The sequence below is a fragment of the Pseudoduganella sp. RAF19 genome (assembly GCF_052114165.1).
GTDB lineage: Bacteria > Pseudomonadota > Gammaproteobacteria > Burkholderiales > Burkholderiaceae_D > Rugamonas.
This window is the reverse complement of the sequence record NZ_JBFREF010000005.1, coordinates 55573-167525: the sequence shown is the minus strand read 5'-3', so window position 1 is coordinate 167525 and position 111953 is coordinate 55573. Positions and strand designations below refer to the sequence as shown.

At 62.1% G+C, this 111953-nt stretch carries 112 protein-coding genes and 1 other RNA gene (2 of these 113 only partly in view); 50 read left to right on the top strand and 63 right to left on the bottom strand.

What is annotated here, in order from left to right:
- The 18 genes from ftsZ to rnpB all read right to left on the bottom strand — a co-directional run.
- Window positions 1–331: the beginning of a cell division protein FtsZ gene (gene ftsZ, locus AB4Z19_RS14045; protein ID WP_442035461.1), read on the bottom strand. Its footprint begins 887 nt before the window's first position; 331 of the gene's 1218 nt are visible here — the first part of the coding sequence; its start codon is at window positions 329–331; its stop codon lies off the left edge, out of view.
- Between the two features lie 98 nt (window positions 332–429).
- Window positions 430–1662: a cell division protein FtsA gene (gene ftsA, locus AB4Z19_RS14040; RefSeq protein ID WP_154375265.1), complete on the bottom strand. Its 1233-nt coding sequence runs from the start codon at window positions 1660–1662 to the stop codon at window positions 430–432.
- 15 nt (window positions 1663–1677) lie between these two features.
- Entirely contained in the window at window positions 1678–2442 is a 765-nt protein-coding gene (locus AB4Z19_RS14035; protein WP_442028260.1) for a cell division protein FtsQ/DivIB, read from the bottom strand.
- 10 nt (window positions 2443–2452) lie between these two features.
- The gene (locus AB4Z19_RS14030) at window positions 2453–3406 is read right to left on the bottom strand and encodes a D-alanine--D-alanine ligase (protein WP_442028259.1); all 954 of its coding nucleotides are present in this window, start codon (window positions 3404–3406) and stop codon (window positions 2453–2455) included.
- 10 nt (window positions 3407–3416) lie between these two features.
- The gene (gene murC / locus AB4Z19_RS14025; RefSeq protein WP_442035460.1) at window positions 3417–4808 is read right to left on the bottom strand and encodes a UDP-N-acetylmuramate--L-alanine ligase; all 1392 of its coding nucleotides are present in this window, start codon (window positions 4806–4808) and stop codon (window positions 3417–3419) included.
- Window positions 4805–5872: an undecaprenyldiphospho-muramoylpentapeptide beta-N-acetylglucosaminyltransferase gene (murG, locus tag AB4Z19_RS14020; protein WP_442030174.1), complete on the bottom strand. Its 1068-nt coding sequence runs from the start codon at window positions 5870–5872 to the stop codon at window positions 4805–4807. The genes murC and murG overlap by 4 nt, the downstream gene beginning before the upstream one ends.
- Window positions 5869–7080 (bottom strand): putative lipid II flippase FtsW, encoded by a 1212-nt coding sequence (gene ftsW, locus AB4Z19_RS14015; protein WP_442035459.1) that lies wholly within the window; start codon window positions 7078–7080, stop codon window positions 5869–5871. Before ftsW ends, murG begins: the two co-directional genes overlap by 4 nt.
- Window positions 7080–8582: a UDP-N-acetylmuramoyl-L-alanine--D-glutamate ligase gene (gene murD, locus AB4Z19_RS14010; protein WP_442022732.1), complete on the bottom strand. Its 1503-nt coding sequence runs from the start codon at window positions 8580–8582 to the stop codon at window positions 7080–7082. The genes ftsW and murD overlap by 1 nt, the downstream gene beginning before the upstream one ends.
- Window positions 8582–9751 carry a phospho-N-acetylmuramoyl-pentapeptide-transferase gene (gene mraY / locus AB4Z19_RS14005; RefSeq protein WP_442022731.1) on the bottom strand — a complete coding sequence of 390 codons (1170 nt, stop codon included), beginning with the start codon at window positions 9749–9751 and terminating at the stop codon, window positions 8582–8584. Before mraY ends, murD begins: the two co-directional genes overlap by 1 nt.
- 2 nt (window positions 9752–9753) lie before the next feature.
- Window positions 9754–11169: a UDP-N-acetylmuramoyl-tripeptide--D-alanyl-D-alanine ligase gene (locus AB4Z19_RS14000; protein ID WP_442022730.1), complete on the bottom strand. Its 1416-nt coding sequence runs from the start codon at window positions 11167–11169 to the stop codon at window positions 9754–9756.
- Complete coding sequence (locus tag AB4Z19_RS13995) at window positions 11169–12701, bottom strand: UDP-N-acetylmuramoyl-L-alanyl-D-glutamate--2,6-diaminopimelate ligase (RefSeq protein ID WP_442022734.1); 1533 nt, start codon at window positions 12699–12701, stop codon at window positions 11169–11171. The genes AB4Z19_RS14000 and AB4Z19_RS13995 overlap by 1 nt, the downstream gene beginning before the upstream one ends.
- A gap of 8 nt (window positions 12702–12709) precedes the next feature.
- Complete coding sequence (locus AB4Z19_RS13990) at window positions 12710–14494, bottom strand: peptidoglycan D,D-transpeptidase FtsI family protein (RefSeq protein ID WP_442022729.1); 1785 nt, start codon at window positions 14492–14494, stop codon at window positions 12710–12712.
- Window positions 14491–14763 carry a cell division protein FtsL gene (gene ftsL / locus AB4Z19_RS13985; RefSeq protein WP_442022728.1) on the bottom strand — a complete coding sequence of 91 codons (273 nt, stop codon included), beginning with the start codon at window positions 14761–14763 and terminating at the stop codon, window positions 14491–14493. The genes AB4Z19_RS13990 and ftsL overlap by 4 nt, the downstream gene beginning before the upstream one ends.
- Window positions 14760–15725, bottom strand: coding sequence for a 16S rRNA (cytosine(1402)-N(4))-methyltransferase RsmH (gene rsmH, locus AB4Z19_RS13980; protein WP_442022727.1), 966 nt, complete (start codon window positions 15723–15725; stop codon window positions 14760–14762). The genes ftsL and rsmH overlap by 4 nt, the downstream gene beginning before the upstream one ends.
- A gap of 12 nt (window positions 15726–15737) precedes the next feature.
- Window positions 15738–16166: a division/cell wall cluster transcriptional repressor MraZ gene (mraZ, locus tag AB4Z19_RS13975; protein WP_442022726.1), complete on the bottom strand. Its 429-nt coding sequence runs from the start codon at window positions 16164–16166 to the stop codon at window positions 15738–15740.
- 672 nt (window positions 16167–16838) lie between these two features.
- Window positions 16839–16991 (bottom strand): hypothetical protein, encoded by a 153-nt coding sequence (locus AB4Z19_RS13970; protein WP_442022725.1) that lies wholly within the window; start codon window positions 16989–16991, stop codon window positions 16839–16841.
- 10 nt (window positions 16992–17001) lie between these two features.
- Window positions 17002–18492: a glycerol kinase GlpK gene (glpK, locus tag AB4Z19_RS13965; protein WP_442022724.1), complete on the bottom strand. Its 1491-nt coding sequence runs from the start codon at window positions 18490–18492 to the stop codon at window positions 17002–17004.
- Window positions 18493–18502: 10 nt separating this feature from the next.
- Window positions 18503–18816: RNase P RNA component class A (gene rnpB, locus AB4Z19_RS13960), an RNA gene on the bottom strand.
- 95 nt (window positions 18817–18911) lie between these two features.
- On the opposite strand from rnpB, the gene AB4Z19_RS13955 reads away from it, so the two are divergent.
- Entirely contained in the window at window positions 18912–20609 is a 1698-nt protein-coding gene (locus AB4Z19_RS13955; protein WP_442022723.1) for a thiamine pyrophosphate-binding protein, read from the top strand.
- Window positions 20610–20715: 106 nt separating this feature from the next.
- Here AB4Z19_RS13955 and AB4Z19_RS13950 read toward each other — a convergent pair whose 3' ends face one another.
- Both AB4Z19_RS13950 and AB4Z19_RS13945 read right to left on the bottom strand, forming a co-directional pair.
- Window positions 20716–21243, bottom strand: a complete 528-nt coding sequence (locus AB4Z19_RS13950; protein ID WP_442022722.1) for a hypothetical protein — start codon at window positions 21241–21243, stop codon at window positions 20716–20718.
- Window positions 21244–21315: 72 nt separating this feature from the next.
- Window positions 21316–22395, bottom strand: a complete 1080-nt coding sequence (locus AB4Z19_RS13945; protein WP_442022721.1) for a porin — start codon at window positions 22393–22395, stop codon at window positions 21316–21318.
- Between the two features lie 422 nt (window positions 22396–22817).
- Between AB4Z19_RS13945 and AB4Z19_RS13940 the strand changes: the two genes are divergently transcribed.
- The 9 genes from AB4Z19_RS13940 (at window position 22818) to AB4Z19_RS13900 (ending at window position 32988) form a co-directional block, all read left to right on the top strand.
- Window positions 22818–23795, top strand: coding sequence for a MerR family transcriptional regulator (locus AB4Z19_RS13940; protein WP_442022720.1), 978 nt, complete (start codon window positions 22818–22820; stop codon window positions 23793–23795).
- A gap of 59 nt (window positions 23796–23854) precedes the next feature.
- Window positions 23855–24910 carry a signal recognition particle-docking protein FtsY gene (gene ftsY, locus AB4Z19_RS13935; RefSeq protein WP_442035458.1) on the top strand — a complete coding sequence of 352 codons (1056 nt, stop codon included), beginning with the start codon at window positions 23855–23857 and terminating at the stop codon, window positions 24908–24910.
- Between the two features lie 7 nt (window positions 24911–24917).
- On the top strand, window positions 24918–25577 hold the full coding sequence (locus tag AB4Z19_RS13930; protein WP_442035457.1) for a cell division ATP-binding protein FtsE: 660 nt from the start codon (window positions 24918–24920) through the stop codon (window positions 25575–25577).
- Window positions 25574–26488 carry a permease-like cell division protein FtsX gene (gene ftsX / locus AB4Z19_RS13925; RefSeq protein ID WP_442026203.1) on the top strand — a complete coding sequence of 305 codons (915 nt, stop codon included), beginning with the start codon at window positions 25574–25576 and terminating at the stop codon, window positions 26486–26488. Before AB4Z19_RS13930 ends, ftsX begins: the two co-directional genes overlap by 4 nt.
- 216 nt (window positions 26489–26704) lie before the next feature.
- Complete coding sequence (rpoH, locus tag AB4Z19_RS13920; protein WP_442035456.1) at window positions 26705–27616, top strand: RNA polymerase sigma factor RpoH; 912 nt, start codon at window positions 26705–26707, stop codon at window positions 27614–27616.
- Between the two features lie 220 nt (window positions 27617–27836).
- Complete coding sequence (locus AB4Z19_RS13915) at window positions 27837–28388, top strand: PEP-CTERM sorting domain-containing protein (protein ID WP_442026205.1); 552 nt, start codon at window positions 27837–27839, stop codon at window positions 28386–28388.
- A gap of 181 nt (window positions 28389–28569) precedes the next feature.
- The gene (locus AB4Z19_RS13910; protein ID WP_442026206.1) at window positions 28570–29007 is read left to right on the top strand and encodes a hypothetical protein; all 438 of its coding nucleotides are present in this window, start codon (window positions 28570–28572) and stop codon (window positions 29005–29007) included.
- 6 nt (window positions 29008–29013) lie between these two features.
- Complete coding sequence (gene ggt / locus AB4Z19_RS13905) at window positions 29014–30777, top strand: gamma-glutamyltransferase (RefSeq protein ID WP_442035455.1); 1764 nt, start codon at window positions 29014–29016, stop codon at window positions 30775–30777.
- Window positions 30778–30867: 90 nt separating this feature from the next.
- On the top strand, window positions 30868–32988 hold the full coding sequence (locus tag AB4Z19_RS13900; RefSeq protein WP_442035454.1) for a TonB-dependent siderophore receptor: 2121 nt from the start codon (window positions 30868–30870) through the stop codon (window positions 32986–32988).
- Here AB4Z19_RS13900 and AB4Z19_RS13895 read toward each other — a convergent pair.
- Both AB4Z19_RS13895 and AB4Z19_RS13890 read right to left on the bottom strand, forming a co-directional pair.
- A complete protein-coding gene (locus AB4Z19_RS13895; protein WP_442035453.1) occupies window positions 32985–33329 on the bottom strand; it encodes an antibiotic biosynthesis monooxygenase family protein in 345 nt (114 codons plus the stop codon). The two genes, AB4Z19_RS13900 and AB4Z19_RS13895, sit on opposite strands and share 4 nt — an antisense overlap.
- The gene (locus AB4Z19_RS13890) at window positions 33326–34411 is read right to left on the bottom strand and encodes a cytochrome P450 (protein WP_442025835.1); all 1086 of its coding nucleotides are present in this window, start codon (window positions 34409–34411) and stop codon (window positions 33326–33328) included. The genes AB4Z19_RS13895 and AB4Z19_RS13890 overlap by 4 nt, the downstream gene beginning before the upstream one ends.
- A gap of 76 nt (window positions 34412–34487) precedes the next feature.
- Here AB4Z19_RS13890 and AB4Z19_RS13885 point away from each other — a divergent pair, with 76 nt between their 5' ends.
- Genes AB4Z19_RS13885 through AB4Z19_RS13870 form a run of 4 tightly spaced genes read left to right on the top strand, consistent with a single transcriptional unit; the run spans window position 34488 to window position 38967 of the window.
- Window positions 34488–35180 (top strand): ArsR/SmtB family transcription factor, encoded by a 693-nt coding sequence (locus AB4Z19_RS13885; RefSeq protein ID WP_442025836.1) that lies wholly within the window; start codon window positions 34488–34490, stop codon window positions 35178–35180.
- 60 nt (window positions 35181–35240) lie between these two features.
- Window positions 35241–35915, top strand: a complete 675-nt coding sequence (gene lepB, locus AB4Z19_RS13880) for a signal peptidase I (protein WP_442035452.1) — start codon at window positions 35241–35243, stop codon at window positions 35913–35915.
- On the top strand, window positions 35912–36640 hold the full coding sequence (locus AB4Z19_RS13875) for an ABC transporter ATP-binding protein (protein WP_442035451.1): 729 nt from the start codon (window positions 35912–35914) through the stop codon (window positions 36638–36640). Before lepB ends, AB4Z19_RS13875 begins: the two co-directional genes overlap by 4 nt.
- The gene (locus AB4Z19_RS13870; RefSeq protein ID WP_442025839.1) at window positions 36637–38967 is read left to right on the top strand and encodes a CPBP family intramembrane glutamic endopeptidase; all 2331 of its coding nucleotides are present in this window, start codon (window positions 36637–36639) and stop codon (window positions 38965–38967) included. The genes AB4Z19_RS13875 and AB4Z19_RS13870 overlap by 4 nt, the downstream gene beginning before the upstream one ends.
- 72 nt (window positions 38968–39039) lie before the next feature.
- Here AB4Z19_RS13870 and AB4Z19_RS13865 read toward each other — a convergent pair whose 3' ends face one another.
- The 4 genes from AB4Z19_RS13865 to AB4Z19_RS13850 all read right to left on the bottom strand — a co-directional run bounded on the left by AB4Z19_RS13865 (window position 39040) and on the right by AB4Z19_RS13850 (window position 42037).
- On the bottom strand, window positions 39040–39627 hold the full coding sequence (locus AB4Z19_RS13865; protein WP_442025840.1) for a TerD family protein: 588 nt from the start codon (window positions 39625–39627) through the stop codon (window positions 39040–39042).
- Window positions 39628–39629: 2 nt separating this feature from the next.
- Window positions 39630–40331, bottom strand: a complete 702-nt coding sequence (locus tag AB4Z19_RS13860) for a TIGR00266 family protein (protein ID WP_442025841.1) — start codon at window positions 40329–40331, stop codon at window positions 39630–39632.
- Window positions 40328–40903, bottom strand: coding sequence for a TerD family protein (locus AB4Z19_RS13855; protein WP_442025842.1), 576 nt, complete (start codon window positions 40901–40903; stop codon window positions 40328–40330). Before AB4Z19_RS13855 ends, AB4Z19_RS13860 begins: the two co-directional genes overlap by 4 nt.
- A gap of 84 nt (window positions 40904–40987) precedes the next feature.
- Window positions 40988–42037 carry a DUF475 domain-containing protein gene (locus AB4Z19_RS13850; protein ID WP_442035450.1) on the bottom strand — a complete coding sequence of 350 codons (1050 nt, stop codon included), beginning with the start codon at window positions 42035–42037 and terminating at the stop codon, window positions 40988–40990.
- Between the two features lie 102 nt (window positions 42038–42139).
- Between AB4Z19_RS13850 and nhaR the strand changes: the two genes are divergently transcribed.
- Entirely contained in the window at window positions 42140–43039 is a 900-nt protein-coding gene (gene nhaR / locus AB4Z19_RS13845; protein WP_442027321.1) for a transcriptional activator NhaR, read from the top strand.
- Here nhaR and AB4Z19_RS13840 read toward each other — a convergent pair.
- A complete protein-coding gene (locus AB4Z19_RS13840; protein WP_442027319.1) occupies window positions 43036–43713 on the bottom strand; it encodes a TetR/AcrR family transcriptional regulator in 678 nt (225 codons plus the stop codon). The genes nhaR and AB4Z19_RS13840 overlap by 4 nt on opposite strands.
- 111 nt (window positions 43714–43824) lie before the next feature.
- On the opposite strand from AB4Z19_RS13840, the gene AB4Z19_RS13835 reads away from it, so the two are divergent.
- The 7 genes from AB4Z19_RS13835 (at window position 43825) to AB4Z19_RS13805 (ending at window position 52739) form a co-directional block, all read left to right on the top strand.
- Complete coding sequence (locus AB4Z19_RS13835) at window positions 43825–44820, top strand: HlyD family efflux transporter periplasmic adaptor subunit (RefSeq protein WP_442027317.1); 996 nt, start codon at window positions 43825–43827, stop codon at window positions 44818–44820.
- Between the two features lie 4 nt (window positions 44821–44824).
- A complete protein-coding gene (locus AB4Z19_RS13830) occupies window positions 44825–46579 on the top strand; it encodes an ATP-binding cassette domain-containing protein (RefSeq protein WP_442027316.1) in 1755 nt (584 codons plus the stop codon).
- Window positions 46576–47721 carry an ABC transporter permease gene (locus AB4Z19_RS13825; protein ID WP_442027315.1) on the top strand — a complete coding sequence of 382 codons (1146 nt, stop codon included), beginning with the start codon at window positions 46576–46578 and terminating at the stop codon, window positions 47719–47721. The genes AB4Z19_RS13830 and AB4Z19_RS13825 overlap by 4 nt, the downstream gene beginning before the upstream one ends.
- Before the next feature lie 8 nt (window positions 47722–47729).
- Window positions 47730–48848 (top strand): ABC transporter permease, encoded by a 1119-nt coding sequence (locus AB4Z19_RS13820; RefSeq protein WP_442035449.1) that lies wholly within the window; start codon window positions 47730–47732, stop codon window positions 48846–48848.
- Window positions 48849–48861: 13 nt separating this feature from the next.
- Entirely contained in the window at window positions 48862–50475 is a 1614-nt protein-coding gene (locus tag AB4Z19_RS13815) for a TolC family protein (protein WP_442035448.1), read from the top strand.
- An 87-nt stretch (window positions 50476–50562) separates the two neighbouring features.
- Entirely contained in the window at window positions 50563–51900 is a 1338-nt protein-coding gene (locus AB4Z19_RS13810) for a hemolysin family protein (protein ID WP_442035447.1), read from the top strand.
- A gap of 41 nt (window positions 51901–51941) precedes the next feature.
- Entirely contained in the window at window positions 51942–52739 is a 798-nt protein-coding gene (locus AB4Z19_RS13805; protein WP_442035446.1) for a substrate-binding periplasmic protein, read from the top strand.
- Window positions 52740–52847: 108 nt separating this feature from the next.
- On the opposite strand, the gene AB4Z19_RS13800 is transcribed toward AB4Z19_RS13805, so the two are convergent.
- Genes AB4Z19_RS13800 through AB4Z19_RS13790 form a run of 3 tightly spaced genes read right to left on the bottom strand, consistent with a single transcriptional unit; the run spans window position 52848 to window position 55119 of the window.
- Window positions 52848–53900 carry an AI-2E family transporter gene (locus AB4Z19_RS13800; RefSeq protein WP_442029435.1) on the bottom strand — a complete coding sequence of 351 codons (1053 nt, stop codon included), beginning with the start codon at window positions 53898–53900 and terminating at the stop codon, window positions 52848–52850.
- A 43-nt stretch (window positions 53901–53943) separates the two neighbouring features.
- Window positions 53944–54501: a DUF308 domain-containing protein gene (locus tag AB4Z19_RS13795; RefSeq protein ID WP_442029437.1), complete on the bottom strand. Its 558-nt coding sequence runs from the start codon at window positions 54499–54501 to the stop codon at window positions 53944–53946.
- Window positions 54502–54543: 42 nt separating this feature from the next.
- Window positions 54544–55119, bottom strand: coding sequence for a TetR/AcrR family transcriptional regulator (locus AB4Z19_RS13790; protein ID WP_442035445.1), 576 nt, complete (start codon window positions 55117–55119; stop codon window positions 54544–54546).
- Between the two features lie 198 nt (window positions 55120–55317).
- Between AB4Z19_RS13790 and AB4Z19_RS13785 the strand changes: the two genes are divergently transcribed.
- From AB4Z19_RS13785 to AB4Z19_RS13770, 4 genes are read left to right on the top strand one after another with little or no spacing between them, the layout of a single operon-like run.
- Window positions 55318–55632, top strand: coding sequence for a hypothetical protein (locus AB4Z19_RS13785; RefSeq protein ID WP_442035444.1), 315 nt, complete (start codon window positions 55318–55320; stop codon window positions 55630–55632).
- On the top strand, window positions 55629–55997 hold the full coding sequence (locus AB4Z19_RS13780) for a DUF5329 family protein (RefSeq protein ID WP_442023396.1): 369 nt from the start codon (window positions 55629–55631) through the stop codon (window positions 55995–55997). Before AB4Z19_RS13785 ends, AB4Z19_RS13780 begins: the two co-directional genes overlap by 4 nt.
- A complete protein-coding gene (locus tag AB4Z19_RS13775; RefSeq protein WP_442023398.1) occupies window positions 55994–56407 on the top strand; it encodes a hypothetical protein in 414 nt (137 codons plus the stop codon). The genes AB4Z19_RS13780 and AB4Z19_RS13775 overlap by 4 nt, the downstream gene beginning before the upstream one ends.
- Before the next feature lie 4 nt (window positions 56408–56411).
- Window positions 56412–56870: a hypothetical protein gene (locus AB4Z19_RS13770; RefSeq protein ID WP_442023400.1), complete on the top strand. Its 459-nt coding sequence runs from the start codon at window positions 56412–56414 to the stop codon at window positions 56868–56870.
- On the opposite strand, the gene AB4Z19_RS13765 is transcribed toward AB4Z19_RS13770, so the two are convergent.
- The 5 genes from AB4Z19_RS13765 to AB4Z19_RS13745 are packed head-to-tail and all read right to left on the bottom strand — an operon-like array spanning window position 56871 to window position 60791.
- Complete coding sequence (locus AB4Z19_RS13765; protein ID WP_442023402.1) at window positions 56871–57446, bottom strand: SCO family protein; 576 nt, start codon at window positions 57444–57446, stop codon at window positions 56871–56873.
- Window positions 57447–57451: 5 nt separating this feature from the next.
- Window positions 57452–58345 carry a heme o synthase gene (gene cyoE / locus AB4Z19_RS13760; RefSeq protein WP_442023404.1) on the bottom strand — a complete coding sequence of 298 codons (894 nt, stop codon included), beginning with the start codon at window positions 58343–58345 and terminating at the stop codon, window positions 57452–57454.
- The gene (locus AB4Z19_RS13755; RefSeq protein WP_442035443.1) at window positions 58346–59467 is read right to left on the bottom strand and encodes a COX15/CtaA family protein; all 1122 of its coding nucleotides are present in this window, start codon (window positions 59465–59467) and stop codon (window positions 58346–58348) included.
- A gap of 3 nt (window positions 59468–59470) precedes the next feature.
- The gene (locus AB4Z19_RS13750) at window positions 59471–60025 is read right to left on the bottom strand and encodes an SCO family protein (RefSeq protein ID WP_442023431.1); all 555 of its coding nucleotides are present in this window, start codon (window positions 60023–60025) and stop codon (window positions 59471–59473) included.
- Window positions 60026–60059: 34 nt separating this feature from the next.
- On the bottom strand, window positions 60060–60791 hold the full coding sequence (locus AB4Z19_RS13745) for an SURF1 family protein (protein WP_442023408.1): 732 nt from the start codon (window positions 60789–60791) through the stop codon (window positions 60060–60062).
- A 36-nt stretch (window positions 60792–60827) separates the two neighbouring features.
- On the opposite strand from AB4Z19_RS13745, the gene AB4Z19_RS13740 reads away from it, so the two are divergent.
- Window positions 60828–61040, top strand: a complete 213-nt coding sequence (locus tag AB4Z19_RS13740; protein ID WP_442023409.1) for a twin transmembrane helix small protein — start codon at window positions 60828–60830, stop codon at window positions 61038–61040.
- An 81-nt stretch (window positions 61041–61121) separates the two neighbouring features.
- Here the strand turns inward: AB4Z19_RS13740 and AB4Z19_RS13735 are convergent, their stop codons facing one another.
- Genes AB4Z19_RS13735 through coxB form a run of 6 tightly spaced genes read right to left on the bottom strand, consistent with a single transcriptional unit; the run spans window position 61122 to window position 65771 of the window.
- Window positions 61122–61982: a cytochrome c oxidase subunit 3 gene (locus AB4Z19_RS13735; protein WP_442023411.1), complete on the bottom strand. Its 861-nt coding sequence runs from the start codon at window positions 61980–61982 to the stop codon at window positions 61122–61124.
- A 38-nt stretch (window positions 61983–62020) separates the two neighbouring features.
- Entirely contained in the window at window positions 62021–62206 is a 186-nt protein-coding gene (locus tag AB4Z19_RS13730; protein ID WP_442023413.1) for a DUF2970 domain-containing protein, read from the bottom strand.
- A 9-nt stretch (window positions 62207–62215) separates the two neighbouring features.
- Entirely contained in the window at window positions 62216–62767 is a 552-nt protein-coding gene (locus AB4Z19_RS13725; protein ID WP_442023415.1) for a cytochrome c oxidase assembly protein, read from the bottom strand.
- A gap of 1 nt (window position 62768) precedes the next feature.
- Window positions 62769–62882 carry a cytochrome oxidase small assembly protein gene (locus AB4Z19_RS13720; RefSeq protein WP_442023417.1) on the bottom strand — a complete coding sequence of 38 codons (114 nt, stop codon included), beginning with the start codon at window positions 62880–62882 and terminating at the stop codon, window positions 62769–62771.
- Between the two features lie 47 nt (window positions 62883–62929).
- Complete coding sequence (gene ctaD, locus AB4Z19_RS13715) at window positions 62930–64534, bottom strand: cytochrome c oxidase subunit I (protein ID WP_442035442.1); 1605 nt, start codon at window positions 64532–64534, stop codon at window positions 62930–62932.
- Window positions 64535–64547: 13 nt separating this feature from the next.
- Entirely contained in the window at window positions 64548–65771 is a 1224-nt protein-coding gene (gene coxB, locus AB4Z19_RS13710; RefSeq protein ID WP_442023420.1) for a cytochrome c oxidase subunit II, read from the bottom strand.
- Window positions 65772–65920: 149 nt separating this feature from the next.
- Here coxB and AB4Z19_RS13705 point away from each other — a divergent pair, with 149 nt between their 5' ends.
- Window positions 65921–66094, top strand: coding sequence for a hypothetical protein (locus AB4Z19_RS13705; RefSeq protein WP_442035441.1), 174 nt, complete (start codon window positions 65921–65923; stop codon window positions 66092–66094).
- A gap of 4 nt (window positions 66095–66098) precedes the next feature.
- On the opposite strand, the gene AB4Z19_RS13700 is transcribed toward AB4Z19_RS13705, so the two are convergent.
- On the bottom strand, window positions 66099–67022 hold the full coding sequence (locus AB4Z19_RS13700) for a methyltransferase domain-containing protein (RefSeq protein WP_442023422.1): 924 nt from the start codon (window positions 67020–67022) through the stop codon (window positions 66099–66101).
- Between the two features lie 59 nt (window positions 67023–67081).
- On the opposite strand from AB4Z19_RS13700, the gene AB4Z19_RS13695 reads away from it, so the two are divergent.
- From AB4Z19_RS13695 to AB4Z19_RS13685, 3 genes are all read left to right on the top strand, one after another.
- A complete protein-coding gene (locus tag AB4Z19_RS13695) occupies window positions 67082–67789 on the top strand; it encodes a ComF family protein (RefSeq protein WP_442023424.1) in 708 nt (235 codons plus the stop codon).
- A gap of 15 nt (window positions 67790–67804) precedes the next feature.
- Window positions 67805–68275 (top strand): tRNA (uridine(34)/cytosine(34)/5-carboxymethylaminomethyluridine(34)-2'-O)-methyltransferase TrmL, encoded by a 471-nt coding sequence (gene trmL, locus AB4Z19_RS13690; RefSeq protein ID WP_442023426.1) that lies wholly within the window; start codon window positions 67805–67807, stop codon window positions 68273–68275.
- Between the two features lie 92 nt (window positions 68276–68367).
- On the top strand, window positions 68368–69243 hold the full coding sequence (locus tag AB4Z19_RS13685; RefSeq protein ID WP_442023428.1) for a transposase: 876 nt from the start codon (window positions 68368–68370) through the stop codon (window positions 69241–69243).
- Window positions 69244–69293: 50 nt separating this feature from the next.
- Here the strand turns inward: AB4Z19_RS13685 and AB4Z19_RS13680 are convergent, their stop codons facing one another.
- Genes AB4Z19_RS13680 through AB4Z19_RS13670 form a run of 3 tightly spaced genes read right to left on the bottom strand, consistent with a single transcriptional unit; the run spans window position 69294 to window position 71243 of the window.
- Window positions 69294–69575, bottom strand: a complete 282-nt coding sequence (locus AB4Z19_RS13680; protein ID WP_442023430.1) for a hypothetical protein — start codon at window positions 69573–69575, stop codon at window positions 69294–69296.
- A 12-nt stretch (window positions 69576–69587) separates the two neighbouring features.
- The gene (locus AB4Z19_RS13675; RefSeq protein ID WP_442035440.1) at window positions 69588–70067 is read right to left on the bottom strand and encodes an adenylyltransferase/cytidyltransferase family protein; all 480 of its coding nucleotides are present in this window, start codon (window positions 70065–70067) and stop codon (window positions 69588–69590) included.
- A gap of 3 nt (window positions 70068–70070) precedes the next feature.
- Window positions 70071–71243: a PilT/PilU family type 4a pilus ATPase gene (locus AB4Z19_RS13670; RefSeq protein ID WP_442026788.1), complete on the bottom strand. Its 1173-nt coding sequence runs from the start codon at window positions 71241–71243 to the stop codon at window positions 70071–70073.
- Window positions 71244–71341: 98 nt separating this feature from the next.
- Between AB4Z19_RS13670 and AB4Z19_RS13665 the strand changes: the two genes are divergently transcribed.
- From AB4Z19_RS13665 to AB4Z19_RS13655, 3 genes are read left to right on the top strand one after another with little or no spacing between them, the layout of a single operon-like run.
- On the top strand, window positions 71342–72280 hold the full coding sequence (locus AB4Z19_RS13665; protein ID WP_442026790.1) for a hydrogen peroxide-inducible genes activator: 939 nt from the start codon (window positions 71342–71344) through the stop codon (window positions 72278–72280).
- A 36-nt stretch (window positions 72281–72316) separates the two neighbouring features.
- Window positions 72317–73192: a 4-hydroxybenzoate octaprenyltransferase gene (gene ubiA, locus AB4Z19_RS13660; RefSeq protein WP_442026792.1), complete on the top strand. Its 876-nt coding sequence runs from the start codon at window positions 72317–72319 to the stop codon at window positions 73190–73192.
- A gap of 40 nt (window positions 73193–73232) precedes the next feature.
- Window positions 73233–73613, top strand: coding sequence for a DUF883 family protein (locus AB4Z19_RS13655; RefSeq protein ID WP_442026794.1), 381 nt, complete (start codon window positions 73233–73235; stop codon window positions 73611–73613).
- A 46-nt stretch (window positions 73614–73659) separates the two neighbouring features.
- On the opposite strand, the gene proC is transcribed toward AB4Z19_RS13655, so the two are convergent.
- Entirely contained in the window at window positions 73660–74496 is an 837-nt protein-coding gene (gene proC / locus AB4Z19_RS13650; protein WP_442026795.1) for a pyrroline-5-carboxylate reductase, read from the bottom strand.
- Between the two features lie 3 nt (window positions 74497–74499).
- On the bottom strand, window positions 74500–75207 hold the full coding sequence (locus AB4Z19_RS13645) for a YggS family pyridoxal phosphate-dependent enzyme (protein ID WP_442026797.1): 708 nt from the start codon (window positions 75205–75207) through the stop codon (window positions 74500–74502).
- A 37-nt stretch (window positions 75208–75244) separates the two neighbouring features.
- Here AB4Z19_RS13645 and AB4Z19_RS13640 point away from each other — a divergent pair, with 37 nt between their 5' ends.
- The 6 genes from AB4Z19_RS13640 (at window position 75245) to AB4Z19_RS13615 (ending at window position 84807) form a co-directional block, all read left to right on the top strand.
- Window positions 75245–76288 carry a type IV pilus twitching motility protein PilT gene (locus AB4Z19_RS13640; protein WP_442035439.1) on the top strand — a complete coding sequence of 348 codons (1044 nt, stop codon included), beginning with the start codon at window positions 75245–75247 and terminating at the stop codon, window positions 76286–76288.
- Between the two features lie 5 nt (window positions 76289–76293).
- Window positions 76294–77430, top strand: coding sequence for a PilT/PilU family type 4a pilus ATPase (locus tag AB4Z19_RS13635; protein ID WP_442035438.1), 1137 nt, complete (start codon window positions 76294–76296; stop codon window positions 77428–77430).
- Window positions 77430–77915, top strand: a complete 486-nt coding sequence (locus AB4Z19_RS13630; RefSeq protein WP_442035437.1) for a glutathione peroxidase — start codon at window positions 77430–77432, stop codon at window positions 77913–77915. The genes AB4Z19_RS13635 and AB4Z19_RS13630 overlap by 1 nt, the downstream gene beginning before the upstream one ends.
- Window positions 77916–77975: 60 nt before the next feature.
- Window positions 77976–81308: an MHYT domain-containing protein gene (locus AB4Z19_RS13625; protein WP_442035436.1), complete on the top strand. Its 3333-nt coding sequence runs from the start codon at window positions 77976–77978 to the stop codon at window positions 81306–81308.
- Complete coding sequence (locus tag AB4Z19_RS13620) at window positions 81305–82300, top strand: HD domain-containing phosphohydrolase (RefSeq protein WP_442027059.1); 996 nt, start codon at window positions 81305–81307, stop codon at window positions 82298–82300. Before AB4Z19_RS13625 ends, AB4Z19_RS13620 begins: the two co-directional genes overlap by 4 nt.
- Before the next feature lie 122 nt (window positions 82301–82422).
- Window positions 82423–84807, top strand: a complete 2385-nt coding sequence (locus tag AB4Z19_RS13615) for a putative bifunctional diguanylate cyclase/phosphodiesterase (RefSeq protein ID WP_442027058.1) — start codon at window positions 82423–82425, stop codon at window positions 84805–84807.
- Here AB4Z19_RS13615 and glcF read toward each other — a convergent pair.
- From glcF to AB4Z19_RS13600, 3 genes are read right to left on the bottom strand one after another with little or no spacing between them, the layout of a single operon-like run.
- A complete protein-coding gene (glcF, locus tag AB4Z19_RS13610; RefSeq protein WP_442035435.1) occupies window positions 84797–86038 on the bottom strand; it encodes a glycolate oxidase subunit GlcF in 1242 nt (413 codons plus the stop codon). The genes AB4Z19_RS13615 and glcF overlap by 11 nt on opposite strands.
- A gap of 3 nt (window positions 86039–86041) precedes the next feature.
- A complete protein-coding gene (gene glcE / locus AB4Z19_RS13605; protein WP_442026333.1) occupies window positions 86042–87253 on the bottom strand; it encodes a glycolate oxidase subunit GlcE in 1212 nt (403 codons plus the stop codon).
- Window positions 87254–87262: 9 nt separating this feature from the next.
- On the bottom strand, window positions 87263–88753 hold the full coding sequence (locus AB4Z19_RS13600; protein WP_442035434.1) for an FAD-linked oxidase C-terminal domain-containing protein: 1491 nt from the start codon (window positions 88751–88753) through the stop codon (window positions 87263–87265).
- Window positions 88754–88881: 128 nt separating this feature from the next.
- Here AB4Z19_RS13600 and AB4Z19_RS13595 point away from each other — a divergent pair, with 128 nt between their 5' ends.
- Window positions 88882–89436: a cob(I)yrinic acid a,c-diamide adenosyltransferase gene (locus AB4Z19_RS13595; RefSeq protein WP_442026330.1), complete on the top strand. Its 555-nt coding sequence runs from the start codon at window positions 88882–88884 to the stop codon at window positions 89434–89436.
- On the opposite strand, the gene AB4Z19_RS13590 is transcribed toward AB4Z19_RS13595, so the two are convergent.
- Window positions 89433–90335 carry a LysR substrate-binding domain-containing protein gene (locus AB4Z19_RS13590; protein WP_442026329.1) on the bottom strand — a complete coding sequence of 301 codons (903 nt, stop codon included), beginning with the start codon at window positions 90333–90335 and terminating at the stop codon, window positions 89433–89435. The genes AB4Z19_RS13595 and AB4Z19_RS13590 overlap by 4 nt on opposite strands.
- Before the next feature lie 103 nt (window positions 90336–90438).
- Between AB4Z19_RS13590 and AB4Z19_RS13585 the strand changes: the two genes are divergently transcribed.
- On the top strand, window positions 90439–91779 hold the full coding sequence (locus tag AB4Z19_RS13585) for an SGNH/GDSL hydrolase family protein (protein ID WP_442035433.1): 1341 nt from the start codon (window positions 90439–90441) through the stop codon (window positions 91777–91779).
- Here AB4Z19_RS13585 and AB4Z19_RS13580 read toward each other — a convergent pair whose 3' ends face one another.
- Entirely contained in the window at window positions 91780–92520 is a 741-nt protein-coding gene (locus tag AB4Z19_RS13580) for a M48 family metalloprotease (RefSeq protein WP_442026327.1), read from the bottom strand.
- Between the two features lie 88 nt (window positions 92521–92608).
- On the opposite strand from AB4Z19_RS13580, the gene AB4Z19_RS13575 reads away from it, so the two are divergent.
- The gene (locus tag AB4Z19_RS13575; protein WP_442035432.1) at window positions 92609–93370 is read left to right on the top strand and encodes a hypothetical protein; all 762 of its coding nucleotides are present in this window, start codon (window positions 92609–92611) and stop codon (window positions 93368–93370) included.
- Window positions 93367–94437: a hypothetical protein gene (locus AB4Z19_RS13570; protein ID WP_442035431.1), complete on the top strand. Its 1071-nt coding sequence runs from the start codon at window positions 93367–93369 to the stop codon at window positions 94435–94437. The genes AB4Z19_RS13575 and AB4Z19_RS13570 overlap by 4 nt, the downstream gene beginning before the upstream one ends.
- Before the next feature lie 27 nt (window positions 94438–94464).
- Here the strand turns inward: AB4Z19_RS13570 and dxs are convergent, their stop codons facing one another.
- The 3 genes from dxs to AB4Z19_RS13555 are packed head-to-tail and all read right to left on the bottom strand — an operon-like array spanning window position 94465 to window position 97460.
- Window positions 94465–96333, bottom strand: a complete 1869-nt coding sequence (gene dxs / locus AB4Z19_RS13565) for a 1-deoxy-D-xylulose-5-phosphate synthase (protein ID WP_442023036.1) — start codon at window positions 96331–96333, stop codon at window positions 94465–94467.
- Window positions 96334–97224, bottom strand: a complete 891-nt coding sequence (locus AB4Z19_RS13560) for a polyprenyl synthetase family protein (protein ID WP_442023037.1) — start codon at window positions 97222–97224, stop codon at window positions 96334–96336. It abuts the gene before it with no gap.
- Window positions 97221–97460: an exodeoxyribonuclease VII small subunit gene (locus AB4Z19_RS13555; protein WP_442023038.1), complete on the bottom strand. Its 240-nt coding sequence runs from the start codon at window positions 97458–97460 to the stop codon at window positions 97221–97223. Before AB4Z19_RS13555 ends, AB4Z19_RS13560 begins: the two co-directional genes overlap by 4 nt.
- Window positions 97461–97720: 260 nt before the next feature.
- Between AB4Z19_RS13555 and AB4Z19_RS13550 the strand changes: the two genes are divergently transcribed.
- The 3 genes from AB4Z19_RS13550 to AB4Z19_RS13540 are packed head-to-tail and all read left to right on the top strand — an operon-like array spanning window position 97721 to window position 100598.
- Window positions 97721–98821, top strand: coding sequence for an aromatic ring-hydroxylating oxygenase subunit alpha (locus AB4Z19_RS13550; RefSeq protein WP_442023039.1), 1101 nt, complete (start codon window positions 97721–97723; stop codon window positions 98819–98821).
- On the top strand, window positions 98821–99732 hold the full coding sequence (locus tag AB4Z19_RS13545) for a DMT family transporter (RefSeq protein ID WP_442035430.1): 912 nt from the start codon (window positions 98821–98823) through the stop codon (window positions 99730–99732). The genes AB4Z19_RS13550 and AB4Z19_RS13545 overlap by 1 nt, the downstream gene beginning before the upstream one ends.
- Before the next feature lie 8 nt (window positions 99733–99740).
- Window positions 99741–100598 carry a sulfurtransferase gene (locus AB4Z19_RS13540; protein WP_442023041.1) on the top strand — a complete coding sequence of 286 codons (858 nt, stop codon included), beginning with the start codon at window positions 99741–99743 and terminating at the stop codon, window positions 100596–100598.
- 189 nt (window positions 100599–100787) lie between these two features.
- Here the strand turns inward: AB4Z19_RS13540 and AB4Z19_RS13535 are convergent, their stop codons facing one another.
- The 8 genes from AB4Z19_RS13535 to polA form a co-directional block, all read right to left on the bottom strand.
- The gene (locus AB4Z19_RS13535; protein WP_442035429.1) at window positions 100788–101543 is read right to left on the bottom strand and encodes a hypothetical protein; all 756 of its coding nucleotides are present in this window, start codon (window positions 101541–101543) and stop codon (window positions 100788–100790) included.
- 111 nt (window positions 101544–101654) lie between these two features.
- Window positions 101655–102128, bottom strand: coding sequence for a TssQ family T6SS-associated lipoprotein (locus tag AB4Z19_RS13530; protein ID WP_442035428.1), 474 nt, complete (start codon window positions 102126–102128; stop codon window positions 101655–101657).
- 2 nt (window positions 102129–102130) lie between these two features.
- Complete coding sequence (locus AB4Z19_RS13525) at window positions 102131–104233, bottom strand: protein kinase domain-containing protein (RefSeq protein WP_442023044.1); 2103 nt, start codon at window positions 104231–104233, stop codon at window positions 102131–102133.
- The gene (locus AB4Z19_RS13520) at window positions 104230–105006 is read right to left on the bottom strand and encodes a PP2C family protein-serine/threonine phosphatase (protein ID WP_442035427.1); all 777 of its coding nucleotides are present in this window, start codon (window positions 105004–105006) and stop codon (window positions 104230–104232) included. The genes AB4Z19_RS13525 and AB4Z19_RS13520 overlap by 4 nt, the downstream gene beginning before the upstream one ends.
- Window positions 104999–105610, bottom strand: coding sequence for a type VI secretion system-associated FHA domain protein TagH (gene tagH / locus AB4Z19_RS13515; protein WP_442035426.1), 612 nt, complete (start codon window positions 105608–105610; stop codon window positions 104999–105001). Before tagH ends, AB4Z19_RS13520 begins: the two co-directional genes overlap by 8 nt.
- A gap of 85 nt (window positions 105611–105695) precedes the next feature.
- Window positions 105696–106445 (bottom strand): ZIP family metal transporter, encoded by a 750-nt coding sequence (locus AB4Z19_RS13510; RefSeq protein WP_442023049.1) that lies wholly within the window; start codon window positions 106443–106445, stop codon window positions 105696–105698.
- A 105-nt stretch (window positions 106446–106550) separates the two neighbouring features.
- A complete protein-coding gene (locus AB4Z19_RS13505) occupies window positions 106551–107432 on the bottom strand; it encodes a dienelactone hydrolase family protein (RefSeq protein WP_442023047.1) in 882 nt (293 codons plus the stop codon).
- Between the two features lie 142 nt (window positions 107433–107574).
- A complete protein-coding gene (polA, locus tag AB4Z19_RS13500; protein ID WP_442035425.1) occupies window positions 107575–110331 on the bottom strand; it encodes a DNA polymerase I in 2757 nt (918 codons plus the stop codon).
- Between the two features lie 122 nt (window positions 110332–110453).
- Between polA and AB4Z19_RS13495 the strand changes: the two genes are divergently transcribed.
- The 3 genes in view from AB4Z19_RS13495 to AB4Z19_RS13485 are tightly spaced (at most 30 nt apart) and all read left to right on the top strand, a layout consistent with a single transcriptional unit that may run on beyond the window.
- Window positions 110454–110867 (top strand): hypothetical protein, encoded by a 414-nt coding sequence (locus AB4Z19_RS13495; RefSeq protein ID WP_442035424.1) that lies wholly within the window; start codon window positions 110454–110456, stop codon window positions 110865–110867.
- Between the two features lie 30 nt (window positions 110868–110897).
- Window positions 110898–111857: a homoserine kinase gene (locus AB4Z19_RS13490; protein ID WP_442035423.1), complete on the top strand. Its 960-nt coding sequence runs from the start codon at window positions 110898–110900 to the stop codon at window positions 111855–111857.
- A protein-coding gene (locus tag AB4Z19_RS13485; RefSeq protein ID WP_442027517.1) for a BPSS1780 family membrane protein crosses the window boundary here: on the top strand, window positions 111854–111953 show its start. 662 nt of this gene lie beyond the right edge of the window; the window shows 100 of its 762 coding nt (coding positions 1–100); the start codon lies at window positions 111854–111856; its stop codon lies beyond the right edge, outside the window. Before AB4Z19_RS13490 ends, AB4Z19_RS13485 begins: the two co-directional genes overlap by 4 nt.

Sequence of the window (111953 nt, the reverse complement as noted above, 5' to 3'; positions counted from 1 at the left end):
CGCCGGTGCCGGTGCCGCCGCCCATGCCGGCCGCGATGAAGACCATGTGCGCGCCGCGCAGTGCGTCTTCGATGCGTGCACGGGATTCTTCGGCCAGCTGGCGGCCCACGTCCGGCTTCATGCCAGCACCCAGGCCGGTCTCGCCGATCTGGATGATGTTGTTGGCCTTGGACGTCGCCAGCGCTTGTGCGTCGGTGTTGGCGGCAATGAACTCAACGCCGTTCATGCCCTTATTGATCATGTGCTGCACGGCGTTACCACCGGCGCCACCGACGCCGACGACCTTGATGACCGTACCCAGCGTTGCGTTATCGACCATATCAAACTCCATGATGTACTCCTGTCTAGAATGCGGTTTTCAAGCGCCAGTGCTCATATTTGTAGGAGAACTGGGGATTGAAAACTGCGGTTGATTTCAAAAAATTCCGATTAAAAATTACCCAAGAACCATTCTTTCATGCGCTGCCAGACTGCCTTCACCGACCCATCCTGGCGGGTCACGATGTGCCCGCGCAGATACTGCTTCTTCGCTTCCAACAACAGACCCAGAACCGTTGCGTAGCGCGGGCTGCGGACCACGTCCGCCAGCTGGCCGCGATAGTCCGGCGTGCCAAGGCGCGCCGGCTTCAGGAAAATGTCTTCCGCCATTTCGACCATGCCCGGCATGATCGACGTACCGCCCGTCAGCACGATGCCCGAGGACAGCACGCCTTCGTAGCCCGATTCGCGCACCACCTGGTGCACCATCGCGAACAGTTCTTCCACGCGCGGCTCGATCACGGCAGCCAGCGCCTGGCGCGACAGATTGCGCGGACCGCGGTCGCCCAGGCCCGGCACTTCCAGGTGCTCACCCGGATCGGCCAGTACCTGCTTGGCCACGCCGTAGCGGATCTTGATTTCTTCCGCTTCCGAGGTCGGCGTGCGCAGCGCCATCGCGATGTCGTTGGTGATCTGGTCGCCCGCGATCGGGATCACGGCCGTGTGGCGGATCGCACCGTCCGAGAACACCGCCACGTCGGTGGTACCGCCGCCGATATCGATCAGCACCACGCCCAGTTCTTTTTCGTCCGGCGTCAGCACCGCATCGGCCGAGGCCATCGGCTGCAGGATCAGGTCCGACACTTCCAGGCCGCAGCGGCGCACGCACTTGACGATGTTCTGCACCGCGCTCACGGCGCCGGTCACGATGTGCACCTTCACTTCCAGGCGGATGCCGCTCATGCCGATCGGCTCGCGCACATCTTCCTGCGAGTCGACGATGAATTCCTGCGGCACCGTATGCAGCAGCTGCTGGTCGGTCGGGATGTTCACCGCCTTCGCCGTTTCGATGACGCGCGCCACATCGGTCGCCGTCACTTCCTTGTCCTTGATGGCCACCATGCCGCTGGAATTGAAGGAGCGGATATGGCTGCCCGCAATGCCCGCATACACATTGCGGATCTTGCAGTCGGCCATCAGCTCCGCCTCTTCCAGCGCGCGCTGGATCGATTCGACGGTCGCTTCGATGTTGACGACCACGCCTTTCTTCAGGCCTTTGGACTCATGCTGGCCCAGGCCTATTACTTCGTGGCGTCCATCGCCCATCACCTCGGCCACCACGGCAACCACCTTGGAGGTGCCGATGTCGAGGCCGACGATCAGGTTTTTAGCGTCTTTTGTCATCTCTCTGCCTGCTTATCAACGTTTCTTTGTTTCTGCCGGAATCTTCAGTCCCGCCGCGCTCAATGCCAGTCCGTTCTGGTAGCGCATATCTACTGTTTCAATGTTCGGTACGCGGGCCGTCAACTGCGGCCAGATGCCTACCAAACGGTCTACCCGTTCCTTCAGCGTGGTGGGCGTCTGCTCCCGGCCCAGCGCCACGCTCATGCCGTTGTCCAGCTTCACCGTCCACGCATAGCGCGTCGACAGCGACAAGCCTTCCGGCGCCAGCTTGATCGGGGCGAACCAGTTGCGCAGCTCACCGAAACGCGCCAGCACTTCCTTCTCGCTGCCATCCGGTCCATCGAACTCCGGCAGCTCATGGTCCTCTTCCGCTTCGGCCAGATTGGCGGTGAACACATCGCCCTTGGTCGAGAGCAGGCGTCCATCTTCGCCCCAGGTGCCGAGGGCTTCATGCTCTTCCAGCGCCACGATCAGCTGGTCCGGCCATTCGCGGCGCACGCTCGCGCGGCGCACCCAGGGCACGGCTTCGAACACCTGGCGCACGTTATCCAGGTTGGTCGTGAAGAAGTTGCCCTTGATGCGGCCCAACATACCGTTACGCAGCGTCAGCTCATTCACATGCTTCAGCTCCGAGTTGTCCATGGTCTCAACGCGGATGGAACGCAAATCGAATACAGGACGCTGCGCCAGCCACCATACGCCGCCCGCCGCGCAAGCCAGCAACGACAGCGCAGTCAGTGCGCCGGCGGTTGCATTCAAGGCTTTTGCGTCATGCCACATTGATGTCCTCTTACTTCTTCGCCAGTTTCAGGCGTGCCGTGCGCAGGATTTCCACGCACAGCTCTTCATAGCTCACGCCCGTCGCGCGCGCCGCCATCGGCACCAGCGAATGGCTGGTCATGCCTGGCGAGGTATTCACCTCAAGCAGGAAGAGCTTGTTGTCGCGGGCGCGCATCAGCACGTCCACGCGGCCCCAGCCCTCGCAACCCACGGCGCGGTAAGCCTCCACGGCGATACGCTGCATTTCATCCTGAATCGCCTGATCCAGCTGCGGTGGGCAGAAATACTGTGTATCGTCGGTGAAGTATTTGTTCTGATAGTCGTAGTTACCCTGCGGAGCAACGATCTCCACGATCGGCAGCGCACGCGCGTCCTTGCCGGTGCCCAGTACGGCGACGGTGAACTCGCGGCCTTCCACGAATTCTTCGGCCAGCACGGAGTCGTCCAGCGCCGCTGCCGCGTCATAGGCGGTCTTCAACTGCGCCTTATCGGTCACCTTGGTGATGCCGATAGTCGAACCTTCATGCGGTGGTTTCATGATCAGCGGCAGGCCAAGGCGCGCAGCTTCCGCATCCAGGTCGCTGTCGGCGCCCAGCACGGCGTATTCCGGCGTCGGCAGGTTTTCGCGCAGCCACAGAATCTTGGTGGTGATCTTGTCCATGCCCACCGAGCTGGCCATCACGCCGCTGCCGGTGTAAGGAATGCCAAGCAGTTCCAGCGCGCCCTGGATGCTGCCGTCTTCGCCGTAGCGGCCGTGCAGTGCGATGAACACGCGGTCGAATTTTTCGGCAGCCAGTTCAGCGAGCGAACGCTGGCCCGGATCGAAGGCATGGGCGTCGATGCCCTGGCTTTGCAGCGCGGCCAGCACGCCGCTGCCGGACATGATGGACACGTCGCGCTCGGCGGAACGTCCGCCGAACAGCACGCCCACCTTGCCGAATGCCTGCGCTTCTTGTTGAGTCAATTTCTTCACATCAGACCTTTTGGTACGTAGTCAGTTTTGCCGGGACGCCGCTGATCGAGCCTGCGCCCATCGTGAGCACGACGTCGCCGTCGCGCACCACATTCATGATCGTTTCCGGCATATCGGCGATGTTTTCGACGAATACCGGTTCAGTCCTGCCGCGCGCGCGGATTGCGTGCGCCAGAGAGCGGCCGTCGGCAGCCACGATAGGCGCCTCCCCCGCTGCGTACACATCGGACAGCACCAGCACATCCACGGTGCTCAATACTTTTGCAAAGTCTTCGAACAGGTCGCGCGTGCGGCTGTAGCGGTGCGGCTGGAAGGCCAGCAGCACGCGGCGGCCAGGATAGGCGGCGCGCGCGGCGGCAATCGTCACTTCCATTTCAATCGGGTGATGGCCGAAGTCGTCCACCAGCGTGAAGGCGCCCCCGGCCGGTGCGGCGATGTCGCCATACTTGGTGAAGCGGCGGCCAACGCCGGCAAAGCCTGCCAGGCCGGCCTGGGTGGCGCTATCGGGTACGCCAATCTCGCGCGCAATCGCGACGGCGGAGCAGGCGTTCTGCACATTGTGCATGCCTGGCTGGTTCAGCACGATGTCCAGATCCGGATAGCCTTCCTGCAGCACGGTGAAATGCATCTGGGTGCCGACGGCGCGGGCATTCACGGCGCGCACTTCGGCGTCTTCCGCAAAGCCGTAAGTCGTCACCGGCTTGGTCACCTGCGGGATGATGGCGCGCACATGCGGATCGTCGATGCACAGCATGGCGCGGCCATAGAACGGCAAGCGGTGCGTGAAGTGGACGAAGGCCTGCTTCAGCTTTTCGAAATCGTGCTCGTAGGTTTCCATGTGGTCGGCGTCGATATTCGTGATCACTTCGATCATCGGCGCCAGGTTCAGGAACGATGCATCGGATTCATCCGCTTCAGCGACCAGGTACTCGCCCGAGCCAAGCTTGGCGTTGGCGCCGGCGGCGGTAAGGCGGCCGCCGATCACGAAGGTCGGGTCCAGGCCCCCTTGTGCCAGCACGGATGCCACCAGGCTGGTGGTCGTGGTCTTGCCGTGGGTGCCGGCGATAGCGATACCGCGCTTCAGGCGCATCAGCTCACCGAGCATCACGGCGCGCGGCACGATAGGGATCTTGCGGGCGCGCGCTGCGACCACTTCCGGATTGTCTTCCTTCACCGCGGTGGAGGTCACGACGGCATCGGCGGTACCGATGTTTTCTGCGGCGTGGCCCTGATAAACCTTGGCGCCCATGTCGATCAGGCGCTGGGTCACGGCGTTCGCGCCCAGGTCGGAACCCGAGACGTTATAGCCGAGCGTGACCAGCACCTCGGCGATGCCGCTCATGCCGCTGCCGCCAATGCCGACGAAGTGAATGTTCTTGACCTTGTGTTTCATGCTAGTGCTTCCAATACTTGTGCGATGGCGTCGTTCGCGTCGCGTTTGCCTGCCGCATGCGCTGCCACAGCCATCTTCTGGCAAGTGCCGCGTGACAGCGTCTGCAACAGCGCTGCCAGGCTTTGCGGGTTCAATTCCGACTGCGGCATATGAATGGCGGCGCCCTGCTTCGCCATCCACTGCGCGTTGTCGCGCTGGTGGCTGGTGGTCGATGCCACCAGCGGAACCAGCACACTCGCCACGCCGGCCGCCGTCAGCTCGGACACGGTAATGGCGCCCGCGCGGCAGATCACAATGTCCGCCTGCGCATAAGCGCTTGCCATGTCGTCGATGAAGTCGACCACGTTTGCTTCCACGTCCGCGTGCGCGTAAGCCTCACGCAGGGCGTTGATATTCTTCTTGCCCGACTGGTGGGTCACCAGCGGACGCTGTTCCGGCACCAGCATCGCCAGCGCGGCCGGCAGCGCATCGTTCAGCGCTTTCGCACCGAGACTGCCGCCCACCACCAGGATGCGCAACTGGCCTTCGCGGTTTGCAAAGCGCTGCTCAGGCGAAGGCACGGCCAGAATCTCCTTGCGCACCGGATTGCCGGTGACGATCGCCTTGCCGGCAGCGGCGCCGAAATCGGCCGGGAAACCGAAGCAGACCTTGTCCGCCATCGGCGCCAGCGTTTTGTTCGACAGCAGCAAGGCTGCGTCGGCATTGACCAGCACCAGCGGCTTGCGGCGCAGACGCGCCATCACGCCGCCCGGCACGCAGACGTAGCCGCCCATGCCCAGCACCACGTCCGGCTTGCGCTTGCCGATGAAGCCAAAGCTGCTCATGAAAGCGCCAACCATCTTGAAGGCGCCGCCAATGGTGTGCGCCAGGCCTTTGCCGCGCATGCCGCTGAAGTTGATGGTGTCCATTTCGACGCCATTCTTCGGCACCAGTTCCGTTTCCATGCCATGCGAGGTACCCAGCCAGCTGACTTCCCAGCCACGAGCGCGCATGGTCTGGGCAATCGCCAGACCAGGGAAAATGTGGCCGCCGGTGCCGGCTGCCATGATCATCAGGCGTTTCATATCCGGCCACCTCGCATCAGTACACGGTTCTCATAGTCGATGCGCAGCAATATGGCGAGTCCGACACAGTTAATCATTACCCCGGTGCCGCCGTATGACATCAGCGGCAGCGTCAACCCCTTGGTCGGCAGCAGGCCCAGGTTCACGCCCATATTGATGAAGGTCTGCACGCCGATCCAGATACCGATGCCCTTCGCCGCCAGTCCCGCAAAGGTCTGGTCGATGGCGATGGCCTGGCGGCCGATCTCGAAAGCGCGTTTGACGATCCAGTAGAACATGGCGATGGTGACCACGACACCAACCAGGCCCAGTTCCTCGCCGATCACCGCCAGCAGGAAGTCGGTGTGCGCTTCGGGCAGGTAGTGCAGCTTTTCCAGGCTGCCGCCCAGGCCCACACCGGTGATCTCGCCGCGCCCGAAAGCGATCAGGGAGTGCGTCAGCTGGTATGCCTTGTTCAGCGCATTCTCTTCTTCCCAAGGATTCAGGTAAGCGAAGAAACGGTCGCGGCGGAATTTGGACAGTGCGATGATGGCCACGAAAATTGTCACCAGCATGCCGGCGATGCCGCCAAACCAGACCGCGTTCACGCCGCCCAGGAACAGGATGCCCATGGCGATGCAGACGATGACGCCGAATGCGCCCAGGTCCGGCTCCAGCAGCAGCAGCAGGCCAACGAAGGCCACCGCGATCGCCATTGGCGCGAAGCCCTTGGACAGGCGGTGCATGTATTCCTGCTTGCGCACCGTGTAGTCGGCCGCGTACAGCACGATAAACAGTTTCATCAGCTCGGATGGCTGGAAATTGAATACCTTCAGCGACAGCCAGCGGCGGCCGCCGTTGACGACCACGCCGAGGTGCGGGATCAGCACCAGCGTCAACAGCACCAGCGTGCCAATGAACAGATACGGCGCGGCTTTCTGCCAGTCTTGGACACGTACGCGGAAAGTCACCGCCGCCGCCACCATCGACACGGCAATGAAGATCGCCTGGCGCTGCAGGAAGTAGTAGTTCTTGTAGGCGGCGAACTTGGGCGAATCCGGCAGCGAGATCGAAGCCGAGTACACCATCACCATGCCGAACAGCATCAGCAGCGCCACGCACCAGATCAGCGGCAGGTCGTACTCCATCATCTTCGAATGGCGCGCGCGGCTATCCAGCGGAGCCGGAGCCTCTGAGCCACCAAAGCGGAATGGAAGCTGGAATGCCATCAGATCTCCTGTCCGGCATCCAGCGCGATGTCACGCACGGTGTCGATGAACACCTGGGCGCGATGCGCGTAATTTTTGAACATATCCAGGCTGGCGCAGGCCGGCGACAGCAGCACGGCATCGCCTGCATGAGCGAGCGAGGACGCACGCCTGGTTGCTTCCTCCAGCGTGGCAAGGTCTTCCAGCTTCACGCCGGTATCGGCCAGCGCAGCACGAATGGCCGGCGCATCGCGGCCAATCAGCATCACGGCGCGCACATAGCGCGACACAGGTTGCGCCAGCGGATCGAACTCCTGGCCCTTGCCATCGCCACCGGCGATCAGCACCAGCTTCTGTTCGCTGCCGGCGAAGGCAGTACCCAGGCCATTCAGCGCGGCGACAGTTGCGCCGACATTGGTGCCCTTGCTGTCGTCGTAGAAGTCGACGCCATTGATATTGGCGACCAGTTCCACGCGATGCGGCTGGCCCTTGTATTCACGCAGGCCATGCAGCAGCGGCGCGAACGGCAGGCCGATGGCGCGGCACAGGGCCAGCGCAGCCAGCGCGTTGGAGGCGTTGTGCGTGCCGCGAATCTGGAGCGCGTCGGCCGGCATCAGTTTCTTGGTGTAGCACTCGACCGGCGGTGGAGGCGGATCGTTTTTCTTGCGCTTCTTCTGCTCGACTTCTTCCGTCGGCTCGGCGGTGGCCAGCCAGTACACGCCACGCTCGTTCACCAGGCCGAAGCTGTGCGGCGTGGTTGGTTCGTCGGTGCCGAAGGTGACGTTTTCCCCGGTTGGATTGGCCATGGCCATGGTCCAGCCGTCGTCGCGATTCAGTACGCGCACCGTGTCTTCGCCAAAGATGCGCTTCTTGTCGTCGGCATAGGCCTGCATACTGCCGTGCCAGTCCAGGTGGTCCTGGGTCACGTTCAGCACCGTGGCGGCATTGGCCTGCAGACTGTATGTCGTGTGCAGCTGGAAGCTGGAGAGTTCGAGCACCCAGGCTTGCGGCAGGGTTTCGTTGTCCATCACCTCGCGCAGCACATCCAGCGCGGCGGGGCTGATATTGCCGGCCACCTTGACGGACAGGCCGGCGCGCTCGCACAGCTGGCCAGTCAGGCTGGTGACAGTGGTCTTGCCATTGGTACCGGTGATGGCGATGACTTTCGGCTCGTAGGCGCGGTCGTCCTTCAGCCATTTCAGCGCCTGGGCGAAGATTTCAATCTCGCCCCAGACAGGAATATTCTTTTCGGCGGCAGCCGGAATGATCTCGGCCAGCTCGCGGTTCGGCGCCAGACCAGGGCTGGCGCAAACGAAGTCCACGCCATCCAGCAGGCCCGCATTGAACGGACCGGAGATGAACTGCGTGCCCGGCAGCTGTTCGCGCAGCGCTGGCAGACGGTCCGGCACGGGACGCGTGTCGGCAACGCGCAACAGCGCGCCACAGCGGGCCAGCCACTGTGCCATCGCCAGGCCCGATTCTCCGAGCCCGAGTACCAGAGCGATTTTGCCGTTGTAGATCATTAGCGCAGCTTCAGGGTTGAGAGTCCGACCAGTACCAGCATCATCGTGATGATCCAGAAGCGCACGACGACCTGAGTTTCTTTCCAGCCTTTCTGTTCAAAGTGGTGGTGCAGCGGCGCCATCAGGAAGACGCGGCGGCCAACGCCATAGCGCTTCTTGGTGTACTTGAACCAGCCCACTTGAATAATCACGGACAGCGTTTCAGCAACGAAGATGCCACCCATGATGAACAGTACGATCTCCTGGCGCACGATCACGGCGATCGTGCCCAGCGCGCCGCCCAGCGCCAGTGCGCCGACGTCGCCCATGAAGACTTGTGCGGGGTGCGTGTTATACCAGAGGAAGGCCAGGCCAGCGCCTGCCATCGCTCCGCAGAAAATAATCAGCTCGCCCGCGCCCGGAATGTGCGGGATGAACAGGTATTTCGAATAGGTGGCGGAACCGGTCAGGTAAGCGAACAGGCCAAGCGCGGAACCCACCATCACGGTCGGCATGATGGCCAGGCCATCCAGACCATCGGTGAAGTTCACGGCATTCGAAGTGCCCACGATCACGCAATAAGTCAGCGCAATGAAGCCCCATACGCCCAGCGGATAGCTGATGGTCTTGAAGAACGGGACGATCAGGTCGGCCTTTGGCGGCAGGTCCATCGAGAAGCCGGACTGCACCCACTGGAAGAACAATTCAAACACCTTCACCGGCGTCGGTGCGGACACGGAGAACGCCAGGTACAGCGCGGCGGCGATGCCGACCAGCGACTGCCAGAAGTATTTTTCGGCCGAGCGCATGCCTTCAGGGTCCTGGCGAACAACCTTGCGGTAGTCATCTACCCAGCCCACGGCGCCAAAGCCCATGGTCACGACCATCACTGGCCAGATCAGGCGGTTGGACCAGTCGACCCACAGCACGGTGGACACGGCAACGGCAATCAGCAGCAGCACACCGCCCATGGTCGGGGTGCCATGTTTTTTCAGATGAGTTTGCGGACCGTCGGTACGCACGGCCTGGCCGTATTTCATCACGGTCAGTTTACGAATAACAGCGGGACCCGCGACGAGGCCGATCACCAGCGCGGTAATCGTCGACATCACCGCGCGGAAGGTGATGTAGTTAAAGAGGCGGAAAGCCCCAATGTCGTCCTGCAGGAGTTGTGCAAGCCAAAGCAGCATGATTAGTGTGTTTCCTTTGTTACGTGTTGCGATCCAATCAAATGCTGCACGACCCGTTCCATTTTCATGAAGCGGGAGCCCTTGATCAATACGGTTGCATCCGGAGTTGCCACGGCCTCGACGGCCTTCAGCAACTCTTCGAATTCTTTAAAGTGGCGCGCGTGAGGCGCCATATGCGCGGCCAGCGCGCCGGTTGCCAGTACGTGGTCGATGCCCTTGCTTGCGGCGTAGGCGGCGACCTCCTCGTGGAACTCCTTTCCTTGCGTGCCCACTTCGCCCATGTCGCCCAGTACCAGTACGCGTGGCGCAGGCGCGGCGGCGAGCACATTGATGGCGGCGCGTACGGAGTCCGGGTTGGCGTTGTAGGTGTCGTCGATGAGCGTGGCGCCATTGGCGGCCTGCTTTTTCTGCAGGCGGCCAGTCACCGGAGCGAAGGCCTCCAGGCCGGACTTGATCTGGTCGGGCGTAACACCCGCCGCGTGTGCGCATGCGATCGCGGCCAGCGCATTCAGGACATTGTGGTCGCCAAAGGCTTGCAGGCGCACCGCGAACGTCGCGGCCGAGCTACGCTCCACAATGGTCACGGACAGATCGCTGCCATACGCCGCCGGCGTCGCGGTGGCGGACACCGAAGCCTCCGGCGACAGGCCGAAGGTCAGCACACGCACACCGGCAGCGAGGTCGCGCCAGATCGGCGTGTATTCGTCGCTGTGCGGGAACACGGCCACGCCACCGGCGGGCAGCGAAGACAGCACGCTGCCATTCTCGCGCGCCACCGCTTCCACGGTGTGCATGAATTCCTGGTGCTCGCGCTGGGCGTTGTTCACCATGCCGATGGTTGGCGCAGCGATAGCGCTCAGGCGTGCAATCTCGCCCGGATGATTCATGCCCAGCTCCACCACGCCGGAATGATGCTGGCCATCGAGACGGAACAGCGTCAACGGCACGCCAATCTCATTATTCAGGTTGCCGCGCGTGGCCAGCCTGCCCTCTTCGCCATGTGCCGCAGCGAGAATCGAGGAAATCATTTCTTTCACAGTCGTCTTGCCATTGCTGCCGGTGACAGCAATCAGCGGCAGCTTGAAGCGCTCGCGCCAGGCATTGGCGATGCGACCCAGGGCCGTCAGCGTATTCGGCACCACGATAGCCGGCAGCGGGAAGCCTGCGGGCAAGGTGTCCACCACCACGGCGGATGCGCCACGCTCGGCGACCTGCTGCAGGAAGTGATGCGCATCATGGACCTCGCCGCGCAACGCCACGAAGATTTCGCCGGGACCGACAGCGCGGCTATCGGTGGAGATGTTCGTGATAACGAGCGCGCGAGCCGCGGCGTCGGCCTCGGCGGAAGGCGCGGCGGCACTCGGCACGAAATGCGCACCGGGCAGGGACGAGAGGATCTGATCGAGCGTCCAGCGCATCAGTTCTGCCTCATCATGGTTAGCCGCGCCGACAGCGCCAGTTGCGCGTGCTCGGCATCCGAGAACGGCATCTTGCGTCCCTTGATTTCCTGGTAAGGTTCATGGCCCTTCCCTGCCAGCAGAATCACATCCGACTTGCCAGCGTGACGCACAGCCGACAGGATGGCCGCAGCGCGGTCTTCCACCGTCAGGAATTCCGAATTCGGATTCTCCGGGTCCATGCCCGCCACGATCTGGCGAATGATCTCCGCCGGCTCCTCGCTGCGCGGATTGTCGCTGGTCACCAGCACGTGCTCGGCCATCTGCGAAATCCTGCCCATTTGCGGACGCTTGCCGGGATCGCGGTCGCCGCCGCAGCCGAACACGCACCACAGGTGGCCGTTGCGGTCATTGGCGACGGAACGCAGCGCTTCCAGGGTTTTCTCCAACGCGTCCGGCGTGTGGGCGTAATCGATCACGATCAGCGGCGCATCCTGGCCGCCCAGCTGCTGCATGCGGCCCGGCGCCGGCGTCAGCGATTCGATGGCGTCGACAGCAGCGCGGAAAGCAGCGCCTTTGCTGAGCAAGGCAGCCATCACAGCCAGCGCGTTCGATACATTGAACGGCCCCACCAGCTGGGTGCGCACATGGGCATGGCCAAAGGACGAATCCAGATTGAATTCGGTGCCCTGGCCACGGCTGCGCAGCGCGCTGGCCCGCATCATCTGGATGCCCGGGATGTTCGGCTGCGAGGCCACATCGCGCAGGGTGTAAGCGATGACGTGAGGCTTCGGTCCTTTGCGGCCCTGGATATGCTTGATGATGCGCGGACCGGCAGGATCGTCCAGATTGATCACGGCGGTTTTCAGGCCCGGCCACTCGAACAGCTTGATCTTGGCTGCCTCATAGGCTTCCATGTTGCCGTGGTAATCGAGGTGGTCGCGCGTAAGATTGGTGAAGATCGCCACGTCGAAGTGCATGCCGTCGGTACGGCCCTGATCGAGGCCGATCGACGAGGCCTCAATCGCCAGCACAGCGGCGCCATCGCGGCGCATCTCATCCAGCTTGCGGGCCAGCAGCACTGCATCCGGCGTGGTGTAGCCGGTTTCATCGAATTCCGCCTCGACGCGCGCGCGGAACATGCCAACGCCCAGCGTGCCGACAACGGCAGCCGTTTCGCCCAGCTTGGCCAGCGCCTGTGCAGTCCATACGGCGCAGGAAGTCTTGCCATTGGTACCCGTCACGCCGACGGTAAACATGCCGCTGTCCGGCATGCCGTAGTGGGCGTGCGCAATCGGACCGGCCAGACGCTTCAGACCATCCACCGCCAGCTGCGGCACGTCATGCGCGGCATCCCATTCATAGCCTGCACCGTCGTACACCACGGCAGCGGCGCCCGCTTCGATAGCGGCGCCGATGTATTTGCGGCCGTCGTTGGCATCGCCGGGATAGGCGAAGAACACATCGCCGGCCTTGATGCGGCGCGAGTCGGACGCCAGCTGCGCATCCGGGGCGGCCGCCTTGATCCAGTCGTTAATTTCTTTGATGGTCATCGTAGTCATTACATGGCCTCCGGTCCGGTGTCCGTCGGGATCACGATTTCGGTGACGGAGGAATCAGGAGGCACGTTCATGGCGCGCAGGGCGTTGACCGCCACCGCGGAGAAAGTCGGCGCGGCAACCTGGCCGCCAAAGTGGCCGCCCTGGGTTGGTTCGTCGATCATGACTGCGATAATGAAGCGCGGCGCGGACATCGGCACGATGCCGACGAAGGAGCCGATATATTTGCGCGGCATGGCGTAGTGGCCGTTTTCGACCTTGTACGCGGTGCCGGTCTTGCCGCCTGCGCGGTAGCCCGGAATCTGGGCCTGCTTGGCGGTGCCGTCCTTGCCGGAAACCACAGTCTCCAGCATTGCGCGCATCTCGCGCGCCGTTTCCGGCTTGATGATTTGCTGCCCGCGCGGAGCCTCGTTCACGCGCTCGAAGGACAGCGGAATCGTATCGCCATCGCGCGCGAACATCATGTAGGAACGCGCCAGCTGGATCAGCGACACGGAGATACCGTTACCGTAGCTCATGGTGGCCTGCTCGACAGGACGCCAGGATTTATAAGGACGAACGCGGCCAGCGACCGCGCCTGGGAAGCCCCATTTCGGCTGCTGGCCGAAGCCGACCTTGGTGAACATCTCCCACATCTCTTGCGAAGGCATGCTCAGTGCGATCTTGGAGGTGCCGATATTGGACGACATCTCAATAATCTGCTGCACATTGATCACGCCGTGCGCCTTGGTATCGCTGATCGTGCGGTCCAGGATGGTGAACTTGCCGGGACCGGTGTCGATATAGGTGCTCGGCTTGACGCGGCCCGTGTCCAGCGCCAGCGAAACGGTGATCGGCTTCAGCGTCGAGCCAGGCTCGAAGGAGTCGGTCATCACACGGTTGCGCAGCTGGGCGCCGGTCAGAGCGCGGCGATCGTTCGGATCGTAGCTCGGATAGTTGGCCAGCGCCAGCACCTCACCCGTGTGCACGTCCAGCACCACGGCGCCACCGGCCTTGGCGTGGAACTTCTCCACCGCGCCCTTCAGCTGGGTGTAGGCGATGTACTGGATCTTGCTGTCGATGGACAAAGTCAGGTCCTTGCCGTCGTGCGGTTCGTGCTTGGCGCCGATGTCTTCAACAATGTGGCCCAGCCGGTCCTTGATCACGCGGCGCGTGCCGGGAATACCGACCAGGTTCTTTTGCTGCGCCAGTTCCATCGATTCCTGGCCCACGTCTTCCACGTTGGTAAAGCCGACCACGTGGGTCGTCACTTCACCCTGCGGGTAGAAGCGCTTGTATTCCTTGCGGGTGTCGATGCCTTCGATATCCAGCTTGGCGATCTTGTCGGCCACGTCCTGCTCCACCTGGCGTTTCAGGTAGACGAAGTTGCGGTCCGAGTCCAGCTTCTTGCGCAGTTCCGATTCCGGCATTTCCAGCAGGCCGGCCAGGGCGCGCAGCTTTTCCGGCGGCGCCTGCAGCACATCGTCCGGGATCGCCCAGATGGCTTTCACTGGAATGGACGACGCCAGCACCTGGCCGTTGCGGTCCAGGATCTTGCCCCGCGTCGCTGGCAACTCCAGCGTACGCGCGTAGCGGATCTCGCCCTGCTTCTGCAGGAACTGGGTCGATACACCCTGCAGCCACACGGCGCGTACGGCCAGTGCCGCGAAAGCGATGAACAGCACGATCATTACCAGGCGCGAACGCCACATCGGCAGGCGCACGGCCAGTACAGGGCTGCTGTTGAAGGAGACGCCTTTCGAGCGCGCCACGCGCGCGCCGCCCGCTCCGCCGGATGAGCGCATCATTGTCCGCCCTCCGTCAGATATTGAGTACGGTTCGGCGTCAGCGGCGTCATGTTCAGGTCACGGCGCGCAATCTCTTCGATGCGGGCGTGCTTGCCCAGTTTGGACTGGTCGAGCTGCAGCTGGGACCATTCGATATCCAGCTGCCTCGCCTGCGTTTGCGCGCGTTCCAGGTCGATGAACAGATGGCGCGCCTGGAACTGGGCGTTAACCAGCGACAGGGCGCAGCCCAGCAGCAGCGCCGTCAGCACGATGTTGATCTTATTACTCATTGCGCGCCTCCCGTGGCAGGAAGGCGCATGGCCACACGCATCACGGCGGAGCGGGCGCGCGGGTTCTCGTCCACTTCACGGTCGGATGGCTTGATGCGGGCCAGCAGTTTCAATTCAGGCTGCGGCAGGTCGACGGCCTTGATCGGCAGGCGCCGGTCCGGCTGCTCCACCTTGGCTTTGGACGCGAAGAACTGCTTCACCATGCGGTCTTCCAGCGAGTGGAAGCTGATGATGGCCAGAATGCCGCCAGGCTTGAGGGCGTTGAAGGCCTGGTTCAGGACCGATTCGAGGTCCTCAAGCTCTTTATTGATGTAAATCCGGATAGCCTGAAAAGTGCGGGTGGCCGGGTCCTTGCCCTTTTCGCGAGTCTTGACCGCGCCTGCCACGATACCGGCAAGCTGCCGTGTGCTTGAAATTGGTTCGACTGCCCGGCGAGCAACAATCGCCTTTGCAATCTGAAAAGCAAACCGTTCTTCCCCATATTCTTTTATCACCTTTTCCAGTGTCTGTTCGGATTCTGTGGCGAGCCACTCGGCCGCCGACACACCACGCGTGGTATCCATGCGCATGTCGAGGGGGCCGTCGTTACGGAAGCTGAAGCCGCGTTCCGGATCGTCCACCTGCGGCGAAGAGATGCCGAGGTCGAGCAGAATGCCGTCCACGGCGTCGACGCCGCGTTCGGCCAGCGCTTGCGCCATGGTGGCGAAGCTGTCGTGCACGATGGTGAAGCGGGAATCGCCGAGTTGCTCGGCGGTGGCAATGGCTTGCGGATCTTTGTCGAATGCGATCAGGCGGCCGCCCTGCCCCAGACGGGACAGGATCAGGCGCGAATGGCCGCCGCGGCCGAAAGTGCCGTCTATATAGATGCCGTCGGCGCGTGCGCCGGCCAGGTCGAGCGCATCAACCGCTTCATCTAACAGCACCGTACGATGCTGGAATTCTGGCACCGCTGTTGTGGTCATTGCGCGCGGGCCTCAGAAGGAGAAATCGGAAAGGGAATCAGGCATGCCCACCTCGATGGTGGCAGCCTCGTTCTCGGCGCGCTTCACAGGGTCCCAGATCTCGAAGTGGGTCAGCATGCCGGACAGGACGACGTCGCGGCCAAGGCCAACGGCGTCGCGTAATTCAGGGGCAACCAGGATACGGCCGGCCGAGTCCATCTCGACGTCGACCGCGTTGCCCAGCAGGATACGTTGCCAGCCGCGGGCCGACATCGGCCACTGCGCGATCTGGTCGCGTTTCGCTTCCCACAAATGGCGTGGGTACATCAGAAGGCAGCCGTCCGGGTGTTTGGTAAGCGTGAGGCGTCCTTCGCACTGAATTAACAGTGCGTCACGATGCTTGGCCGGAATAGACATCCGGCCTTTCGCATCGAGAGTGATTGCGGAAGCGCCCTGGAACACGATTTACCTTCTCTGGCCTCTGATTTCGTTCAACTATTGCGGCTCAAGTTCCGCCAAAAAATCCCACAAAACTACACTTTTTCACACTGTCGCCCACTTTAGAGTAAGGAAACAAGCCGGTCAAGCGATTTCCGGCTGCGCGAACACGGAATTTATCAATGAAATTAAGGACTTAGCGCCGATCCTTGAAGAATGCATTAAGCAAAATTTATAGAGAAATTAAATACTTAGGCAAGATAGTGAAAGTGCTACCTCATCTCTCTTGAGTTCGCCGGCGGGAGAAAGTGACCAAAAAATAAATTGAAACAAAACCATTCAGTTGCCGTCCGACAACGATCCCGTCGCGCGGCGACAACGCCGGAGCGCCGCCGGATCAGTTCGGGGAAAACGGTGGAGTTTCTCGGGAATCGACGGCCTGGTGCGCCTTGCGCGCGATGAAGGGAAGTACGAAAAATCTCTGGGCAGGCGATTCCAATACAGCTAACGAGGGTCAATCTTAGCCGCACGGACGTGATTTGTATAGACAACTTACGCAACATCGGGCGCGGCGGCGGCTCCTATTATAAGGTGCCGCTTCACCGCCCCTGCGTCACGCACGGCGGATCAATGATCCGCCCCTACGCTTATTCGTAGGTGACGCCTACGCTCAGGACAATGTAGGGCCGTTTCGCTTCATTGCGCAGCGGCGTCTTGTGGGTCAGGCACCAGCCGCGGCGCCAGCGTGTGGTTGACGGCCACGTAGCGGCCATCGCAATCCTTGATGAAGAAAGCGACCTCGGTCAGCGCATCGAACACCGCCTCGATGGCGTCCAGTTCCACTCCCAAGGCCGCGCCATCATAGCGGCGCTTCCCAGGACTTGGCGCGCTCGGTGGCGCGCGCCCAACGCCCCAGCAATGCCTCGCGCTGGTCCGCGCTCATGGTTGGCGTGAAGCGCCGTTCGCAACGCCACTGCGCGGCGATTTCTTCCTGCGATTCCCAGAAGCCCACCGCCAGCCCAGCCAGATAGGCCGCGCCAAGCGCCGTCGTCTCCGTCACTTGCGGTCGCACGACCGGCACGCCCAGCAGATCGGACTGGAACTGCATCAACATATCGTTGCGCGCTGCGCCGCCATCTGCACGCACTTCAGCCACCGGAATGGCCGCGTCCTTCTGCATGGCCGCCAGCAGCTCAGCCGATTGATACGCAATCGCTTCCACCGCAGCGCGTGCGATGTGCGCCTTGGTGCTGCCGCGTGTCAGGCCGACGATGGTGCCGCGGGCATACGGGTCCCAGTGCGGCGCACCGAGGCCGACGAAAGCCGGCACGAGGAACACGCCGCCGCTATCCGGCACGCTTCCCGCCAGCGCTTCCACGTCGCCCGATTGCTGAATGATGCCCAGGCCATCGCGCAGCCACTGCACGGTGGCGCCGCCCATGAAGACCGAGCCCTCCAGCATATAATCGGTTTCGCCGTCCACGCGCCAGCCAACCGTGGACAGCAAGCGATTGTGCGATACGCGCGGATGGCGGCCGGAGTGCATCAGCATGAAGCATCCGGTGCCATAGGTATTCTTGACCATGCCCGGCTGATGGCAAGCCTGACCGAAGGTCGCGGCCTGCTGATCGCCAGCGATACCAGCCACTGGAATCTCGCCGCCGAACAAGGCCGCGTGCGTGTCGCCGACTTCCTCGCTGGACGACACCACCTGCGGCAGAATTTCTTCAGGAATGTCGAACAGCGCCAGCAGGTCTGAATCCCAGCGCATGAGGTGAATGTTGAACAGCATGGTGCGCGAGGCATTGCTCACGTCCGTAATATGCACGCCGCATAATTTCCACGCCAGCCATGAATCGACGGTGCCGAAACACAGCGCGCCTTTGCGCGCGCGCTCGCGGGCGCCCGGCACGTGATCGAGAATCCATTTCAGTTTGGTGGCGGAGAAGTAAGCGTCCAGCTCCAGGCCAGTCGCTTCGCAGATCTGCTTCGCTTTGCCGTCCGCGCGCAGCTGCTCGCAGTAGTCGGCGGTGCGGCGATCCTGCCACACGATGGCGTTGGCGATTGGCTCGCCGGTCTTGCGGTCCCACACCAGCGTGGTTTCGCGCTGATTGGCGATGCCGATGGCGCGCACGTCTTTCGCTTCGACGTGGTTGTCGGCGAGGACCTTGCGCGCCACGGTGAGCTGGCTATTCCAGATATCGTTGGGATCGTGCTCGACCCAGCCGGGCTGGGGGAAGTGCTGGGGATATTCCTGGGCCGCGCATCCAGCGATGTGGCCCTGGTGATCAAACAAAATGGCGCGGGAACTGGTCGTGCCCTGATCCAGGGCCAGTATGTATTTTGTCATCGGTAGTATTCAGTGAAGCAAGCCGATAGGCCGGATTTTGTTACGGCGCTTTCGCGCTATGACAGCCATTCCTCTAGGCGACGGATTGCTCCGCCGCTCAAGCTTTCTACCCGCACGCTCCGCGAGCAGCATCATCGCGTGCCTATTTGAAATTGCACCAGGTGGAGGTTACCGCGTTTCACCGTAACTTAATACGCTCGTCTCTGTGGCCCTATTCCTCGCCTCACGGCGGACGGCCGTTAACCGTCACCCTGCTCTATGGAGTCCGGACCTTCCTCCCGCTGACGTATTGCTACGCCAGCCAGCGGCTGTCTGGCTTGCTTCGGGCGGTATTTTACCAAAATTGGTGTCGCAGATAGGAAAGCCGCTTATGCGCCGCGGGAATAGAATGCACCATCACCTATAAAAGAGGCAAGAACATGACGCAATCTTCTCGTTCCGGCGGCCAGCTTCTGGTCGATGCGCTGAAAGTCCACGGCGTGGACACCGCCTTCGGCGTCCCCGGCGAAAGCTACCTGGACGTGCTGGACGCCCTGCACGATTCCGGCATCCGCTTCATCATCAACCGCCAGGAAGGCGGCGCAGCCTTCATGGCCGACGCTTACGGCAAGATGACGGGCAAGCCGGGCATCTGCTTCGTGACCCGCGGCCCGGGCGCCACCAACGCGTCGATTGGCGTGCACACTGCCTTCCAGGATTCGACCCCGATGATCCTCTTCATCGGCCAGGTCGGCAGCGATTTCATGGACCGCGAAGCCTTCCAGGAAGTGGATTACCGCCGCATGTTCGGCCAGATGGCGAAATGGGTGACTCAGATCGACCGCGCCGACCGTATGCCTGAATACATCGCCCGCGCTTTCCAGGTCGCGACCAGCGGCCGTCCGGGTCCGGTCGTGCTGGCACTGCCGGAAGATATGCTGACCTCCAAGGCCACCGTGGCCGACACGCGCCGCTATGTGCCGACGCAAGCATCGCCCTCGGCCGCGCAGATCGCGCAGCTGCGCAGCATGCTGTCCGAAGCCAAGCGCCCCTTGCTGCTGCTGGGCGGCGGCGGCTGGAACGACCAGGCCTGCGCCGACATCAAGCGCTTCGCCGAAGCAAATTCGCTGCCGACCGCTTGCGCCTTCCGCTTCCAGGACCTGCTGGACAACACGCATCCGAACTATGTGGGCGACGTCGGCATCGGCATCAATCCGAAGCTGGCCGCACGTGTGAAAGAAGCGGATGTGCTGATCGCCATCGGCCCGCGTCTCGGCGAAATGACCACCAGCGGCTATTCGATCATTGCCTCGCCAGTACCGTCGCAGCGCCTGGTCCACATCCACGCCGATCCGGAGGAACTGGGCAGCGTGTATCAGGGTGAACTGATGATCGCCTCCGGCATGCCGCAAGCCGCAGCGATGCTGGCGGCCATGGAACCCGTCGATGCCGGCGCCTGGCGCAACAGCGTGGCGCAGGCGCGCGAAGAATACGCGGCATGGCAGGTGCAGCCGTCCATCTTCAAGGACAACAGCGCGCCGCTGAACCTGTGGCAGGTGGTGCAGGACATGCGCACTCACGCGCCAGCCGACACCATCATCACCAACGGCGCAGGCAACTACGCGACCTGGGCGCACCGCTACTGGCCATACGGCGCAATGCGCACCCAGCTGGCGCCAACCAGCGGCGCCATGGGCTATAGCGTGCCGTCCGGAGTGGCCGCCAAGATCATCGATCCTTCGCGCACGGTGATTACCTTCGCAGGCGACGGCGAATTCCTGATGAATGGCCAGGAGCTGGCGACTGCAGTGCAATACAAGGCTGGTGTGGTGATCGTGGTGTTCAATAACCAGATGTTCGGCACCATCCGCATGCACCAGGAACGCGAGTATCCGGGCCGCGTGTCCGGCACCACGCTGCACAATCCGGACTTTGCTGCACTGGCCCGCGCTTACGGCGGCCATGGTGAAATCGTGGAGAAAACCGAGGACTTCGCCCCTGCCCTGCAGCGCGCGCTGGCCTTCTCGCGCGAACAGAGCCTGCCGGCGCTGATCGAACTGCGCTACGACGGTAACCTGATTACGCCGGGCGCGACACTGGAAACTCTTCGCAAGAACGCTATCGCAGCGGGCAAGTAAACCCAAGCGACACCTGGTGGCAGCCACTGCGTGGCAGCCACCGATGACGAGCCGCGTGCCAAGGTGGCCGCCACGCAGTGGCTGCCACCAGAATCTGGTTCGGGTTTTAGCCCTGCGACGGCGGTGCCGGCTCGTGCTTGTATTCGGGATGCGGCGATTCCGCCTTCGACGCCGGGCAGGCTTTGCAAGCCTTCATCTTGGCGCCGAAATCCTTCACCCTGGCCAGCACCATGGGCATGGACTGGTCATCGCAATAGCCGCCATCCAGCGTCAGCTTCTCGCCATCCGGCGAGAACTTGCCGCTGATGGTGCGCACATCCTCATCTTCCAGCTGCACCGTGAAATACATCATCTTGCCGCGCGGGTCGACGTTCACATCGCTCGCGACCACCGGCCAGCTCAGCGCGCCGGCCGTGTACTCATAAATCACCGTATCCACTTCCGCAAAGCGCTGCAGCGTGATGCGCTGGCCGCCATACTCCCCGCTTTCCGGATGCACGCACAGGTCCGAGTACACGGCCATGCCGTAGCGCGGGAAGCCCTCCGTCGGCTTACCCTTTGGCGCAGCAATGGCCGCCGTCAGCGCGGCGGAGGCTAGCAGGACGAAGCCTGCGGTCAGATAGGCTGTTTTCATGTCCGGAATTGTACCCCGGATAAAAAAACGGCCGCCCGAAGGCGGCCGCTTTGGCATCAGATGAAAATCCGATTAGAAGGAGTGCTTCATGCCGATGTTGAAGGCTTTGTCGCCAGAACCAGCTTCGGTGTTGTTGCCAACGGTGTAGGAAGCGCCGTTCTTGTTCTTGATCTTAGCGAAAGCCAGGTAGGTGCTGGTGCGCTTCGACAGAGCGTGGGTGTAGCCGATTGCCCACTGGTCAGCGTCGTGGCTGAAGCTGCCGCGATCGTCAACTTTGGAGTAGGAAGCCAGCACGGTGCCAGCGGTGCCGACTGGTACCGATGCGCCAACCAGGTAGTTGCGGTTGTCGGTCGAAGGATCGACAGCAGCGGTGGTGTAGGCGGTAGCGTTAGGCAGCGGGGTGCTGTTCAGGCCCTTGTTCTGACCGAACATGAAGTAAGCCTTGGCAATCTGGAAGTCATAGTTCACAGCCAGCAGGGTGTTGTGGCCGATGTCGCGATCGGTCACGGTTGCGCCAACAGCGGTGTCGTTGTTGTGGTTCATGTACGCCAGACGGGCATTCAGAGGACCGTTGGAGTAGTTGATGGATGCGCTGATCTGACGGCCAGCGGATGCCTTGTTCTGCTCGCCGAAGCCGTAAGCCACGTCGCCGCTCAGGCCCATGAACTCAGGGGTGTGGTACAGCACGGAGTTGCTGAAGCGCTGGTTGTTGCCCGAGGCTGGGAACAGGTTCTTGGCGGAACCAGCCAGGCCTGCCTGGAATGGGTCACCAACTTGTGCCAGGGCGTTGTACCATGGGGTGTATTGACGGCCCAGGGTGATGGTGCCGGCGTCCTTGGAGGACAGGCCTACGAAAGCCTGGCGCTGGAAGATCGAACCAGCAACGTCTTGTTCGCCGGTATCGGTGCGGAAACCGCCTTCCAGAACGAAGATGGCGTTCAGGCCACCGCCCAGGTCTTCAGTGCCCTTGAAACCGATACGGGAAGCGCTTGCTGCACCGCTGGTCACCTTGGTCACGTTACCGTTTTTGCCGCCTTGCTCATAAACAACACCGGCATCGACGATACCGTAGATTTGTACTGCGGACTGTGCGTGGGCTACGCCAGTGGTGGCTGCTGCCAGAACTGCGAGGGAGATCAGAGTCTTTTTCATTGCTATCCTTCTATTGCTATTCAGGGATTATTCACTACCTGCTCGTATCCACAGCTCATGGCTGTGGGGAGGCGGCACTATACTGAGGGATTGGTTTTCCAGCAAGTGTCAGGGCGAAAAGGATGTCAAGCCTTTGCGCAGGCGGAAATTTTAGCTGATCAGCAAATTTTCTGCAGAACACTACGGGATGTCCACAATTCTATTCATACAGAAAAGCAACGAATTGTCACTTTTTTGTCCACGACAAAGCTCGTGACAAAAAACGAAACTGTTCAAATCTTTCAAATGTGAAGCCGGTGTCGTGGACAAGGGCGTATTGTGGGTCTTCATAGGGAAAACCCGTGAAAATTTGATGCAACTTCCCGCTAAAAAACGCGGTTAGAATGCTCAACGCCAAACCACCTGAGAGCGCTTTTCGCCGAATGAATACAAGTGCCACATCTTTAACAATCACTTCGACTATCAGTGATGTCGAACGTGACACCGGCGTGGCCAAGGAAACCTTGCGCGTGTGGGAGCGGCGTTACGACTTCCCCCAGCCGCAGCGCGATACATTCGGCGAGCGCGTCTACACACCCGAGCAAGTCAGCAAGCTGCGCCTGATCAAACGGCTGATTGACCTGGGCTACCGTCCGGGCAAGGTAATCCAGTTCAGTACGGCGGAACTGCAGGCGCTGGCCCTGAAGGCTTCGCGCGCCAGCAAGGCGCCGGCCGTTGTCAGCCATCCTGATCTGCAAGGCTATGTGGATCTGTGCAAGAGCCACCAGATGGAAGCCTTCCGCCGCCGTCTGGCACAAGCCATGCTCGTGATGGGCCTGAAGAGCTTTGTCATCGATCTGGTGGCGCCTCTGATTACCTATATCGGCGAAGCCTGGGCCAGCGGCCAGTTCGCCGTGTTTGAAGAACATCTGTTCAGCGAGTCGGTCCAGATCGTGCTGCGCGGCGCCGTGGCGTCCGTTCCGCAAGTCAATCATGGCGCCGGCGCGCCCCGTCCACGCATTCTGCTGGCCACCCTGCCGCAGGAGCGCCACGGTCTGGGGCTACTGATGGCCGAAGCCCTGGCGGCGGCCGAAGGCGCGCACTGCACGTCGCTGGGTGTGCAAACGCCGCTGCCGGACATCGTTGAAGCAGCCCGTTCCATGCAAGCCGATATCGTCGCCTTGTCCTTCTCTGCCACCGTCAATCCGCGCCACGTGCTCGACAGCCTGCGCGAGCTGCACGCCCGTCTGCCGGAAGGCGTAGACATCTGGGCTGGCGGCGCCAACACCGCCCTGCGCCGCCGCGCGCCGGACTTCGTGCGCGTGCGCGAGCTGAATGAAATCAGCAATGCCATCGCCGACTGGCGCCAGCGCCAGCGCGCCCCGGTCCAAGCCGCCGCGGATGGCGCGGCCGCAGACTGATTCCCACAGGGCCACTCTGGTAGAATACGCGGCTCGAAGGGCCCTCTACCGCACAATCCATGTTCAGTTTTTTCAAGAAAAAACCAGTCGTTCCTGAAACGCCTGCGCCCGCCGTTGCGCCCAGTGCGCCTGAGCCGGTGCCACAGGCGACCGCCGAAGTGGCCAGCGACGCCGTCGGTCCTCTTGCTTTTGAGGTAGAGACCGCCGCACGCCCGGAAAAGCAATCCTGGATGAACCGCCTGAAGGCCGGCCTGTCGAAGACTTCGGCCAATCTGTCCGTGCTGTTCATCGGCGCCAAGATTGACGACGAGCTGTACGACGAGCTGGAAGCGGCCCTGCTGATGTCCGACGCCGGCATCGAAGCCACCCAATACCTGCTCGACGCCCTAAAGCGCAAGGTCAAGGAAGACAAGCTGCTAGACGCCGCCGCCGTGAAGCTGGCGCTGAAGCAGCTGCTGATCGAGTTGCTGGAACCGCTGGAAAAGCCGTTCGAACTGGGCCGCCACCAGCCGCTGGTGATGATGATTTCCGGCGTCAACGGCGCAGGCAAGACCACCACCATCGGCAAACTGGCCAAGCATATGCAGGCACACGGCCAATCGGTGCTGCTGGCGGCCGGCGACACCTTCCGCGCCGCCGCCCGCGAGCAGCTGATGGTCTGGGGCCAGCGCAATAACGTCACCGTGATTTCGCAAGAGTCGGGCGACCCCGCTGCCGTGTCCTTCGACGCGGTGCAGTCCGGCAAGGCGCGCGGCACCAATGTGGTCATGATCGACACCGCCGGCCGCCTGCCGACCCAGCTGCACCTGATGGAAGAGCTGAAGAAGATCAAGCGTGTGATCGGCAAGGGCCTGGAAGGCGCGCCGCACGAAACCTTGCTGGTCATCGACGGCAACACCGGCCAGAACGCCCTGGCCCAGGTGAAGGCGTTCGACGATGCCCTGCAACTGTCCGGCATCATCATCACCAAGCTGGACGGTACTGCCAAGGGCGGCATCATTGCCGCCATCGCCCGTGTGCGCCCGGTGCCGGTGTACTTCATCGGCATCGGCGAAAAGATTGAAGACCTGCAGCCCTTCAATGCGGCTGAGTTTGTTGAAGCACTGCTCGCGTAAGGCCTCCATGATCGAATTCCAGCACGTCTCCAAGCAATACACTTCCGATGCTGTCGCCCTGCGCGACATCACCCTCACCATTGCCAAAGGCGAGCTGGTCTATCTGGCCGGCCCTTCCGGCGCCGGCAAGTCCACCCTGCTGAAAATGATCGCCGCCATGGAGCGCCCGACGTCGGGCCAGGTGATCGTCAACGGCCAGGACATCGGCAAGCTCAAGGCCGCCGGTGTGCCCTTCCTGCGCCGCAACCTCGGCCTCATCTTTCAGGAACAGCGCCTGCTGAACGACCGCTCCGTGCTGGCCAATGTGATGATGCCCCTGCTGGTGACGGGCTCGCCGAAAGCCGCCGCCGAGCAGCGTGCCCGCGCCGCCCTCGATAAAGTGGGACTGGGCGAGCGCGCCGATGCCGATCCGCTGGCCTTGTCCGGCGGCGAACAGCAGCGCGTCTCGATCGCGCGCGCCATCGTGAACCGTCCGCAAATCATCCTGGCCGACGAGCCCACCGCCAATCTCGACCGCGCCAGCGCCAACAAGGTGCTGGACGCTCTGCGCGCCTTCCACTCGGTCGGCGTGACTTGCCTGATTTCCACCCACGACGAGCAGGTGCTGGACAGCGCCGCGCGTGTGATTCATCTGGAACGCGGCGAACTGATGAAGGAGGCCGCATGAGCGCCTTCTTCCGCCAGCACGCCTTCGCGCTCGGCGGCGCCCTAGTGCACCTGCGCCGCGCGCCGGGCTCTTTCCTGTTCAATATCCTGGTGGTGGCAATCGCCCTGGCTCTGCCCTTCATGGGCGTGACCCTGCTGGAAAACGTGCGCCCCATGTCCGAGCAAATGGCGGTCGAGCCCGAGCTCAGCGTGTTCATGAAGCAGGACACGCCGCGCGAGCAGTCAGCCGGCATTGCGGGCAATCTGCGTGCGATCAGCAAGGACGCCAGGATCGTCTTCGTGCCGCGTGAAAAAGCGCTGGAACAGCTGCATGCGAAGAGCGGGCTGTCCGACGTGCTCAACACACTGGGTGAAAACCCGCTGCCGGACAGCTACATCGTCAAGCTCAACGCCTACAAGAGCGCGGCCGAAAGCGCCCAGATCGATGCCATCGCCGACCAGATGCGCGCTCTGCCGGGTGTGGAATCGGTGCAGGTCGACTCCGCCTGGGTCAAGCGTCTGGCCGCCCTGCTGGGCATCCTGCGTCTGGCCCTGCTGCTGCTGGCTGCAACCCTGGGCACGGTGGTGATTGCGGTGGTATTCAACACGATTCGCCTGCAAGTGCTGACCCAGCGTGAAGAGATTCTGGTGTCCAAACTGATCGGCGCGACCGACAGCTTCATCCACCGCCCCTTCTATTACACGGGTGCTCTGCTCGGCCTGTGCGCGGGCGGGGTGGCGCTGGGGGCAGTGGCGCTGGCCCTGCGCCCGCTGAATACGGCAATTGCTGAATTTGCAAGGTTGTATGCCAGCGAATTCCAGCTGGTCCCGCTCGATCCCGTGTCCATGACCGCCCTGCTGGCCCTGTCAGCGATGCTGGGCCTGGTTGGCGCCTCGCTGTCCGTGCAGCGCCATTTGTCCCGCCTGAATTAAGTCCCTGCCGGGAGCGCGCGCCGCTCCCGGTGTCACAAGTGCGTTCTCGCACAGAGCCCATCCCCTTCCAGGTCTATCCTGCCTTTTATGGAGGAGCCTTTCCTCATAGCAGTATTGCTATCGCAATCATAGATTTTCCATGATTGGCACTCATCGAAGGAGAGTGCTAATATATGTTCAACCAGCAAGGCTTCAATTAAGTAAGAGTTAAGTTCCATGAGGCATGCTGTGACTATGAAAGATTCCCTTCGAAGCGAGGATAGAACTATGACCACGATGTCCGTACAAAACGCGTTGGTTCCACTTGGCAACATTGACGCCTATATTTCGGCAGTCAATCGCCTGCCTATGCTCTCGCACGAGGAAGAAGTACAACTGGGCCGTGACCTGAAGAACAAGAATGATCTGAAGGCTGCGGAGAAGCTCGTTATGTCTCACCTGCGACTGGTGGTGTCGATCGCGCGCGGTTACCTGGGCTATGGCCTGCCGCACGCCGACCTCATCCAGGAAGGCAATATCGGGCTGATGAAAGCCGTCAAACGCTTCGATCCGGACCAGGGTGTGCGCCTCGTGTCCTACGCCATGCACTGGATCAAGGCGGAGATGCATGAATACATTCTGAAGAACTGGCGCCTGGTGAAAGTGGCTACCACCAAAGCCCAGCGCAAGCTGTTCTTCAACCTGCGCAGCCACAAGCAAGGCCTGGACGCCATGTCGCCCGACCAGATCGACCAGCTGGCGAAAGCCCTGGACGTGAAGCGCGAAGACGTGATTGAAATGGAAACCCGCCTGAGCGGCCGCGATATTGCCCTGGAATCGCCAAGCGACGAGGAAGACGACAAGTTCTCCCCGATCGCCTACCTGTCTTCCGACAATACCGAGCCAACCAAGGTGCTGGAAGCCGAACAGGTGACCCGTCTGCAATCCGAGGGTCTGGAAACTGCCCTGTCCAAGCTGGACGCCCGCTCTCGCCGTATCGTGGAAGCGCGCTGGCTGGCCAACGACGACGGTTCGGGCGCCACCCTGCATACGCTGGCGGAAGAGTTCGGCGTGTCGGCCGAGCGTATCCGCCAGATCGAAGCGGCCGCGCTGAAGAAGATGAAGACTGCCCTGGCGGCCTACATCTAAGTTTTCGCTGATTTCCGGAAGGCGCCGTGCCGTAAGGCCCGGCGCTTTTTTTATTTTCTAAACAATATTGAACGCGGGTTACTATTTCGACTTACTAACTGTCGATATTTTTTACACCATGGTTTTCCAGAAATTTATAAGTCCTTGATGCAACACGCATTTCTCCGATGGCATGGCACTTGCTTGATGTAAAGCGAAGTCAATCACCCGGAGAAATACCATGATCAAACAAACCGCTCTCGCACTGGTCTGCGCCGCAGCCACCGGACTTGCGTCCGCAGCCCCACTTCTGCTGACCGATAATCTGTCAATTGCTGCTCACTGGAATAACGACAACGCGAACCCAGCCATGCGCGCCGCTGACCTGAACGGTTTGTCCACCCTCCAGGTCGACGCCGGCATCAATGGCGGCACGTTCGACTTCCTGTTCCCCCAGCCGGGCGGCAACCAGGATGGCACCCTGTACTATTTCTACCTGGACGGCACCCTGCTGACCCAGTCCAACGCTGCGGCGCCTGCTGGCTACACCAATTGGTACGACGACGTGGTGTTTACCGGCGGCGTGCACACCCTGGCGCTGAAAGTGACCACCCCAAACAAAAACGGCGGCAATTTCTCCATCCTGACCGACCTGCAAACCCCGGCTGCACCGCAAGGTCCGGGCGCAGGCGGTGGTGGCGCACCATCCCAGGAAGTGCCAGAGCCAGCTTCCCTGGCCCTGCTGGGCGCCGGCCTGCTTGGCCTGAGCGGTCTGCGCCGCCGCAAAGCATAACCACAACAAAAACAACAAAAACTGGCGCCCCTCCGTGGGCGCTTTTTTTTACCCCTACTTTAAGTTCCCTTATGCAATATCGAGTAACTGTCGGAAATCTTTACACCCGGGTCTGACTCATCAGTGCGCCGGCCTGGGTGGCACTTTGCTAAGATGAAAGCATGCCTTCAGGGAGGACATCATGAAACTGAGAGTCATTGGCACCTGCTTTGCGGGTTTATCCCTGGTCATTGCCGCCGCCTGCAGCGCGCCACCGGCCGGCACCGCGTCCCATCCCGCCCCCCGCACCAGCGAGAGTTATGTGCTGACGCAGGGCGAAACCGTCACACTGGCGCCATCCACCACACTCAAGCTCGAACGCATCAACGACAGCCGCTGCAAGACTGGCGCCGTGTGCGTGTGGGCCGGCTACATCAGCTACAGCTTCGTGCTGAACGATAAAAAAGGCAGCAGCAACTTCGTGCTGGCCGACGACATGCCGGGCGCCGCCAAAACCCTCACGCGCAACGGCCTGACCTTTACGCTGCAAGGGCTGGAACCGGCCGAACCGCCGGCTTTGAAAGCTCCGCCGCCAAATTATCGGGTAAGCTTGCGTGTAAATATTGCACAACCGATATAGTTGCCCATGAGCCCACAACGACGCGCCAGCACCCTCGTCTTCTCCATCATCCTTTCGCTGGCGCTCGTTGAGCCCGCCTCTGCCAAAAGCCCTATGGCGACCGGCACCGGCGGCGCCGTCGCGACAATCAGCGAGCAGGCATCGCAGTCCGCGCTGGCCATTCTGAACAAGGGCGGCAATGCGGTGGACGCCGCAGTCGCGGCGGCAGCTACGCTGGGCGTGACCGATCCCTTCAGCTGCGGCGTTGGCGGCGGTGGCTTCATGGTCATCTACCTGGCCAAAGAAAAACGCGTGATTACCATTGACCACCGCGAAGTGGCCCCCGCCTCGTTTGAGCCGACCGCGTTCGTGGACGCCAACGGCAAGCCCATCGATTTCGAAACAGCGGTGGCCAGCGGCATGGCGGTCGGCGTACCGGGCACCGTGCGCGGCTGGCATGAAGCACTGGACCGCTACGGCAGCATGTCCTTCAAGCAGGTGTTGGCGCCGGCAATCAAGGTCGCTTCGGATGGCTTCCGCGTGAATGCCAACTTCAGCCATCTGGTGCAGGGCAACGAGCAGAAATTCAGCTTATACCCTGCCACGGCCGCGCTCTATCTGCGCAACGGCAAGGCTATCCCAGCCGGCACCCTGCTACGCAATCCGGATCTGGCGAAGACTTACCAGCTGCTGTCCACTGGCGGCGTGAAAGCCTTCTATCACGGCAAGCTGGCGCAGGCGATTGTCGACGCGGTGAACGCGCCGCCGGTGGCTGCCGGCGTTTCCGTCCGCTCCGGCAAGATGACGCTGGCCGACCTGTCCAACTACGAAGCCCGGCTGCGCCAGCCTGTGCGCAGCACTTATCGCGGCTACGAACTGTACGGCATGCCCCTGCCCAGCAGCGGCGGCGTGACCATCGCCGAGGCGCTGAACATCCTTGAAGGCTATGAATTCAAGGGCATGCCGCGCGATCAGGCCGAGCACATCTACATGGAAGCGTCGCGCCTCGCCTTCGCCGACCGCAATGCTTATCTGGCCGATCCCGAGTACGTGGAAGCGCCTGTGGCGGGCCTGCTGAACAAGGACTATGCCGCCAGGCGCCGCGGGCTGATCAATCTGCAGCACGCCATGCCGCATGCTGAGGCGGGCGATCCCTATGTCTTCCAGCACGACCCCAGCGTGCCACTGCGCCCAGCCGCCGCGGCGCGCATGCTGCCGGAGAGCGCCCACACCACGCATCTGACCGTATCGGACAAGGACGGCAATATCGTCGCCTACACCTTCACCATCGAATCGTGGGGCGGCAGCGGCATCACCGTGCCGGGCTACGGCTTCCTGCTCAACAACGAAATGACCGACTTCGACTTCACGGGGCCGGCGCCGAACGTACCGGAAGCGGGCAAACGTCCACGCTCCAGCATGGCGCCGACAATCGTCTTCCGCAATGGCAAGCCGGCGTTCACGGTTGGCAGTCCGGGCGGCTCGACCATCATCACCACCGTGCTGCAAACCATCTTCAACTACCTCGACCTCGGCATGCGCATGGACGAGGCGCTCAACGCGCCGCGCATTTCCGAGCGCAACGGCGACAGCACCGACATCGAACCTGGCTTCACCGGCACCGCCCAGGCCCGCGCGCTGGAACGCTTCGGCCAGCGCTGGTCGGCGACACCGGAAGAAATCGGCGCAGCCAACGCCATCGTCTTCAACCAGGATGGCACAGTCACCGCCGTCAGCGAAGCCCACCGTCACGGCGCCGGCGCCGCGCTCGTCCAACACCCCGCCCACTAAAACCTGGGGTCTGACCCCAAGGTGGACATTTTTTGCGTCGCGCTATAGAATGCGAATCATTCTCATTTGCATTCTATAAAAAGGAAGAAAATGCTGCTGCCTGTTCCCGCCTCCCGACTTCGTCCATTTGCTCTTGCCGCCGCGCTGGTTTGCGGAGGCGCTGCCTGGGCTGATGCGCCTGCTGATGAAGCCGCGCCTGAGCCTGTCATGCAAACCGTCGTGGTCAAGGGTGAGGCGGAATCGCCGGACAGCTATACCACCCGCCGCAGCGCCTCTTCCGCCCACCTCGACCTGAGCCTGCGCGAAACGCCGCAATCCGTGTCCGTCGTGACTGCCGCCCGCATCGAAGACTTCCGCCTCGACGCCGTCAACGATGTCCTCGCCAGCACCACCGGCGTCACCGTCGAGCGCGTGGAAACCGACCGCACCTACTACACCGCGCGCGGCTTCGACATCGTCAATTTCCAGTATGACGGCGTCGGCATTCCCTTTGTCTTCGGTAACGTGACCGGCGATCTGGATACCGCCCTCTATGACCGCATCGACATCGTCCGCGGCGCCAATGGCCTGATGTCCGCCACCGGCAATCCCTCCGCCACGGTGAACTTCATCCGTAAGCGCCCGACCGCCGCTTTTCAGGCTTCTGCGAGCGCTACCTTGGGCAGCTGGGGCCAGCATCGCGTGCAAGGCGACATTTCCGGCGCGCTGAATGAAGCCGGCACATTGAACGGACGCGTGGTCGCCTCCTACCAGGAAGGCGACTCTTACCTGGACCGCTTCTCCAACGACCGCAAAGTCTTCTACGGCGTGCTGGAAGCGAAGCTGTCGCGCGACACCACGCTGACCGGCGGCTTCACCAGCCAGGACGCGAAAACGCGCGGCGGCCTGTGGGGCGCGCTGCCGCTCTACTACACCGACGGCTCGCCCACCAATTACGACGTCGGCACCAGCACCGCCACCGACTGGGCACGCAACCGCACGCGGAACAAGCGCAGCTTCCTTGAATTCGAGCATCACTTCGAGAACGGCTGGCGTGCACAGGCCACGCTGTCGCGCGCGACCACCAACACCAACTCCAAACTGTTCTACGTCTATGGCCAGCCCGACCGCGCGACGGAACTGGGCCTGTTCTCCTACCCTTCGCTGTATGACGCATCCAACAAGCAAACGCTGTTCGACGTGTCAGCCACGGGCCAGTTCCAGCTGTTTGGCCGCACGCATGATCTGAGCTTCGGCGGTTCCTGGTCCAAGTCTACGCTGGACGATATCTCGCACTACGGCCAGGGCATCGGCGCGGCGCTGCCGCCGCTGACCACCTGGCAAGGCATCTATCCCGAGCCTACCTTCGACGCCGCCATCGACGGCAGCTCGTATGAAGACAAACGCAAAACCGCTTTCGCCGCCGCACGCTGGGATCTGGCCGATAATCTGAAGCTGCTTACCGGCGTTTCCTTCGCCACCGTGGACAGCTCCGGCCTGTCGTATGGCGTCAGCAAATACCGCTCGGCCACCAAGACCACGCCTTACGTGGGTCTGGTCTACGACATCAACCAGGCCTTGTCGGCCTATGCCAGCTACACCGGCATCTTCAACCCACAAAGCGAAACCGACGCAGCCGGCCAGCCTCTGGCGCCAGTTGAAGGCCGCACCGTGGAAGTGGGCCTGAAAGGCGAATGGTTCGACCGCAAGCTGAACGCTTCCGGTGCACTGTTCAAAACGAAGCAGGACAACACCGCTGAACAGGCAGGCTATGTCGGCCCGAAAGCCTTCTACCGCGGCGTCAACGCGGAATCGAAAGGCGTGGAGTTTGATCTGTCCGGCGAACTGGCGCGCGGCTTGCAGGCTACCGCTGGCTTCACCGTGCTGACGGTGGAAGGCGATGACGGCAAGGCCGTACGCACCTTTATTCCGCGCCGCCTGCTGCGTACTTCGCTGACCTACCAGCTGCCTGCCGTGCCGCAGTTGAAGCTGGGCGCAACCGCGAACTGGCAGGACAAGACCTGGCGCGATGAGGCGGACGGCGTCACCATCCGTCAAAGCAGCTATGCAACGGTGGGCCTGATGGCGCGCTACGACATCGATAAACACTTCAGCGTGTCGGCCAACGTGAACAACCTCACGGACCGCAAATACCTGACTTCCCTGTACTGGAGCCAGGCTTACTACGCAGCGCCGCGCAATGCATCCGTGACGCTGAGCTGGAAGTATTAACCGTTCCGCGCGCGGCTATCGGCAGGAGCCTGCTCACGCTCGTTCATGCCATAGTCGCGCACCACGCTCGCAATGCGCAGGCGATAATTCTGGAACAGCGCATGGCGTCCGGCCGATTGCGCGGAGCGATGCGCTTCCAGCTGGCGCCATTGCGCGACCGCCGCTTCATCGCGGAAGAAGGACAGCGACAGCAGCTTGTCCGGGTTGTTCAGGCTCTGGAAGCGCTCTATCGAAATAAAGCCATCCACCTGATCCAGCAGTGGCCGCAGCGAGGCTGCGATATCCAGGTACTTCTGCTTGCCCTCAGCATGCGGCAGCACTTCAAAAATCACGGCAATCATTCCACCTCCTCAAAGAATTCAGGAATACGCGCATTCACCGATGCGCGATAACGCCACTGCATGCGCGGCAAGCCGTCCTGCAGTGCCTCAATCGCTGCCGACGCTATCGCTTCCGCCATCGCCTGGCCCGGACAAGCATGCGGGCCATGGCCGAATCCGAACACGCGCCCCTCAGCGCGCGGATCGCGGCTTGCCGCAGCCAGCACCAGCAGGATCACCTGCCCTTTTTGCACGCGCACACCACCGATGCCGGCATCTTCGGCCACAAAGCGGCGCGTGTTCTGCACCGGCGGGGCCATGCGTGCGACGTCACGCACCAGCGAGGCTGCATTTACAGGCCACGAGGCGCCGCGCTGCAGCGCGACGACCGTATTGCCTATCAGGCCCGCCGTTGCTTCGTAAGTCTGCGACAGCAAACCAACAAGATTCGCGAGTATCGCATGATCGTTGTCCCAGCCGGCTTCCTCGGCCTCATGCACCACAGCCTCCAGCAGCGATCCGGCACGGGGCGATTGTAATAGCGCGCGGAAGGCATCCAGCAACTCCAGGCTCGCGCCGTGCGCCGCCGCAATCTGCGCGGCGCTGCTCAAGGGAGACAGGCATGCCACGAAACGTCCCAGCCACCACGCCAGCGCCGGCAGTTGCGCATCGTCGAAACCCAGCAGGCTGGCGACCGTACGCACCGGCACTTCCATCATCCACTGCGACACACGCGGGGCCGTCATGGGCGTAGCGCCGGCCAGCTCACGCGCGATGCGCGATGCCACTGCGCGGACCTGTTCGAGCGGCACGCTGCCGAGCGCGCGCTGCAAGGCCATTTTGGGTGAGGCATGGCGTTCGCCCTCATTCATGCGCACCAGCGCAGCAAACACTTCGCCCGCGCTGCCGCCGGTAATCGCCGCTGGCACTGGCTCAGCGGGCGGGCGCACGCGGCAAGCGGCATGCGTCATCACTTCCATGACCAGCGCCGGACTGGCCGCAATCCACATCCCTTCGCGCCACACCAGCCGGGGTTCGCGCGCCAGCGCTGCATAGAATTCGTAGGGATCGGCACTGGTTACCGCCGCAACAGGATTCTGCATTTCGATACTCCAGCAAAGTGAAAGAAATTGCAGTATGCTGAAAAACCACCATCAACATTTCGTCCGACACCGAACTATGGATGCACACGCCGATTACCACCTCGCCCGCGTTGCCGGCGCCATCGCCGAGCCGGCACGTGCCCGCATGCTGTGCTGCCTGCTCGACGGCCATGCGCGCACGGCCACCGAGCTCTCGGCCGTTGCTGAGGTCAGCGCCTCTACTGCCAGTGCCCATCTGGCGCGGCTGAAGGACGACCGCCTTCTGGTGCAGGTCGCACAGGGCAAACACCGCTACTACCAGATTGCCGATGCCGACGTGGGTGCGGCGCTGGAAGCCCTGCTGGTGGTGGCGGGCCTGCCGCGTCCACAGTTCAAACCCAATACGCCGGACCGCCTGCGCAACGCGCGCACCTGCTACGACCACATGGCCGGCACCATTGCCGTCCGCCTGCACGATCACTTCGCCGAACAGGGCTGGCTGGCGACCAATGGCGACAACGAATATGCCCTGACGCCGGAAGGCGAACAACAATTCGTGCAACTCGGCCTGGACTTGCAAGCGATGCGCAAGCTGCGCCGGCGTTTCGCCTGCCCTTGCCTGGACTGGAGCGAACGCCGTCCCCATCTCGGCGGTGCACTGGGCGCGGCCCTGCTGCAACTGGCGCTGAAGAAGGGCTGGGTCGAACAGGATCTCGACAGCCGCGCGCTCAGCGTGCCGCCAAAAGGACAACGCCAGATGCTGGCCGCCTTCGGCCTAAGCACGGCTTAAGATAGTGATAAGATGATAAAGCTCTGGACTGTCCAGCTACCCGACCGGAGACCATCGACCATGAAACAGCTGATCCGCGACAACAAGGGCTTTATCGCATTCCTCGTGCTGCTCGGCATATTCCGCACGGCGTTTGCGGACTGGAATCCGATTCCCTCGGCTTCCATGCATCCCAATCTGCTGGAAGGCGACGTCGTATTCGTCAACCGTGTGGCCTACGATCTGAAAGTCCCGCTTACCGACGTATCGCTGACCCACCTCGGCGATCCGCAGCGCGGCGACATCGTCACTTTCAGCTCGCCGAAAGACGGCACGCGCCTGATCAAGCGTATCGCAGCCTTGCCCGGCGATAAAGTCGAAATGCGCGGCGAACGTCTCATCATCAACGGCAAACCCGCGCAGTATTCGGTGATCGACAATGCCACCGAAACGATCGCCAACGTGGGCGATCTGAAAGCGCTGCGCCTGAACGAGAATAACGGCAAGGCCAGTTACAGCATCCAGGTGCTGCCGGAAATCCAGGCCCGCCGCGACTTCGGTCCCGTTACCGTTCCCGCCGACAGCTACCTGATGCTGGGCGATAACCGCGACAACAGCGCCGATTCGCGTTTCATCGGCTTCGTGCCGCGCAAGCTGCTGATCGGCCGCGCCGAGCGCATTCTGGTGTCGGCGGACATCCAGGGCAACTGGGCGCCGCGCACGGAGCGCATCGGCATGAGCCTGCGCCACGAATGATTGAATTTGATGCCCTGAGCAAGCAATACGGCAGCTACCACGCCGTGCATCCACTGTCGCTGACGGTGGGGCGCGGCGAAGTTTTTGGTTTCCTCGGCCCGAACGGCGCCGGCAAGACCACCACCATCCGCATGATGATGGGCATTCTCGTCCCGAGTGCCGGACGTGTGCTGATCGATGGCCTGGACTGCCACGCCCAGGCGGCGGAGGTGAAACGCCACGTCGGCTACCTGCCGGACAATCCCATCTTCTATGATTACCTGCGCGGCCGCGAAATTCTGCAATTCGTCGCCGAGATGCACGGCTTCACGCGCTGCGAAGCGATCGCGCGTGCCGCCAGGCTGCTTGATGAATTCGGGCTGGACGAAGTGAGCGAGGAATTCGCCGTCAACTATTCCATGGGCATGAAGAAGAAGCTGGGCCTGGCCTGCGCGCTGGTGCATGACCCGGCCGTGCTGATTCTGGATGAACCCATCAACGGCCTCGATCCGCGCGCTGCACGCGAAGTGCAGGAACGCCTGATCGCCAGCGCGGCACGCGGAAAAACCATTTTCGTTTCCACCCACCTGCTCGATATGGCGGAGCGCATGTGCAACCGCGTCGGCATCATCAACCGCGGCATGCTGGTGGCCACCGGTTCGGTCGACGAATTGCGCGGCGCCTCCAGCGTCAATAGCTCGCTGGAAGAAGTCTTCCTGAAAGTGACCAGCGAAGCGGAAGCATGATGGACGCTTTCCTGCCCGGTGCCGGACGCGCCTTCTGGTTGCTGTTCCGCCTCCGTGTGCGGCGCATGTTCAATATGAGCGGCATGCTGTTCAGGCGCCGCGCCAAGGGCGGCAAGAGCCGTCCTGCCACAGCGGGAAAAGGCGGCGTGCGCGTGCTGGTCACGCTGATGATGGCCGGCTTCATGACGGCGGCCTTCGTCAATATGAGCAGCATGACGATCCTGAATCTGAACTGCCATCTCGGCGCCGGCAGTTATTGTGACGCTCAGATCACCGCGCATTTGCACGAAGCGGTGGCCGCTGTCGCAGCATCCGCTTTCAGCCCCGCGCTTGCGCAAGGTATCGCCCTGGAACTGGCGGCCCTTGTGCTGGTTGCCATCATACTTCCCCTCGGCAGCAAGGAACTGGCCAATCCGGACTGGGATCTGGAGTGGCTGATCACCCTGCCCATGCAGCGCAATACGCTGTTGTGGGCACGTATAGCGGAACGCGCCATCGCCAACCCGACCGGCTGGCTGACACTATGGCCGCTGTGCCTGATGATCGCCTGGCACTCCGGCTTTCGCTGGACCGCGCCTTTGCTGGCAACCGCGGTCGCGCTCCTGCTGCTCGTCATCGCCGCCGCGGTGCGCACCGTTGTGGATACCGGTCTTCGCTTGCGCCTTGCGCCATCGCAGCTGCGCAATCTGCAGGCCGTGGCATCGGTTGCCAGCCTGCCACTGATGTACTTCGTCATGTCGCTCAGCATGCCGACCGCTGCGTTGACAATGGGCTGGGCCGCGCGCGCGCCCGCGTGGCTGCTCTGGACGCCGGCAGGCCTTGTCGTGCAGGCGCTGAATACGCGCAATGCCGTCCACGCCGCCATCGCTGCTGCGCTGCTGATCGCGCAAGCCATATTGACCGGCTGGGCGTGCATGGTAGTCCTGCGCGCGCTGCTGGCCAACGGTGTCGTCGCCACCGGCTCACGCGAGACAGGCCGCAAGGCCGCAACTCCCTCGGCTGCCGCGACGGCCATCAGCGCCGCGCCATCACGCACCTTGATCGGCACGCCACTACAGCGCCGCGAACTGCGCCTGCTTAGCCGCGACCGCGGCTTCCTCGTGCAAAGCCTGCTTCTACCGGTCATCATCATCGGCAGCCAGCTGATCTTCAACGGCAAAATCGAAAACACCGCCGAACTGGGCGCGAATCCGAGCGTGCTGGCGGCGATGGCGTTCGGCATCGGCGGCTATGTGCTGATGCTGTCGGCGTTTCAGACGCTGAACCGGGAGGGCCAGGCATTGTGGATGCTTTACACCTTCCCGCGTTCCATCGAAAGCGTGTTGAAGGAAAAGGCGCAGTTGTGGGCGGCATTGGCCACCTTCTACCCGCTGGTCATCTTCGGCGTCGGCATCGCGTGCGGCGCGAAGCCGGACGTGCAATTTTTCAGCCTGATGATTCTCGCACTGGCAGGCATTCCCATCTTTTCCATGATTGCCGTCTCGCTCGGCGTGTGGGGCTGCGATCCACTGGCGGAAGAGGCCAGCCAGCGCGTTCGGCCCACTTTCGTCTACACCTATTTCGTGCTGTGTTCCTTTTATACGATCGCTCTGTACACCTCCGAGTGGCATCTGAAGCTTGCCGTCATCGTGCTGATGGCTGCACTGGCGCTCGCGTTGTGGCAGAAAGCGCGCGATGCCTTGCCCTATATGCTCGATACTACCGCGACGCCACCGCCGCGCGTGTCCGCAGCGGATGGCATCATGGCAGCGCTGCTGTTCTTTACTATTCAGATCATTGCCCTGCTGTTCCTGTCCGGCCGCAGCCAGCCGACAATGGGTCATCTGACGTTCGCCTTTGCCATCGCCGGCGGCGTTACCTATGCACTGGCGCGCCTGATCTACTGGCGCTCGCGCACCGCCGGTGTGCCGCGCCTGCTGCCGGCCAGCTATGGCGCCGCAGCGGGATGGTCGCTGGCCATGGCTGCGATCGCGATCGGCTTCGCTGCCGCTTACCTGGCCGTGCTGCGCCACCTCGGCGTTTCCGTACCGGCGCTGAACGGCTCGATCAATTGGATACTGCCGCTCGCCGTACTGGCCGCGCCGCTATTCGAAGAATTCATTTTCCGCGGCCTGATCTTCGGCGGCCTGCGCCGCTCGATGCCCGCCGGCGCCGCCATGTTCGCCAGCGCCGCCATTTTCGCCGTCGTGCATCCGCCACTGTCCATGCTGCCAGTCTTTATCGTCGGTCTCTGCACCGCCGTCGCTTACGAACGCAGCAAGTCCCTGCTCGCCCCCATGCTTACCCACGCTCTCTATAATGCTGCGATGATCGCTTTGCAGATGTAAAAAAACGGCGGCCTGTTGCCAGGACCGCCGTAAGGGAAAGACGCCATGGGAAGCGCCTATGAACGCTTTACATTACAGATGCGTCGCGATTTGCGGCAGCAGCTGGTCGAAAGTGCGGCCTGTGCTGTTTTCGCCGATGGCGTGCATCTTCCATTCGCCGTTGTGGCGATACAGTTTGGCCATGATCTGCGCCGAGTGCGAACCCTGCACGGACAGGTTGAAGCGCGCCACTTCGCGGCCGTCTTCAGCATTCACCAGACGGCAGTAGGCGTTTTCCACCTGCGCGAAAGTCTGGCCGGTGAAGCTGTTCACGGTGAAGACCATGCTGCGCACCTTGTCCGGCACTTGCGACAGTGCCACCGCGATCTGCTCGTCGTCGCCATCGCCGGCACCGGTGCGGTTGTCGCCGCTGTGCACAACGCTGCCGTCGCGGCTTTTCAGCTGGCGGAACCAGACCACATCCACAGGATTATTGGTTTCATCGAACAGGACACAGGACGCGTCCAGGTCGACTTCCGCTGCGCGGGCGCCGAAGCCCAGGCCGAACAAGCCCTTGGTCTTGGCCACATCCCAGCCCAGGCCCATCGAAATCCGGTTCAGGCGACCGCCCGCTTCTTTTTCGAGCGAGATCTTCTGACCCTTTTGCAAATTCACTGACATACTTAACCTCCCTGACGATTGCGCAACAGCCAGCTCGTGAAAGCATCGCGGTTGCGCGAACAGATCAACACCTTGCCCTGGCCGGAGAAGCGCAATACCACGCCTTCGCCGCTGGTCACGCTGTTCACCAGGCTGCCCAGCAGGCCGCCGCCGGAGCGGGTGGCCACGGACAACTCATAACGCAGCCCGGAATCCCAGGCCACCACGTGAGCGTTGTCGATCACAATTTCCTTGCCCGGTTCAACGTCCAGCTGCGACATCGAACCGAATCCGCTCACCACCAGCTGGCCGCTGCCGGCCGTTTCGGTGATGAAGAAGCCACCGCTCTGCCCGAACAGCGCATTGCCCAGGCTTTGCGTACGCACCTTGAGGTCCACGCCGCCAGTGGCGGCGACAAAGGCGCCATCGCTGATCATGTACTGGCGCGCGCCTACGTCGACCACCTGCATCGCGCCAGGCAGCGTCGGCGACAGCAGGCAATCACCGTTGCCGCGCACCGCCTCGATGTGCTGCTGGAAGAAGGACTCGCCGTTGGCAAAGGTGCGCATCAATGCGCTGCCCAAACCGCCGGTCATCTTGCCCTTCAGCTCCAGTGCCGATTCCATCATCACCATGGCGTTCGATTCGCAATAAATCTTCTCGCCCTGCTTCATCGACACATGGAGGAAGGGATCGACGTCCCCGGTAACGGTAAAGACGGTCATACCTTCACGCCGAAGGAGGAAGCCAGTGCGCCCAGGCCGCCTTTGTAGCCCTGGCCCACGGCCTTGAACTTCCAGTCGCCGGCGTTGCGGTACACCTCGCCGAACACCAGCGAAGTCTCGGTCGAACCGTCTTCGGACAGGTCATAGCGGGCGATCTCGCCGTTGTTTGCGCCATTCACGCAGCGTACAAAGGCACGCTGTACCTGGCCGAAATTCTGGCGGCGCGAGTCCGCTTCGTGGATCGTCACGCAGATCGCGATGCGCTCCACATCGGTCGGCACGCGGGTCAGGTCGATACTGACCGTTTCATCGTCGCCGTCGCCGGCGCCGGTGCGGTTGTCGCCGCTATGTGCGACTGCGCCGTCGCTGGACTTCAGGTTGTTGTAGAAGATGAAGTCGAGGTCATTGCGTACTTTGCCATCCACTTTCAGCAGGAAGGCCGAACCGTCGATGTCGAATGCCGCGCCATCGGTCTGGCGCACATCCCAGCCCAGTCCCACCGTCAGTTTCGACAGGCCCGGGGCTTCTTTGCTCAGGTTGACGTTACCGCCTTTTTGCAGACTGATTGCCATGATTTGCTACTCCTTGAGTGTCAGACACCTTGCATGCGCGGCGGGCCGGTGTCTAATAAGCGCGCCGCGTTTCCTTACTCGCCCTTACGCTGCTTGCAGCAGGGCTTTTTCCTTGTTGCGGTGGCGGATCGAAGACCACAGCGAACCTGCAATGAAGGCCACACCAATCAGGCCGGTCACCACTTCAGGGATGTGAAACTTCATACTCGCCAACATGATCACTGCCAGAATGCCGATTGCGTAGTGAGCACCGTGTTCCAGGTACACGTACTGGTCGAGCGTGCCCTTGTGGACCAGGTAGACCGTCAGAGAACGCACGAACATCGCACCAATCGCCAGGCCCAGCATGATGATGACGACGTCGCTGGTGATCGCAAACGCGCCAATCACACCGTCGAAGCTGAACGAAGCATCCAGCACTTCCAGGTAGAGGAAGCCGCCGATACCGCCACGCTTCACCATCTCGCCCACATTGCCGCCACCCTCTTCTTCCTTTTCCAGGAAGCTGGACAGCGCATCCACCGCCACGTAAATCAGCACGCCCCAGATACCGGACACCAGCACGATCAGCTTCTGTGCTTCGTCCACGATGGACAGGCTGCCCAGCAAAATGCCCAGCGCCACCATCACGGAAATCGACGACACTTTGCCCAGCGCGCCGAGCTTGCGTTCGACGTTGCCCAGCCAGTGCAGCTCCTTCTCGTGGTCCAGCAGGAAATTCAGGAACACCATCAGCAGGAACATGCCGCCAAAGGCCGCCACTTCCGCGTGGTGATTCGTCAGGTGCATCGAGAACGATTTCGGATCATTGATCGCCAGCGACCACACTTCCGGTACGCTCAGGTTTGCCGCGACGGCCACAATCACCAGCGGGAACAGCAAGCGCATGCCGAACACCGCGATGATGATGCCCACGCCGAGGAACAGCTTCTGCCAGAAGGCGTCCCAGGTTTTGAGCACGGAGGCGTTGACCACCGCGTTGTCGAAGGACAGCGAAACTTCCATCACGCCCAGGATCAATGCGATCCACAGCGCGGACAGTGCCCCGGTCCAGCCAGTATGTTGGTATCCCCACCAGCCTGCTGCCGCAAGACAGATGAAGGAGACCAGGAATGAAATCCTGAAGTGCTTCATCGGTTACCCCTTTTTTGTTTAAGTAATGAAGCGCAGTGTAAAGAAAACCGCCAAATTGAAAAATGGAAGATAATTGAATAGTTACTTCGAAAAAACCGAACAATGAAAACTGCCGGCCTCAATTTCCGCCACCTGTACTTCTTCCGCGTTGTGGCGACGGAAGGCAGCGTCACGCGCGCTGCCGAGCGTCTCGGCCTGGCAATCCAGACCGTCAGCACGCAGATTCAGTCGCTGGAACAGCAGATCGGCAAGTCACTGCTAACCCAGCAGGGACGCCGCCTCGTCCCCACCGAAGCGGGCCGTGTGGCGCTGACTTATGCCGAGCAGATTTTCGAATTGGGCGACCGCATGCAGGAAGCGCTGGAGGATGTGGATGCAGGCAAGATGCGCCTGACCGTCGGCATCTCGGACTCGTTGCCCAAGCTGATTGCCTTCCGCCTGCTGCAGGCGACGCAGGCGCTGGATGTGCAGGTCAAGCTAGTGTGTATGGAAAATGAATTCGATTCGCTGCTGGCCGACCTGGCCCTGCATAAACTCGATGTCGTGCTGACGGACCGCTCCGTGCGCGCCACGGCCAGCCTGCGCGTGTTCAGTCACTTGCTGGCGGAGAGCCAGATGAATCTTTTCGGCACGCGCGCACTGCAGCGCAAGTACGCGCGCAACTTTCCGCACAGTTTGAACGGCGCGCCGCTGCTGCTGCCAACGCGGAACAACGCCCTGCGCGGGCGCATCGACGCCTGGCTGCTGAAGCATGAGATACGCCCTGATGTGGCTGGCGAATTTGAAGATAACGCGATGCTGAATACATTTGGCCGCAACGGCATGGGCCTGTTCTTCGCGCCTGCTACGCTGGCAACGGACTTGTATGAGCAGTTCGACGCCATGCTGGTTGGCGAAGCGCCCGAGCTGCGTGAACAGTTCTATGCCATCTCAAGTGAGCGGCGCATTCACCATCCTGCGGTGGAGGCTATTCTCGAAGCCGCACACGAAGGCCTGGCTTAAACGCTTTTGTAGTGGGCGCCGAGCGCGCCCAACCCGGCCAGCGCGTAGCGCACCATATCGGCAGCCACGCCGTCCGGGTCGTCGTTAATAGATGGGAAAAGCTTTTCGCGCATGGCCTGCGGCGCCATCAGCAACGCAAGGCATGGCGACATCAGGAAGAACAATCCGCGCTGCAAGCCTGGGCTGCCGGGCGGCAGGCCGAGGATTTCGGACACCAGGCCCAGCATCACCATCGCTTTCGGCGCAATCGCCTTGTGCACCAGCACCGGCGCATGCACGGTTGGCGCCATCAGCTCGCGCAGCACCACTTTCGCCCCCCAGTGCGCGTGCTTGCCCATGGCCCGGCGCACGATACCGCCGAGAATCATGCCGAGTTTCTGTTCTGCCGGTATCGTCTGAGCCATCACGGCCTGCATGTCTTCCAGCTTCAGCAGGTAGTGATGGGCCTCGACCAGCACAGTCTCATACAATTGGTCACGGCCGCCGAAGTGATAATTAACTGCCGCCATGTTGACGCCGGCGCGGGCGCAGATTTCTTTGCTGGTAGCGTCGGCGAAGCCACGCTCGGCAAATACTTGCCCCGCAACATCGAGCAGATGTTGTTTGGTTGCCTCACCGTCCTGGCGCGAAGCGCGCACTGCAACGGGTTCGGGTTTTCGAATGGAAGTTGCCATGGGCAGCATTGTAGGTCACACAGTAAAAGATAGCACGCGACGGAAATACTTCTAATTTAAATTTGAATTTGACGTAGAATACTTTCAGTAGTTAAGTGAATGAGGTTCGTCATGAACAAGAAAGTCGTCGTTTTCGCCGTTATCGCCCTGGCCGCCGTTGGTGCGGCCGCCTGGTTTCTGTCACGCCCAGCCACCAGCGACAAGGACCTGGTCTTATATGGCAATGTTGACCTAAGACAAGTTTCGCTCGCCTTCAATGGCAGCGAGCGCATCGCCACCCTGCACGCCGAGGAGGGGCAGCTGGTCCGGGCCGGAGAAGTGCTGGGCGAGCTTGATACCAAAACGCTCACCTTGCGCCTGGCCCAGTCACGCGCCCAGGCCGCGGCGCAGGAGCAGGTGCTGGGCCGCCTGAAAGCCGGCAGCCGTCCCGAAGAACTGGCGCAGGCGAAGGCGCACACTGCCCAGATGCAGGCCGACGCCGACCTCGCCCACCAGCAACTGGATCGCGCCCAAGCCACCTTCAAAGAGAGCAACGGCCGCGCCATCAGCCAGCAGGACATCGACAGCGCCCAGGCGCGCGCCAAGGCTGCCGACGCCCAGCTGCGCGCGGCCCGCAAGTCCGAGGACCTGGTGCAGATCGGTCCGCGCAAGGAAGACATCGCGCAAGCCCAGGCCCAGCTGGACGCCGCCCACGCCGATATCGCCGTGCTGGAACACCAGCTGTCCGAAGCCACGTTGAAAGCGCCGGTCACCGCCATCGTGCGCGCCCGCCTGATGGAGCCGGGCGACATGGCCGCGCCGCAGCGTCCTGTGTACACGCTGGCCATCGCCAGTCCGAAATGGGTACGCACCTATGTGAAGGAGGCGGACCTGGGCCGCGTGAAACCCGGCATGGCCGCCAGCATCGTGATCGACAGCCAGCCGAAATCGTCCATCCCCGGCAAGATCGGCTATATCTCGTCCGTGGCGGAGTTCACGCCGAAGACGGTGCAGACCGAAGAACTGCGCACTGCCCTCGTCTACGAAGTACGCGTGCTGACCGATGACCGCAGCAATATCCTGCGCATGGGTATGCCCGCCACCGTTCATATCGCACTGGCCCAGTAAGATCATGGCAGCGCAAGACCAAGGCCCGGCACTGAGCGGTAAGGGCCTGCATAAACGATTCACCGTCAAGGAATCGAAGCACGACATCCACGCCCTGTGCGATGTGTCGCTGGAGGTTCCGCGTGGCGCGCTGACGGCGCTTGTCGGACCGGATGGCGCAGGCAAGACCACGCTGCTGCGCATAGTGGCGGGCCTGATGAAACCAACCGAAGGCCAGCTCACCGTGCTTGGTGTCGACGTCGCCACCCATCCGCAAACGGTGCAGGACCGCATCAGCTACATGCCGCAGCGCTTCGGCCTTTATGAAGACCTGAGCGTGCAGGAGAACATGGATCTGTACGCCGATTTGCACGGCGTGCCGAAAAACGAACGTGCCGAACGCTTCAAGCGCCTGCTGCACATGACCGACCTGGGACGCTTCACGGATCGGCCGGCAGGCAAACTGTCCGGCGGCATGAAGCAGAAGCTCGGCCTGGCCTGCACCCTGGTACGCTCGCCTGAACTGCTGCTGCTGGACGAACCGACGGTCGGTGTCGACCCGCTGTCGCGCCGCGAGCTGTGGGACATCGTGCAGCAGCTGGTGAACGAGGAAAAGCTGAGCGTGATCGTCAGCACGTCCTACATGGACGAAGCCGAACGCTGTGCCCAGGTCTACGTAATGCACGATGGCCGCGTACTGGCCTCCGGCACGCCGGAAGCCATCCGCCAGCGTGCCGATGGCCTGTCTTACGTGGCCGTTCCCAAAGCACCGATGTCCGCCCGCAGCCTGCAGGCCCGCCTGATCGACGACCACGCCCACATCATCGATGCCGTGCCCGAGGGCGGCCAGGTGCGCTACATCCGCCGCACCGATGCGCCGGACGATGCGCTGGCCGGCTTGCTGGAAGGCGCCAGTACCCAGCCCGCGCCACCGCGCCTGGAAGACGGCTTCATGATGGTGCTGCGCGGCGAACCTGCGAAAGATCCCAACGCCGCCAGCGCCCCCGTACACAAGATCGAAGCCGAAGACGGCGACCAGCCCGTGATCGAAGTGCGCGACCTGGTACGCAAATTCGGTGACTTCACTGCTGTCGCCAGCACGACCTTCAGCGTCAGGCGCGGCGAGATATTCGGCCTGCTCGGTCCCAACGGCGCGGGCAAGACCACCACTTTCCGCATGCTGTGCGGCCTGCTGCCTGCCAGCAGCGGCTTCCTGCAGGTGGCAGGCGTCAATCTGCGTCATGCGCGCGCCCAGGCGCGCCAGAAGATCGGCTACGTGTCGCAGAAGTTCGCTTTGTACGGCAACCTCACCGTAATGGAAAACCTGGACTTCTTCGGCGGCGCTTATGGCCTGTATGGCGACAAGCTCAAGGAGCGCACCAGCACCGTGCTCCAGCAGTTCCAGCTGCACGGCCAGGAAGACATGCCCAGCGGCCAGTTGCCCGGTGGCTTCAAGCAGCGGTTGGCGATGGCGGCAGGCCTGCTGCATGAGCCGGAAATTCTCTTCCTTGATGAACCCACCAGTGGCGCCGACCCGCTGGCACGGCGCGAATTCTGGCGGCGCATCACGGCTTTGTCCGAAGCTGGCGTGACCATCGTCGTCACAACTCACTTCATGGAAGAAGCGGAATACTGCGACCGCATCGTGATCCAGGACGCGGGCAAGGTACTGGCCATCGGCACACCGCGCGAAGTGCGCGACCAGGCTGGCGGTACAGGCGATATGGAGCAAGCCTTCATCGCCATCGTCGAAAAGAACCGCAAGGAGACCCGCCAATGAGTGCCGGATTCTCCCGCCGCCTTGTGGCGCTCACGCGCAAGGAATTCCGCCAGCTGCTGCGCGATTCGGCCAATCTGGCTATCGGCATCCTGCTGCCGATTGTGCTGATCCTGATCTTTGGCTACGGCCTGTCGCTGGACGTGAAGGATGCACCGATCGCCATTGTCATGGAAGATGCCTCGCCTACCGCCAATGATGCGGTGGCGGGCTTGCAGCTATCGACGGCCTTCAAACCGGTCATCGTGCAGTCCATGCACGATGCCGAGACGCTGATGCAGAAGCGCGAAGTGGACGCCATCGTGCGCGTGCCGTCCGATTTCTCGCGCAGCATGAACGCAGGCGGTGCGCGCATCCAGCTGCTGGTGCACGGTGCGGATGCCAGCCGTGCCACCATCATCATGAACTACGCCACTACCGCCCTGGCCCAGTGGCCGCAGCGGCAGGCTGAACGCTCCGGTGCAGCCGCTGCGCGCGGTGCAGCCACACCCGCATCGGGCGCGGTTGCCGTCGAACAGCGCATGTGGTTCAACGCCGCCAACACCAGCACCTGGTATCTGGTTCCCGGCCTGATCGTCTTGATCATGACGCTGGTGGGCGCCTTCCTGACTGCACTGGTGATGGCGCGCGAATGGGAACGCGGCACGCTGGAGGCGCTGTTTGTAACGCCCGTGCGTCCGGTGGAAATCCTGCTGGCGAAGATCATTCCCTACTTCTGCGTCGGCATGCTGGGCCTTGCGCTTTGCCTGCTGGCGGCGCGCTTCCTGTTTGAAGTGCCGATGGAAGGATCGCTGCTCGTCGTGGTGATTGCCTCCATGCTGTACCTGTTCGTGGCGGTCGGCATGGGTCTGCTGATTTCGTCGGTGACAAAGAACCAGTTCCTCGCCAGCCAGGTGGCGCTACTGTCCAGCTTCATGCCTTCGCTGATGCTGTCCGGCTTCCTGTTCGACCTGCGCAATGTGCCGGTAGTCATTCGCATCATTGGCAAGATCCTGCCCGCGACCTATTTCATGGAACTGATCAAGACCCTGTTCCTGGCCGGGAATGTGTGGCCGCTGATCCTGCGCGATTGCGCCATCCTCGCCGGCTATGCGGTGCTGCTGCTTGGCATAGCGCGCGCCGTCACGCGCAAACAACTTGATTAAGGTGCGCCATGCTCACATTCATTCGACGTATCGTAAATTTGTGCCGCAAGGAGTTTCTGGCTGTGCTCAAGGACCCGAAGAGCAAGGCCATTCTCATCGTCCCAGCGATCATGCAAAGCCTGATCTTCGGCTACGGCGCCACCTATGACCTGACCAACGTGCCCTACGCCGTGCAGGACATGAGTCACAGCGCGGAATCCGTGCGCCTGCTGGCGAAACTGGAGGCCAGCGGCGTGTTTCATCGCACGGCCAATGTGGAGACGCAGGAACAACTGCGCGATGTGATCAATTCACAGACAGCCCTACTGGTCGTCGAGATCCCGGCCGATTTCGAGCGCCGCCTGTACGCAGGCGACCAGTCGCCCATCGGTCTGGTGCTCGATGGACGCAATTCGAACACTGCAGGTTCCGCGGCCGGCTTTGTCGGCGCCGTGGTCGAGGGCTTCAACAGTGAATGGCGCACCGCACATGGCGGTAGTGAGCCTCCGCTGCGAATTGAGTCGCGGGCCTGGTTCAATCCGAATATCGAAACGCGCTGGAATCTCATGCCGGGACTGATCGCGGCCCTCAGCATGCTGCAAACCCTGCTACTGACGGCGCTCTCTGTGGCACGCGAACGCGAGCAAGGCACTTTCGATCAGTTGCTCGTCACGCCGTTGACGCCGATCGACATCATGATCGGCAAGGCGATCCCACCGGTGCTGATCGGCCTCACGCAATCTACCCTGATCCTGATGGTGGCACGCTTCTGGTTCCAGATTCCGATGGCCGGTTCGATTTTCACGATTTACGCGGGGCTGTTGATGTTCACCGTCGCCAGCGTCGGCATTGGACTGTCGATTTCGGCGATGGCTGCCAATATGCAGCAGGCCATGCTCTACACCTTCGTGCTGGTGATGCCGATGATGCTGCTCTCGGGCCTGACGACACCGGTACGCAATATGCCGGAGATTCTGCAGATTCTGACCATGGCCAATCCGCTGCGCTTCGCCATCGACCTGGTGCAACGCGTCTATCTGGAAGGCGTGGGCTTGCTCACGGTCTGGCACAACCTTATTCCTTTGCTGATCATTGCCGCCATCACACTGCCGCTGGCGACCTGGCTGTTCCGCAATCGTCTTGTTTGATTGGATTTGCATCATGAAGAAACTCGTCATTTGTCTCGCGCTGGCTGGCTGCGCTGCTGTGGGGCCTGATTATCACAAGCCTGCCGACAGCGCGCCTGCGACGCTGTCGGATTGGCATGGCGGCTCGCCGGTGCTGCTTGACCCTGTCCTGCGCAACGACGGCAAGCAGGCTTTCGCTCACTTCGACGATCCAGTGCTGCGCGGGCTGCAGGCGCGCGCGCTGGAGGCCAATTTCGATGTCCGCACAGCAGCCCTGCACTTTGCTCAAAGCCGCCTGCAGCGCAATATCAGCGCCAGCGAGCAAGGACCGCAAGTTGGCGCGAAGGCTGCGGCGTCACGCCAGCGCCAGAGCGAGAACGGCACCTCCACGCGCCTGATCGACGTGGTTGCGCCAGCAGGCAATCGTGATGCGCTGGTGGGTGTGCTGAGCGATCCTTTCAACGTCTACTCCGCAGGTTTTGACGCCAGCTGGGAATTGGATCTTTGGGGCCGCGTGCGCCGCAGTGTGGAAGCGGCCGATGCACAGATGTCGGGCGCCAGTGCGATGCTCCGGGACGTGCAAGTGGCGGTGGCGGTCGAAGTGGCACGCAACTACTACGAAGTGCGCGCGGCCCAGCGCCAGCAAGCCTTGCTGCGCGCCGACATCGACGCGGCCAGCGAGCTGCTGGAACTGGCGCAAATCCGCTTCAAGCGAGGGCTCGGCACGGACCTGGACGTCGCGCGCCAGCAAAGCCTGCTGGCCGACCAGCGGGGACGTCTGCCTGGGCTGCTCGAACAGGAAGCGCAAGCCAGCAATCTCCTGACGCTGCTGACCGGCGCGACGCCCGGTGCGCTTCAGAACGAACTCTCTGCGCCGTCTGCCAGCGCTGACCTGGCAGGCTCCGGCGTCCTCTCGGCGTCGGACGCCCGTGCAGCAGCCAGCGCCCTGACGACCGCAGGCGGCGCGCGCGGTGTGGGCGGTGTGGGCGGTGTGGGCGGCGCAGGCGGTGCGACCGGCGCGGGCGGCGCGTCGGCACTGGACGCGCCGTTCGGCCACACGCCGGATATGGCGCTGGGCATCGTCTCCGACGTGGTCGCGCGGCGTCCTGACATTCAGTCCGCCGAAGCGCGGCTGCATGCGGCGACGGCGCGGATCGGCGTCGCCAAGGCCGACCTTTACCCGCGCATCACGCTGGGCGCACAATTCGGCCTGGAATCGCTCACGGGCGGCAAATTCGGCGACTGGGGCAGCCGCCAGTGGTCGATCGGCCCAAGTCTGAGTCTCCCGCTGTTCGACAACGGGCGCCGCCGCGCCACTGTCGAACTGCGCGAGCTGGAACAGCAGGAAGCCGCAGTGGCCTACCAGAAGACCGTGCTGCAAGCGTGGCACGAAGTGGACGACGCCCTCTCCAGCTACACCGCCGAACACCTGCACCTGCAGCAGCTGCAAGAGCGCGAAGAAAACGCCCGCACCACGCTGCAACTGTCGACTACACGCTACAAACAAGGCCTGAGCGACGCCCTGCCGGTACTGGACGCGCAACGCTCCCTGTTGGCCGCCCAGCGTGAGCGCATCCAGAGTGAAGCCGCGCTGACGCAGAAAATGCTGGCCATCTGCAAAGCCGTCGGGCTGACGCCGCAGTCCTGACTTGCGGGGAGGAAAAGCGCAAAAAACGGCGTCAACGGACCGGGTCGGATATCATGTTGTTTTTAACTACCCGCCTTCGTGCGTTATATGCAGAACCTTTTGCTTGTCCTGCTCGCGCTTTTCCTCGTTGCCCTCAATGGTTTTTACGTGGCGGCCGAATTCGGCATCGTCACCCTGCGCCGCACGCGCGTGCGCGCCATCGCCAAGACGCACGGCCTGCGCGGCCGCATCCTGGCCAAGGTGCATAGTGAGCTGGATGCATACCTCTCCGCCTGCCAGCTGGGCATCACCCTCGCCTCGCTGGGCCTGGGCTGGATCGGCGAACCCGCTTTCGCCAGCCTGCTGGAACCGCTGCTGCATCTGGTCGGCATCACGTCGCCGGAGCTGGTGCATGGCATCTCCTTTGTCTTCGCTTTCGTCACCATCTCCTTCCTGCACATCGTCGTCGGCGAGCTGGCGCCGAAATCGCTGGCGATCCGTATTCCTGAAGTCATCGCCTTGTGGACCGCTGTTCCGCTGTATGCCTTCTACTGGGTGATGTATCCCGCCATCTGGGTGCTGAACGAAAGCGCTAACCTGGTGCTGCGCGTGGTGGGTCTGAGCAACGCCGGCGGCCATGATTCGCACTATTCGACCGACGAACTGAAACTGATCCTGCGCACCAGCCAGCCCGGCGAGGCCTTCAACAAGGACGAACGCAATGTGCTGGCCAACTCGCTGGACTTCTCCCAGTTGCGCGTGTCCGACCTGATGCGGCCGATTAATGAGGTGATCGCACTGTACGCCACGCAGTCCGTGGAAGAGAATCTTCAGACCGTGGTGCGCAACCGCTTCAGCCGCTATCCCTATTTCGACGAAACCGGCAACAACGTGCTGGGCGTCGTGCACCTGAAGGACCTGTTCTTTGCCCAGCAATCGGGTAAACCAATCAAATCGTTTACGCCTTTCCTGCGTCCGGTGGACACCTACTCCACCCGCACCCTGGCGCTGGAACTGTTCCGCCGCTTCAAGGATGGCGCGCCGCACTTCGCGCTGATCGGCGAAAAGGGCAAACGTCCGGTAGGCTTCCTCACGCTGGACAATCTGCTGGGCGCCATGGTCGGCGAGATTCACGACGAATTCCGCCTGAACGAAAACGACTGGCTGACACAGGAAGACGGCGCCCTGATCGGCAAAGCCAGCCTGCCCATCTTCTCGCTGGAACGTGCGCTGGGCATCGACATCGAAAACGAAGAGCTGGGCCTGGAGGAAGTGGAATCCGTGGGCGGTCTGGTGATGCTGAAGCTGGGCGACATCCCGAAACAGGGCCAGCGCGTGGAGTTCAAGCACTTCGACGTAGTGGCCAAGAAAATGAACGGACCCCGTATCCTGCTGGTGAAAGTGATACCACGCCTGCCCGCACCAGCTGCTGACGAGCAGGATTGAATCTGCTAAAGTGAAAGCACGCACTTCTTGGGGAGAAGGATGTGCTGTTACGACGCTTGCTGTGTGCCTGCCTTGCCCTTTGCGCCGCCCTGCCAGCCATGGCGGCCGAACCTTGCGGCCCTTACCGGGTTGGCCTGTATGAATTCGGCGCCCTGTACTACCGCGATGCCCACGGTGACTGGGCCGGAATCGACAAAGACATCATCGAAGAACTGCGCAAGCGCACCGGATGCCTGCTGCACACCAGCACCGAATCGCGCGTCCGCATCTGGAGCCTGCTAAGCCAGGGCAAGCTGGATATCTCCACTTCCGGCATTTCCACCCCGGAGCGCGATGCGTACGCGCGCTTTATCCCCTATCTCGCCACGCGCAATTTCGTCCTGCTGCGTGCCGAGTCGGCTGACATGGCGGCCTCTATGGATGCCTTCCTGTCCCATCCCGAACTGAAGGTAGGCGTGATCCGCACCTTCCGCCATGGCGCGCAATACGACGGCTGGCTGGACAAGTTGCGCAGCCAGGACCGCGTGTACGAAACGGCCGACTACCCTACCTTGCTGCGCCTGTTCGCCATCGGCCGTGTGCAGGCCATCCTGAATATCAACACGAACTGGAGGCCAATGCTGGCCGACTCCTCGCTGGCGGGCCACTTCCAGATCGCCGATTGGGCGCCGCGCGAGACAGTGGTTGGCTCCCTGGTACTGTCGCGCAGCCGCATCCCGCCTGAAGTAGCCCAGCGTTTCGAAAAGGCTTTGCACGAGATGCGCGAAGACGGCACTCTGCGCGCCATCTACGGCAAGCACGCCGACCCGCGCGTGGCAGACAGCATGATGCTGCACTAACCGGGCAATATCGTCCGCAACCCATTGCGACAAGGATCACCGGCGGAGAATACGCAGAAGGACTTGAGCGCTGCGTCGCCGGAAATTGCTGGTCAGGACACTGACCGATTAATCCTTCGGCGCGACAGGATCGATATTGGTCCAGTTGCGCAGCAGGCCAAGCGCCACCGCCAGCAAAGTCGGGCCGATGAAGAGGCCGACGAAACCAAACGCGATCACGCCACCCAATACGCCCAGCAGCACCAGCAGGAAAGGCAGGCTTGAGCCGCGGCTGATCAGCATCGGCTTGACCACGTTATCCACGCCGCTGATGACGAGCGTGCCGTAGATCAGCATGAAGATGCCCCAGCCGGTGGAACCCTGCGCGAACAGCCAGATCGCAGCGCCGCCCCAGATCAGCGGCGGACCAACGGGAATCAGAGAGAACAGGAAGGTCGCTACTGCGAGCAGCGCTACTGCAGGCACACCGGCAATCAGGAAGCCGACCGCCGCCACGGCAGCTTGCGCCAGCGCGGTGCCGAGCAAGCCGTACATCACGCCGCTGACTGTGCGGCTCACCGTTTCCGCCACCTGTTTCGAATGCTCGCCCATGATCTTGTCCAGCGCCACATGCAGCGCAGCGACCAGGGTGGCGCCATCGCGGTACAGAAAGAACGCGACAAACGCGGCCAGGCTGACCTGGGCCAGGCCACTGCCCAGCACAATGCCGCTGCCAAGCAGGAAGTGGCGCGCCGGTTCCATGTAGCGCTTGGCCACAGCAACCAGCTCCTCTTTGCTGCTCAGGATATTGCGCACGTAAGCGTCCACCTGTTCACCGACCATCGGGATCTGCTTCAGCCAGGCCGGCGGTTCGATCGTGCCCGCGTCGAGTGCGTCCTTGATGCCGTGATAAAACTCGGCGGCGTTGTCCGCGATATTCCAGGTGACCAGCGCCAATGGCAGCAGGATCACCAGCACCAGAGAGGTTGTCATCACCGCCGCCGCCAGCGTCCTGCGCTGCTTCATGCGGCCCAACAGCTTCTGGTACAAGGGCCAGCTTGAAATGGCAATCGCTGCGGCGAACAGGATCGCCGCGAGAAATGGCTTGAGCACCAGCAGACAGCCAATCGTCAAAAAGACAATCGCTGCCAGCCGCGAATATGGTTGAAATCTTTTTTCCATAAACGCAAGCTTATCAGGAAAGCAGCGAACACCCCTCGTCCGCTCACACCTGTTTGCTGCGCATCGCCTTAAAGCTCAGGGACAGCGCCGATACCAGGAAATAGAAGGCGCCAAATCCAGCATAACCCGCAACGGTAATGATCGATGGTTCTTCAGGCTTGCCGGCCTGAATGATAAACACGGCCCCTGCGAGCGCCGATTGCGCGCCGCTCAGCACCATTGCCCATTGCGCGCCGAAAGACTTCCAGCGGCGGAGAGCCGTGCCAAGTTGCAGAAGTCCCGACAAAATGGCCCAGGCGCCGAATACGGCCAGCACCTGATGCATCTCGGGCAGCACAAAGCCAACCGCAGCCGCAACGACCAGACTGGCGAGAACGTTGAGTGCCTGAGTGCGATTGCTGGCGAGGCCGCCACTATGCGAACCGTCGGCCAGGTTGGCCATGGAATCCCAGGCGGGGTAGCAGATCAGCAACGCCGCCGCGAGCGCGGCCGAGTGCCGTCCCACGCTGAACGCCGCAGCGACCCACGCTATGGAAAACGCTGCCCGGACAAAGTAATACTTCTTCAGCCACTGTTCCTGTGCAATATGCGGATTATTCATTTACTTACCTACTAGTTGGTAGATTAAAAGGATAAAAAAACACTATTTCTTCGCAAAAATACGATCCAGCTGCGGCGCCATGATCAGGCCGAAGACGCCAGGGTCACCATAGGCACGGGCGGACAGCATTGCACCATGCACCGTTGCCATGAAGGCTTCGGCTTCAATGCGCGGCTCCTGCGTCAGCATCACGAGGCCCTGCTGCAGTCCTCGCTCCAGCACGGACGTCAGCCAACCCGATAGCAAGCGGAAATACCCCCGCACTTCCAGCGCCACCTCGTCCGGCAGGATGGGCAATTCGCTGGCCAGCAGCGCGCAAACACAGAACGGCATACTGCCGTCGGCAATACAGCTCGTCCAGAACTGGATGTATGCGCGCAGTTGTTCCTGCGGACCAGGGTTGGTCTGCTCAAGATGCGTCAGACCGTGCGCAGTCTCCTCGCGGTAGCGCCCGATCAGCGTCTTCACCAGGTCGACCTTGCTCGGAAAATGATGGTGAATACTCGCTTTGCGAATGCCCACTACCTCGGCGATATCGGCATAGCTGAAGCCGTTGTAGCCACCCGTTGCGATCAAGGAACGGGCGCAAGCCAGAATATCGTCGAAAGTTTTGTTCATAGGTGCATCCTACCTTCTAGTAGGTTTGCAGTCAAGCGCTACGGCGCGCGCAGGGTGACACTGCGCAGGCTGGGCGTCGCCTAATCCTCTCCCCTCGCGCGGTCTGCTGACCATTAATTACCTCAGTAGTTTTTATACTGGCTTTTCTGTCACCCATGATAATATTTTCAAATAATAAACATTCCTTCCGGGAGAGATATGGATGCACAGACAAAGGTATTTCGCACGCATCGCGCACTGGCCTGGTTTTACGCACTCATAGGCATAGGTATGACTGCAGTCATTGGCCTTGCAACGGGTGCATACGTGGAGTTGCTGCCCATGCTGCTCGCCCTCCTCGCGCTATTCGCGCTGCACTTTTTCACAGCGCGCGCATGCAAACAAGGGAAGAACGGCGGCCGCCAGGCATCCATAGTCATTTCGTGCCTTATGCTGCTTGGCTTCCCGATTGGCACGCTGATCGGAATCTACCTTCTGTCGAACACATGGCACTCCTGGGAAGCGGCCGCATGAAGCGTTTATTGTTATCCCTCGTTGCGGCCTGCCTGTACAATCTCGCCGCTGCGGCGCCGACACCAGCGCCAGTGCGCGCGGAAATCGACGCGCTATTGGCCAAGCTCCAGGCATCCGGCTGCCAGTTCAACCGCAACGGTTCCTGGTATAACGGCACCGACGCCAGGAATCACCTGCTCCGCAAACTCGAATACATCGAGGGCAAAAGCACCATCCAAAACACCGAGCAGTTCATCGCGATGGCGGCGTCTAAAAGCAGCTCGTCGGGCAAGCCATATCAAGTCAAATGCGGCAACGAGCCAGCCGTCGACAGCCAGGCCTGGCTCACCCGCACGCTCACCAGCATTCGCACAGCAAAACCATGAGCAAGCAAATAAAAATAGGTAACGTCGTTTTTGAGGTTCCAGAAGAAAGCTCATCTTCCATCACGTCCACCGGCCAAGAGAAGCCGGTCCAGAATGTTAAGCCTGATACGCCGGAACCACTGGAAGAAAAGCCTTATATCTACAGGCCGAATGATCCCTTCCAGGCTTCGGTCGACGAAGCACGAGCGATTGCCAGCATTAGCACGTCACATAAGCCCTGGGTTCGGAAAACGTGGTTTGTGTTATTTGTCATTGGTCCACTGGTGTATGTAGAACTGATTGCATTAGCGGCCAATCGGGATCTTGAAGGCTGGGAATGGGTCAAGTCTCTGGCTTTTGCCAACGCGATTTTTCTGCCGGCGTGGTTGATCTACTTCTCTATTTCGAAGCGCCGCGTAAAAAAGGCATAGCGATATGATTGTGCCAAAGTATTCTTTGCCGGAGTTTGAGCGCAGGTGGCTGGTACCGGATGCGTCCCTGCTCGATTTGTCCGCGTGCCGCGTACGCCGGATCGAGGACAAATATCTCGACGGTGGCAGATTGCGGCTGCGCGCGGTCAGTGAAGATGGCGTCGGGATAGTTTATAAGCTCGGGAAGAAATACGAATCCAAACAAGTGGTGAGCGTTTATTTAAGCCGCGAGGAGTATGGGAGCCTGCTCGTACTACCCGGCGCAGTCGCGCGCAAGATGCGCTACTCGGTGGCTGGCGGTGCGCTCGATGTATATGAGCACCCCCTTGGAGGGTTGCTAGTTTTCGAGATTGAATTTGAGAGCGCCGAGGCATCAGCGGCTTATGTGCCGCCGTCTTTTGTAGGTGAAGAGATCACGGCCAACGCGAAGTACAGCGGCTTCGCGTTGGCACAGCAGGAGTGATCAGGACAGCAGCAGCTTCAGGTCATGGACGATCGGAGCCGGGCCTTGTCCGTGGCGCAGGAACAGGCGGGGCTTGCCTTCTTTGTCGAAGACGTAGCTGCCGGCGGTGTGGTCGATGGTGTAGCTGTCCGGGGTCTTGCCAGGCACTTTCTGGTAGAAGACCTTGAAGTCCTTGGCCGTCTTCGCGATTTCTTCAGGCGTGCCGTACAGGCCAACGAAGCGCTTGTCGAATTGCGGCACGTATTGCGCCAGCAGTTCCTTGGAGTCTCGCTCAGGGTCCAGCGTGGCGAACAGCACTTGCACCTGGTCGGCTTGCGGACCGAGGTCCTTCATCACGTTCGACATTTCGGCCATGGTGGTCGGGCACACGTCCGGGCATTGGGTGAAGCCGAAGAACAGCACCACGACTTTGCCTTTGTACGAATCCAGCGTCACCGGCTTGCCGGTGTGGTCGTGCAGCGCGAAGCTTTTGGCGTAGTCGATGCCGGTGATATCGGTGTTTTCAAACTTCAGCCGTTTTTCGCCGCAGCCCACCAGGGCCGCGAGCATCAGCAATGCCGCGAACAGTTTTTTCATAGCGCTCAGAACTTGAAGTAGTGATCAACCAGCAGTGCTGCGAACAGCAGGGACAGGTAAATGATGGACCAGGTAAATGCCTTGCGTGCCACGATGTCCGTGTAGTGGCGGTAGATCTGCCAGCCGTAGTAAAGGAAGACGGCATTCAGCACCACCGCGCTGCCCAGATAAATCAGGCCGCTCATCTTCACGGCAAATGGCAGCAGCGTGGTCGCGGCCAGCGCGATGGAATACAGCCAGATATTGAACGCGGTGAAGCCCAGGCCATGGGTCACAGGCAGCATGGGCAGACCGGACTTGGCGTAGTCGTCGCGGCGGTACATGGCAAGTGCCCAGAAGTGCGGCGGAGTCCAGACGAAGATGATCAGCACCAGCAGCCATGCCTGCATCGGCACGTCGTTCGCAACCGCCGCCCAGCCCAGCGCAGGCGGCATCGCGCCCGACAGGCCACCAATCACAATGTTCTGCGGCGTTGCGGGCTTCAGCACCATCGTATAAATCAATGCATAGCCGACAAATGTCACAAAGGTCAGCCACATGGTCAGCGGATTCACCAGCTGGTGCAGGATGTACATGCCGAGGCCGCCGATCACGGCAGCGAAGACAACGGTCTGCTTGACGGTGATTTCACCCAGCGCCATCGGACGGCGCGCGGTACGCGCCATGCGCGCGTCGATCTCGCGCTCGGCCAGGCAGTTCACGGCAAACGCCGCCCCCGCCAAAAGCCAGATGCCGATCGTAGCCGCGACGACAACACGCCAGTCCGGCATGCCGTCCGTGGCGAGGAACATGCCGATCACGGCGCAGAACACGGCCAGCTGCGTCACGCGCGGCTTGGTCAGCGCCATGTACTGGGCGAAGCGGCTGTTCGATTTCAAGGTGGCGGTACGAGTCGTCATTTAGTAGGTACGTGCGGGCGCTGCGAGAAACTTAGCCCGATAGTTTAACATGGTCAGCAAAAGGACCAGGCCAGCTGCTCCGGCGTTATGGATGACCGCAATCGCCAGAGGGAAGTTCAGGTAAATGGTCGCGATGCCGGTGGCAGCTTGCAAAACCAGCAAGCCGAGAATCCAGCTCGACACCTTGCGCAAGCCCGTCACGCGCCAGGCGCGCAAGGCCGTGTAGCCAAGCACCAGCACCACCACAAAGGCAAAATTGCGATGCACCCAATGGATGGCCGTCAGCGCGGAGAACGGCAAATAGTGGCCGGCGGCTGTCTTGCCCAGTTCGCGCCACAAATGGAAACCTTGTGCAAAATCCATCTCCGGCACCAGCTTGCCCGCGCACAGCGGGAATTCGGTACAGGCCAGGGTCGCGTAATTCGTGCTGACCCAGGCGCCAAGCGCCAGTTGCAACACCAGCACCACAGCCGAAACGATGGCCATGCAACGGACATGCGGCAGTACATTGATCGGCGCACCGGACTGGCGCAACGGCGCAATCGCCTGGTCTTCACGCCCACCGAACCAGGTCAGCATGGCCAGCAGGCCCATGCCCAGCAGCAGGTGGGTCGACACGATGACTGGCTGCAGTTTCAGCGTCACGGTCCAGGCGCCAAACGCGCCCTGCAGGCAGACGAAGAAGAACAACAAGGTAGGAAAGCCCGGAGGGACGGTGCGGCGGAACGGGTTGCGCTTGCGCCACTGCCACCACGATACGCCCGCCATCGCCACAATCAGAATACCGATCGTCATGGCCAGATAGCGGTGGATCATTTCAATCCACGCCTTGAACACGGTCACGGGACCAGTCGGCATCAGGGCTTCCGCAGCGCTGATCTGCTCATGCGCCAGGAAAGGATTGGCAAGGCCATAGCAGCCCGGCCAGTCCGGACAGCCCAGGCCCGAATCGGTCAGGCGCGTGAAGGCGCCAAACACGATCAGGTCGAAGCACAGGAATACGCCCACCCACACCAGCTTGCGGTATTTGCTGACGTCCTTCGAGATCCACACCATGGACAGGGGCAGCACCGCAACCAGCAGCGCGGTGACAATCATCTGGGCCAGGGAAGTTTGATGCATAACTTATCCGATCGCCGAAGCCTTGAGCAGCTTGGCGAGATCCTTCTTTACTTTGGTTGGGTCGGCGTTCTTCGGGAAACGCATCATCAGGTTACCCAGCGGGTCGATCAGGTAAATGTGGTCATCGGCGCGCTCGCCCTGCTCCACCGGCAGCCATCTGGCTACGTCGGCGGCGGGCGCGCGCAGCATATGGGTGCCATCGTTCACGCGCATCAGCATGGTTTCCAGCGGCTGTTCATCGGTGATCAGCCACACGCGCTCAATGCGCTCCATCTCCTTGCCCTGCATGGTACGCAGCTGGCGCATCATGAACAGCATGTCCTGGCATTCCTGCTGGCAGTCGGAGCCGCCGACCTTCAGCATGATCCATTTACCCTTGTAGTCTTCCAGTTTTTTGGGCTCGCCGGACAGCAGCTTGCTCGGCATCGCCGGAATCGGATGCTGGCGCGGGTCGATCAAATCACCGTAATTGGTGCTGCCGCCTTTCGGCTTGATCACGTAATAGGTGAAGTAAGAAGCGACGATCGGCGCGGCGCACACTGCCAGCACCGCAAACATTTTCAAGCGCCCGGAGCGCTGCTGGGGTTCGTTCTTATTGCTGTCCACTTTTCTTGAATCCGGTGAAAACGAAGAAGAGGAAGGCCATCACAGCCAGTGCGTACCACTGGAAGGCATAGCCACGGTGTTTTTCGATGCCGAGCGAAGGAGCCGGCCAGTCGCGCACCAGCTGTGCGCCCTGCCCTGCGGCGCCGGCGTCGGCCGACGTTTGTTCCAGCATGACCGGCTGGAATGCCAGGCCCGTGGCAGCGGCCACGCCGGCCGCATCGGCATTCTGCACGATGGCACGGGGCGCAAGCTTCACGCTGCCCAGCTCCATGACATGGCCTGCGTTCTGGTGCGCCACGCCTTCGATGGTGACGGTGCCGGACGGCGTGCTCACTTCCGGCAGTTTGTTGCGGTCGGCCGCATCACGCGGCAGCCAGCCACGCACCACCAGCACATGCATATTGCTGCCGGCGAGCTTGAGGGGCATCAGCAGGTAGAAGCCGGCGCGGCCCTGATACGGACGATTGTCCAGATAGAGCGGCCAGTTGGGCAGCCATTCGCCGGTAACACGCACGCGGCGGAATTCGATCTCTTCGGCGCGCACTGGCTCCGCGCTCAGCTCCACGGCTTCGGCGGCAACGCCGGCGGACAGCCTGGCCGCCAGCGCTTCCTTCTGCTCGGCGCGGCCGGTCTGCCAGCGCGCGGCGGAGATGCCGATTGCCACCAGCACCAGCATTGCCAGAAAGGGAATGAGCTTAAAGCGGAAAGCGATACGCATTACAATGGGAGCCCTGACTAATCCTGCAAAACTGACATGAAAATCTTCGTTGCCGTTGCGTTTATCCTGATCATCGGCAGCCTCGCCAGCGCGGTGGTTTTCCTCTTGCGAGGTAAAGGCGGCGACCCGCGCATGGTGCGTGCGCTCGCGATGCGCGTCGGCTTCTCGATCCTGCTGTTCGTGATCATCCTTGTGCTGTACAAGCTAGGGTACATCCACCCCACAGGTATACGCGCCTACGGCGGATAAAAGCAAAAAGCCGCAGCACCCGCTGCGGCTTTTTTTATCGGGCATTGCACGGCTGGTTCCGCCGCGCATTATACCCGCGTATTACATCCAGTACACGACCACGTACAGGCCGAGCCAGACCACGTCAACGAAGTGCCAGTACCAGGCGGCGCCTTCAAACGCGAAGTGGTGTTCAGGGGTGAAGTGGCCCTTCATCACACGATACAGCACCACCGACAGCATGATCGCGCCCATGGTCACGTGGAAGCCGTGGAAGCCGGTCAGCATGAAGAAGGTCGAACCGTAGATACCGGAGGACAGCTTCAGGTTCAGCTCATGGTAAGCGTGGATGTACTCGAACGCCTGGAAGCCCATGAACACTGCGCCCAGCAGGATGGTGGCAGCCAGCCAGAAGGCGGTCTTGCCACGCTTGCCAGCTTGCAGGGCGTGGTGGGAGATGGTCAGGGTCAGGCCGGAGGTCAGCAGCAGCGCGGTGTTGATGGTCGGGATCGGGAACGGACCCATGGTGTTGAAGGATTCAACCACGCCGGCCGGACCGATATTGCCCCAGATGCCGTTGAAGTCAGGCCAGATCAGTTTGTGATCCAGGTCCGACAGCCAAGGCATGGTGATGGTGCGTGCGTAGAACAGCGCGCCGAAGAAGGCGCCGAAGAACATCACTTCGGAGAAGATGAACCAGCCCATCGACCAGCGGTAGGAGATGTCGATGCGCTTGCTGTACATGCCGCCTTCGGATTCGGCGATCGCATCGCCAAACCAGAAATACAGCACGACCAGGGTCATGGCGATGCCGATCAGGTTGCAGGCCATACCCCACGACGCGTCGTTCACCCATGCGGATGCGCCGATCATGGTAATCAGCAGGGAGATACCTGCCAACATTGGCCACTTGGACGGGCCAGGCACGAAGTAGTACGGTGCCGCGGCGTTATTCGAACTCATTTTCATCTCCTAGAAACGGTATCCGTGAACTGCAAAAATTACTTCAATACGACGAACTTGATGACCGAAATCAGCAAGCCAATAAATATGGCAACGCCCAGCAGGGCTGCGATGATGACGTGGACCGGGTTCAGCTTCTCGGTATCCTTGTCAAAATCGCCTTTGCGGCGCAGGCCGAAAAACGACCAGATCACTGCTTTCATCGAATACAAAAACGAAGCCATCTGCCTTCCTTAATTGGACGCGGTCTTGTTATCCAGACCTGCCGCCTCGATAAAGGTGTACGACAGAGTGACGGTCTTCACGCTCTTCGGCACGGCCGGATCGATGAAGAACACCACGGGCATCTGCCGCGCCTCGTTCGGCTTGAGGATCTGCTCCTTGAAGCAGAAGCACTCAATCTTCTTGAAGTGCGGCGTTACTTCCTGCGGCGTGTAGCTTGGGATGGCCTGGGCCTTCACCGTACGCGGCACGCTGTTCACTACTTCATACACCACCGTCGTCAATTCGCCGGGATGCACGGTCACGCTGTTGACGGTGGGGCGGAAACGCAAAGTGCCCTGCACATTGCTGACCAAATCCACCGTGATGCTGCGGCTCTTGTCGACCTGGCTGTTGACTGCCGCTGCTTCCGGCTTGCCATCGATCAGGTTCAGGCCCAGCACCTCGCACAGGTGCTTGTACACCGGGATCAGCGCGTAGCCGAACCCGAACATCATTACCGCTACGACCAGGAGCTTGCCAAGCAGCTTGTTCTTCGCGCCCTGGACTTCCTTATCGCTCATTTCAGTGCCTCAGTATCCATTGTTTGCCGATGACGGAAACAAAGAACACCACGGCGATGGACAACAGGATCAGGGCCAGGCGCAGGTTGCTGTTCGGCTTCTTCGGGTCAGACATGGTGCTTCCTTTACAAGGGCGGACGCTGGCGCGCCCGCCCCAGGGTATTACTTAACGGTTGGCGGTACTTCGAAGGTGTGGAACGGCGCCGGCGACGGCACGGTCCACTCCAGGCCTTCAGCGCCATCCCAAGGCTTGTCCGCAGCAGCTTTGCCACCACGGATGGTTGGCAGCACCACGAAGAACAGGAAGAACACCTGCGACAGACCGAAACCGAAGGCGCCGATGGAGGCGATCGCGTTGAAGTCTGCGAACTGCGCCGGGTAGTCGGCGTAGCGGCGTGGCATACCGGCCAGGCCCAGGAAGTGCATCGGGAAGAAGGTCACGTTGAAAGTGATCAGGGACAGCCAGAAGTGCAGCTTGCCCATGGTTTCGTTGTACATGTGGCCAGTCCACTTCGGCGACCAGTAGTAGAAGCCGGCGAACAGCGCAAACAGGGAACCTGCCACCAGCACGTAGTGGAAGTGCGCCACCACGTAGTAGGTATCCTGCAGCTGGATGTCGACCGGGGTCACTGCCAGGATCAGGCCGGTGAAGCCGCCCATGGTGAACACGAAGATGAAGCCCACAGCGAACAGCATCGGGGTTTCAAAGGTCATCGAGCCTTTCCACATGGTCGCGATCCAGTTGAAGACCTTCACGCCGGTCGGCACGGAGATCAGCATGGTTGCGTACATGAAGAACAGCTGCGAGGTCACCGGCATGCCGGTGGTGAACATGTGGTGCGCCCACACGATGAAGGACAGAATCGCGATGGAAGCGGTTGCGTACACCATCGAAGCGTAGCCGAACAGCGGCTTGCGGGCGAAGGCTGGAACGATCTGCGACACGATACCGAAGGCCGGCAGAATCATGATGTACACCTCCGGGTGACCGAAGAACCAGAAGATGTGCTGGTACATGACCGGGTCACCACCGCCGGCGGCGTTGAAGAAGGAGGTGCCGAAGTGACGGTCGGTCAGGGTCATAGTGATCGCGCCGGCCAGCACTGGCATCACGGCGATCAGCAGATAGGCGGTAATCAGCCAGGTCCAGCAGAACATCGGCATCTTCATCAGGGTCATGCCGGGAGCGCGCATGTTCAGGATGGTGACGATGATGTTGATGGAACCCATGATGGACGATGCGCCCATGATGTGCATGGCGAAGATACCCATGTCCATGCCGATGCCCATCTGGGTCGACAGCGGAGCGTACAGGGTCCAGCCGGCAGCGGTGGCGCCGCCAGGCACGAAGAACGACGCGGCCAGCAGGATTGCCGCAGGAGGCAGCAGCCAGMACGAGAAGTTGTTCATGCGGGCGAAGGCCATGTCGGATGCGCCGATCTGCAGCGGGATCATCCAGTTAGCGAAGCCCACGAAAGCCGGCATGATGGCGCCGAACACCATCACCAGACCGTGCATGGTGGTCAGCTGGTTGAAGAACTCAGGCTGGAAGAACTGCAGGCCAGGCTGGAACAACTCGGTACGGATCATCAGCGCCAGCACGCCGCCGGACAGCAGCATGATGAAGGAGAACCACATGTACAGGGTACCGATGTCCTTGTGGTTGGTCGCGAACAGCCAGCGGCGGAAGCCTTCCGGATGGTCGTGAGCGTGATCGTGATCGCCGTGTGCGTGATCGTGTGCGTGATCGATAGTAGTCGTGCTCATGTGAAGCTCCTAATTACTTGCGCGCAGCCACAACTTCGGCTGGTTGAACGATGTTTTCCGCTGCCTTGTTCGACCAGGAGTTGCGGGTGAAGGTAATAACAGCCGCGATGTCGGTATCGGACAGCTGCTTCCACGCCGGCATCTCGCCTGGGAACTTGCCGCTCTTCTTACCGTTCAGCAGAACATGGATCTGGTCAGCTTTAGGACCATTGACCACTGGGGAACCGTCCAGCGCAGCGAATGCGCCTGGCACGCCCTTGCCGGTTGCCTGGTGGCAGACCGCGCAGTTCGAGTTGTAGACCTTCTCGCCCTTGGTTTTCAGTTCGTCGATGGTCCAGGTCTTGTTCGGATCGTCCGCCAGTGCGGCCATTTCCTTCTTCTTGCCGTCCACCCAGGCGGTGTACTCTTCGGCGGTCACGACGTGCACCACGATCGGCATGAAGGCGTGCTCTTTACCGCACAGTTCCACGCAGGTGCCGCGGAAGGTGCCGGTGTGTTCGGCTTTGAACCAGGTGTCGCGTACGAAACCAGGGATCGCATCCTGCTTCACGCCGAAGGCCGGGATGGTCCAGGAGTGGATCACGTCGTTGGCGGTGGTCACGATGCGGACCTTCTTGTTTACCGGCACCACCAGTTCGTTATCGACTTCCAGCAGATAGGTATCGGTACGTGGCTTGGTCGGTGCCACGCCAGGCGCACCCACCGCGTCACGCGGGGTAGCGATGTTGGAGATGAAGGAGATGCCCTCGCCTTCGCCTTTCAGATAGTCATAGCCCCACTTCCACTGCATGCCCGTGGCCTTGATGGTCACGTCGGCGTTGGAGGTGTCTTTCATGGCGACCACGGTGCGGGTCGCCGGCAGGGCCATGCCGATCACGATCAGGAACGGAACGACGGTCCAGGCGATTTCGACGGCTGTGGATTCGTGGAAGGTGGCGGCTTTGTGGCCGACGGACTTGCGGTGCTTGATGATGGAGTAGAACATCACGCCGAAGACGGCAACGAAGATGACCAGGCAGATAATCATCATCAGCGTGTGCAGGCTGTAGATCTCAGCGGCGATGCGCGTTGCCGGAGCCTGCAGGTTCAGCTCATGCACCATCGGACCGCCGGTGCCGCCGGTCGCTGCTTGATACGTACCAGTCGCAGATGCTGCTGGTGCGGCCAGCGCCGGAATTCCGGCGGATACTGCGGCCAGCCCGAGCATCAACGATTGAAGTCGCTTCGCAAGTTTCATGTTTTCCCCAACCACCCAAAAATAAAAATAATTTCATCACTGCGCGGTTCGCTGAAGCCACCGCCGTGCGCTAAACAGCTAAAGGCTCCACGCCGGACCCAGGTAAAAACTTCTTACATGAGACCGAGCTGGAACCTTGACATCGCCAAATGCGACCCAACATCACCTTTGGCGCTGCGGATTCTTTACTTCTTGCTTTTTTGCCTACGATTCGTGTGAGCGAACAGCTGGCAAAATTAGTCAAGGATTATAAGCAGGATGCTTATCTTTCATCAAGGGAAAATGCCTTTGATGACCGAATTGTGACGCCATTTTCCCTATGACTGCCTAATTTTTAGGCTTTCGCGGCAGATCAAAACGAATAATCGCTTCCCCGTCTTTGGTCACCCGCGGCACCGGACGGAAGGCGTGTCCATAGATCACTTCAAAGGTCAAACCCAGCTTGCCGTCCGAACGGCGCTGCCGCTCGAACGCCTGCAGCAGGCGCAGGTATGCCGCCCGTCCCAGCAGCCCCTTGCGGCGCGAACCGAGCGGATTGCCGCCCAGGGCGCGCACGTCGGCCAGCAGCTTTTCCGGTGTGTCATAGGTGACCGTGATCTTCTCCATATCCATCACCGGCGTGGCAAAGCCCGCCTCCACCAGCTGGTCGCCGAAATCGTGCATATCCACGAATGGCAGGGTGTGGACGGCCAGGTCGACTTCCGCGAAGGCCGTGCGCACCTCCTGCATGGTGTCCGGCCCGAAGCAGGAAAACATCAGCAAGCCATTCACGCGCAGCACACGGCGCCACTCAGCGAACACGCGGTCCGGCTGCGGATGCCAATGCAATGCCAGGTTAGACCAGACCAGGTCCAGAGAGTTCTGCCCCAATGGCAGCTCGGCCAGGTCGCCGCAAATCAGATCGATGCCGGACTTGGCCGGCAGCAGCCTGGAAATCAACTGATTCAGGGCCGACTTGCCGCCCTGCCCCTGCGCCGCTTGCAGCATCGCTGGCGACGCATCCAGCCCCAGAATCTGGGCAGCGGCATAGAACTTTTGCAAGATAGGCAGATCGGCTCCCGTGCCGCAGCCCGCGTCCAGCACGCGCTGGGGATTCAGTTTGATCAGCTCCAGGCGCTCGTGCATGCGGCTGGCGATTTCACGCCGCAGAAAATCGGCGTGCGCGATGCGGGCGGGATCGTCAAACAGGGCGCGGACACGATCCAGATCAATAGGGGCGCTCAGCTTGGGCGGATTTGCTGGGACTTGCATATTTATTACGGGTGCGAGATGAGATAATGTGCCAGTTTACCTGCTCGTGGCAAAACGCGATGGCTGGCCAATTTCTGGCGACGATCCTGCCCTGTAATTGCGTGCTGTGCGGAGGGCGCGGCGGGGAGCTGCTGTGCACGGCATGCCGTTGTCAATTTTTCAGCATTGACGTGGCGCGCTGCCCGGTGTGTGCGAATCCGCTGCCGGCCGGGTGTCCGGCGGAGCTGCCGTGCGCGCGCTGCCTGTCCTGCGCGCCCGCTTACGACGCCACTGTGACTGCCTGCTCATACGAAATGCCGCTCGACCGGCTCGTGCTTCAGCTAAAATTCGGCGCCCGGCTGGCGCACGCGCGCTTGTTCGGGGAATTGCTGGCGTCCGCGGTATGCATTGCTTCGTACGGCTTGCCTGCTGTGCTCTGTCCCGTGCCGCTGGGTGAAGCGCGGCTGGCGGAGCGCGGATTCAATCAGGCGCTGGAAATCGCGCGTCCCTTGGGACGAACGCTGGGCGTCGCGGTAGCGCCGCGCTTACTGTGCCGGGTGCGCGAAACGCGGGCGCAAAGCGAGCTGGCACCGGGCGCGCGCCGTGCCAATATGCAGGGAGCGTTTGCCGTGCCGGACCGCGCGCTGGTCGAAGGCCGCCACATCGGCGTCGTCGACGATGTGATGAGCAGTGGCGAAACGCTGGAGGAGCTGGCGGCCACGCTGAAACGCTATGGCGCCGCGCGGGTCAGCAATTTTGTCTTCGCGCGGACACCGCCGCATCAATGAATTGGGAGAACTGAGTTGTTTCATGTCGTACTGGTCAATCCAGAAATACCGCCGAATACCGGCAATGTGATCCGCCTGTGTGCAAACACGGGCGCGCAGCTGCATCTGATCGAGCCGCTGGGCTTCGAACTGGATGACGCCAAGCTGAAACGCGCAGGGTTGGACTACCACGAATATGCGCGGATGCAGGTGCACAAGGACTGGGCCGCGTTTCTGGCTGCCGTGCAGCCCGCCGCCGATCGTCTGTTCGCGATGACCACACACGGCTCGCGTCCCTTTGCCGAACTGGCGTTTCAACCGGGCGACGTGTTCGTCTTCGGCAGCGAAACCCGCGGCCTGGCGCCCGAATTCCGCGAAACCTTCCCGGCGACGCAGCGCATCAGATTGCCCATGCAGCCCGGCAACCGCAGCCTGAACCTGTCCAATACTGTGGCCGTGGTCATCTACGAAGCCTGGCGCCAGCAAAACTACGCCGGCGGCGCCTAACACCCTGGGGTCAGATCCGACATTCGGACATTTTTTCGCGCGCTCCTGCGCCGAATCAAGATCGCTTGCTTCCGCCCGGCTAGTCTGAAGCAATGACCCGTCCCCTTCGCATCCAATTCGCCGGCGCGATTTATCACGTGACCTCACGTGGAACGCGCCGCTCCGTCATCTACCTGGACAGTCGCGACTACTACATTTGGCAGGACTTGCTCGGCCAGACCGCCTATCGCTACAACTTTGCAGTCCACGCCTTTTGCCAGATGCCCAACCATTTTCATCTGCTACTCACAACCGCCGACGCCAACCTCGCGCAAGGCATGCGCCACCTGAACAGCAGTTACGCGCAGGCCTTCAATTTTCGGCACAAGCTGTGCGGTCCACTGCTTCAAGGACGCTATCATGCTGTATTGATCGAGCATCAGTCCCAGTTGCTTGAAGTGGCGCGCTACGTAGTTCTGAATCCTGTACGTGCGCAGCTGGTCAGTACGGAGTCCAAGTGGCACTGGAGCAGTCACCATTACATGATTGGGCGGCGGCCCTCACCGCGATGGTTGCAATCGGAATGGCTACTGGCACAGTTTGGTTCACGTACGCACGCCGCGCGTCGCGCTTATGCACGATTCGTCAGACAGGGGTACGGGCAATCCGACCCATTACGACTAGCGCGCGCGGATCTGGTGTTTGGTCGCACGCCCTATCAATTCGGCACAAATCCGCATGACCCCGGCCTCGCGGGCACGTCTATGCATGCCCGGCGAACGCTGGCGCATACGCTGCATGAGTATGGACGTTTGTATCCAGTGCGAAATGAGGCGATGGCGCGTGCCTATGCTTCCACCGCCTATTCAATGCAGGATATCGCCGCGCATTTCGGGGTGTCGTATAAGACGGTAAGCAGAGCCGTACGTCAATGGGAGCAGCGCATTGCCGAAAAATGTCCGAATGTCGGATCTGACCCCAAGGTTTGACCCCAAGGTTTGACCCCAAGGTTTAGACCCCAAGGTTTAGACCCCAAGGTTTAGTCGGCGGGCCAGACGAAGCCGATGTGCTTGCGCTCCAGGCCCGACATCACCACCTTCACAAATCGGTTCGGGATATAGAACTCGGCTTCGAACTCGGCGCCGTCTTCTTTATTGCGGCATTCCACCACCGCATGGAAGAACGCCCGGTCCGGCGTGGCCTCCTTGCAGTACAGGTATTTGCCCGCCGGCCCGTCGCTCCAGTAATCGCGAAGGGCCATCTCCAGTTCGGCCATGCCCTCTTCCGTGAGCAGGATGCCGAAAATCCGCGCGCTTGCCATATGTCCTCCAGGTCAGGTGAACATGCGCACCTTCGCCAGCAGCTTGGTGGTCGAACGGTCATGTTCGAAATCGATGGCGACAGCCTTGCCGCCATATGCCAGCACCGCCTTCCCTTCCGGGATGGCCGTCATATCATAGTCGCCGCCCTTGGCGTAAATCTCGGGACGCGCTTCCAGCACTGCCTCCAGCGCCGTATCCTCGTCGAACGGCACCACCAGCGACACCGACTCCAGCGCCGCCAGCAGCGCCATGCGGTCGTCGCAGCTATTCAGCGGACGATCGTCGCCCTTGCCCAGGCGCTTCACCGACGCATCCGTGTTCGCCGCCACCACCAGCGAAGCGCCCAGCTCGCGCGCCTGCGCCAGATAAGTCACATGCCCGCGGTGCAGGATGTCGAACACCCCATTGGTCATCACCACCGGCTTCGGCAGGGCCGCCACGCGCGCGGCCAGTTCGGTGCGCGTGCACATTTTGTCTTCAAACTTCGGCATTGCTTATTCTTCTTCCTCTTCTTCGTCCACCTGCATGCTCAATTCGCCCGGACGCCCACCGGGGCCGCCATCTTCGGGACCTTTGCCACTGAGCTTGATCTGCAGGCGCAGTTGGTTCGCGGAGTCCGCATTGCGCAGGGCCTCTTCGTAGGCGATGTAGCCCTTATTATAGAGTTCGTACAGCGCCTGGTCGAAGGTGCACATGCCCAGTTCGCGCGACTTGTGCATGATTTCCTTGATCGCGTGGAAGTTCCCCTTGAAGATCATCTCGGAGATGGTCGGCGTATTCAGCAGGATTTCAATCGCGGCCTTGCGCCCCTTGCCGTCCTGGGTGCGGATCAGGCGCTGCGATACGATCGCGCGCAGGTTGGAGGACAAGTCCATCAGCAACTGGTTGCGCCGCTCCTCCGGGAAGAAGTTGATGATGCGGTCCATGGTCTGGTTGGCGTTATTCGCGTGCAGGGTACCCAGGCACAGGTGGCCCGTCTCCGCAAACGCGATCGCGTGCTCCATGGTTTCGGTGTCGCGGATCTCGCCGATCAGGATCACATCCGGTGCCTGGCGCAGGGTGTTCTTCAGCGCGTGGTGCCAGCTCAGAGTATCGACGCCCACTTCGCGGTGCGTGATCAGGCAGCCCTTATTTTTATGGACGTATTCGACCGGGTCTTCCACCGTGATGATGTGGCCAGCCGAGTTGGCATTGCGGTAGTCGATCATCGCCGCCAGCGTGGTCGATTTGCCGGAGCCCGTGCCGCCCACCACCAGCACCAGTCCGCGCTTGGTCATCACGACTTCTTTCAGCACTTCCGGCAGATCGAGCTTTTCGAAGTTGGGAATTTCGGAGGCGATGGTACGGATCACCATGCCCACCGCCTGCTGCTGAACGAAGACGTTGACGCGGAAGCGGCATACGTCCGGCAGCGAAATGGCGAAATTGCATTCCAGCTCAGTTTCGAACTCGCGCCGCTGCTTCTCGTTCATGATGGCGTAGGCCAGCGCACGGGTGACGTCGGGCGTCAGCCTTTGCTGGCTGAGTGGCCGCATCGCGCCCTGCGACTTGATACTAGGCGGAAAATCGGCTGAAATGAATAGATCGGAGCCGCCGACCTGGTGCATGGCCTTCAACAGCTTGTGGATGTAGCTTTGGGCTTCTTCGTGCCCGAGAATGGATGACATGCGTGCACCTCGCTAGTACGTTTGTGGGACATTATAGCCAGACCCTATCACCGTAACCGAGCATTGCATATAGGCATCGCCTGTGTTCAAATGAGTCCATGACCCTCACCGAACTTAAATACATCGTCGCTGTTGCGCGGGCGAAACACTTCGGACATGCGGCTGAGGCCTGTTTTGTCGCCCAGCCGACGCTGTCGGTCGCCATCAAGAAGCTCGAAGACGAGTTGGGCGTCGTATTGTTCGAGCGCGGAGGCGCCGAGATTTCCGTGACGCCGCTGGGTGCCCAGATCGTGGCCCAGGCCGAGCGCGTGCTGGAGCAGACCGCCGCCATCAAGGAGCTGGCCAAGCAGAACAAGGACCCGCTGGCCGGTCCGCTGCGCCTCGGCGTGATTTACACCATTGGCCCTTATCTGCTGCCGCCGCTGGTCAAGGCCATGATCGATAACACCCCGCAGATGCCGCTGGTGCTGCAGGAGAATTTCACCGTCAAGCTGCTGGAGATGCTGCGCCAGGGTGAGCTGGATGCGGCCATCATGGCGCTGCCCCTGCCGGAACACGGCATGGCCGTGCAGCCGCTGTATGACGAGCCCTTTGTCGTGGCCATGCCGCGCAACCATCCATGGGCTTCGCGCGACCGCATTCCGGCCGAGGATCTGAAACAGGAAACCATGCTCCTGCTGGGGAATGGCCACTGCTTCCGCGATCAGGTGCTGGAAGTCTGCCCGGAAATGGCGCGCTTCTCCACGCCGGGCAATGGCATGCAGCGTACTTTTGAAGGCTCGTCGCTGGAAACCATCCGCCATATGGTCGCCAGCGGTATCGGCCTGACCGTGCTGCCCCGCGCGTCCGTACCGGATATGGAAGGCAAGGACAGCATGCTGGCTTTCCGCTATTTCGATGATCCGGAGCCGACGCGCCGCGTGGTCATCGTCTGGCGCAAGAGTTTCACCCGCAAGGCGGCGATCGACGCCGTGGTGCAGGCCGTGGCCCAGTGCAAGCTGCCGGGGGTCATCACGCTCAACGGGCACGCGGAGTAAAATACCGGGCTATCGTCACTGATAACCGAGATTTCCGTGCAAGCCACTGCCCAGCCACTCAGCCGCCTCCAACTGTATTTTCGCCTGGTCCGCCTGGACAAGCCCATCGGCACCGTGCTGCTGCTGTGGCCGACCTTGGGCGCACTGTGGCTGGCTTCGGGCGGCGTGCCGGACCTGCGCCTGCTGCTGATCTTTGTGCTGGGCACTTTCCTGATGCGCTCGGCAGGCTGCGCCGTCAACGACTACGCTGACCAGGATTTCGACCGACATGTGAAGCGCACGGCTGAGCGCCCGATCACCAGCGGCCGCATCTCCGGCAAGGAAGCGCTGACGATTGCGGCAGTGCTGGCCATCGTGTCCTTCATGCTGATCCTGCCGCTGAATACGCTGGTCAAGCAGCTGTCGGTGGCTGCAGTGATCATTGCCGGCACTTATCCCTACTTCAAGCGCTTTTTCGCGATTCCACAGGCTTATCTGGGTATCGCTTTTGGTTTCGGCATTCCAATGTCTTATGCCGCCGTGCAGAATTCCGTGCCGGGCTGGGCATGGCTTCTTGTGCTGGGCAATGTATTCTGGTCCGTCGCCTACGACACTGAATACGCGATGGTTGACCGCGACGACGACCTGAAAATCGGCATCAAGACTTCCGCGATCACGTTCGGCCGCTTCGACGTGGCGGCAATCATGCTCTGCTATGCCGGTCAGATCGGCATCTGGATCGCCACCGGCCTGCATTATGGCCTGGGCTGGCCTTTCACCCTGGGCGTGGCCATTGCTACGGGCTGTGCCGTTTATCACTACTTCCTGATCCGTGGGCGCGAGCGTGCGCCTTGCTTTGCCGCGTTCCGCCACAATAACTACCTGGGCGCAGCCGTGTTTGCCGGAATTGCATTGGACTACGCCCTGCGTTGATTAAACTCACCTGTGTGCTGTTCACTTAGACGAGGCGATCATGGACCAAACACCCCAATCCACTCCTAAGCCCAACGGCGGCGGCATGGCCAATGGCAGTACCCATTCCCATAGCGCCGAAAACGCGGAAGCCCGCGAGCGCCTGATGCAAGACCTGAAGCACGCCATCCAGGACGCCGAGCAATGGCTGCGCGGCGCGGCCTCGGCCGGCACGGACGACCTCAATATGGTCAAGGCCAAATTCGAGGACACCCTGCGCACGGCCAAGAAAGACCTGCACAAGCTGGAAGATTCGATGCTCGCCAAAGGCAAGATGGCGGCCGAAGCGACCAACGTCTATGTGCGCGACAATCCCTGGAAGTCCGTCACCATCGGCGCAGCCATCGGCATTGCATTAGGCGTGATCATCGCCCGCAAGTAATGCACGAAGCATCGGCCTGCGACGCCTGGTCTGACGAGCCGCGAGCTTAGTCAGCGGCGCCGAGCTGTTCGCCGAGTTCCTTGCCGCGGGCGGCGGCGGCGTGCAGGGCTTTCACGATGGCGGGCTTCACGCCGCTGTCTTCCATGCTGGTCAGCGCGGCGTAAGTGGTGCCGCCTTTGGACGTCACGCGCTCGCGCAACACCGACACGGAATCAGGCGATTGCGCGGCCAGCTGGGCGGCGCCGGTGAAGGTGGCAATGGCCAGCTGGGTGCCCTGCTCCGCCGTCAGTCCCATTTCAAGGGCGGCCTGCTGCATCGCTTCAATGAAGTAGAACACATAGGCCGGGCCGCTGCCTGAAACGGCGGTCACCGGGTCGATCAGGGATTCATTGTCCAGCCACACGGTGGTGCCGACGGCCTTCATGATCTGGTCCGCTGCGTCGCGCTGCTGCGCCGTCACGCCGGACGATGCCACCATGCCCGTCACGCCCATGCCGATCAGCGCCGGCGTATTCGGCATGGTGCGCACGATAGCGCTGTAGCCACCCAGCCAGCGCGACAGGTCCGCCGCGCGGATGCCTGCTGCAATCGACAGCACCAGCGGCGTGCGTCCCCCCTGCTGCGCGGCCTGCAGCTGCGGCAACACCTGCGCCACCACGTCGCGCATCACTTGCGGCTTCACCGCCAGCACGATCACTTCAGCGCTGGCCACTTCCGCACCGGCTGTCGCCGCCACGGTCACGCCGTACTCTCGCGTCAGCTTTTCCAGCGAGGCCGGATTCGGGTCCACCACATGAATATTGGCGCCGGGCGTCAGCTTGCCGGCCAGGCCTGCGATCAGTGCCGCGGCCATATTGCCGCCACCGATGAAAGCGATCTTCATTATTTATCCTTGGTTGTACTGGCGTGCGCCGAAGATGGCGCTGCCAACGCGAACAATGGTCGCGCCTTCCATGATGGCAGCGCGCATATCGGCCGACATGCCCATCGATAGCGTGTCGAGTTCAATGCCGTCCGCGCGCAGCGTGTCGTACAGTTCGCGCAGCACGCGGAAGGCCGCGCGCTGCTTGTCGAAATCGTCTTCCGGTTCGGGAATGGACATCAGTCCACGCAGCTTCAATCGCGGCAGGCCTGCAATGGAGCGTGCCAATGCCGCCACATCTTGCGGCGCCATGCCGCTTTTGCTGGCTTCACCGCTGGTATTAACTTGCAAACAGACTTGCAAAGGATGCAGCGCCTCGGGACGCTGCTCGTTCAAACGCACCGCAATCTTTTCGCGCTCGATGGTGTGCACCCAATCGAAGTTCTCGGCAATCGGTTTGGTCTTGTTACTTTGAATGGGACCGATGAAGTGCCACTCAAGCGGCGTGCAACCACGGGCTTTCGCGACCGCTGCAATTTTCTCGACGCCTTCCTGCACATAGTTCTCGCCGAACGCACGCTGTCCCGCGATCACCGCTTCGACCACGGCTTCAGGTCCAAAAGTCTTGGAGACGGCCAGTAACTGCACGCTGTCTGCAGGCCGTCCAGCCTGCGAAACTGCTTCCGCGATTGTTTTCGTGACAACTTGCAAGTTCTGAGCGATTGTGGACATAATCAGACGAGGGTTTTCCTAGGCTCAGGGATTATAAATGGACATTTCCGAACTACTCGCATTCTCCGTCAAGAACAAAGCTTCCGACTTGCACCTCTCGGCTGGTTTGCCGCCGATGATTCGTGTGCACGGCGATGTACGCCGCATCAATCTGCCCCCGCTCGAACACAAAGATGTCYACGGCATGATCTATGACATCATGAACGACGGCCAGCGCAAGGCGTATGAAGAAATGCTGGAGTGCGATTTTTCGTTTGCCATTCCCGGCCTCGCACGCTTCCGCGTCAATGCCTACAACCAGGAGCGTGGCGCATCGGCCGTGCTGCGTACCATTCCTTCCAAGATCCTGAGTCTGGAAGAATTGAACGCGCCGAAGATCTTCGCCGAATTTGCGCTGAAGCCACGTGGGCTGGTACTGGTGACCGGACCGACCGGCTCGGGCAAGTCGACCACGCTGGCGGCGATGGTGAACCACCTCAACGAAAACGAGTATGGCCACATCCTGACCATCGAAGACCCGATCGAATTCGTGCACGAATCGAAGAAGTGCCTGATCAACCAGCGCGAAGTCGGCCCGCACACGCTGTCCTTCAACAACGCGCTGCGCTCGGCGCTGCGTGAAGACCCGGATGCGATCCTGGTCGGTGAATTGCGTGACCTGGAAACCATTCGCCTGGCGCTGTCGGCCGCGGAAACCGGCCACCTGGTGTTCGGCACCCTGCACACTTCGTCCGCTGCCAAGACCATCGACCGTATCATCGACGTCTTCCCTGCGGAAGAAAAAGAGATGGTGCGCGCGATGCTGTCCGAATCGCTGCAAGCGGTGATTTCGCAGTCCCTGTTGAAAACCAAGGATGGCTCCGGCCGTGTGGCCGCACACGAAATCATGGTGGGCACGCCGGCAATCCGTAACCTGATCCGCGAAGCGAAGATCGCGCAGATGTATTCCGCGATCCRGACCGGCAGCAACGTCGGCATGCAGACGCTGGACCAGAACCTGACTGAACTCGTCCGCCGTAATGTGATTTCCTCCGCTGCCGCCCGTTCGGCTGCCAAGATCCCCGATAACTTCCCCGGCTAATCCACATGGAACGCGACCAGGCTTCAAAATTCATGTTCGACCTGCTGCGCCTGATGGTCAGCAAAAAGGGCTCGGACCTCTTTATCACCGCAGGCTTCCCGCCCGCCATCAAGATCGACGGCAAGATGACGCCCGTGTCGGCCCAGCCGCTCTCGCCATCGCACACCGCCGATCTGGCGCGTTCGATCATGAACGACAAGCAGACTGCGATGTTCGAGCAGACCAAGGAAGCGAACTTCGCGATCAGCCCCGGCGACCTCGGACGCTTCCGTGTCTCGGCCTTCGTGCAAATGAGTTCCGTGGGCATGGTGCTGCGTACCATTAACTCCGCGATTCCGAAGCTGGACGATCTCGGCCTGCCGGAAGTGCTGAAAGATGTGGTGATGTCCAAGCGCGGCCTGGTGATCATGGTCGGCGCGACCGGTTCCGGTAAGTCGACCACGCTGGCGGCCATGGTGGGTTACCGCAACGAGAACAGCCACGGCCACATCATCACGATTGAAGACCCGGTGGAATTCGTCCACCCGCACAGGAACTGCATCATCACCCAGCGCGAAGTGGGCGTGGACACCGACGATTGGGAAATCGCACTGAAGAACACCCTGCGCCAGGCGCCGGACGTGATCCAGATCGGCGAGATCCGAGACCGCCAGACCATGGACCACGCGATTGCGTTTGCCGAAACCGGCCACCTGTGCCTGGCCACCCTGCACGCCAACTCGGCCAACCAGGCGCTGGACCGTATCATCAACTTCTTCCCTGAAGAACGCCGCCAGCAGCTGCTGATGGACTTGTCCCTCAATCTGAAGGGCATGATTTCCCAGCGCCTGATTCCGTTGAAGGACGCCAAAGGGCGCGCCGTCGCGATCGAAATCATGCTTAACTCTCCACTGATCTCCGACCTGATCTTTAAAGGCCAGGTACATGAGATCAAGGAACTGATGAAGAAGTCGCGCGAACTGGGCATGCAGACGTTCGACCAATCCCTGTTCGATCTGTTTGAAGCCGACAAGATCAGCTACGAAGATGCACTGCGCAACGCGGACTCGGTCAACGACCTGCGCCTGGCCATCAAACTCGAAGGCAAGGCCGCCAAGACGCGCGATCTGGCCGCCGGTACTGAACATTTGGGGATCGTCTAATGGCCACCGTTCATGATTTTCAAGCTAGCAGCCTGGCCGGCCATCCGACCGACCTGGCGCAGTACAAGGGCAAGGTGCTGCTGGTCGTGAACACCGCCAGCCAGTGCGGTTTCACGCCGCAGTACAAGGGCCTGGAAGAGCTGCACCAGAAATTTGGTGGCCGCGGTTTCGAAGTGCTGGGTTTCCCCTGCAATCAGTTCGGCGCGCAGGAACCGGGCAATGCGGACGACATCAGCAGCTTCTGTGAACGCAATTACGGCGTCAGCTTCCCCATGTTCGCCAAGATCGAAGTCAATGGCGACGACGCGCATCCGCTGTACAAGCATCTGAAACAGGCCGCGCCCGGGCTGCTGGGCACGCAGGGCATCAAGTGGAACTTCACCAAGTTCCTGATTCGCAAAGACGGCACGGTGTACGACCGCTACGCGCCAACGACCAAGCCGGAAGAACTGGCCGCGGACATTGAGAAGCTGCTCGCAGAATAAGGCCCACACCGGGCAGCCGAACCGGGGCGGCGCCTTCCCCGGAGGACTACGCAGGCCAGCATGGACATGACAACACTGTCGCAGCTGTTTTCGCCGCCTGGCGACCCGGCCCTGCTTACTTACGGCATCTACAATCCGTGGCTGGTTGTGCTATCCGTGGTGGTAGCCAGCTTCTCGTCATGGATGGGCTTACAGATGGCGGGCCAGAGCGCGCGCGCCGTCAATCCAAAACTGCGTAACGCGGCCCTGCTGACGGGCAGCCTGGCGCTCGGCAGCGGCGTGTGGGCCATGCACTTCATCGGCATGCTGGCCTTCAATCTCTGTACGCCGGTTTCCTACGATCCCCTGATTACGGTCATCTCCATGCTGCCCAGCATGGCCGCCTCCTGGGTGGCGCTGTCGCTGCTGGGCCGCCAGCACATGAGCTGGGGGCGCTTGCTGGAAGGCGGTGTGCTGGTCGGTGCCGGCATCGGCGCCATGCATTACAGCGGCATGGCCGCGATGCGCAGCGCCCTGGTGCTGCGTTACGATCCGTGGATTTTCGGTTTATCCATCGTGGTAGCGGTCGCATTGGCCACGCTGTCGCTGTGGGTGCGCTATGGCTTGCGCGGTCTGCGCGGCCATCTCAGCGACCGCACGCTGACGCTGATTGCAGGTGTGATCATGGGCTGCGCGATCGCAGGCATGCACTACACCGGCATGGCGGCGGCGCGCTTTGTCGGCCGCGTCCCGATTGATCCGGCCAGCGGCATCGCCAATGCCAATTTCCTCTCCTTTGCCATTACGCTGACCACGGCGCTGTTCGCGTCCCTGGTGCTGTCCTTTAACTGGCTGCTGCGCTACCGCGCCCTGTTCCGCCAATTGAGCCAGACCGCATCCTGGATGCATACCATGCTGGAGACGGCGGTGGATGGCGTCATCACCATGCAGGCCGATGGCACCATCCGCGACTTCAACGCTGCCGGTGAGCGCATCTTCGGCTGGAAACGGCAGGAAGTCATCGGCCGCAATATCCGCCTGCTGATTGCAGGGCCTGTGATGCAAAGCGCCCCGGAAACACTGGGCCTGCATAAAGGCGGCGGCCACGTGCCGATCCGCACCGCATACGGCAATGCCTTGCTGGCCGATGAGCAGATCTACGTCTGCTTCGTGACCGACATCAGCCAGCAAAAGAAAATGGAAGAACAGCTGCGCGACAGCGAGCGCCAGTTCCGCTCTCTGATCGGCAATATCCCCGGCATCTCCTACCGCAGCCTGATGCTGCCGGGCTGGCCGATGGTGTATGTCAGCGATGCAATCGAGCCGCTGACGGGCTACCCTGCTGCCGACTTCACGGGCACCCCGCCGCTGCGCGTGTTCGGCGACCTGATTCATCCGGATGACCATGCCCAGGTGGCCGAAGGGCTGCGCCGTGCCATCGAACAGAAAACCTCCTTCACCCTGGAGTACCGGCTGTGCCACCACGACGGCAGCATCCGCTGGATGTGGGAGAACGGCAGCGCGGTGACGGATGAACGGGGCAAGGTCCTGTGCCTGGACGGTGTAATTCTCGACATCAGCGGCCGCCGCCGCATGGAAGAGGATCTGCGCCAGGCCAAGGAGAAGGCCGAGCAGGCCGCCGCCGCGCGCGCGGCCTTCCTGGCCAATATGAGCCACGAAATCCGCACGCCGATGAATTCCATCCTCGGCTTTACCGACGTGCTATTGCAGGGCACCCTGACCGCCGTCCAGCGCCGCCATCTCGACACCGTGCGCAACGCGGGCCGCTCCCTGCTGCGTCTCCTGAATGAAGTGCTCGATACGGCCAAGCTGGATAAGGGCGCAGTGGAACTGGAGCTGCACGATTACAGCCTGCTGGCGCTGATCGACGAGCTGTCCTCCAGCATGGGCAGCAACGCCACCGCCAAAGGTCTTTCCCTGGCCGTGCACTACGATCCGGAAGTGCCGGGCACCCTGCATGGCGACGAGCTGCGCGTGCGACAGGTGCTGACCAACCTGCTGGGTAATGCCGTCAAGTTCACTTCGCGGGGCCGCGTCAGCCTGCGCGTCACGCGCGAACAGAATAAAGGCCGCGACGAAGTGCATATCGCCGTCAGCGATACCGGCATTGGCATTCCGGCGGACCGCATCAGCGCCATCTTCGATCCTTTCACGCAGGCCGATGCTTCGATGAGCCGGCGCTATGGTGGCACAGGCCTTGGAACCACCATCAGCAAGCAGCTGGTGGAGCTGATGGGTGGCCGCATCTGGGTCGAAAGCGTGGAAGGCGAAGGCAGCACCTTCCATGTCGTGCTGCCCCTGATGCTGGCACGCAGCGAAGCGCCGCGCCGTCCCGGCCAGCCGGTGCAGCTGCCGCCCTTGCGCATCCTGGCCGCCGATGATGTACCGCAAAACCTGGAAGTGCTGCTTCTGCTACTGTCCAAGCTCGGACACAGCGTAACGGGCGCCAGCGACGGTGCTGTGGCTTTACACTTGGCGTCCGAAGCCCAGTTCGACCTGGTGCTGATGGATGTGCAGATGCCCGGCATGGATGGACTGGAAGCCACGCGCCAGCTGCGCAAGGCGGAACAACAGACCGGCCGCCGCCGCACGCCTGTCATCGCCATGACGGCCAGCGTGCTGGATCGCGACCGGGAAGCGACAGCGGAGGCAGGGATGGACGGCTTTACCAGCAAGCCGGTCGACATCGTCGGCCTCACCGTAGAAATTGCGCGCGTGCTGGGCCACACGACCGATACGCGCCCGGACAGCGCCGCCGCGCACGCTCCGCCGCAAGCCCAGGTACTGAACGCCGTGCACGGCCTGCAACTGTGGACCGGCCATGAACAAGCCTATTTGCGTGCTCTGGGCGTGTTCGCCGCCGATAACGCCAATGCCGCTGGCGAACTGACTACGGCCGCCGCATCCGGCCGCCACGCCGCGGGCCGCATGCGCGCCCACCAGATCCGCGGCGCCGCCGCCAATCTGGGCATGGAACAACTGGCGCAGGTGCTGGCCAAGCTGGAAGATGCGCTGGCCAACGAAGACCGCACCGCGCTGCCCGCCCTGCTCGACCTGGCGTCGGACTGCCTGGCCGATGCACTGGCCGCCGCACGCAGGGCCGCGGACGGTGCGGATAATGCGGAGAGCACTGGCAGCGCGCCCGGCGTTTCCGCCGCGCCGGACAGTGACCTGCTGCGCCGCCTGGGCGTAAAGCTGAAGCGCTCCCTGGACAACGGCAGCTTCGACCAGCAAGCCATGACCGAATTGACCGAAGCGTTACGCGGTAATGCAGCGCCGTCCCGCCTGGCCGACCTGCAACGCGCGATTGACGATTTCGATTTCGCCGGCGCCCAGGGACAGCTGGAAACCCTGCTGGCCGACTATCTGCCAAGCGATGGAGGCGCATCATGAAAACGCTCAGGCGCCGCCAGCCCTGCGTGCTGGCAGTGGATGATGAAAGCACCAACCTGCACCTGCTGCGCACCATTCTGCAGGACCGCTACCACATGCTGTTTGCCAAGGATGGACCGCGCGCCATCGAGCTGGCACGCAAAGAGCGCCCGGACCTGATCCTGCTCGACGTGATGATGCCGGACATGACCGGCTATGAAGTGGCGCGCGAGCTGAAGGCCGATCCGTCCACCGCTGGCATCCCCATTATTTTCGTCACCGCGCTGACCGATCCCGGCGCCGAAGTGGATGGCTTCGAAGCGGGCGCCGTCGATTTCATCAGCAAGCCAATCATACCGGCTGTGGTGAAAGCGCGCGTGCAGCTGCACCTGTCGCTGGTGCGCATGGACGAACTGCGCGACACGCGGCTGCAGATCGTGCAGCGCCTCGGCCTGGCCGCCGAGTACAAGGACAACGAGACCGGCCTGCACGTGATCCGCATGAGCCACTATGCCAAGCTGCTGGGCGAAGCCTATGGGCTGGACGAGCACGAGGCCGACGACCTGTTCATCGCGGCTCCCATGCACGACATCGGCAAGATCGGCATCCCCGACCGCATCCTGCAAAAGCCGGCCAAGCTGGAACAGGACGAATGGGCCGTGATGCAGACCCACCCCACCATTGGCGCCAGCATCATCGGCGAACACGAAAGCGGCATGCTGAAGGTGGCGCACGAGGTGGCGCTGTGCCACCACGAAAAATGGGATGGCAGCGGCTACCCGCGCGGGCTGCAGGGAGAAGCCATTCCGATGGCCGGGCGCATCGTCGCCGTGGCCGATGTCTTCGATGCCCTGACTTCCGTGCGCCCCTACAAACCCGCCTGGCCGCTGGAAGAAGCCTGCGAATGGATGCGCGAGCAGCGCGGCCGTCACTTCCAGCCCGAACTGGTGGACCTCTTCCTCGAACGCCTGCCGCAGGTTATCGAAATCATGGAGCGCTGGGCTGAGCGCTGAAACCGGTTTCATTATTTCTACAAAGTATTAAGATTTGCAGTTATTATTTGTGATATTGTCAACGTGACTATCACTCCTGGTAATTCTCTGTGCTACGCAGACTGCTCACAACGTGGCTTCGGATGGGGACGTACGCGCGCCTCTTCATCCCTATTTTCCTGCTGATCGCGCTGGTGGTCGCGGTGCGCTATACGCTGATGGTCCACTCGGAATCGGCCAATGCGCGCAGCAGCTTTGAGCGCGACGCGCGCCAGACCGCTGCCGCTTTGGCGGCCTCGCTGGACCCACTGGCCGCGCGCGGCGACCAAGCCGGCGTGGCACGCCTGCTCGCGCAAGCACCGCACATGAATGAGGACCTGGCGCAAGTACGCTGGGAGGATGCCGGCGGCCGCGTCCTGGTCCAAGCCTCCTCTGCCCCCGACGCAGTGCGCGCAGCCTCGCCTGCATGGCTGGCTGGCCTGGCACATATTGAACGCCTGACGCTGCGGCGTGAGACAACCGCAGGCACGCTGGTGCTGTCCTTCCGCCCCGATCTGCCGCTGGCCCATGTGTGGCAATCGCTGCGCCAGCAAGCCACGCTGTCCGCCATCAATATCGCCCTGATCTACACCCTGCTTGGTCTGCTCATTTTCATCAACCACCGCATGCTGCGCCGCCTTGCCAATGCCACCAGCTCCTTCCAGGACGGCCAGCTGAACGTGCGCCTGCCGGTGCGCGGCAGCCTGGAAGCGCGGGCCATGGCCGTCACCTTCAACGATATGGCAGGCCGCGTGCAGGAACTGGTGAATAGCCTGCAGGGCGAGAAGGAACGCATTGCCGTGACGCTGAATTCGATCGGCGATGCGGTGGCTACCACCAGCCTCTCCGGGCGCATCGAAGCCATGAATCCGGCGGCGGAGCGGCTAACCGGCTTGTCCGAGGCCGAGGCACAGGGCCTGGAATTGCACACCGTATTCGACATGGCCAATCAATTCGGCCCACAGCTGCTGCAGCGCGCCGCATCCGCTGCCTGCCGCGGCGGCGAAGTGCGCAAGATGGGCGGCCAGCAGCTGCGCGACCGTAACGGACGCCAGCGCGATGTGGAATACACGGCGGCCCCAATCCGCGCTGAGGGCGCAGTACAAGGCGCGGTGCTGGTGTTCCGCGACGTCAGTGAAAACCTGCACCTGATGCAGCGCATCTCCTGGCAAAGCCAGCACGATATTCTCACCGGCCTGCCCAACCGCACCGCGCTGGCAGTGCGCTTCGAGCATGAGATGTCGGCAGCGCGCGACAGCGGTGCAGTAATGGCGGTGTGCCTGTTCGACCTGGACGATTTCAGCCGCATCAATGCAGCGGGCGGCCAGGCGCTGGGCGACGAGGTGCTGAAGCAGGCCGCCAGCCGCCTGCACGATTTCAGCGGCCAGCGCCACTATGTCGCGCGTCTCGGTGGCGACGAATTCGTCATGCTGCTGCCGCAATTGCCCGATCAGGCCGGTGCGGAGGAACGCCTGCGCGGCGTGCTGTCCGCGCTGCAGCGCAGTTATGTCTGCGGCGGCCAGACGGTGGATCTGTCGGCCTGCGTGGGCGTGGCTTTGTTCAGCGGCGGCGACATCAGCGCGGACGGTTTGCTGCGCCGCGCCGATCAGGCTTTGTATCAGGCCAAGCTGCAAGGCCGTGGCAAAGTCCACTTCTTTGATGCGCGCCAGGACGAACAGGTACGCACCCATCACAACCGCCGCGCCGAAGTGCGCGCGGCCTTGCACAAGGGTGAGCTGTGCCTGCATTACCAGCCCAAGGTGGACATGCGCGCCGGCCGCGTGATCGGCATGGAAGCGCTGCTGCGCTGGCGCCATGCGGAGCGCGGCATCATCGGCCCGCTGGAGTTCCTGCCCTTCGTCGAGCACACGGACCTGATCGCCGATATCGGCGAATGGGTGTTACGCGACGCGCTGCGCCAGCTGGCTGCCTGGCACGCGCAGGGCCATGTGTGGACGGTCAGCGTGAATATCGCGGCGCGCCATTTCCAGCGCGACGATTTCACCGAAAGGCTGCGGGCGATTCTGGACGAATGCCCGGATGCGCCGCCGCAGCTGCTGGAGCTGGAAGTGCTGGAGTCCTCTGCCCTGCACGATGTGGAACACGTGCGCGGCATCATGCGCGATTGCCAGGCGCTGGGCATCCGCTTTGCACTGGACGATTTCGGCACCGGCTATGCGTCCATGTCCTACCTGAAGCGCTTGCCCGCCGAGACGCTGAAGATCGACCAGAGCTTCGTGCGCAATATGCTGTCCGATCCGGATGATCTGCATCTGGTGCGGGCTGTGATCAGCCTGGCCCAGGCTTTCGGACGTCAGGCCATCGCCGAAGGCATCGAGACAGTCGAACACGGCGCGGCCCTGCTGCAACTGGGCTGCTCGCTGGCGCAGGGCTACGGCACCGCGCGTCCCATGCCGCCGGAAGCAGTCGGCGCCTGGGCCGCCGCTTACGTGGCGCCGGCCGAGTGGCGCCGCAGCGTTACGGTATAAGCGCGCGCTCTACCAGTTCAATCCAATGCTCGACCGGTGTGCCGGTGCCGGACTGCAGGTGGGTCAGACAGCCGATATTGGCGGACACAATGCGCTGCGCACCTGTGGCTTCCAGATTGGCTACTTTGCGGTCGCGCAGCTCGCGCGATAGTTCCGGCTGCAGCATCGAATAAGTCCCCGCGGAGCCGCAGCACAGGTGCGCGTCGGCGCACAGGCGCACGTCCACGCCGATCGCACGCAGCAGAGATTCAACCTTGCCGCGGATTTGCTGGCCGTGCTGCAGCGTGCACGGTGGATGCCAGGCGACCGGCTCGGACACCGTCCGCCGCGCATCGACGCGCTGCGCGATCTGCTCCGTGAACTCGGGCAGCACTTCGCTCAGGTCGCGCGTCAGCGCCGAAATGCGCGCTGCCTTGTCCGCATAGGCCGGATCGTGGGCCAGCAGATGGCCATATTGCTTGACCGTGACGCCGCAGCCGGAGGCAGTCATGAGAATCGCTTCGACAGGCGCCGCGCTGCCGCTCACGTACGGCCACCACGCATCGATATTGCGGCGCATATCATCCAGGCCGCCATCCTGGTCGTTCATATGGAAGCGCAGCGCGCCGCAGCAGCCTGCACGCGGCGCCACGATCAGTTGCACGCCCAGCGCATCCAGCACGCGCGCGGTGGAGGCGTTGATATTCGGCGCCAGTCCCGGTTGCACGCAGCCGTCCAGCACCAGCATCTTGCGCGCATGCTCGCGTGCCGGCCAGGCACCTGCGCTGCGCATGGGCGGGATCTTGTCCTGCAGGTCCTTCGACAGCAGCGGCTTGAATACCTGGCCCGCGCGCAACGCCGGCGTGAACAGCCATTTGCGCGGCAAAGCTTCTTTCAGCACATAACGCTTCACACGGTCGACCACGGGACGCTGCACGCGCTGCTCGACGATCTTGCGGCCGATGTCGGCCAGTCGGCCATACTGCACGCCGGACGGGCATGTCGATTCGCAGTTTCGACAGGTCAGGCAGCGGTCCAGGTGCAGCTGGGTTTTCTCGGTGACCGGCGCGCCTTCCAGCACTTGCTTGATCAGATAAATGCGTCCACGCGGACCATCCAGCTCGTCCCCCAGCAGCTGGTAGGTCGGGCAGGTGGCGGTACAGAAACCGCAGTGCACGCAGGCACGCAGGATCGCCTCGGCCTCGTCGCCCTCGCGCGTGTTCTTGATGAAATCAGCCAGATTGGTTTGCATAACTCAGTACATGCGGCCAGGATTGAAAATGCCGGACGGATCAAACCCCGCCTTCAGCCGCTCATGAATTCTCGCCAGCGCCGGCTGCAGCGGATGGAACACCGCGACATCACCGCGCGCCTCTCCCGCCGGTGCCGAAGTCACATCGGCAGGCGTCCCACGACGATACAGCGTCGCGTGGCCACCTGCCGCCGCGACAGTACGCCGAATCGCGTCCGCGGTGGCGGACATATCGCCTTCTGCCGGCACGCGCAGCCAGCGCTGGGCGCCGCCCCACTCGATCAGCTGCTCGCCGCGCAGGATGATCGCGCTGGCGGCGGGCGGCACGGACAGGCGCCACAGGTCGCCGCCGGCGGCCACACTGGCGCCGCCCCGTGCCGCGACGAGGGCATCGGTGTCGCCCCCGCCGCGCAGCATGTCGTCACCAGGCGACGCGGTGGTTGCGCCGGAAGCCGTGGGCGTAAAGAAGGGACCGGCCTGGTCACGCAGAGCGGTCCAGAAGGCGTCAGCGTTCGACAGCTGCTCGCCGCCCAGCTTTTGCAAGGCCGCGCGAATGGCGGCATCGGCGCCGGACAGGCGAACGGTCAGCACGCCGGCGCGCCAGCAACTGGCCGAAATCGGCAGCGGCTGCCCCGCCCACGCGTTAATGCGCGCCAGGGCCGTGATCTCGTCCATCTCAAAGCGAATAGTCTCTTCGCGGAACGGCATCGGCAAAACCTTGAGCGACACTTCCGTAATCAGCCCCAAAGTACCAAACGATCCCGCCAGCAGCCGCGAAACATCGTAGCCCGCGACATTCTTCATGACCTGCCCGCCAAAGTTCAGCAGTTCGCCGCGGCCATCCATCAGCTGCGCGCCCAACACGAAATCGCGCACCGCGCCAGCAGTGGCACGGCGCGGGCCGGACAAGCCCGCAGCCACCACACCGCCAATCGTCGACGCCGCCCCAAAACGCGGCGGTTCAAACGCCAGCATCTGACGCTGCCCGGCGAGCAATGCCTCGACCTCGGCAAGCGGCGTCCCGCAGCGAACCGTAATCACCAACTCCGTCGGCTCATAATCGACCACGCCACTGTAGGCCCGCGTGTCGAGCACCGAACCGCGCGGCGCCTCGCCGTACCAATCCTTCGTGCCACCGCCGCGAATGCACAGCGCAGTGCCCGACGCCGAAGCGCCCTTCACCTGCTCACGAAACTGTTCAAGAATTGCTTGCATCATCACCCATCAGAATCGCGGCAGACCCGCATGTGGCAAGCGGCCGCCGGAAACGTGCATCTTGCCGAACTCCGCGCAGCGGTTCAGCGTCGGAATTGCCTTGTTCGGATTCAGCAGCGCCTGCGGATCGAAAGCCCCCTTCACCGCATGAAATGCCGCCAGCTCCGCAGGAGCAAACTGCACGCACATCGAATCGATCTTCTCGATGCCCACACCATGCTCGCCCGTGATCGTGCCACCCACTTCCACGCACAGCGCCAGAATTTCCGCGCCAAACGCCTCGGCGCGCTGCAGCTCGTCCGGCTGGTTCGCATCGAACAGAATCAGGGGATGCAGGTTCCCGTCACCGGCATGGAACACGTTCGCGCAACGCAGCCCGTACTTGCGCTCCATCTCCGCAATACCGACCAGCACGCGCGCCAGATGGATGCGCGGGATGGTGCCGTCCATGCAGTAATAGTCCGGTGAAATGCGCCCCGCTGCCGGGAAGGCATTCTTGCGGCCTGACCAGAATTTCAGGCGCTCGGACTCGCTGGTCGAAACCTGTATGCGGCTGGCGCCCGCAGCTTCCAGCACGCCCGACATGCGCACAATTTCCTCTTCCACTTCTTCGGCCGTGCCATCTGCCTCGCACAGCAGAATGGCCGCAGCATCCGTGTCGTAGCCAGCGCGCACAAAAGGTTCGACCATGCGCACCGAAGTCTGGTCCATCATCTCCAGGCCGGCCGGTATGATGCCTGCCGCGATGACGTCGGCCACCGCGCTGCAGCTCTTCACCACTTCGTCGAACGACGCCATGATCACGCGCGCTACAGCGGGCTTGGGCACCAGCTTCACCGTGACTTCAGTGACGATGCCCAGCATGCCTTCCGACCCAACGAAGGCCGCCAGCAAGTCCAGTCCCGGCGCATCCAGCGCCTCACTGCCCAGCTCCACTACATCGCCTTCAATGGTCGCCATCCGCACCCGCAGCACGTTGTGCACGGTCAGGCCGTACTTCAGGCAATGCACGCCACCCGAATTCTCGGCCACATTGCCGCCAATGGTGCAGGCGATCTGCGAGGAAGGATCGGGCGCGTAATACAATCCGAAGGGTTCGGCCGCCTCGGAAATAGCGAGGTTGCGCACGCCCGGCTGCACCACCGCAGTGCGCGAGGTCGCGTCCATGCGCACGATGCGGTTCATGCGCGCGGTGGACAGCACGACGCCGTCCGCAATCGGCATGGCGCCGCCGGACAAGCCAGTGCCCGCGCCGCGCGGCACGATCGGCACATGCATATCTCGGCAGACTTTCAGGACTGCGACAACCTGTGCCTCGTCCTGCGGCAGCACAACCACCATGGGCGGCTGTCGGTAAGCGGACAGGCCATCGCACTCATAAGGCCGCGTGTCCTCCAATTCGGACAGCACGCAGCCCGCGGGCAGCGCCGCGTTCAAGGCGGCGGCCACGGCGCGCTGTCGCTCAGCGCTGAATGCAGGCTCGTTGGAAGCTGGGGTCATGTTTTCTTGGTCTGGAGCCTTGTTTAGTACAGATTGTAGGGGCAAATAGCCCCGCACCGGCGAAATCCCCGCCCAACCACTGGTAATTTGTCGTATCCTCGCTGTCGTTAAGACTAAGGATTTTTACCATGGGTAATCGACTTTCTAAAATCGCCACCCGCACCGGCGACAAGGGCACCACCGGCCTGGGTGACGGCACCCGCGTGGACAAAGACAGCGTGCGCATTCACGCCATCGGCGAGGTGGATGAGCTGAATTCGAACATCGGCCTGCTGCTGTGCGAAGACATGCCGGATGAGATGCGCGAAGAGCTGGTGATGATCCAGCACGACCTGTTCGACCTGGGCGGAGAGCTGTGCATCCCCGGTTACCAGATGATCAAGGACGAGCATGTGGAGCGTCTGGACGGTCTGCTGGAAAAATACAACGCCACGCTGCCGGCGCTGACGGAGTTCATTCTGCCGGCCGGTTCGCGCGCCGCGTCGCAAGCCCATATCTGCCGCACCGTATGCCGCCGCGCCGAACGTGCGATTGTCACGCTGGGCAAGGCGGAAACCATTCACGATCATCCACGCCAGTACGTGAACCGTTTGTCGGACCTGATGTTCGTGCTGTCACGCGTGCTGAACCGTTTTGCAGGCGGCAGCGATGTGCTGTGGCGCCACGACCGCAAGCGTGGCTAAGTAGTAAATCCCGGCAGCGTCGCCAGGCGCTGTTGGATAAAGTCTATGAACAGGCGGGCGCGCAGCGGCTGGTAACGGCGCGAGGGATAGAGCAGATGCACTTCCTGCGCGTCGCCCTGCCAGGCGCGCAGCACGTGTTTCAGTTTGCGTGCTTCCAGCAGGTCGTGCACCAGCCATGCAGGACACAGGCCGATGCCTGCCCCCATTGTGAGACTGTCCCTGATGGCCAGTGCGTTGTTGACGCGGTAGCGGCCATGCGTGCGCACCGTGACGGTTTGTTCGCCCTTGCGTAGCGTGACATCGTCGCCGGTACTCAGCCAGGCGAACCGGATGTAGTCGTGCTGTTGCAGATCCTGCGGCTGGCCAGGCGTGCCGTGCGCCTTCAGATAGGCGGGCGACGCAACCAGATAGCGCGGCGAGACGGCGACTCTGCGCGCGATGGCATTGGGCGGCAGATCGCTGCCAAGACGCAGTGCCACGTCCACGCCCTCTTCCACCAGATCGGCCATACGGTCGTTCAGAACCAGTTCGATTTCCATCCCCGGATAGTCGCGCAGGAATTCCTGCACGATGGCGTTCAGGCGGAATTGCCCCAGCGCGACGGGGGCGTTCACGCGCAACAGCCCGGTGGCGTTGGCCGTATCGCCGCGCACGTCGGCCACGGCTTCTTCGTACTCCTCCAGGATGCCTTTGGCGCGCTCATAGAATCGTCTGCCCTGCACTGTCGGCGACAGGCTGGCCGTATTTCGCTCCAGCAGACGCACGCCGAGGTCTTCTTCCAGCGCAGCCACAATTTTGCTGACCGTCGGCTGAGTGGTGTTCTGTTCGCGCGCGACGGCGGACAGGCTGCCCAGTTCGACGGCACGCACGAAGTAGTGGAGGGAGCGGATGGTATCCATGTCTCTCATTCTACATTGGAATGAGCTTTAGTCGTTTTTACCTTCTACCATCCAGAATTCGAATGAGTCAACATGGTTTCACCTTACTTTTCTGGAGAATGCCATGCACAAGATCATCGCCGCCGTCGCTGCCGCATCCATCGCAACTACCGCCGCTGCGGATGACTGGATCACCACCTGGTACGCCTCGCCGCAGCCTACCTGGGGCGCAGAATTTGCGCTGCCGACCAATGTGCCCGCAGTGCTGGAGGGACAAACCGTGCGCGAAGTCGTGCGCACCAGCGCGGGCGGCACCCGGCTGCGCGTATCCTTCTCGAACCGCTACGGCAGCGAACCCCTGATCATCGGCGAAGCCCGCATCGCCCGCACCGTTCCCAACACAGCCGCCAACACGCCAGCGTCCGGCCAACCAGCAAGCGGCGCAGCAGCCGGCGCCGACAGTACGCCAGCGGCCGTTGCGACAGCCGCGCGCGCGTCGATGGCGGCGACGGGCGGGGCGACGTCGGCGGTGGACGTGGGGAGCACGGCAGTGCTGACCTTTGGCGGCCATCGCTCGGTGACGATCGCGCCGGGGCAGACGGCAACCAGCGACGCGCTGGATTTCGTCCTGCCGCCGCTGCAGCGCCTGACTATTTCAACCTGGCTGCCGCAGCGCGCACCGACGACGACCTTCCACTGGGGCACCTGGCAGACGGGCTACATCGCGTCCGGCAACGCTACCGCCGCTGCGAACCTGGACGGCGCGCAATTGCTGCAAGGCCGCGCCTTCCTGAGCGCCGTGGAAGTCGCCGGCGGCGACACGCGGCAGCACCGCACAGTCGTGGCATTCGGCGACTCGCTCACCGACGGCAACGGTTCCACGCCGGACCAGAATCGCCGCTGGCCCGACTACCTGGCCGGGCGCCTGGCGCAGCAAGGAATCGGCGTTGCCAACGCCGGTATCGCCGGCGCGCGACTGTTAGGCGACAAAATGGGCGTGAAAGCAGCTGACCGTTTCCAGCACGATGTACTTGACCAGCCGGGCGTGGGCACAGTCGTAGTCCTGATGGGCATCAACGACATCGGTTGGCCCGGCAGCGCGTTTGCGCCGCAAGACGCACCAGCCACCGCCGAGCAACTGATCGCCGCCTACCGCCAGCTGATCGCCCGCGCCCACGCGGCCAACGTGCGCATCATCGGCGCCACGCTGCCACCATACGAAGGCTCGCTGCAAGGCACGCCATTCGAAGGCCACCACACGCCCGCCAAGGACGCCGTGCGCCGCCAGGTCAACGAATGGATTCGCCACAGCGGCGCCTTCGACACTGTCGCCGACTTCGATGCCGCCCTGCGCGACCCGGCTCATTCAACGCGCCTGCTCCCCGCCTATGACTGCGGCGACCACCTGCACCCCAGCGACGCCGGCTACGCCGCCATGGCCGAGGTAGTGCAGAAGGTGCTCTGATTAAGGCCCACCGAACAGGCGCAGCATGCCTTTGGCCATGCTGATGCGTGCGGCGGCGTCGGGATGGGAGGCGAGCAGTGGCGCGGCGTCTGTGTCGGACGCGAGTTTGCGGTAGAAGCGCAGCATTGCGGTTGGCGGCCAGCCGGCGCGGTGGGCGATGATCATGCCCAGCTGGTCCGCCTCCTGTTCCTGGATAAACGACAGACGCGCCAATCGCAGCTGCAGGGGAAGATCGGAATCGAGGCGTTCCTGCACCACATCCAGCGGCAGGTCAGGACGGTGAATCGCCAGCAAGGCCTCCGAAAAATATTCGCGCTGATGCTCGGCGATGGCGTGTGCAATCTCGTGCGCGAGCAACGTTGCCAGCTCGCCATCGTCCAGGTGCAGCCGCCGCACAAATGGGATGCCGACCAGCAGTTTGCCGCCGGCGAGGCACACGGCATCAATCGATGGGTCGCTGCTCAGGTGAAGCTCCCACTGCCAGTCCGCCGCTTCCGGCTTGAGCGACACGGCCGCGCGAATCAAGCCGGTGCTGATCTTCTGCAGCCGCGCCAGCAAAATCCGGTCGCGATCCAGCTGGCGTGACGCCGCCAGCGCAACGACTTGCGCGATATACCGGTCTTCGCCGCGTGCCGCCACTTCATCCGCGCTGAACGACAATTCCTGCGCGCGCCCAAGGTCCGGCACCTGCGCTTGCGCAAGCGGGACGATGGCGAACAGCACGAAAAGCAGGAAGCGCATGGCAGACGCTCCGGTATAAACTGTTTATACCAATATAGGCAGCAGACTGATCGGTTGCAAGCATGCTCAATTCTGATACACTGCGCCGATGCAAAAATACCAATGTTCCTTGCTCGCCCTGCTGATTGCCAGCGCCCCAGCGGCGTTTGCACAAGAGCAGACCACGCAGGACCCGCCCAGCGTCGAAGTCAAAGACATCCGCAATCCCGAACTGCGCTCCTACCGCAACATCATGGCGGGCATGAATGCGTTCGAAGAACACCACAACCTGGCGCCCGCCGCGCCCGAGCTGCGTTTCCGACTGCGCCCCAAGCGCGGCCAGCCGCCGCTGGAGAAAGGCGAAGCGCTGACCGTGCGCATCAAGGGCAATGGTGACCCGGTCATCATTCCCGTGGCGCCCGATAACACCTTCACTGTACCGCGCATGCAAGCCCTGCTCGACGATGACGCCGACATGGTCCTCAACCGCAAGAAGGGTCTGGTCGAAGGGCTGCCTGCCGTGCGCACGCCCGGCTTGCCGGAAAATGTGCGCCGCCTGGGCGACGTGCGGCTCGAATGCCAGGTGCTGATCGCCATCGGCAAGAAGGAGATGGGCTTCCTGATGCGCGCTGCGCTGACCACCGTTATGCTCAGCGGGAATTGGTGCGAGAAGAAAAATGCCGAGTTCTGGTTCAGCGGCGGCCATCCACTGGAATCGGCAGTGCTGCGCGAGGGCGAGCGTACCGCCGAAGTCAAGGTGAAAGAATGGTCGTACCTGGCGCCGCTGGGCGACGAAACCTGGTCCAACGACGCGCTGATCGAGTTCAAATATGGACCTGAACCGGCAGCCACCGCAGGAGCCGCACCGTGAAGAAGCTTCTCCTTGCATTGCTGATTGCAGGCGCCGCGCAGGCCGAAGAGCCGCAACAGGTTGAGGTTCCCGGCGTGAAGAATCCGGACATGCGCTCCTACCGCAACGTCGTCGCGGGCCTGGACGCCTTCCAGGAATATCACGCGCTGGCGCCCGCCGTGCCTGAACTGCGCTTCCGTCTCTCGGCCGGCCGCATGAGTGACCAGCTGACGGCCGGCGAGCCGCTATCGCTGCGCATCGCCGGTGAAGGCGATCCGATTCCCGTACCAGTTACGGCAGATGGCACCTTCACCCTGCCGCGCGTGCAATCCGCCATCGACGATGACGCGGACCTGATCCTCAACCGCAAGAAAGGCGCGCTGCGTGGACGCCCCGATATCCACACGCCCGGCTTGCCGGACAATGTGCGCCGGCTCGGCGATCTGCGGCTGGAATGCCAGGTGGCGGTGGCCATCGGCAAGAAGGAAATCGGTCTGCTGAAAACGCTGGCCGTCAACACGCTGGTGCTGACCACCGACTGGTGCGGTATGAGCACCGTGATGAAGGAGAAGGTCAAATTCTGGTGGCCAAGCCGGAGGATCGTCGAAGCCGCGGAAATCGTGGACGGTGAACGCCGCGAAACCATCGAAGCCAAAGACTTCAGCTACCTCACGCCGCTTGCCGACAAGGCCTGGTCGAACGATGCCCGCATCGAATTGCGTTACGCGCCCGAGCCAACAGCCGAAGAAAAAACCAACCCGTGGTTGCAGCCTTTGTTCGTACTTGGCTCCATGAACGACTGGACTTCGCGCACGCCCATGCGCAAGCTGGAGGACGGCATTTATACCGCCGAGCTGGACCTGGAAAAAGGCAAGCAGCAGCTCAAGATCGGCACACGCGGCCTTGTGGATCTGGAGCTTGGCGCGGCAGAAAAGGATGCGCAACTGACCGAAGGCGTAGCCACGCCGCTCGCGTTGAAGGGCAAGCGCCTGACCTTGAAGCTGGACCAGCCAGGACACTATACGCTGACGCTGGATGCCCGGAACACGGATGCGCCGACCTTGCGCGCAAGCCATATCCAGCAATAAAAAACGGCGCCGAGGCGCCGTTTTTATTTAGCCGTTGTTGACGACTAATCGCGGTTCGTCACCGAAGCGCGCCTTGATCGAGGCCGCGATGCCGACAGCATCCAGGCCAACGCTGGCCAGCAGCTTGGCCGGATCGCCGTGGTCGATGAACTTGTCCGGCAGGCCGAGGATCAGCAGCGGTTTGGTGATACCTTCCGCTGCCATGGCTTCTGCCACCGCCGAACCGGCGCCACCCATCACGCAGCCCTCTTCCACCGTCACCAGGTAATCGTGATCGGCAGCCAGCTGCTTGACCAGTTCCACATCCAGCGGCTTCACGAAGCGCATATTGGCCACGGTGGCCTTCAGCGATTCGGCCGCGCCTATTGCCGGAGCAACCATGGAGCCGAAAGCCAGGATCGCGATCTTGTTGCCCTTGCGGCGGATTTCGCCCTTACCGATCGGCAGCGTGGTCAGTTCCTGCTTGATCGTCGCACCAGTGCCGGCACCGCGTGGATAGCGCACGGCAGCCGGACCTGGATAACGGAAGGCAGTCGTCAGCATCTGGCGCGATTCGTTTTCATCGGACGGCGCCATCACCACCATATTCGGGATGCAGCGCAGGTAAGCCAGGTCGTAGTTACCGGCGTGGGTCGCACCGTCGGCACCGACGATACCGGCGCGGTCCAGCGCAAAGGTCACGTCCAGATTCTGCAGAGCCACGTCGTGGATCAGCTGATCGTAGCCGCGCTGCAGGAAGGTCGAATAGATTGCCACTACCGGCTTCATACCTTCGCAAGCCAGGCCGGCGCCGAAGGTCACCGAGTGCTGCTCGGCGATGCCGACGTCGAAGTAGCGGTCAGGATGCTCCTGTTCGAAGCGCACCATGCCCGAGCCTTCGCGCATGGCTGGCGTGATGCCGACCAGCTTCTTGTCCGCCTTGGCCATATCGCACAGCCAGTCGCCGAACACTTCGGTGTACGTCTTCTTGGACGGCGCCAGCGCAGGCTTGATGCCCTCAGCCGGATTGAACTTGCCGGTGCCGTGATAGAGGATAGGTTCGGCTTCGGCCAGCTTGTAGCCTTGGCCCTTCTTGGTCACCACGTGCAGGAATTGCGGACCTTTCAGCTCGCGAATGTTCTGCAGGGTTGGAATCAGCGAATCAAGGTCGTGGCCATCGATTGGGCCGATGTAATTGAAGCCCAGTTCTTCGAACATGGTGGCCGGAACTACCATGCCTTTCGCGTGGCCTTCCAGTTTCTTGGCCAGCTCCAGCACAGGACCTGGCAGCACGGACTTGCCGACATTCTTCGCCGCAGCGTAGAACTGGCCGGACATCAGGCGCGCCAGATAGCGGTTCAGTGCACCGACCGGCGGCGAGATCGACATATCGTTGTCGTTCAGGATCACCAGCAGATTGCAGTCTTTCTCCACGCCCGCGTTGTTCAGCGCTTCAAACGCCATACCCGCCGTCATGGAGCCGTCGCCGATCACGGCGATGGAGTGGCGCTGCTCGCCCTTGATCTTGGCGGCTGCGGCCATGCCCAGCGCTGCCGAGATCGAGGTGGACGAGTGGGCAGTGCCGAAGGTGTCGTATTCCGATTCCACGCGGCGCGGGAAGCCGGAGATGCCATCCAGCTGGCGCAGCGTGTGGAACTGCTCGCGGCGGCCGGTCAGGATCTTGTGCGAGTAGGTCTGGTGGCCCACATCCCACACGATGCGATCTGCCGGGGTGTTGTACACATAATGCAGCGCAATCGTCAGTTCGACGGTGCCGAGGTTGGACGACAGGTGGCCGCCAGTCTTGGACACGGAGTCCAGCAGGAAGCCGCGCAGTTCATCGGCTAGCGGAATCAGCTGGCTGCGCGACAGCTTGCGCAGGTCGGCCGGGTTATTGATGGTTTCGAGCAGTGTCATTTATGCCTTCCTCCGCACGATCAGGTCTGCAATTTCGCGCAGGCGCTGTGCTTGTTCTCCGAACGGCGCCAGCGCGTTATGTGCATCCTGACGCAGTTTTTCCGCCAGCGCAATCGAAGGCTCCAGGCCCAGGATCGACACATAGGTCGGTTTGTTGTCCGCCGCGTCCTTGCCAGCGGTCTTGCCCAGCGTGGCCGAATCGGCCGTCGCATCCAGCACGTCATCGACCACCTGGAAGGCCAGGCCGATGGCACGCGAGTAATCGTCCAGCGCTTTCAGTTCCGTATCGCTCAGCTCTTTGCCGGCCAGCGCGCCCAGCACCACGGAAGCACGCAGCAGTGCGCCCGTCTTCAGGCGGTGCATCTGCTCCAGCTGCTCCAGGGTCAGGCTGATGCCCACGCTATCCAGGTCGATGGCCTGGCCGCCGCACATGCCCAGCGAACCGGAAGCGAAAGCCAGCAGTTTCAGCATCGCTACCTGGCGCTGCGCCGGTACGGTGTCGCATTCGGACAGTACCAGGAAGGCCTGCGACTGCAGGGCATCGCCCACCAGCAGCGCGGTCGCCTCATCATACGCTTTGTGCACGGTCGGCTTGCCGCGGCGCAGTTCATCGTCGTCCATGCATGGCATGTCGTCGTGCACCAGCGAGTAAGCATGGATCATTTCCACTGCCGCTGCCGCCCGGCTCAGGGCCTTGGCGTCGGCATCAAACAGCGCACCGGCGGCGAACACCAGCAGCGGGCGCACCCGCTTGCCGCCGTCCAGCACCGCATAGCGCATCGCCTCGTGCAGCTTGGCCGGCACCGCATCGGCGGCCGGCAGGTAGGCCGACAAATCGTCTTCGACTGCAGCCTGTATGGATTTCATCCAGTCCTGGAATGTCACCGTCATTGGTCCGCCTCGCCGTTCTCGGCGAAGGGCTTCAGCATTTCCCCTTCCAGCACTTTCACTTGCGCCTCCACTTTTTCCAGTTGGCTTGCGCAGAACTTCACCAGTTCAGAGCCGCGCGCGTAGGCGGCTACGGATGCTTCGAGCGGCAATTGCCCGGCCTCCATCTGGGTGACGAGCTGCGCCAGCTCGGCCATCGCTTCCTCGAATGTCGCGGGAGCAGTCATATTTTTTGGCATAAAGCTATTTATATACTATGTAGGGCGCTATTTTAGAACAAATGCCATGCCGGGGGGCGGGCATTGCCTCTGCGAGCGGTTCAATGTTGCCAATATTACCAGACGCGCACCGGACTTTCCTCCCGCAGATAATTAAGCGAAGATGGTCCATTTCGCGGTATAATCTCCGGTTCTGTCCGAAATACCGTTTTTATTCTCTGAATTCAGGTCTTTGCGGATCTTTCTCTTCTTGGTTTGATATTTAATTAAGGGGGGTTTGGATGTCCGATCTGGGTAGCCACGCCAAGCTGGCGCGTTCGAACGCGCAACTTCCGGTAAGCGTCTATTTTGACGAAACGCTGCTGCAGCGTGAAATGCAGGAACTATTCAAAAAAGGCCCGCGCTATGTCGGCCATGAGCTGATGGTGCCGAACGTCGGCGACTTCGCCACCCTGGCCGCCGAAAATGAAGGCCGCATGCTGGTGCGTAATGCCGGCGGCGTCGAATTGCTGTCCAATGTGTGCCGTCACCGGCAGGCGCTGATGTTCAATGGCCGCGGCAACGCCGATACCATCGTCTGCCCGCTGCACCGCTGGACTTACGACCTCAAAGGCGAACTGCTGGGCGCTCCGCATTTCCCGGAGACGCCTTGCCTCAACCTGCCCAAGTCCCAGCTGCAAAGCTGGAACGGCCTGCTGTTCGAACAGAATGGCTACAGCGTGATGGACAAGCTGAAGAACATGTCCGTCACCAGGGACCTGGACTTCAGCGGCTATATGCTGGACCACGTGGAAGTGCACGAGTGCGATTACAACTGGAAGACTTTCATCGAAGTCTACCTGGAGGATTACCACGTCGAGCCTTTCCATCCGGGCCTGGGCAGCTTTGTCAGCTGCGACGATCTGCGCTGGGAATTCGGCGCCGATTACAGCGTGCAGACCGTGGGCGTGAACCGCGGCCTGAAGAAGTCCGGTTCCGATATCTATCAGAAGTGGCATGAGCAGGTGCTCAAATTCCGCAACGGCGAGCCGCCGAAATATGGCGCGATCTGGCTGACGCTCTACCCGAACATCATGGTGGAGTGGTATCCGCACGTGCTGGTGGTGTCTACCTTGTGGCCGATGGGTCCACAGAAAACCCGCAACGTCGTCGAATTCTACTATCCGGAAGAAATCGTGCTGTTCGAGCGCGAATTCATCGAAGCTGAACGCGCGGCCTATATGGAAACCTGCGTGGAGGACGACGAAATCGCCCTGCGCATGGATGCCGGCCGCAAGATCCTGCTGGACCGCGGCGAAACCGACGCCGGTCCTTATCAGTCGCCAATGGAAGACGGCATGCAGCACTTCCATGAGTGGTACCGGAGTAAGGTCACCGTCTGATGCAATCGCTCTGGATGCTCGTTGCCAGCTTCATGTTCGCCGCCATGGGCGTGTGCGTGAAGCTGGCGTCCGACGACTTCAGCACCTCTGAAATCGTGATGTACCGCGGGATTGTCGGAACTGTTGTCCTGTTCTGCACCATCCGCATCCGGGGCCTCTCCCTCAAGACCACCATGCCGTGGGACCACCTGTGGCGTGGCTTTATCGGCGTGATCTCGCTGTGGCTGTGGTTTTACGCCATCGGCAAACTCCCTCTCGCCACGGCAATTACGCTGAACTACATGGCGCCGATCTGGATCGCGGTGTGGCTGTTCGGCCATGGCTGGTGGCATCGCAAGAATCACGTCGAGTGGCCGCTGATCGCGGCGGTGCTCATGAGCTTTGTCGGCGTGGCCCTGCTGCTGCGGCCTGCCTTTGCTTCAAACCAGATGGGGCCAGCGATGGTGGCGCTGATTTCGTCCGTGCTGTCGGCCATGGCTTATCTGCAGGTGCGCAAACTGGGCCTGGCGGGCGAACCCGAATACCGCGTGGTGTTTTATTTCTCGGTGATGAACCTGCTGGCCGGTGCCGGCGGCCATATTGTCGAATCCGGCCTGCACTTCACACGCCCGAACAGCTACACGATCTGGCTGCTGCTGGGACTTGGCCTGCTGGGCATGGGCGCGCAGATCGCCATGACGCGCGCGTACCGCCTCGGCAAGACGCTGGTGGTAGCCAATCTGCAGTACACCGGCATCGTGTTTTCCAGTATCTGGGGCGTGATCGTTTTCAACGATACCTTCGATTGGCATAGCTGGGCGGGCATCGCCATCATCCTCGCTTCCGGAATCGCCGCAACGTTTTACAATACGCGCAGTACGGAACGCGGCAAGGCCATTGCCGAAACCGATCCGATTGCCAGTGAAGCGTGAGGAAACCTATGTACACCACTCTGATTGATGTCGAGACTTTGGCGCAGCATTTGACGGACCCGAGCTGGGTCATCCTCGACTGCCGCCACGACCTGCTGAATCCTGACTTCGGCCGCAACGCCTTCGCCGAAGGCCATATCCAGAACGCGCAGTTTGCCAGCATCGACAATGATTTGTCGGGTCCCAAGACCGGCAGCGGCGCCACTTTCCGCGGCCGCCATCCCCTGCCCGATCGCGCCGCGCTGATCGAAACGCTGCGCCGCTTCGGCATCAACGACAACACGCAAGTCATCGCCTACGACGGCGCCGGCCAGGGTGGCATGTACGCCTCGCGCGCCTGGTGGCTGCTGCGCTGGATCGGCCATCAAGCCGTGGCCGTGCTGGACGGCGGCCTTGCCGCATGGACCGCAGCCGGCCATGCTGTCGTGACGCCGGTTGCGCCGCGCGCACGCGGCAACATCACTGAACGCGCAACGCTGACGCGCACTGTATCCGCTTCCGATCTGGTCGAGAATCTGACCACCGCGCGCTACCAGGTCGTCGACGCACGCGCCAACGACCGCTTCCGCGGCGAGAATGAATCCATCGACCCGGTCGGCGGTCACATCCCCGGCGCCAAAAACCGCTTCTTCAAAGACAACCTCGCCGCCGACGGCCGCTTCAAGGACGCCGCTTCCTTGAAAGCCGCCTTCACGCCACTGTTCGCATCGCCATCGGTCGCCGTCATGCAGTGCGGCTCCGGCGTCACCGCCTGCCACAATCTGCTCGCCCTGGAAATCGCCGGGCTCTCCGGCGCCGCGCTCTATCCCGGCTCCTGGTCCGAATGGTGCGCCGACCCAGCCCGCCCAGTTGCCACCGGCGCCTGATATAGCCCGATTGGCGTCCGCCGGCGCCTGATTTAGCCTGATCGGCGTCCGCTGGCGCCTGATTTAGCCCCAACGGCGTCCGCTGGCGCCTGATTTAGCCCCATCGGCGTCCGCTGGCGCCTGATAAAACCAATGGCGTGAACCTGGTGCCTGCCACGTCGTGGCAGGCACCGGCTTTAGGCCGTGGGTTTAATCGCCACCACCTCCACATCCGCCGCCACAACTGCTGCCGCAGCTGCTGCCTCCGCCATCACAGCCGCAGGAGCTGCCGCCGTCGCTGCTGTCGCAGCTGATCGAGCTGCCGCAGCCGGAACCGCAGGCGCTGCCGTCGGTGCGGCGGCGGGCGCGTTCGAGTTCCATGTACTCGGCGTAGGCGAGTGGTGCGATCAGGCCTGCGCTGGCGAGACCTGCCGCTTGCAGCGATGGCGGGCAGGCCACCAGCGGGTCGAAGCGGCCGCGGTCATCCATCTGAGAGTAGCCAGCGTACCCGCGCTGCACCGTGTAGCCAAAGCCGTTCGGCATTTTCAGTTTGCGATCCAGCAGGAACAGGCCAGGCAAGCGTGGACCGGCGGGCCGGATGCCTTCGCGCTCGCGCGCCCGCACCAGGCAGACGGCCAGGGCATCGTCCATATTGCCCGGCATATTGGCACGCTCGACGTGCGGGATGTTGCGGCCGAAGTTCCGGCGGCAGAAGGCTTCCAGTTTCAGTGGTGAGAGCCGCTGCCAGGCATGCCACACCGAGTCGGCCGCCAGCGACGGCAAGGCGCAGGGCTTGCTGTCGTGGGACGCGCAGTCGAAGAAGGCGATCAGGCCCTCCGCCGCGCGGGCAAAAAAAACGGCATCTCCTGGGATGCCGTTGAATTCATTTTTAGCGCTACTCTTCCAGTAATCAAAAAGATTAGCGGGCATTTCCGCCAATTGCTTGCTGTAGCGTGAACGCCGCATGATTCGCTGCGCCCGCCATTGCTGCCATGTGCTCAACATCTCCTTCTCTCCCTTTCTTGTTGTTGTTCTTGGTATTCAGGATAGACAGGCTTTATGACGAATCAATGACAATTATTTGACTGTCTCTTTTCGCGCACGCTCATAGGAGGGAGTCCACAGCGGATGGCCTTTTTCACCGGGCGCCAGCGCGAAGGTTTTATCGAGCTTGAATGCTTTGGCGAATTGCTGGCGGCACAAGGTGGTGCGGTTGGTCAGACAGTAGTTGAAGGCGGTGTATTTGAACGCATCCAGTTGCGTGGCCTTGTCGCCGTTCTTCCAGATTTCTTTCGAGTTGTTCAGTACCTTGAGCGAGCCGTTGTAGTCGCCGGCCTGGTACAAGGTGATCGCTGCGTTCAGGTCCTTGCGCGCGGGGTTGATTTCAGGCGGCGCTTCCGGTGCGGGGGCCGCCGGTTCCTTCACGTGTGCAGTGGGCGCGCTTGCCGCAGCGGCGGGAGCGTGTGCTTCGTCGGCGTCTTTCGACACCGGCGTAGTGGCGTTGCAGGCGGCGAGCAGTGCCAGGCATAGCAGGCTGACGTAGGTCTTCATGTTCAGTGCGAGTTGGCGAAGTCGTGACGCAAGGTTGCGGTCTTGTTGGCCGCGACCGTGATCGTCACCACGCGCTCAGGGAAATTCGGGTTCTCAATTTTAATCTGATGTTGGCCTTCAGGCAGGGACAATTTCTTCAACGGTGGCGTGGGGCCTTTTTCGACACCGTCCACGGTGACGTTTGCCCATGGCATCACGTTCAGCGTGACCGTGCCGTTGGTCGATGCGGCCGGCTTTGCAGGTTCCTCTTTCGCTGGCGCGGCTGCCTCGGGCGCTGATGCTACAACGGGTGCCGCCGCTTGCGTGGCTTCAGCTGGCGCCGGCGCTGAGGCCGGGATTTCTACGCTGGCTGTCTCGTGCACTTCAACCGGCGCCTCACCGCTGGCCGCGTAGAGGCCTGCGGCGGTAAGCAGCGCCAGGCCGGCGATGACAGCGCCAACCAGCGCGGGGCGGCGATTGCGCGGGGCAGACGCGGACGCTTTTGTTTCGCCGGGCTTTGCGCTGCGTTTGGATTTATCGGGCACGGCGGCGCCACGGCTCGCACCTGGTTTCGACGCCCTCCCAGCACGCTCCTTTTCCGCCGCGGTGGCGGCAGCAGCATCAGCGCGGCCTTTGCCTGACGCGACGCCAGCCGCGTCACCGTGTGCATCGCCCAGCGCGGTGGCAGCAGCATCAGCGTGGCCTTTGCTCGGCGCAGCGGCCGATGCGGCGACAGCGTGGTCCTTGCGAGATGCGGTGTGCGAAGCAGCTGCGGAGGACTCTGCTGCGTGGTTCTTGCGGGATGCTGTGTGCGAAGCGGCTGCGGAGGACTCTGCTGCGCGGTCCTTGCTGGGTGCAGCGCGCGATGCGGCGGCGGCCTCCGCGGCTTGGTCCTTGCTCCGCGTAGCGGCCGGTGCGGCAACAGGCGCCGCGGCGCTGGAGGCTTTGGATGCGCTGTCGGCTTCAGGCGCGCGTGGAGCAGCGTCGGCGTCATTGGCGGCGGCGACCGAAGCAGGCGACGCGGCTGCGGGCGCGGACGAGGCGGGCGCTGGCTCGGTCGACGCAGGCGCAGGCGCGGACGCAGGCGCTGGTGCGGGCGACGCAGGGTTCGGCGCTGTCCCTGGCACGGGCGACGCAGCGGATGGCGCAGGCGATGCGGGCGGAGTCGTGCCTGCAACCGGCGTCGCCGGCAGGGCTGGCCGCGTATCGACGCGCGCCGGTCCCGGCTGCGTGTGAGGATTATCGGTCAGTTCAATGCCCAGCATCAGCGCGAACTCGCCAATCGTCTGTGGACGCTCATCGGGCCGTACCAGCATACCGCGGTCGATCGCCGCGCGGAATGGCGCGCTGAATTCGGGGTGGTCGGCGCCGGCCAGCGGCACTAAAGGATCATTGAGCATGCGCGCCACGGCTGCAGGAGGCGCCTTGTGCGTAATCGCCGAATACACGACCGCGGACAGCGAATAGATATCCGTCCACGGTCCCTGCCGCATGCTCTCATCATCCGCATACTGTTCGACCGGCGCGAAACCCGGCTTCAGAATCACGGTCAGCGACTGCGACATCCCAGTCACGATCTGGCGCGCTGCGCCGAAATCCAGCAGCACGGCATCGCCGTTCGGCTGGATCATGATGTTTTCCGGCGAGATGTCGCGATGCAGGATATTCGATTTGTACAGCGCGTCCAGTGCGCCCAACAGCGAGCGCAAAATGCGGCGCAGCCAATCCTCAGTCACCACATTCGGATCGTTGCGCACCAGCGTCTTGAACGTCTGGCCTTCGTAATAGCGCATGGCCATATAGGCCGTCGAATTCTGTTCCCAGAAGCGGTACACCTTCACCAGCGCCGGATGATCGAACTGCGCCAGCAAGCGCGCCTCGTTGATGAAGCTGCGCAGGCCCGCTTCGAAAGCCTCGCCATGGCGCTTGGAACGCACCGACACGCTATGGTCGTCGCCGCGCGATGCCAGCGACGCCGGCATGTATTCCTTCACCGCCACGGTGCGCTGCAGCGAATGGTCGAAGGCGAGGTAGACGATACCGAAACCACCCTCGCCGATCACGCTCTGGATTTCAAACTCGCCAAGCTTGGTGCCGATGGCGAGACAATTCAGCGATCCGCTCATGGCGCCCCCACAACCACGGCCTGCGCCGTATAGTTATCGCGCGTCTCTTCGCTGCCCGTGCTGGCGGCATCGGCCGCCGCACACAGCGCGTTCAGCCACTCCTGCGCGCTGCCCGCGCGCGCGAGGCAAGCTTCCATGACGTCTTCCGTCACCCATTCCCACAAGCCGTCGGTGCAAATGAGGATGGCATCGCCCTCCTCCAGCGCCAGCGGCCCCATGACGTCCGGCAGCACATCGCTTTCCGCGCCAATCGCGGCATACAGCACATTGCGGCGCTTGTGCGTGCGCGGATCGGCGCCGATGGCCAGGCCGCCATCGATCAGCTGCTGTACCAGGCTGTGATCGCGCGTGACGTGCAGTTCGCGTCCACCGCGGAACAGGTAAATGCGGGTATCGCCCAGGTGTGCCCAGCAAGCCTCGCCATGCGCGCGGTCCAGCAGCACCGTGGCCACGGTCGCGCTCATCGACGCCAGCTGCGGACGGCCGATCTTCTCGCGCTGCACATCATTGGTCGCCTTCGAAATCAGTGCGCGCAGCAAGGCCTGCGTGCCGCCCGGCGAGCGCTCGAAGGCGCCAACCACGGCCTGCACCACCAGTGCCGACGCGATCTCGCCGCCCTCATGTCCGCCCGCGCCGTCAGCGACGACCAGGCACACCAGGGCGCCATTGTCGGTGGATGCGCAGGCATCCTGATTGGAAGAGCGCCCGCCAATGCAGGACACTTCCGCGATATCGAGGGCGACGTTGCGCCCGGCCAGTGCTGGATCAGCCATCGTATGCCTCGTCCTGGATGCGCTCCATGCGGCGCTCATATGCTTCGAGGAAGGCCGTGCCCAGCACGGCGTGGAAATCGTCGGTCACGGCTTGTGACAGCTTCGCGTGAGCCGCGCTGTAATGTTCGAACTGCTGCGCCTTGCCGTTCCATGGCAAGGCCGCGCCAAGGCCGCGCGGAGCCGGCATCACATCCGGATCGAGACGGCGCAGCGTTTCGCCGACGGCGCCCTGCATGCCGGCCAGCACGCAATCCTGATGCGCCTGCAGATCGGCGTAGGCGTCTTCCAGCGCTTCGATCGGCCCCATGAAGCCAGGCATCTTCTTACGCAGCATCTGCGTCAGCGCGATCTGGCTCTCCGGCAGGAATTTGAGCGGATTGTTATTGCGCACCACAACCTGGGTGGCGTCGGCGTGGATATCGCGCTTGAGATGAGCACGCGCACCAAGCAACTGGAAAGTGCCGCCAATGGACTTGGAGAGCAGCTTGCCGAGCAGTTCCATGAATTCAGGTGTCAGTGGCTGATTCATGGCCGTGGCGGGCAAACCAGCTCCCTTGAGGAAGGCTGCCATCAGTACGTCGGTGTTGTCAGTATGCTCAGTCATCATGCGTCCGCGAAAAGGATGCATGGAGCGTAGCAGGAATCGTGCCTAAAGTCATTGCTTGGCAGCAATGAAACTTGCAGTTATTTCAGTGCCCGGCCGTGAGGAATAAAACAATGACAACGCCGAGCCCAATCAGCAGCACTTGCGGCACGGTTTCGCGCAGGGTGGCACGGCGCTGCATCTGCGGCATCAGGTCGCTGACGGCGATGTAAATGAAGCCGGAGGAAGCGAATACCAGCACGTAGGGAATCAGGCTGCTGGCATGGTCCAGCGTGAAATAGCCCAGCAAGCCGCCGGCTACGGCCAGCAGGCTGCACAGCAGGTTGTAGACGTAGGCGCGGGTGCGCGAGAAGCCGGCGTTCAGCAGCACGATGAAGTCGCCGATCTCCTGCGGGATTTCGTGAGCAATGATGGCCACGCCCGTCACGATGCCCAGCTGCGGATTGGCCAGGAAGGCGGCAGCAATCAGAATGCCGTCCGTGAAATTGTGCATGCCGTCGCCGACCAGGATCATCCAGCCCGCCTTGCCCGCCTCGCGCTTGTCGTGGCCGTGGGCGTGGTGGTGGCCGTCGTGCTCGTGGTGATGGGAGTGGCGCAGGATGGCCAGCTTTTCCAGCATGAAGAAGGCCAGCAGGCCCGCCAGCAGCGCGCCAAACAGGGAACGGGGATCGGCGCCCGATTCGAAGGCCTCCGGCAGCGCGTGCAGCAGCGAGGTCGACAGCATGATGCCCACCGACAGGCTGACCATGCGCTCGACCACCTTGGACAGGAGGGCGAACGAAAACACCGCCGCTGCCGAAATACTGGCAACGCCGGCGATGGTGGTAGCCAGCAGGATGGAAATCAGGACGGGATCGATTTTACGTACCTCGGGCGCGGAAAAATGCGCAAACCGGGCATTTTACAGCCCGGAGCGCATTCTTGCCGAGTCCTGCTTCAGTCAGGCGACGCCGTGGGCCTTGAACCAGGCCAGCGCACGCGACCAGCCGTCCCTGGCGTCGGCCTCCACGTAGCTGGGGCGGTAGTCGGCGTTGAAGGCGTGGCCGGAATTTGGATAGACCACGAAGGTCGACTGGCTGCTGCCTTTGGCCAGTTCGGCTTTCATCTTTTCGATGGAATCCTGCGGGATGCCCTGGTCTTTGCCGCCGTACAGGCCCAGGACCGGCGTTTTCAGCGTCGCGGCATACTCGATCGGCTGATGCGGGTTGATGCTGTTGGTTTCGCCCACCAGACGGCCGTACCAGGCCACGCCAGCCTTCACGTTCGGATTGTGCGCGGCGTACAGCCAGGTGATGCGGCCGCCCCAGCAGAAGCCGGTAATGCCCAGTTTATCGGTGTTGCCGCCATTGGCTTTGGCCCAGGCGACGGTGACGTCCAGGTCCGCCAGCACTTCGCTGTCCGGCGTTTTGGAGATGATGTTTTTAATAAGATCGGCAATCGCCGGTTCTTTTTGCGGATCGCCGTGGCGCACGAACAGGTCCGGCGCCAGCGCCAGATAGCCTTGCTTGGCGAAGCGGCGCGCGATGTCGGCAATGTGTTCATGCACACCGAAGATTTCGGACACCACCAGGATCACCGGCAGGCCGGTCTTGCCTTCAGGCTGGGCGCGGTACACGGGCACTTTCTGGCCGTTGACTTCGATGGTCACGGTGCCGGCGGTGAGGCCTGCGGTGTCGGTGTGGATGGTTTCAGCGCTGACCGGCAGCACGGCGGCGGCAAAGCCGGTGCCCAGCGCGGCCTTCAGAAAATCGCGGCGATCCAGGCCGTCCGCAGCGTTCGGTGGTGCAACCAGACTTTTTGCATCGGACAGCAGGTCTTTCATGCGCCACCTCCCAAGGTTATCAGATTGGCCATTCTGACAGAATTTGTCGGCAGGTTGCCAAAATTTGTCAGGTGGCCGTGACAAAAATCGGCGAACCCTAAAATCGGGGTCAGACCCTAGGGTCTGACCCTGGGGTTAGGGTTCAGTGCGCCTCTTCCCAGTTTTTGCCGACGCCGACTTCGGCGACCAGCGGCACGTTCAGCTTGGCGACGCCCGCCATCAGCTGGGGCAGCTTTTCGCGTACCAGCGCCAGCTCGTCGTCCGGCACTTCCAGCACCAGTTCGTCGTGCACCTGCATGATCATCTTGCTGCGCAGGTTGGACGACTCCAGCCAGTCCTGCACCGCGATCATGGCCAGCTTGATCAGGTCGGCGGCCGTGCCCTGCATCGGCGCGTTGATGGCCGCGCGTTCGGCGGCCTGGCGGCGCGGGCCGTTGGGCGAATTGATCTCCGGTAGCCACAGGCGGCGGCCGAACACGGTCTGCACATAACCCTGCGCCTTTGCTTCGGCGCGCGTTTCGTCCATATAGCGCTTCACGCCGGCGAAGCGGGCGAAGTAGCGGTCGATATAGCTTTGCGCGGCAGCGCGGTCGACACCCAGGTTGGCAGCCAGGCCGAAGGCGCTCATGCCGTAGATCAGGCCAAAGTTAATCACCTTGGCGTAGCGGCGCTGTTCGGATTGCACCTCGGCCGGCGCCACGCCGAAGATTTCGGCGGCGGTGGCGCGGTGAATGTCCTCGCCTTCCGCGAAAGCGCGCAGCATGTTTTCGTCGCCCGAGATGTGGGCCATGATGCGCAGCTCGATCTGCGAGTAGTCGGCTGACACGATATGCGAACCGGCCGGCGCCACAAAGGCTTCGCGGATGCGGCGCCCCTCGGCGGTACGCACCGGGATGTTTTGCAGGTTCGGATCGTTCGACGCCAGACGGCCGGTGATCGCCACGGCTTGTGCGTAATTGGTGTGCACGCGGCCGGTGGACACATTGATCATCTTCGGCAGCTTGTCCGTGTAAGTGGACTTCAGCTTGGACATCGAGCGGTATTCCAGCAGCACTTTCGGCAGCGGGTAATCCTCGGCCAGTTTCTGCAGCACTTCCTCGTCGGTGGATGGCGCGCCGCTTGGCGTCTTCTTGATGACAGGCAGCTGCAGCTTGGTGAAGAAGATTTCGCCGATCTGCTTGGGCGAGCCCAGATTGAAAGGCTGCTCGGCCAGTTCGTAAGCCTTCTGCTCCAGCTCCACGATGCGCGCGGCAAGCTCGCTGGACTGCGTATTCAACAGGCCGGCGTCAATCAGCACGCCATTGCGTTCAATCTTTTGCAGCACGACAGCGGTCGGCAGTTCGATGGTGTTGTAGACCGTGGTCAGGCCTTCGTGCGCGGCGACGTGGCCGTGCATCGCCAGGTGCAGACGCAGGGTGATGTCGGCATCTTCCGCCGCGTATTCGGTGGCGCGCTGGATCTCCACCTGATCGAAGCCGATCTGGCTGGCGCCCTTGCCGCACACCTCTTCATAAGCGATGGTCTTGTGGTTCAGGTGGCGCATGGCCAGGCTGTCCATATCGTGGGTGCGATGCGATTCGAACACATACGATTGCAGCAGCGTGTCGTGCACGATGCCGCGCAGGGCCACGCCGTGGTTGGCGAAGATATGCGCGTCGTACTTCAGGTTCTGGCCGAGTTTAGGCTTGGATGCGTCTTCCAGCCACGGCTTCATTTTCTCCAGCACCAAGTCGCGCTGCAACTGCACCGGCGCACCGGCATAGCGGTGGGCCAGCGGGATGTAGCAGGCGATGCCCGGCTCGATGGCCAGCGAGATGCCGACCATTTGCGCCAGCATCGGTTCCAGCGAGGTGGTTTCGGTATCGATGGCGGTCAGCCCGGCCTTGTCGATGCGCGCCAGCCAGTCGTCCAGCTGGGCCTCGGTCAGCACGGTTTCATAGCTGACGGTGGCCGGTGGCGCGGCGAACAGGTCTTGCGTGGCGCCCGGCGCGGACGGCGCAGGCGCGGCGGCCGCTGCGCCGGTTGGCGCAGCAGGCGTCATGCCGCCCAGTTCGCGCAGCAGGGTTTTGAAGCCGTACTTGCTGAAGAAGGCCAGCAGCAGTTCACGGTCTTCGCTTTTTGCGACCAGCGATTCGGAAATCGACATCATGTGCTCTTTGAGGTCGCAATCCGTCTTTACCGTAATCAACTGGCGGCCCTTCGGCAGCCATTCCAGCGCGGCGCGCAGATTGCCGCCCACGACGCCGCCGATCTTGTCGGCGTTGGCCATGATGCCTTCCAGGCTGTCGTACTCCTGCAGCCACTTGAGCGCCGTTTTCGGGCCGCACTTGGCCACGCCCGGCACGTTGTCGACAGTGTCGCCGATCAGGGTCAGGTAATCGATGATGCGGTTGGGCGGCACGCCGAACTTGGCCAGCACGCCGGCTTCGTCCAGCTTCTCGTTGGTCATGGTGTTGATCAGAGTGACCTTGGGCGTGACCAGCTGGGCCAGGTCCTTGTCGCCGGTGGAAATGATCACTTCCATGCCGTTCTTTTCAGCGTCGACCGACAGAGTGCCGATCACGTCGTCGGCTTCCACACCGTCCACCATCAGGATCGGCCAGCCCATGGCGCGCACCGCTTCGTGGATGGGTTCAATCTGCAGGCGCAGATCGTCCGGCATCGAGGCGCGCGTGGCCTTGTATTCCGGGTACATATCATCGCGGAAGGTCTTGCCCTTGGCGTCGAACACGCAGGCAATGTAAGCGGCGGGGAAATCGGCGCGCAGCTTGCGCAGCATATTGACCATGCCGTGCATGGCGCCGGTGGGGTAACCGTCCGGGCTGCGCAGGTCGGGCAGCGCGTGGAATGCGCGGTAGAGATAACTGGAACCGTCGACTAACAGCAGGGTAGTTTGCATAGAGCGGAAATATGGGGCCTGTGGCGGAAAATTCAATATTCCATTATCGCAGAGTTTTGGCTGGCAGCTTTTGGTCAGTTTGTTACAATGAACCTTATAACAAACCACGCGAACACCCCATCATGCGCGCTTCCGCCCTCACCCTGGCCCTGTCCCTCGTGGCAACTGCCGCTGTCGCCCAACAGGCGCCCAGCAAGGCGCCGCCCCAGCTCGAACAAATCGAGGAAGTGGACAACCCGATCACGGTGACCACCAAGCCAGGCAGTGACAAGCAAGTGCAAGAGAAGCGCGAAGGCGGCCGCATCACCGAATCCACGGTGAAAAGCGGCAAGAGCGTGTACACGGTCAACCACCGTCCGCCGGCCGGCACGGCCATGCCCGGCGACACCATGGGCCAAGCCATCCGCGGCCCTGCCTGGACCGTGATGGAGTTCGATATCGCCGCCAAGAAGAAAAAGCGCAGCGCAGAAAATGCCGCTGCCGAGGATGCCGCCGAGGCGCCTCCGCCGCCGCCTGCCGCGCCAGCTTCGAAATAGGCCCCATCGACTCATTTAACCTGGTTGCTCATGGCAGTTTTTACTCCCGTCACGTTGGACGACGTACGCCAATGGATTCCGCAATTCCCTCTTGGCAAGGCCCTGGCGCTGAAAGGCATCGCCTCCGGCATCGAAAACAGTAATTTTTTTCTCAGTACCGAACGCGGCGAGTATGTACTCACCCTCTTCGAGAACCTGAGTTTTGAACAACTGCCCTTCTACCTCGAACTGATGCGCCACCTGGCTCAGCACGGCGTGCTGGTGCCCGATCCGGTGCCGAACGCGGAGGGCGCCCTGTGCGTGCCGCTGCAAGGCAAGCCGGCCGCCATCGTCTCCAAACTGGAAGGCAGCTCGCAGATGGACCCGCAGCCCGTGCATTGCGCGGAAGTGGGCGCCATGCTGGCGAAGATGCATCTGGCGGGACAGGACTTCCCCCTGCAGCAGCCCAATCTGCGCGGCATCGACTGGTGGCATGAAGCCGTACCGGCCGTGCTGCCCTTCCTGAAACCGGACGAAGCCCAGTTGCTGCGCGAGGAAATGGCCTTCCAGGACGCCTTCCACGCGGACACGAACTACGCGGCCCTGCAGCAAGGCCCGGTGCATGCCGATCTGTTCCGCAACAACGTGATGTTTGACGGCGAGCGTCTGACCGGCTTCTTTGACTTCTACTTTGCCGGCTGCGATACCTGGCTGTTCGACGTGGCGGTGACGGTCAACGACTGGTGCATCGACCTGAACACGGGTGTGCTGGACGTGGCCCGCGTGCGCGCCATGCTGGACGCCTACCACGCGGTGCGTCCCTTCACGGCTGCGGAGCAGGATGCCTGGCAAGCCTGCCTGCGCGCCGGCGCCCTGCGCTTCTGGCTGTCGCGCCTGTACGACCTGCACCTGCCGCGTGAAGCCGAGCTGCTGACGCCGCACGACCCCGGCCATTTCGAACGCATTCTGCGCGAACGCATTGCCGTGGCGGCACCGGTGCTGGCGCCATGAACAAGCTGCCCGCCAGCGCCGGTTGGGATTGGATCAGACAAGGCTTCGCGCTGTTCCGCCAGCAGCCGGGCGGCCTGTTCATGATCCAGATCGCCT

Excerpts from the sequence above, each read along its gene's own strand:
- ftsA (WP_154375265.1), bottom strand. The coding sequence starts at position 1,662 with ATGACAAAAGACGCTAAAAACCTGATCGTCGGCCTCGACATCGGCACC.
- AB4Z19_RS14035 (WP_442028260.1), bottom strand. The coding sequence starts at position 2,442 with ATGTGGCATGACGCAAAAGCCTTGAATGCAACCGCCGGCGCACTGACT.
- murC (WP_442035460.1), bottom strand. The coding sequence starts at position 4,808 with ATGAAACACAAGGTCAAGAACATTCACTTCGTCGGCATTGGCGGCAGC.
- murG (WP_442030174.1), bottom strand. The coding sequence starts at position 5,872 with ATGAAACGCCTGATGATCATGGCAGCCGGCACCGGCGGCCACATTTTC.
- ftsW (WP_442035459.1), bottom strand. The coding sequence starts at position 7,080 with ATGGCATTCCAGCTTCCATTCCGCTTTGGTGGCTCAGAGGCTCCGGCT.
- murD (WP_442022732.1), bottom strand. The coding sequence starts at position 8,582 with ATGATCTACAACGGCAAAATCGCTCTGGTACTCGGGCTCGGAGAATCG.
- mraY (WP_442022731.1), bottom strand. The coding sequence starts at position 9,751 with ATGCTGCTTTGGCTTGCACAACTCCTGCAGGACGACATTGGGGCTTTC.
- AB4Z19_RS14000 (WP_442022730.1), bottom strand. The coding sequence starts at position 11,169 with ATGCGCTGGACGCTCGATCAGATCCTCTCGTCCCTGCCCGGTGCGCAT.
- AB4Z19_RS13995 (WP_442022734.1), bottom strand. The coding sequence starts at position 12,701 with ATGACCATCAAAGAAATTAACGACTGGATCAAGGCGGCCGCCCCGGAT.
- AB4Z19_RS13990 (WP_442022729.1), bottom strand. The coding sequence starts at position 14,494 with ATGATGCGCTCATCCGGCGGAGCGGGCGGCGCGCGCGTGGCGCGCTCG.
- ftsL (WP_442022728.1), bottom strand. The coding sequence starts at position 14,763 with ATGAGTAATAAGATCAACATCGTGCTGACGGCGCTGCTGCTGGGCTGC.
- rsmH (WP_442022727.1), bottom strand. The coding sequence starts at position 15,725 with ATGACCACAACAGCGGTGCCAGAATTCCAGCATCGTACGGTGCTGTTA.
- glpK (WP_442022724.1), bottom strand. The coding sequence starts at position 18,492 with ATGACAAAATACATACTGGCCCTGGATCAGGGCACGACCAGTTCCCGC.
- AB4Z19_RS13955 (WP_442022723.1), top strand. The coding sequence starts at position 18,912 with ATGACGCAATCTTCTCGTTCCGGCGGCCAGCTTCTGGTCGATGCGCTG.
- AB4Z19_RS13950 (WP_442022722.1), bottom strand. The coding sequence starts at position 21,243 with ATGAAAACAGCCTATCTGACCGCAGGCTTCGTCCTGCTAGCCTCCGCC.
- AB4Z19_RS13945 (WP_442022721.1), bottom strand. The coding sequence starts at position 22,395 with ATGAAAAAGACTCTGATCTCCCTCGCAGTTCTGGCAGCAGCCACCACT.
- AB4Z19_RS13940 (WP_442022720.1), top strand. The coding sequence starts at position 22,818 with ATGAATACAAGTGCCACATCTTTAACAATCACTTCGACTATCAGTGAT.
- ftsY (WP_442035458.1), top strand. The coding sequence starts at position 23,855 with ATGTTCAGTTTTTTCAAGAAAAAACCAGTCGTTCCTGAAACGCCTGCG.
- AB4Z19_RS13930 (WP_442035457.1), top strand. The coding sequence starts at position 24,918 with ATGATCGAATTCCAGCACGTCTCCAAGCAATACACTTCCGATGCTGTC.
- ftsX (WP_442026203.1), top strand. The coding sequence starts at position 25,574 with ATGAGCGCCTTCTTCCGCCAGCACGCCTTCGCGCTCGGCGGCGCCCTA.
- rpoH (WP_442035456.1), top strand. The coding sequence starts at position 26,705 with ATGAGGCATGCTGTGACTATGAAAGATTCCCTTCGAAGCGAGGATAGA.
- AB4Z19_RS13915 (WP_442026205.1), top strand. The coding sequence starts at position 27,837 with ATGATCAAACAAACCGCTCTCGCACTGGTCTGCGCCGCAGCCACCGGA.
- AB4Z19_RS13910 (WP_442026206.1), top strand. The coding sequence starts at position 28,570 with ATGAAACTGAGAGTCATTGGCACCTGCTTTGCGGGTTTATCCCTGGTC.
- ggt (WP_442035455.1), top strand. The coding sequence starts at position 29,014 with ATGAGCCCACAACGACGCGCCAGCACCCTCGTCTTCTCCATCATCCTT.
- AB4Z19_RS13900 (WP_442035454.1), top strand. The coding sequence starts at position 30,868 with ATGCTGCTGCCTGTTCCCGCCTCCCGACTTCGTCCATTTGCTCTTGCC.
- AB4Z19_RS13895 (WP_442035453.1), bottom strand. The coding sequence starts at position 33,329 with ATGATTGCCGTGATTTTTGAAGTGCTGCCGCATGCTGAGGGCAAGCAG.
- AB4Z19_RS13890 (WP_442025835.1), bottom strand. The coding sequence starts at position 34,411 with ATGCAGAATCCTGTTGCGGCGGTAACCAGTGCCGATCCCTACGAATTC.
- AB4Z19_RS13885 (WP_442025836.1), top strand. The coding sequence starts at position 34,488 with ATGGATGCACACGCCGATTACCACCTCGCCCGCGTTGCCGGCGCCATC.
- lepB (WP_442035452.1), top strand. The coding sequence starts at position 35,241 with ATGAAACAGCTGATCCGCGACAACAAGGGCTTTATCGCATTCCTCGTG.
- AB4Z19_RS13875 (WP_442035451.1), top strand. The coding sequence starts at position 35,912 with ATGATTGAATTTGATGCCCTGAGCAAGCAATACGGCAGCTACCACGCC.
- AB4Z19_RS13870 (WP_442025839.1), top strand. The coding sequence starts at position 36,637 with ATGATGGACGCTTTCCTGCCCGGTGCCGGACGCGCCTTCTGGTTGCTG.
- AB4Z19_RS13865 (WP_442025840.1), bottom strand. The coding sequence starts at position 39,627 with ATGTCAGTGAATTTGCAAAAGGGTCAGAAGATCTCGCTCGAAAAAGAA.
- AB4Z19_RS13860 (WP_442025841.1), bottom strand. The coding sequence starts at position 40,331 with ATGACCGTCTTTACCGTTACCGGGGACGTCGATCCCTTCCTCCATGTG.
- AB4Z19_RS13855 (WP_442025842.1), bottom strand. The coding sequence starts at position 40,903 with ATGGCAATCAGTCTGCAAAAAGGCGGTAACGTCAACCTGAGCAAAGAA.
- AB4Z19_RS13850 (WP_442035450.1), bottom strand. The coding sequence starts at position 42,037 with ATGAAGCACTTCAGGATTTCATTCCTGGTCTCCTTCATCTGTCTTGCG.
- nhaR (WP_442027321.1), top strand. The coding sequence starts at position 42,140 with ATGAAAACTGCCGGCCTCAATTTCCGCCACCTGTACTTCTTCCGCGTT.
- AB4Z19_RS13840 (WP_442027319.1), bottom strand. The coding sequence starts at position 43,713 with ATGGCAACTTCCATTCGAAAACCCGAACCCGTTGCAGTGCGCGCTTCG.
- AB4Z19_RS13835 (WP_442027317.1), top strand. The coding sequence starts at position 43,825 with ATGAACAAGAAAGTCGTCGTTTTCGCCGTTATCGCCCTGGCCGCCGTT.
- AB4Z19_RS13830 (WP_442027316.1), top strand. The coding sequence starts at position 44,825 with ATGGCAGCGCAAGACCAAGGCCCGGCACTGAGCGGTAAGGGCCTGCAT.
- AB4Z19_RS13825 (WP_442027315.1), top strand. The coding sequence starts at position 46,576 with ATGAGTGCCGGATTCTCCCGCCGCCTTGTGGCGCTCACGCGCAAGGAA.
- AB4Z19_RS13820 (WP_442035449.1), top strand. The coding sequence starts at position 47,730 with ATGCTCACATTCATTCGACGTATCGTAAATTTGTGCCGCAAGGAGTTT.
- AB4Z19_RS13815 (WP_442035448.1), top strand. The coding sequence starts at position 48,862 with ATGAAGAAACTCGTCATTTGTCTCGCGCTGGCTGGCTGCGCTGCTGTG.
- AB4Z19_RS13810 (WP_442035447.1), top strand. The coding sequence starts at position 50,563 with ATGCAGAACCTTTTGCTTGTCCTGCTCGCGCTTTTCCTCGTTGCCCTC.
- AB4Z19_RS13800 (WP_442029435.1), bottom strand. The coding sequence starts at position 53,900 with ATGGAAAAAAGATTTCAACCATATTCGCGGCTGGCAGCGATTGTCTTT.
- AB4Z19_RS13795 (WP_442029437.1), bottom strand. The coding sequence starts at position 54,501 with ATGAATAATCCGCATATTGCACAGGAACAGTGGCTGAAGAAGTATTAC.
- AB4Z19_RS13790 (WP_442035445.1), bottom strand. The coding sequence starts at position 55,119 with ATGAACAAAACTTTCGACGATATTCTGGCTTGCGCCCGTTCCTTGATC.
- AB4Z19_RS13785 (WP_442035444.1), top strand. The coding sequence starts at position 55,318 with ATGGATGCACAGACAAAGGTATTTCGCACGCATCGCGCACTGGCCTGG.
- AB4Z19_RS13780 (WP_442023396.1), top strand. The coding sequence starts at position 55,629 with ATGAAGCGTTTATTGTTATCCCTCGTTGCGGCCTGCCTGTACAATCTC.
- AB4Z19_RS13775 (WP_442023398.1), top strand. The coding sequence starts at position 55,994 with ATGAGCAAGCAAATAAAAATAGGTAACGTCGTTTTTGAGGTTCCAGAA.
- AB4Z19_RS13770 (WP_442023400.1), top strand. The coding sequence starts at position 56,412 with ATGATTGTGCCAAAGTATTCTTTGCCGGAGTTTGAGCGCAGGTGGCTG.
- AB4Z19_RS13765 (WP_442023402.1), bottom strand. The coding sequence starts at position 57,446 with ATGAAAAAACTGTTCGCGGCATTGCTGATGCTCGCGGCCCTGGTGGGC.
- cyoE (WP_442023404.1), bottom strand. The coding sequence starts at position 58,345 with ATGACGACTCGTACCGCCACCTTGAAATCGAACAGCCGCTTCGCCCAG.
- AB4Z19_RS13755 (WP_442035443.1), bottom strand. The coding sequence starts at position 59,467 with ATGCATCAAACTTCCCTGGCCCAGATGATTGTCACCGCGCTGCTGGTT.
- AB4Z19_RS13750 (WP_442023431.1), bottom strand. The coding sequence starts at position 60,025 with ATGTTTGCGGTGCTGGCAGTGTGCGCCGCGCCGATCGTCGCTTCTTAC.
- AB4Z19_RS13745 (WP_442023408.1), bottom strand. The coding sequence starts at position 60,791 with ATGCGTATCGCTTTCCGCTTTAAGCTCATTCCCTTTCTGGCAATGCTG.
- AB4Z19_RS13740 (WP_442023409.1), top strand. The coding sequence starts at position 60,828 with ATGAAAATCTTCGTTGCCGTTGCGTTTATCCTGATCATCGGCAGCCTC.
- AB4Z19_RS13735 (WP_442023411.1), bottom strand. The coding sequence starts at position 61,982 with ATGAGTTCGAATAACGCCGCGGCACCGTACTACTTCGTGCCTGGCCCG.
- AB4Z19_RS13730 (WP_442023413.1), bottom strand. The coding sequence starts at position 62,206 with ATGGCTTCGTTTTTGTATTCGATGAAAGCAGTGATCTGGTCGTTTTTC.
- AB4Z19_RS13725 (WP_442023415.1), bottom strand. The coding sequence starts at position 62,767 with ATGAGCGATAAGGAAGTCCAGGGCGCGAAGAACAAGCTGCTTGGCAAG.
- AB4Z19_RS13720 (WP_442023417.1), bottom strand. The coding sequence starts at position 62,882 with ATGTCTGACCCGAAGAAGCCGAACAGCAACCTGCGCCTGGCCCTGATC.
- coxB (WP_442023420.1), bottom strand. The coding sequence starts at position 65,771 with ATGAAACTTGCGAAGCGACTTCAATCGTTGATGCTCGGGCTGGCCGCA.
- AB4Z19_RS13705 (WP_442035441.1), top strand. The coding sequence starts at position 65,921 with ATGCGACCCAACATCACCTTTGGCGCTGCGGATTCTTTACTTCTTGCT.
- AB4Z19_RS13700 (WP_442023422.1), bottom strand. The coding sequence starts at position 67,022 with ATGCAAGTCCCAGCAAATCCGCCCAAGCTGAGCGCCCCTATTGATCTG.
- AB4Z19_RS13695 (WP_442023424.1), top strand. The coding sequence starts at position 67,082 with ATGGCTGGCCAATTTCTGGCGACGATCCTGCCCTGTAATTGCGTGCTG.
- AB4Z19_RS13685 (WP_442023428.1), top strand. The coding sequence starts at position 68,368 with ATGACCCGTCCCCTTCGCATCCAATTCGCCGGCGCGATTTATCACGTG.
- AB4Z19_RS13680 (WP_442023430.1), bottom strand. The coding sequence starts at position 69,575 with ATGGCAAGCGCGCGGATTTTCGGCATCCTGCTCACGGAAGAGGGCATG.
- AB4Z19_RS13675 (WP_442035440.1), bottom strand. The coding sequence starts at position 70,067 with ATGCCGAAGTTTGAAGACAAAATGTGCACGCGCACCGAACTGGCCGCG.
- AB4Z19_RS13670 (WP_442026788.1), bottom strand. The coding sequence starts at position 71,243 with ATGTCATCCATTCTCGGGCACGAAGAAGCCCAAAGCTACATCCACAAG.
- AB4Z19_RS13665 (WP_442026790.1), top strand. The coding sequence starts at position 71,342 with ATGACCCTCACCGAACTTAAATACATCGTCGCTGTTGCGCGGGCGAAA.
- AB4Z19_RS13655 (WP_442026794.1), top strand. The coding sequence starts at position 73,233 with ATGGACCAAACACCCCAATCCACTCCTAAGCCCAACGGCGGCGGCATG.
- proC (WP_442026795.1), bottom strand. The coding sequence starts at position 74,496 with ATGAAGATCGCTTTCATCGGTGGCGGCAATATGGCCGCGGCACTGATC.
- AB4Z19_RS13645 (WP_442026797.1), bottom strand. The coding sequence starts at position 75,207 with ATGTCCACAATCGCTCAGAACTTGCAAGTTGTCACGAAAACAATCGCG.
- AB4Z19_RS13635 (WP_442035438.1), top strand. The coding sequence starts at position 76,294 with ATGGAACGCGACCAGGCTTCAAAATTCATGTTCGACCTGCTGCGCCTG.
- AB4Z19_RS13630 (WP_442035437.1), top strand. The coding sequence starts at position 77,430 with ATGGCCACCGTTCATGATTTTCAAGCTAGCAGCCTGGCCGGCCATCCG.
- AB4Z19_RS13625 (WP_442035436.1), top strand. The coding sequence starts at position 77,976 with ATGGACATGACAACACTGTCGCAGCTGTTTTCGCCGCCTGGCGACCCG.
- AB4Z19_RS13620 (WP_442027059.1), top strand. The coding sequence starts at position 81,305 with ATGAAAACGCTCAGGCGCCGCCAGCCCTGCGTGCTGGCAGTGGATGAT.
- AB4Z19_RS13615 (WP_442027058.1), top strand. The coding sequence starts at position 82,423 with ATGGGGACGTACGCGCGCCTCTTCATCCCTATTTTCCTGCTGATCGCG.
- glcF (WP_442035435.1), bottom strand. The coding sequence starts at position 86,038 with ATGCAAACCAATCTGGCTGATTTCATCAAGAACACGCGCGAGGGCGAC.
- glcE (WP_442026333.1), bottom strand. The coding sequence starts at position 87,253 with ATGCAAGCAATTCTTGAACAGTTTCGTGAGCAGGTGAAGGGCGCTTCG.
- AB4Z19_RS13600 (WP_442035434.1), bottom strand. The coding sequence starts at position 88,753 with ATGACCCCAGCTTCCAACGAGCCTGCATTCAGCGCTGAGCGACAGCGC.
- AB4Z19_RS13595 (WP_442026330.1), top strand. The coding sequence starts at position 88,882 with ATGGGTAATCGACTTTCTAAAATCGCCACCCGCACCGGCGACAAGGGC.
- AB4Z19_RS13590 (WP_442026329.1), bottom strand. The coding sequence starts at position 90,335 with ATGGATACCATCCGCTCCCTCCACTACTTCGTGCGTGCCGTCGAACTG.
- AB4Z19_RS13585 (WP_442035433.1), top strand. The coding sequence starts at position 90,439 with ATGCACAAGATCATCGCCGCCGTCGCTGCCGCATCCATCGCAACTACC.
- AB4Z19_RS13580 (WP_442026327.1), bottom strand. The coding sequence starts at position 92,520 with ATGCGCTTCCTGCTTTTCGTGCTGTTCGCCATCGTCCCGCTTGCGCAA.
- AB4Z19_RS13575 (WP_442035432.1), top strand. The coding sequence starts at position 92,609 with ATGCAAAAATACCAATGTTCCTTGCTCGCCCTGCTGATTGCCAGCGCC.
- dxs (WP_442023036.1), bottom strand. The coding sequence starts at position 96,333 with ATGACACTGCTCGAAACCATCAATAACCCGGCCGACCTGCGCAAGCTG.
- AB4Z19_RS13560 (WP_442023037.1), bottom strand. The coding sequence starts at position 97,224 with ATGACGGTGACATTCCAGGACTGGATGAAATCCATACAGGCTGCAGTC.
- AB4Z19_RS13555 (WP_442023038.1), bottom strand. The coding sequence starts at position 97,460 with ATGCCAAAAAATATGACTGCTCCCGCGACATTCGAGGAAGCGATGGCC.
- AB4Z19_RS13550 (WP_442023039.1), top strand. The coding sequence starts at position 97,721 with ATGTCCGATCTGGGTAGCCACGCCAAGCTGGCGCGTTCGAACGCGCAA.
- AB4Z19_RS13545 (WP_442035430.1), top strand. The coding sequence starts at position 98,821 with ATGCAATCGCTCTGGATGCTCGTTGCCAGCTTCATGTTCGCCGCCATG.
- AB4Z19_RS13540 (WP_442023041.1), top strand. The coding sequence starts at position 99,741 with ATGTACACCACTCTGATTGATGTCGAGACTTTGGCGCAGCATTTGACG.
- AB4Z19_RS13535 (WP_442035429.1), bottom strand. The coding sequence starts at position 101,543 with ATGCGGCGTTCACGCTACAGCAAGCAATTGGCGGAAATGCCCGCTAAT.
- AB4Z19_RS13530 (WP_442035428.1), bottom strand. The coding sequence starts at position 102,128 with ATGAAGACCTACGTCAGCCTGCTATGCCTGGCACTGCTCGCCGCCTGC.
- AB4Z19_RS13525 (WP_442023044.1), bottom strand. The coding sequence starts at position 104,233 with ATGAGCGGATCGCTGAATTGTCTCGCCATCGGCACCAAGCTTGGCGAG.
- AB4Z19_RS13520 (WP_442035427.1), bottom strand. The coding sequence starts at position 105,006 with ATGGCTGATCCAGCACTGGCCGGGCGCAACGTCGCCCTCGATATCGCG.
- tagH (WP_442035426.1), bottom strand. The coding sequence starts at position 105,610 with ATGACTGAGCATACTGACAACACCGACGTACTGATGGCAGCCTTCCTC.
- AB4Z19_RS13505 (WP_442023047.1), bottom strand. The coding sequence starts at position 107,432 with ATGAAAGACCTGCTGTCCGATGCAAAAAGTCTGGTTGCACCACCGAAC.
- polA (WP_442035425.1), bottom strand. The coding sequence starts at position 110,331 with ATGCAAACTACCCTGCTGTTAGTCGACGGTTCCAGTTATCTCTACCGC.
- AB4Z19_RS13495 (WP_442035424.1), top strand. The coding sequence starts at position 110,454 with ATGCGCGCTTCCGCCCTCACCCTGGCCCTGTCCCTCGTGGCAACTGCC.
- AB4Z19_RS13490 (WP_442035423.1), top strand. The coding sequence starts at position 110,898 with ATGGCAGTTTTTACTCCCGTCACGTTGGACGACGTACGCCAATGGATT.